97 protein-coding genes and 1 riboswitch (1 of these 98 only partly in view) are annotated in these 93,533 nt (G+C 56.9%); of the genes, 36 read left to right on the top strand and 61 right to left on the bottom strand.

Features of this window, described 5'->3' with window-relative positions; all coding sequences use genetic code 11:
* The first annotated feature begins 18 nt into the window (after positions 1 to 18).
* Entirely contained in the window at positions 19 to 162 is a 144-nt protein-coding gene (locus AC2D8P_RS07655; RefSeq protein WP_484701692.1) for a rhodanese-like domain-containing protein, read from the top strand.
* Positions 163 to 332: 170 nt separating this feature from the next.
* Here AC2D8P_RS07655 and AC2D8P_RS07650 read toward each other — a convergent pair whose 3' ends face one another.
* The 3 genes from AC2D8P_RS07650 to AC2D8P_RS07640 form a co-directional block, all read right to left on the bottom strand.
* Complete coding sequence (locus AC2D8P_RS07650; RefSeq protein ID WP_484701684.1) at positions 333 to 2,165, bottom strand: M3 family oligoendopeptidase; 1,833 nt, start codon at positions 2,163 to 2,165, stop codon at positions 333 to 335.
* 89 nt (positions 2,166 to 2,254) lie between these two features.
* Positions 2,255 to 3,187, bottom strand: coding sequence for an alpha/beta hydrolase (locus tag AC2D8P_RS07645; protein ID WP_484701682.1), 933 nt, complete (start codon positions 3,185 to 3,187; stop codon positions 2,255 to 2,257).
* A 3-nt stretch (positions 3,188 to 3,190) separates the two neighbouring features.
* Positions 3,191 to 3,478: an SCP2 sterol-binding domain-containing protein gene (locus tag AC2D8P_RS07640; RefSeq protein ID WP_484701681.1), complete on the bottom strand. Its 288-nt coding sequence runs from the start codon at positions 3,476 to 3,478 to the stop codon at positions 3,191 to 3,193.
* A 68-nt stretch (positions 3,479 to 3,546) separates the two neighbouring features.
* Here AC2D8P_RS07640 and AC2D8P_RS07635 point away from each other — a divergent pair, with 68 nt between their 5' ends.
* The 6 genes from AC2D8P_RS07635 to AC2D8P_RS07610 all read left to right on the top strand — a co-directional run bounded on the left by AC2D8P_RS07635 (position 3,547) and on the right by AC2D8P_RS07610 (position 8,889).
* Positions 3,547 to 4,104: a tetratricopeptide repeat protein gene (locus tag AC2D8P_RS07635; protein WP_484701679.1), complete on the top strand. Its 558-nt coding sequence runs from the start codon at positions 3,547 to 3,549 to the stop codon at positions 4,102 to 4,104.
* An 18-nt stretch (positions 4,105 to 4,122) separates the two neighbouring features.
* Positions 4,123 to 6,942, top strand: a complete 2,820-nt coding sequence (locus AC2D8P_RS07630) for a helicase-related protein (RefSeq protein ID WP_484701678.1) — start codon at positions 4,123 to 4,125, stop codon at positions 6,940 to 6,942.
* A 19-nt stretch (positions 6,943 to 6,961) separates the two neighbouring features.
* Entirely contained in the window at positions 6,962 to 7,315 is a 354-nt protein-coding gene (locus tag AC2D8P_RS07625) for an RNA-binding S4 domain-containing protein (RefSeq protein ID WP_484701691.1), read from the top strand.
* Positions 7,316 to 7,367: 52 nt separating this feature from the next.
* Positions 7,368 to 7,706 (top strand): ferredoxin FdxA, encoded by a 339-nt coding sequence (fdxA, locus tag AC2D8P_RS07620; protein WP_484701677.1) that lies wholly within the window; start codon positions 7,368 to 7,370, stop codon positions 7,704 to 7,706.
* A 292-nt stretch (positions 7,707 to 7,998) separates the two neighbouring features.
* On the top strand, positions 7,999 to 8,508 hold the full coding sequence (locus tag AC2D8P_RS07615) for a CarD family transcriptional regulator (RefSeq protein WP_484701675.1): 510 nt from the start codon (positions 7,999 to 8,001) through the stop codon (positions 8,506 to 8,508).
* Positions 8,509 to 8,691: 183 nt separating this feature from the next.
* Positions 8,692 to 8,889: a DUF1127 domain-containing protein gene (locus tag AC2D8P_RS07610; protein WP_484701674.1), complete on the top strand. Its 198-nt coding sequence runs from the start codon at positions 8,692 to 8,694 to the stop codon at positions 8,887 to 8,889.
* A gap of 51 nt (positions 8,890 to 8,940) precedes the next feature.
* On the opposite strand, the gene cobS is transcribed toward AC2D8P_RS07610, so the two are convergent.
* Positions 8,941 to 9,690 (bottom strand): adenosylcobinamide-GDP ribazoletransferase, encoded by a 750-nt coding sequence (gene cobS / locus AC2D8P_RS07605; RefSeq protein WP_484701673.1) that lies wholly within the window; start codon positions 9,688 to 9,690, stop codon positions 8,941 to 8,943.
* A gap of 102 nt (positions 9,691 to 9,792) precedes the next feature.
* Here cobS and cobT point away from each other — a divergent pair, with 102 nt between their 5' ends.
* Complete coding sequence (gene cobT, locus AC2D8P_RS07600) at positions 9,793 to 10,803, top strand: nicotinate-nucleotide--dimethylbenzimidazole phosphoribosyltransferase (protein ID WP_484701672.1); 1,011 nt, start codon at positions 9,793 to 9,795, stop codon at positions 10,801 to 10,803.
* Positions 10,804 to 10,922: 119 nt separating this feature from the next.
* On the top strand, positions 10,923 to 11,948 hold the full coding sequence (locus AC2D8P_RS07595) for an adenosine deaminase (protein ID WP_484701671.1): 1,026 nt from the start codon (positions 10,923 to 10,925) through the stop codon (positions 11,946 to 11,948).
* A gap of 4 nt (positions 11,949 to 11,952) precedes the next feature.
* Here AC2D8P_RS07595 and AC2D8P_RS07590 read toward each other — a convergent pair whose 3' ends face one another.
* Positions 11,953 to 12,651, bottom strand: a complete 699-nt coding sequence (locus AC2D8P_RS07590) for a winged helix-turn-helix domain-containing protein (protein WP_484701670.1) — start codon at positions 12,649 to 12,651, stop codon at positions 11,953 to 11,955.
* 110 nt (positions 12,652 to 12,761) lie between these two features.
* Positions 12,762 to 13,193 (bottom strand): hypothetical protein, encoded by a 432-nt coding sequence (locus AC2D8P_RS07585; RefSeq protein ID WP_484701669.1) that lies wholly within the window; start codon positions 13,191 to 13,193, stop codon positions 12,762 to 12,764.
* 32 nt (positions 13,194 to 13,225) lie between these two features.
* Between AC2D8P_RS07585 and AC2D8P_RS07580 the strand changes: the two genes are divergently transcribed.
* The 4 genes from AC2D8P_RS07580 (at position 13,226) to AC2D8P_RS07565 (ending at position 17,946) form a co-directional block, all read left to right on the top strand.
* Positions 13,226 to 13,714: a hypothetical protein gene (locus tag AC2D8P_RS07580; RefSeq protein WP_484701668.1), complete on the top strand. Its 489-nt coding sequence runs from the start codon at positions 13,226 to 13,228 to the stop codon at positions 13,712 to 13,714.
* A 192-nt stretch (positions 13,715 to 13,906) separates the two neighbouring features.
* A complete protein-coding gene (locus AC2D8P_RS07575; RefSeq protein ID WP_484701667.1) occupies positions 13,907 to 14,545 on the top strand; it encodes a ribonuclease HII in 639 nt (212 codons plus the stop codon).
* A gap of 88 nt (positions 14,546 to 14,633) precedes the next feature.
* Positions 14,634 to 15,749, top strand: a complete 1,116-nt coding sequence (locus AC2D8P_RS07570) for a DNA methyltransferase (RefSeq protein ID WP_484701666.1) — start codon at positions 14,634 to 14,636, stop codon at positions 15,747 to 15,749.
* 229 nt (positions 15,750 to 15,978) lie between these two features.
* A complete protein-coding gene (locus AC2D8P_RS07565) occupies positions 15,979 to 17,946 on the top strand; it encodes an acyltransferase family protein (RefSeq protein ID WP_484701665.1) in 1,968 nt (655 codons plus the stop codon).
* Between the two features lie 140 nt (positions 17,947 to 18,086).
* On the opposite strand, the gene AC2D8P_RS07560 is transcribed toward AC2D8P_RS07565, so the two are convergent.
* From AC2D8P_RS07560 to mutY, 4 genes are all read right to left on the bottom strand, one after another.
* Positions 18,087 to 18,338, bottom strand: a complete 252-nt coding sequence (locus tag AC2D8P_RS07560; protein ID WP_484701664.1) for a hypothetical protein — start codon at positions 18,336 to 18,338, stop codon at positions 18,087 to 18,089.
* Between the two features lie 78 nt (positions 18,339 to 18,416).
* Positions 18,417 to 18,842 carry a globin domain-containing protein gene (locus AC2D8P_RS07555; RefSeq protein ID WP_484701663.1) on the bottom strand — a complete coding sequence of 142 codons (426 nt, stop codon included), beginning with the start codon at positions 18,840 to 18,842 and terminating at the stop codon, positions 18,417 to 18,419.
* 69 nt (positions 18,843 to 18,911) lie between these two features.
* Complete coding sequence (locus tag AC2D8P_RS07550; protein WP_484701662.1) at positions 18,912 to 20,039, bottom strand: alkane 1-monooxygenase; 1,128 nt, start codon at positions 20,037 to 20,039, stop codon at positions 18,912 to 18,914.
* A 31-nt stretch (positions 20,040 to 20,070) separates the two neighbouring features.
* Positions 20,071 to 21,144, bottom strand: a complete 1,074-nt coding sequence (gene mutY / locus AC2D8P_RS07545; RefSeq protein WP_484701661.1) for an A/G-specific adenine glycosylase — start codon at positions 21,142 to 21,144, stop codon at positions 20,071 to 20,073.
* A gap of 78 nt (positions 21,145 to 21,222) precedes the next feature.
* Between mutY and AC2D8P_RS07540 the strand changes: the two genes are divergently transcribed.
* Together AC2D8P_RS07540 and AC2D8P_RS07535 are read left to right on the top strand one after the other, a co-directional pair.
* Positions 21,223 to 21,750 (top strand): DUF721 domain-containing protein, encoded by a 528-nt coding sequence (locus AC2D8P_RS07540; RefSeq protein WP_484701660.1) that lies wholly within the window; start codon positions 21,223 to 21,225, stop codon positions 21,748 to 21,750.
* 17 nt (positions 21,751 to 21,767) lie between these two features.
* Positions 21,768 to 22,430, top strand: coding sequence for a DsbA family protein (locus tag AC2D8P_RS07535; protein ID WP_484701659.1), 663 nt, complete (start codon positions 21,768 to 21,770; stop codon positions 22,428 to 22,430).
* 53 nt (positions 22,431 to 22,483) lie between these two features.
* On the opposite strand, the gene lpxK is transcribed toward AC2D8P_RS07535, so the two are convergent.
* The 9 genes from lpxK to AC2D8P_RS07490 form a co-directional block, all read right to left on the bottom strand.
* On the bottom strand, positions 22,484 to 23,500 hold the full coding sequence (gene lpxK / locus AC2D8P_RS07530; protein WP_484701689.1) for a tetraacyldisaccharide 4'-kinase: 1,017 nt from the start codon (positions 23,498 to 23,500) through the stop codon (positions 22,484 to 22,486).
* Complete coding sequence (locus tag AC2D8P_RS07525; RefSeq protein WP_484701658.1) at positions 23,500 to 24,711, bottom strand: 3-deoxy-D-manno-octulosonic acid transferase; 1,212 nt, start codon at positions 24,709 to 24,711, stop codon at positions 23,500 to 23,502. Before AC2D8P_RS07525 ends, lpxK begins: the two co-directional genes overlap by 1 nt.
* A gap of 162 nt (positions 24,712 to 24,873) precedes the next feature.
* Entirely contained in the window at positions 24,874 to 25,647 is a 774-nt protein-coding gene (locus AC2D8P_RS07520) for a 3'(2'),5'-bisphosphate nucleotidase CysQ (RefSeq protein WP_484701657.1), read from the bottom strand.
* Complete coding sequence (locus AC2D8P_RS07515; protein ID WP_484701656.1) at positions 25,634 to 26,980, bottom strand: TldD/PmbA family protein; 1,347 nt, start codon at positions 26,978 to 26,980, stop codon at positions 25,634 to 25,636. Before AC2D8P_RS07515 ends, AC2D8P_RS07520 begins: the two co-directional genes overlap by 14 nt.
* A gap of 128 nt (positions 26,981 to 27,108) precedes the next feature.
* On the bottom strand, positions 27,109 to 28,623 hold the full coding sequence (locus AC2D8P_RS07510; RefSeq protein WP_484701655.1) for a DUF2125 domain-containing protein: 1,515 nt from the start codon (positions 28,621 to 28,623) through the stop codon (positions 27,109 to 27,111).
* Positions 28,624 to 28,750: 127 nt separating this feature from the next.
* A complete protein-coding gene (locus AC2D8P_RS07505) occupies positions 28,751 to 30,268 on the bottom strand; it encodes a DUF2125 domain-containing protein (protein ID WP_484701654.1) in 1,518 nt (505 codons plus the stop codon).
* A 126-nt stretch (positions 30,269 to 30,394) separates the two neighbouring features.
* Entirely contained in the window at positions 30,395 to 30,790 is a 396-nt protein-coding gene (locus AC2D8P_RS07500) for an arsenate-mycothiol transferase ArsC (protein WP_484701653.1), read from the bottom strand.
* Between the two features lie 68 nt (positions 30,791 to 30,858).
* Positions 30,859 to 31,338 carry a UPF0262 family protein gene (locus AC2D8P_RS07495; protein WP_484701652.1) on the bottom strand — a complete coding sequence of 160 codons (480 nt, stop codon included), beginning with the start codon at positions 31,336 to 31,338 and terminating at the stop codon, positions 30,859 to 30,861.
* Between the two features lie 72 nt (positions 31,339 to 31,410).
* The gene (locus tag AC2D8P_RS07490; protein WP_484701651.1) at positions 31,411 to 31,710 is read right to left on the bottom strand and encodes an HNH endonuclease; all 300 of its coding nucleotides are present in this window, start codon (positions 31,708 to 31,710) and stop codon (positions 31,411 to 31,413) included.
* Between the two features lie 126 nt (positions 31,711 to 31,836).
* Here AC2D8P_RS07490 and AC2D8P_RS07485 point away from each other — a divergent pair, with 126 nt between their 5' ends.
* Positions 31,837 to 33,069: a TIGR03862 family flavoprotein gene (locus AC2D8P_RS07485; protein ID WP_484701688.1), complete on the top strand. Its 1,233-nt coding sequence runs from the start codon at positions 31,837 to 31,839 to the stop codon at positions 33,067 to 33,069.
* Here AC2D8P_RS07485 and AC2D8P_RS07480 read toward each other — a convergent pair.
* Positions 33,020 to 33,463: a PACE efflux transporter gene (locus AC2D8P_RS07480; RefSeq protein WP_484701650.1), complete on the bottom strand. Its 444-nt coding sequence runs from the start codon at positions 33,461 to 33,463 to the stop codon at positions 33,020 to 33,022. The two genes, AC2D8P_RS07485 and AC2D8P_RS07480, sit on opposite strands and share 50 nt — an antisense overlap.
* 94 nt (positions 33,464 to 33,557) lie before the next feature.
* Here AC2D8P_RS07480 and AC2D8P_RS07475 point away from each other — a divergent pair, with 94 nt between their 5' ends.
* Positions 33,558 to 34,448: a LysR family transcriptional regulator gene (locus tag AC2D8P_RS07475; protein WP_484701649.1), complete on the top strand. Its 891-nt coding sequence runs from the start codon at positions 33,558 to 33,560 to the stop codon at positions 34,446 to 34,448.
* 3 nt (positions 34,449 to 34,451) lie between these two features.
* On the opposite strand, the gene AC2D8P_RS07470 is transcribed toward AC2D8P_RS07475, so the two are convergent.
* A complete protein-coding gene (locus AC2D8P_RS07470; RefSeq protein WP_484701648.1) occupies positions 34,452 to 35,483 on the bottom strand; it encodes an RluA family pseudouridine synthase in 1,032 nt (343 codons plus the stop codon).
* On the opposite strand from AC2D8P_RS07470, the gene AC2D8P_RS07465 reads away from it, so the two are divergent.
* Both AC2D8P_RS07465 and AC2D8P_RS07460 read left to right on the top strand, forming a co-directional pair.
* The gene (locus tag AC2D8P_RS07465) at positions 35,482 to 35,799 is read left to right on the top strand and encodes a DUF6476 family protein (protein ID WP_484701647.1); all 318 of its coding nucleotides are present in this window, start codon (positions 35,482 to 35,484) and stop codon (positions 35,797 to 35,799) included. The two genes, AC2D8P_RS07470 and AC2D8P_RS07465, sit on opposite strands and share 2 nt — an antisense overlap.
* A gap of 135 nt (positions 35,800 to 35,934) precedes the next feature.
* Positions 35,935 to 36,279 carry a hypothetical protein gene (locus tag AC2D8P_RS07460; protein WP_484701646.1) on the top strand — a complete coding sequence of 115 codons (345 nt, stop codon included), beginning with the start codon at positions 35,935 to 35,937 and terminating at the stop codon, positions 36,277 to 36,279.
* 850 nt (positions 36,280 to 37,129) lie between these two features.
* On the opposite strand, the gene AC2D8P_RS07455 is transcribed toward AC2D8P_RS07460, so the two are convergent.
* The 9 genes from AC2D8P_RS07455 to AC2D8P_RS07415 all read right to left on the bottom strand — a co-directional run bounded on the left by AC2D8P_RS07455 (position 37,130) and on the right by AC2D8P_RS07415 (position 44,400).
* Positions 37,130 to 37,582 carry a GNAT family N-acetyltransferase gene (locus AC2D8P_RS07455; RefSeq protein ID WP_484701645.1) on the bottom strand — a complete coding sequence of 151 codons (453 nt, stop codon included), beginning with the start codon at positions 37,580 to 37,582 and terminating at the stop codon, positions 37,130 to 37,132.
* Positions 37,583 to 37,726: 144 nt separating this feature from the next.
* The gene (locus tag AC2D8P_RS07450; RefSeq protein ID WP_484701644.1) at positions 37,727 to 38,365 is read right to left on the bottom strand and encodes a hypothetical protein; all 639 of its coding nucleotides are present in this window, start codon (positions 38,363 to 38,365) and stop codon (positions 37,727 to 37,729) included.
* A gap of 119 nt (positions 38,366 to 38,484) precedes the next feature.
* Positions 38,485 to 39,507 (bottom strand): Holliday junction branch migration DNA helicase RuvB, encoded by a 1,023-nt coding sequence (ruvB, locus tag AC2D8P_RS07445; protein WP_484701643.1) that lies wholly within the window; start codon positions 39,505 to 39,507, stop codon positions 38,485 to 38,487.
* Positions 39,504 to 40,388: a GIY-YIG nuclease family protein gene (locus AC2D8P_RS07440; protein WP_484701642.1), complete on the bottom strand. Its 885-nt coding sequence runs from the start codon at positions 40,386 to 40,388 to the stop codon at positions 39,504 to 39,506. The genes ruvB and AC2D8P_RS07440 overlap by 4 nt, the downstream gene beginning before the upstream one ends.
* A 4-nt stretch (positions 40,389 to 40,392) precedes the next feature.
* The gene (gene ruvA, locus AC2D8P_RS07435; RefSeq protein WP_484701641.1) at positions 40,393 to 41,070 is read right to left on the bottom strand and encodes a Holliday junction branch migration protein RuvA; all 678 of its coding nucleotides are present in this window, start codon (positions 41,068 to 41,070) and stop codon (positions 40,393 to 40,395) included.
* Entirely contained in the window at positions 41,067 to 41,573 is a 507-nt protein-coding gene (gene ruvC, locus AC2D8P_RS07430) for a crossover junction endodeoxyribonuclease RuvC (RefSeq protein ID WP_484701640.1), read from the bottom strand. The genes ruvA and ruvC overlap by 4 nt, the downstream gene beginning before the upstream one ends.
* 173 nt (positions 41,574 to 41,746) lie before the next feature.
* Positions 41,747 to 42,094: a hypothetical protein gene (locus AC2D8P_RS07425; RefSeq protein WP_484701639.1), complete on the bottom strand. Its 348-nt coding sequence runs from the start codon at positions 42,092 to 42,094 to the stop codon at positions 41,747 to 41,749.
* A 145-nt stretch (positions 42,095 to 42,239) separates the two neighbouring features.
* Entirely contained in the window at positions 42,240 to 43,109 is an 870-nt protein-coding gene (locus tag AC2D8P_RS07420; RefSeq protein ID WP_484701638.1) for a 50S ribosomal protein L11 methyltransferase, read from the bottom strand.
* Between the two features lie 61 nt (positions 43,110 to 43,170).
* The gene (locus tag AC2D8P_RS07415; RefSeq protein WP_484701637.1) at positions 43,171 to 44,400 is read right to left on the bottom strand and encodes an MFS transporter; all 1,230 of its coding nucleotides are present in this window, start codon (positions 44,398 to 44,400) and stop codon (positions 43,171 to 43,173) included.
* 156 nt (positions 44,401 to 44,556) lie between these two features.
* On the opposite strand from AC2D8P_RS07415, the gene AC2D8P_RS07410 reads away from it, so the two are divergent.
* A complete protein-coding gene (locus tag AC2D8P_RS07410; RefSeq protein ID WP_484701636.1) occupies positions 44,557 to 45,369 on the top strand; it encodes a division plane positioning ATPase MipZ in 813 nt (270 codons plus the stop codon).
* A gap of 5 nt (positions 45,370 to 45,374) precedes the next feature.
* On the opposite strand, the gene AC2D8P_RS07405 is transcribed toward AC2D8P_RS07410, so the two are convergent.
* Positions 45,375 to 45,974 carry a CGNR zinc finger domain-containing protein gene (locus AC2D8P_RS07405; RefSeq protein ID WP_484701635.1) on the bottom strand — a complete coding sequence of 200 codons (600 nt, stop codon included), beginning with the start codon at positions 45,972 to 45,974 and terminating at the stop codon, positions 45,375 to 45,377.
* Positions 45,975 to 46,056: 82 nt separating this feature from the next.
* On the opposite strand from AC2D8P_RS07405, the gene AC2D8P_RS07400 reads away from it, so the two are divergent.
* On the top strand, positions 46,057 to 46,869 hold the full coding sequence (locus tag AC2D8P_RS07400) for an alpha/beta fold hydrolase (RefSeq protein WP_484701634.1): 813 nt from the start codon (positions 46,057 to 46,059) through the stop codon (positions 46,867 to 46,869).
* A gap of 46 nt (positions 46,870 to 46,915) precedes the next feature.
* Here the strand turns inward: AC2D8P_RS07400 and AC2D8P_RS07395 are convergent, their stop codons facing one another.
* Positions 46,916 to 47,590, bottom strand: a complete 675-nt coding sequence (locus tag AC2D8P_RS07395; RefSeq protein WP_484701633.1) for a hypothetical protein — start codon at positions 47,588 to 47,590, stop codon at positions 46,916 to 46,918.
* Between the two features lie 85 nt (positions 47,591 to 47,675).
* On the opposite strand from AC2D8P_RS07395, the gene AC2D8P_RS07390 reads away from it, so the two are divergent.
* Positions 47,676 to 49,364 carry a winged helix-turn-helix domain-containing tetratricopeptide repeat protein gene (locus AC2D8P_RS07390; protein ID WP_484701632.1) on the top strand — a complete coding sequence of 563 codons (1,689 nt, stop codon included), beginning with the start codon at positions 47,676 to 47,678 and terminating at the stop codon, positions 49,362 to 49,364.
* Between the two features lie 39 nt (positions 49,365 to 49,403).
* Here AC2D8P_RS07390 and AC2D8P_RS07385 read toward each other — a convergent pair whose 3' ends face one another.
* The 4 genes from AC2D8P_RS07385 to AC2D8P_RS07370 all read right to left on the bottom strand — a co-directional run bounded on the left by AC2D8P_RS07385 (position 49,404) and on the right by AC2D8P_RS07370 (position 53,944).
* A complete protein-coding gene (locus tag AC2D8P_RS07385) occupies positions 49,404 to 51,011 on the bottom strand; it encodes a DVUA0089 family protein (protein ID WP_484701631.1) in 1,608 nt (535 codons plus the stop codon).
* Positions 51,012 to 51,099: 88 nt separating this feature from the next.
* Complete coding sequence (locus AC2D8P_RS07380) at positions 51,100 to 51,777, bottom strand: ABC transporter ATP-binding protein (protein ID WP_484701630.1); 678 nt, start codon at positions 51,775 to 51,777, stop codon at positions 51,100 to 51,102.
* Positions 51,770 to 53,056, bottom strand: a complete 1,287-nt coding sequence (locus AC2D8P_RS07375; RefSeq protein WP_484701629.1) for a lipoprotein-releasing ABC transporter permease subunit — start codon at positions 53,054 to 53,056, stop codon at positions 51,770 to 51,772. The genes AC2D8P_RS07380 and AC2D8P_RS07375 overlap by 8 nt, the downstream gene beginning before the upstream one ends.
* A 159-nt stretch (positions 53,057 to 53,215) precedes the next feature.
* On the bottom strand, positions 53,216 to 53,944 hold the full coding sequence (locus AC2D8P_RS07370; protein ID WP_484701628.1) for an outer membrane protein: 729 nt from the start codon (positions 53,942 to 53,944) through the stop codon (positions 53,216 to 53,218).
* A gap of 189 nt (positions 53,945 to 54,133) precedes the next feature.
* On the opposite strand from AC2D8P_RS07370, the gene AC2D8P_RS07365 reads away from it, so the two are divergent.
* A complete protein-coding gene (locus AC2D8P_RS07365) occupies positions 54,134 to 54,958 on the top strand; it encodes an MBL fold metallo-hydrolase (RefSeq protein ID WP_484701627.1) in 825 nt (274 codons plus the stop codon).
* A 222-nt stretch (positions 54,959 to 55,180) separates the two neighbouring features.
* Here AC2D8P_RS07365 and AC2D8P_RS07360 read toward each other — a convergent pair whose 3' ends face one another.
* From AC2D8P_RS07360 to cbiE, 9 genes are all read right to left on the bottom strand, one after another.
* Positions 55,181 to 55,690 (bottom strand): hypothetical protein, encoded by a 510-nt coding sequence (locus tag AC2D8P_RS07360; protein ID WP_484701626.1) that lies wholly within the window; start codon positions 55,688 to 55,690, stop codon positions 55,181 to 55,183.
* A gap of 13 nt (positions 55,691 to 55,703) precedes the next feature.
* Complete coding sequence (locus AC2D8P_RS07355; RefSeq protein ID WP_484701625.1) at positions 55,704 to 56,159, bottom strand: toxin-activating lysine-acyltransferase; 456 nt, start codon at positions 56,157 to 56,159, stop codon at positions 55,704 to 55,706.
* Positions 56,160 to 56,338: 179 nt separating this feature from the next.
* Positions 56,339 to 57,379, bottom strand: a complete 1,041-nt coding sequence (locus AC2D8P_RS07350) for a LacI family DNA-binding transcriptional regulator (RefSeq protein ID WP_484701624.1) — start codon at positions 57,377 to 57,379, stop codon at positions 56,339 to 56,341.
* 72 nt (positions 57,380 to 57,451) lie between these two features.
* On the bottom strand, positions 57,452 to 58,207 hold the full coding sequence (cobF, locus tag AC2D8P_RS07345) for a precorrin-6A synthase (deacetylating) (protein ID WP_484701623.1): 756 nt from the start codon (positions 58,205 to 58,207) through the stop codon (positions 57,452 to 57,454).
* Positions 58,204 to 58,932, bottom strand: a complete 729-nt coding sequence (gene cobA / locus AC2D8P_RS07340) for a uroporphyrinogen-III C-methyltransferase (RefSeq protein WP_484701622.1) — start codon at positions 58,930 to 58,932, stop codon at positions 58,204 to 58,206. Before cobA ends, cobF begins: the two co-directional genes overlap by 4 nt.
* Positions 58,929 to 60,239 (bottom strand): cobyrinic acid a,c-diamide synthase CobB, encoded by a 1,311-nt coding sequence (locus AC2D8P_RS07335; RefSeq protein ID WP_484701621.1) that lies wholly within the window; start codon positions 60,237 to 60,239, stop codon positions 58,929 to 58,931. Before AC2D8P_RS07335 ends, cobA begins: the two co-directional genes overlap by 4 nt.
* Entirely contained in the window at positions 60,232 to 61,026 is a 795-nt protein-coding gene (gene cobM / locus AC2D8P_RS07330; protein WP_484701620.1) for a precorrin-4 C(11)-methyltransferase, read from the bottom strand. The genes AC2D8P_RS07335 and cobM overlap by 8 nt, the downstream gene beginning before the upstream one ends.
* Positions 61,023 to 61,385 carry a cobalamin biosynthesis protein gene (locus AC2D8P_RS07325; protein WP_484701619.1) on the bottom strand — a complete coding sequence of 121 codons (363 nt, stop codon included), beginning with the start codon at positions 61,383 to 61,385 and terminating at the stop codon, positions 61,023 to 61,025. The genes cobM and AC2D8P_RS07325 overlap by 4 nt, the downstream gene beginning before the upstream one ends.
* A complete protein-coding gene (gene cbiE, locus AC2D8P_RS07320) occupies positions 61,382 to 62,581 on the bottom strand; it encodes a precorrin-6y C5,15-methyltransferase (decarboxylating) subunit CbiE (RefSeq protein WP_484701618.1) in 1,200 nt (399 codons plus the stop codon). The genes AC2D8P_RS07325 and cbiE overlap by 4 nt, the downstream gene beginning before the upstream one ends.
* Here cbiE and AC2D8P_RS07315 point away from each other — a divergent pair.
* Entirely contained in the window at positions 62,580 to 63,314 is a 735-nt protein-coding gene (locus tag AC2D8P_RS07315) for a cobalt-precorrin-6A reductase (RefSeq protein WP_484701617.1), read from the top strand. The two genes, cbiE and AC2D8P_RS07315, sit on opposite strands and share 2 nt — an antisense overlap.
* On the opposite strand, the gene cobJ is transcribed toward AC2D8P_RS07315, so the two are convergent.
* From cobJ to cobW, 6 genes are read right to left on the bottom strand one after another with little or no spacing between them, the layout of a single operon-like run.
* On the bottom strand, positions 63,305 to 64,057 hold the full coding sequence (cobJ, locus tag AC2D8P_RS07310) for a precorrin-3B C(17)-methyltransferase (protein ID WP_484701616.1): 753 nt from the start codon (positions 64,055 to 64,057) through the stop codon (positions 63,305 to 63,307). The two genes, AC2D8P_RS07315 and cobJ, sit on opposite strands and share 10 nt — an antisense overlap.
* The gene (locus AC2D8P_RS07305; protein ID WP_484701615.1) at positions 64,054 to 64,794 is read right to left on the bottom strand and encodes a precorrin-2 C(20)-methyltransferase; all 741 of its coding nucleotides are present in this window, start codon (positions 64,792 to 64,794) and stop codon (positions 64,054 to 64,056) included. The genes cobJ and AC2D8P_RS07305 overlap by 4 nt, the downstream gene beginning before the upstream one ends.
* Positions 64,791 to 65,420, bottom strand: coding sequence for a precorrin-8X methylmutase (locus AC2D8P_RS07300; protein WP_484701614.1), 630 nt, complete (start codon positions 65,418 to 65,420; stop codon positions 64,791 to 64,793). Before AC2D8P_RS07300 ends, AC2D8P_RS07305 begins: the two co-directional genes overlap by 4 nt.
* Positions 65,421 to 66,557, bottom strand: coding sequence for a precorrin-3B synthase (cobG, locus tag AC2D8P_RS07295; protein WP_484701613.1), 1,137 nt, complete (start codon positions 66,555 to 66,557; stop codon positions 65,421 to 65,423).
* Positions 66,554 to 69,850 (bottom strand): cobaltochelatase subunit CobN, encoded by a 3,297-nt coding sequence (gene cobN / locus AC2D8P_RS07290; protein ID WP_484701612.1) that lies wholly within the window; start codon positions 69,848 to 69,850, stop codon positions 66,554 to 66,556. The genes cobG and cobN overlap by 4 nt, the downstream gene beginning before the upstream one ends.
* Positions 69,851 to 69,872: 22 nt before the next feature.
* Positions 69,873 to 70,928 carry a cobalamin biosynthesis protein CobW gene (gene cobW, locus AC2D8P_RS07285; RefSeq protein WP_484701611.1) on the bottom strand — a complete coding sequence of 352 codons (1,056 nt, stop codon included), beginning with the start codon at positions 70,926 to 70,928 and terminating at the stop codon, positions 69,873 to 69,875.
* A 112-nt stretch (positions 70,929 to 71,040) separates the two neighbouring features.
* Positions 71,041 to 71,248, bottom strand: a riboswitch (cobalamin riboswitch).
* A 36-nt stretch (positions 71,249 to 71,284) separates the two neighbouring features.
* Between cobW and cobO the strand changes: the two genes are divergently transcribed.
* A complete protein-coding gene (gene cobO / locus AC2D8P_RS07280) occupies positions 71,285 to 71,893 on the top strand; it encodes a cob(I)yrinic acid a,c-diamide adenosyltransferase (RefSeq protein ID WP_484701610.1) in 609 nt (202 codons plus the stop codon).
* A gap of 43 nt (positions 71,894 to 71,936) precedes the next feature.
* On the opposite strand, the gene AC2D8P_RS07275 is transcribed toward cobO, so the two are convergent.
* Genes AC2D8P_RS07275 through AC2D8P_RS07265 form a run of 3 tightly spaced genes read right to left on the bottom strand, consistent with a single transcriptional unit; the run spans position 71,937 to position 74,574 of the window.
* Positions 71,937 to 72,302 (bottom strand): hypothetical protein, encoded by a 366-nt coding sequence (locus AC2D8P_RS07275; RefSeq protein WP_484701609.1) that lies wholly within the window; start codon positions 72,300 to 72,302, stop codon positions 71,937 to 71,939.
* Positions 72,292 to 73,581: a 3-deoxy-D-manno-octulosonic acid transferase gene (locus AC2D8P_RS07270; protein ID WP_484701608.1), complete on the bottom strand. Its 1,290-nt coding sequence runs from the start codon at positions 73,579 to 73,581 to the stop codon at positions 72,292 to 72,294. The genes AC2D8P_RS07275 and AC2D8P_RS07270 overlap by 11 nt, the downstream gene beginning before the upstream one ends.
* Positions 73,582 to 74,574, bottom strand: coding sequence for a KpsF/GutQ family sugar-phosphate isomerase (locus AC2D8P_RS07265; RefSeq protein ID WP_484701607.1), 993 nt, complete (start codon positions 74,572 to 74,574; stop codon positions 73,582 to 73,584).
* Positions 74,575 to 74,791: 217 nt separating this feature from the next.
* On the opposite strand from AC2D8P_RS07265, the gene AC2D8P_RS07260 reads away from it, so the two are divergent.
* The 9 genes from AC2D8P_RS07260 (at position 74,792) to AC2D8P_RS07220 (ending at position 83,143) form a co-directional block, all read left to right on the top strand.
* On the top strand, positions 74,792 to 75,547 hold the full coding sequence (locus AC2D8P_RS07260; RefSeq protein ID WP_484701606.1) for a class II aldolase and adducin N-terminal domain-containing protein: 756 nt from the start codon (positions 74,792 to 74,794) through the stop codon (positions 75,545 to 75,547).
* Between the two features lie 101 nt (positions 75,548 to 75,648).
* Positions 75,649 to 76,647, top strand: coding sequence for a sterol desaturase family protein (locus AC2D8P_RS07255; RefSeq protein ID WP_484701605.1), 999 nt, complete (start codon positions 75,649 to 75,651; stop codon positions 76,645 to 76,647).
* 5 nt (positions 76,648 to 76,652) lie between these two features.
* Positions 76,653 to 77,669, top strand: coding sequence for a sterol desaturase family protein (locus AC2D8P_RS07250; RefSeq protein ID WP_484701604.1), 1,017 nt, complete (start codon positions 76,653 to 76,655; stop codon positions 77,667 to 77,669).
* A gap of 24 nt (positions 77,670 to 77,693) precedes the next feature.
* Positions 77,694 to 78,722, top strand: a complete 1,029-nt coding sequence (locus AC2D8P_RS07245; RefSeq protein ID WP_484701603.1) for a fatty acid desaturase — start codon at positions 77,694 to 77,696, stop codon at positions 78,720 to 78,722.
* A 30-nt stretch (positions 78,723 to 78,752) separates the two neighbouring features.
* The gene (locus AC2D8P_RS07240) at positions 78,753 to 79,721 is read left to right on the top strand and encodes a sterol desaturase family protein (protein WP_484701602.1); all 969 of its coding nucleotides are present in this window, start codon (positions 78,753 to 78,755) and stop codon (positions 79,719 to 79,721) included.
* Positions 79,722 to 79,756: 35 nt separating this feature from the next.
* Positions 79,757 to 80,605, top strand: a complete 849-nt coding sequence (locus AC2D8P_RS07235) for a 3-methyl-2-oxobutanoate hydroxymethyltransferase (RefSeq protein ID WP_484701601.1) — start codon at positions 79,757 to 79,759, stop codon at positions 80,603 to 80,605.
* 76 nt (positions 80,606 to 80,681) lie between these two features.
* Positions 80,682 to 80,993 (top strand): non-heme iron oxygenase ferredoxin subunit, encoded by a 312-nt coding sequence (locus AC2D8P_RS07230; protein WP_484701600.1) that lies wholly within the window; start codon positions 80,682 to 80,684, stop codon positions 80,991 to 80,993.
* A gap of 184 nt (positions 80,994 to 81,177) precedes the next feature.
* Positions 81,178 to 82,626: a sensor histidine kinase gene (locus tag AC2D8P_RS07225; RefSeq protein WP_484701599.1), complete on the top strand. Its 1,449-nt coding sequence runs from the start codon at positions 81,178 to 81,180 to the stop codon at positions 82,624 to 82,626.
* Positions 82,627 to 82,792: 166 nt separating this feature from the next.
* Entirely contained in the window at positions 82,793 to 83,143 is a 351-nt protein-coding gene (locus AC2D8P_RS07220; protein ID WP_484701598.1) for a hypothetical protein, read from the top strand.
* Positions 83,144 to 83,152: 9 nt separating this feature from the next.
* Here AC2D8P_RS07220 and AC2D8P_RS07215 read toward each other — a convergent pair whose 3' ends face one another.
* The 6 genes from AC2D8P_RS07215 to AC2D8P_RS07190 all read right to left on the bottom strand — a co-directional run bounded on the left by AC2D8P_RS07215 (position 83,153) and on the right by AC2D8P_RS07190 (position 91,214).
* Positions 83,153 to 84,163, bottom strand: coding sequence for an ABC transporter ATP-binding protein (locus tag AC2D8P_RS07215; protein WP_484701597.1), 1,011 nt, complete (start codon positions 84,161 to 84,163; stop codon positions 83,153 to 83,155).
* On the bottom strand, positions 84,160 to 85,158 hold the full coding sequence (locus AC2D8P_RS07210) for an ABC transporter ATP-binding protein (RefSeq protein ID WP_484701596.1): 999 nt from the start codon (positions 85,156 to 85,158) through the stop codon (positions 84,160 to 84,162). The genes AC2D8P_RS07215 and AC2D8P_RS07210 overlap by 4 nt, the downstream gene beginning before the upstream one ends.
* Positions 85,155 to 86,309, bottom strand: a complete 1,155-nt coding sequence (locus tag AC2D8P_RS07205; protein WP_484701595.1) for an ABC transporter permease — start codon at positions 86,307 to 86,309, stop codon at positions 85,155 to 85,157. Before AC2D8P_RS07205 ends, AC2D8P_RS07210 begins: the two co-directional genes overlap by 4 nt.
* Before the next feature lie 5 nt (positions 86,310 to 86,314).
* Positions 86,315 to 87,319, bottom strand: a complete 1,005-nt coding sequence (locus AC2D8P_RS07200; RefSeq protein WP_484701594.1) for an ABC transporter permease — start codon at positions 87,317 to 87,319, stop codon at positions 86,315 to 86,317.
* Positions 87,320 to 87,425: 106 nt separating this feature from the next.
* Positions 87,426 to 89,465 (bottom strand): ABC transporter substrate-binding protein, encoded by a 2,040-nt coding sequence (locus AC2D8P_RS07195; RefSeq protein WP_484701593.1) that lies wholly within the window; start codon positions 89,463 to 89,465, stop codon positions 87,426 to 87,428.
* Between the two features lie 234 nt (positions 89,466 to 89,699).
* Positions 89,700 to 91,214, bottom strand: a complete 1,515-nt coding sequence (locus AC2D8P_RS07190; protein WP_484701592.1) for a sulfatase-like hydrolase/transferase — start codon at positions 91,212 to 91,214, stop codon at positions 89,700 to 89,702.
* 172 nt (positions 91,215 to 91,386) lie between these two features.
* Between AC2D8P_RS07190 and AC2D8P_RS07185 the strand changes: the two genes are divergently transcribed.
* A complete protein-coding gene (locus AC2D8P_RS07185; protein ID WP_484701591.1) occupies positions 91,387 to 92,181 on the top strand; it encodes an inositol monophosphatase family protein in 795 nt (264 codons plus the stop codon).
* 8 nt (positions 92,182 to 92,189) lie between these two features.
* Here the strand turns inward: AC2D8P_RS07185 and AC2D8P_RS07180 are convergent, their stop codons facing one another.
* Positions 92,190 to 93,071: a LysR substrate-binding domain-containing protein gene (locus tag AC2D8P_RS07180; protein WP_484701590.1), complete on the bottom strand. Its 882-nt coding sequence runs from the start codon at positions 93,069 to 93,071 to the stop codon at positions 92,190 to 92,192.
* Positions 93,072 to 93,200: 129 nt separating this feature from the next.
* Here AC2D8P_RS07180 and AC2D8P_RS07175 point away from each other — a divergent pair, with 129 nt between their 5' ends.
* A protein-coding gene (locus AC2D8P_RS07175) for a 2-aminoethylphosphonate--pyruvate transaminase (protein ID WP_484701589.1) crosses the window boundary here: on the top strand, positions 93,201 to 93,533 show its beginning. The gene runs 840 nt beyond the window's last position; only the first 333 of its 1,173 coding nucleotides appear in the window; its start codon is at positions 93,201 to 93,203; its stop codon lies off the right edge, out of view.

Below are 93,533 nucleotides of genomic sequence, written 5' to 3'. Positions count from 1 at the left end.
GTCTTTGCCGATCACACTCTGCATATCATCACCACTTGTCAGGCGGGCCCAATGGCCCATCGCACGGCAGAGGCCTTTGCCAAGCAAGGTTTTGCGAATGTGAACTGGATCAAAGGTGGCACCCAAGCTTGGGTCGACGCCGGGTATGAAACTGTTCGGTGAAGATCCACTTGTGAAGAAACAGCATGTTAAAACCAAAAGCACTGCCAAATTGGCGGTGCTTTTCAGTTACCCACATCTGTTGTGTCACTGCTGATTTTCAACAAGGAGCGCTGCCCCTCGCATGCAGAGCCTGCTCAACCCGAGATATTTCGGGCGAAAGGAAGAGGGAGTCACTCCATCCCTTCCAACTCATCAATCATGGCAGAGATCATGCTCAACCCCTTGTCCCAAAACTTGGGTTCAGAGGCATCAAGGCCGAAAGGCGCGAGCAGTTCTTTGTGGTGTTTAGAGCCGCCTGCCTTCAGCATATCAAAATACTTGGCCTGAAAATCGGGGTCGCCTTCGGCGTAGACCGCATAAAGCGCGTTCACCAGCCCGTCGCCAAACGCATAGGCATAGACGTAGAAGGGGGAGTGGATGAAATGCGGGATGTAGGACCAGAAAACCTCAAACCCTTCGGTAAATTCGAACGCAGGACCGAGGCTTTCAGCCTGAACGCTCATCCACAGGACGTTGATGTCCTCGGGTGTCAGTTCTCCGCTCCGCCGGGCGTCATGCAATTTGCACTCAAAATCATAAAACGCGATCTGGCGCACGACGGTGTTGATCATATCCTCGACCTTACCGGCCAGCATCACTTTGCGTTCGGCCTGTGTTTTTGCACCGTCGAGCAGTTTCTGGAAGGTGAGCATCTCGCCAAAAACCGACGCGGTTTCCGCGAGGGTTAGCGGGGTGGAGGACAAGAGCTCCCCTTGACCCGCGGCCAGCACCTGATGCACACCGTGGCCCAGCTCATGCGCCAGTGTCATCACATCGCGCGGTTTTCCCAGATAGTTCAGCATCACGTAAGGATGCACATCGGTGACGGTGGGGTGGGCAAAGGCGCCGGGCGCTTTGCCGGGTTTGACGGCGGCATCGATCCAGCCCTTGTCAAAAAACGGCTCTGCGATTTTGGCCATTTCGGGATCAAAGCCTGCATAGGCGGTCATCACGGTTTCACGCGCCTCATCCCAGTTCACCCGGCGGTCATCCTCCATCGGCAGGGGGGCGTTGCGATCCCATGTGTTCAGCTTTTCCAACCCCAGCCATTTCGCCTTTAACGCATAATACCGGTGACTGAGTTTCGGATAGGCCGCGACCACGGCATTGCGCAGGGCCTCGACCACCTCTGGTTCCACATGGTTGGCCAAATGGCGCGATGCCTGCGGGCTGGGCAATTTGCGCCAGCGATCCTCGATCTCTTTTTCCTTGGCAAGCGTGTTGTGAATGCGGGCGAAAAGCTTGATATTTTCACCAAAGACCCTGGCCAGTTCACGCGCGGCTGTTTCGCGTTTGGACCGATCCTGTTCGGTCATGAAATTCAGCGTCGCCTCCAGGTTCAGCTCTTCCCCATCAATGGTGAAGGTCAGGCCTGCCATGGTTTCATCAAAAAGCTTGTTCCAGGCGGACGCCCCCACTGACGATTGATCATGCAGGAACTGTTCCAATTCATCCGACAGCTGGTGCGGCTTCATAGCGCGGATGCGATCAAAGATCGGTTTGTAACGGGCAAAGTCCGCATTCTGGGCAAACAGAGCCGACAAGTGATCATCGTCCAGACGGTTGATTTCCAGCGTGAAAAACACCATCCGCCCGGTGAAATCAGTGATCTGTTCTTCGCAGTTCTGCATGAACTGGGCGCGGGTGCCGTCCATCGTATTTTGGTAATAGCGCAGACCAGCAAAGGACATGATCCGGCCCGCCGTGCCGTTGATCGCCTCATACTCCTGAACACATTTCACGAAACCGGCGGCATCCAGATCGGCCAATTTGCCCGCATAGGTTTCTGCAAATGTCGTACAGGCCCCATCCAGCCATTCCATATCGTGTGACAGTTCCGGCGCGTCCTCCCCCGCGTAAAGATCCTCCAAATTCCATTCCGGCAAATCGCCCAGATTATCCGCGCCACCAGCGGCGTTGGCATCAAAGGTGCGGGCGGGGAAAGCGGGGCGGAAAAACTGCATGAAAACCTCTTAGCGTTCGACTTGAGTGGCAGATAGGCACGGGGGTGCAGCGGACGCAAGGCATGGGCTGGAAAATTCGCGTGATCCGGTCAGCTATGCGCCGCGAAAAAGGCGCAGGTTTCGTCATAGATGCGATCGCGCAGCTCGGGGCGTTCAAAAAACACCTCGTGCTCTCCTCGTTCCAAAACCTCCAGCCGCCCACTGGGCCAGCGGGTCATGATGGAATGAATGGCGCTGGGGTCAACTATGCGTTCATTGGTGCCCAGCCATGTCAGGACTGGGGTGCCGGGTAAAGGTATTTGGCGGAACTCACGGCATTCCACCAGTGCCTCGTATAGCCAACCAAGCGAAGCTCCCCCCAGGGCAAATTCCGGATACATGTGCAACTGGCGCTGCATATAGGCGAACATGTCTGGATCGGTGGTCAGTTCGTTGTCATCAAAAGCGGCGGTGGCGACATAGCTTTCACCGGATTTACCGGGGATATAGCGGTGGGAAAAGCCCAGCTTTTTTGACAACCAGCCCGCAACCCAGGCCTGCGGGCGTTTATGCGCGGGCATCAGAATGTCCCACATCGGCGCGCTGAAACAGGCCGCCGTGACCGGAAGGCCCAATGTCAGGGCCCGCAGGCCGATGGCCCCGCCCATCGAATGGGCCATCAGAAACCAAGGCTTAGGCAAATCCAGATCGTTCAACGCCCCCAGCACCGCAACCACATCCAACTGATAATCGGAAAAGCGGGTGACATGCCCAACATTCCGGTCAGCGGTCAGCCGGTCAGCAATGCCCTGCCCGCGCCAGTCGATGGCAATGGACCCATAACCGCGTGCGGCAAATTCGGCGGCCACCCGGCCATATTTTTCCACCATTTCTGTCCGGCCGGGGAACATCAGGACCGTGCCCTTGTCCCCGCCGGGCCAAATCCCCAGCCGAATGCGCACGCCATCACTGGCGGTCAGCCAGAAGGCTTTCCCGCCATCTGGTCCCTCGGCGATGTCGGTGTGATAGGGGGCAGGTGTCATCCGTCAGGCCAGCAAACCGCCCAGTTTCATCGCGGCGCCCATATCGCCATCAACCGAGAGCTTGCCCGACATGAAGGCGGCGGTAGGATTCAGCTCACCTTCCAATATTGCCTGAAACGTATCGGCATCGGCAGACAGGGTCACATCCGTTTCCTCGTCGGAGGCGCGCACGCCGTCGCTGTCGATCACAATCGCGCCTTCGCCTTCGATCGCGAACTTGGCGCTGCCGTCAAATGTGCCCGACAGTTTGTCCTGAAGCGCGGCAATGGCGCTGTCGATAAGTGAGCTCATGAAAATTCCTCCGGGTTAAGCCCGGGCAGGTTCGCATTTTGCAAATCTTGCCCTATGTTGATTGTGATATGAGCGTATTTTTCCAAAGAAACAAACCTGCCGTCGCGGCACTTCTCGTGTTTTTTACCATCTGTGCCCCTGTGGCTGCGGATGAGGCCCCGGCGGAGCTGTTTGAGGCGCTTGTTGCTGCCGATGCCGAGGCGGCGGAAATCATTGCCCAAGACATCCGGGACCATTGGGCACAATCCGGGTCAGACACGATAGATCTGCTGTTGGAACGCGGCCGCCGGGCGCTTGATGCGGGCGACACGCGCGTGGCTATCGAACATTTGACCGCGCTGACCGATCATGCCCCGGATTTTGCCGAGGGCTGGCATACCCGCGCGCAGGCCTACTTCACGGCGGAATTGATTGGCCCGGCATTGGGGGATCTGGAACAGGCCCTGGCCCTGGAACCCAATCATTTTGATGCGATGGTCGGAGTGGGGATCATTCTGGAAATGACCGGCGCAAATCAGGACGCGCTGGACGTCTATTATATGGTCCGGGCTATACATCCGCATCACCCTGAATTAGCACCGGCGATAGAGCGGCTGGAATCCCAGCTACAGGGTCAGGACATCTAAGACAGGTCAGACATCGGAATGCGCGAGGCAACGATCACGGCCGTTCTGGGGCCGACCAATACCGGCAAAACCCACTATGCCATTGAACAGATGCTGGCCCATCGCACCGGGGTGATCGGCCTGCCCTTGCGCCTGTTGGCGCGCGAGGTTTATGACCGGATCAAATCCATGCGCGGCCCGAATGTCGTGGCACTGATCACCGGCGAAGAGCGGATCGTACCGGACCGGGTGCAATATTGGGTCTGCACGGTCGAGGCGATGCCCGAAGGGCTGGGTGTCGATTTTCTGGCGATTGATGAAATCCAGCTTTGCGCTGATCCCGAACGTGGCCATGTCTTTACCGACCGGCTGCTTCGGTCGCGGGGCCTGCATGAGACGCTCTTTCTGGGGGCCGCGACGATGAAACCCGCAATCCGTGATCTGGTGCCCGACGCACAGTTCATGACCCGCGAGCGGTTTTCAGAGCTGACCTATACCGGGTCCAAGAAAATCAGCCGCATGCCCGCACGCAGTGCGATTGTCGGATTTTCCGTCGAAAACCTCTATGCCATTGCCGAATTAATGCGCCGTCAAAAAGGCGGGGCCGCGATTGTGATGGGCGCGCTTTCACCCCGCACCCGAAATGCGCAGGTGGAGCTCTATCAAAACGGCGATGTTGACTATCTGATCGCCACCGACGCGATCGGCATGGGGCTGAACCTGGACATTGACCATGTCGCCTTTTCCGCCACAACGAAATTTGATGGCCGCCGGATGCGACCGCTGGCCCCCAACGAACTGGCACAAATCGCAGGTCGCGCCGGTCGGCATATGAACAACGGCACCTTTGGCGTAACCGGTGAGGCGGGCGAGCTGGACGCGGAAACTGCAGCGGCCATCTGCGACAACCGATTTACCCCCTTGAAGGTGCTGCAATGGCGCAATCCATGGCTGGAATTTGGCACGGTTGAGCGGTTGATCGCGTCGTTGGAACAGCCCACGGATGACCCGCGCCTGATGCGGGCGCGGGAGGCCGATGATCTGTCGGCGCTAAAAGCAATATCGGGACAGACAGAGATTCGCGACCGATTGCAGGGGGCGCCGGATGTGCGGCTTTTGTGGGATGTGTGCCGCATTCCCGACTTCCGCGATATCTCCAAGGCCGAACATGCGGCCATGTTGCAGCAGATATTCGCCTATCTGCACGATCAGGGCCGGGTGCCAACCGATTGGTTCGCCCGACAGATCAAACGGCTCGATAACAGTCGCGGCGATATAGATGCATTGTCCAAAAGATTGGCCTTTATTCGCACTTGGACCTATGTCGCGCAGCGAAAGGGATGGATTGATGACGAAAACCATTGGCGCGGCGCGACTCGCGCGGTAGAAGACCGCCTGTCAGATGCCTTACATCAGGCCCTGACTCAAAGATTTGTTGACCGGCGCAGTTCAGTTTTGATGCGCCGGTTGAAGCAGAAGGAGCGGCTCGTGGCCGAAGTAAGTAAAGAGGGTGAAGTGTCCGTCGAAGGTGAATTCGTCGGGCGGATCGAAGGGTTCCTGTTTAGCCAGGACAGCAAAGCGTCCCCGGAACAGGCAAAGACCCTGCGCGCCGCGGCCTACCAGGCGCTGGCACCAGAATTTCACCTGCGGGCGGATCGGTTCTATAACGCCCCCGATACCGAAATCGATTTCACCGATCAGGGTGGATTGATGTGGGGTGATCAGGCCGTGGGCAAGTTGGTCGCGGGTGACGAGGCCCTGAAACCACGCGTCGTGCCCTTTGTTGATGAAGAGGCCGGTGACGACGTGGCGCAAAAAGTGACCCGCCGCTTGCAGCATTTTATCGATCGCAAGATTGCGGCGCTGTTTGAACCGCTGTTCAACATCCAGCATGATGAGGAACTGTCCGGTCTGGCCCGTGGCTTTGGCTTTCGCATGATCGAGGCTTTGGGCCTGATCCCGCGCGATCAGGTGATGGGAGAGGTCAAAGAACTGGATCAGGACGCCCGTGGAGCCTTGCGCAAACACGGGGTGCGCTTTGGTCAGTTTACGATCTTCATGCCACTTCTTTTGAAACCGGCACCGACCCGTCTGCGCCTGTTGTTGTGGTCGCTGCGCGAAGGGCATGATGAGTTTTCCGAAAGCCCACCGCCCGGTCTGGTCACAATCCCGACCGCCAAGGGGTCCCATCCCGGGTATCATCTGATGTCGGGCTATCGACAGGCTGGCGAACGGGCGATCCGCGTTGATATGCTGGAACGCCTGGCGGATCTTTTGCGGGCAGAGGACAGCCGCGGCGGCTTTGAAGCGAGCCCAGATATGCTGTCAATCACCGGCATGACGCTGGAACAGTTCGCTGATTTGATGCAGGGGCTGGGCTATGCCGCTGAACGCGGTGAGCGCGAGAAGGTGAAACCGGAACCCGTTGCTGAGGCCACGACAAAAGCGACCGGCACCGCCCCGGATGCACCCCAAACCCCGGCCGACACCACAGCACGGGCTGCCCCGGCACAGATTGATGCAGAGGCCGAAGCACCTGCCGAAACTGACGCGCCAGCAGAGACTGCACCTGTTGACGAGGCCACTACAGAACCTGCCAGCAACGAAGAGGCTGGCCCCGAGATCGAAGTCTTTTACAGCTTCACCTGGGCGCGGCGCAGGCCGAACCAACAGGGCGAACGTCGTGGTGGCAAACCACAAGGCCAAAATCAGGGCAGGCCACGCGGCAAACCCAAGGGCAAACGCCCACCCCAACAGCAGGGTGCGCGCAGCTATCAGGCCAAGCCGCAGAAGAAAGACCGGATCGACCCGGACAATCCCTTTGCCGCCGCATTGATGGGGCTGAAGGACAAGAACTAAGTTGTCTGACGGCCCGACCATGCGTGTCGACAAATGGCTGTGGCACGCGCGATTTTTCAAAACCCGCGCGCTGGCCACCGGGCTGGTATCGGCAGGGCATCTGAGGATCAATTCTCAGCATGTGGGAAAACCCGCGCATGCGGTTAGAATCGGAGATGTTCTGACTTTCCCGCAGGCGCGGCGCGTCCGCGTGGTCCGGGTTCAGGCCCTGTCCACCCGGCGTGGCCCAGCGCCCGAGGCGCGAGAGCTTTACGAGGATTTGTCACCACCCACCGATGATACGCCCCCGGCCCCTTCTTTTGACGGAAAGGGTCGCCCGACCAAGAAAGATCGCCGAAAATTGACCCAATCGCGCCGCTCAGAGCTTGAATGAGCCGCCAGTCTGGACTAGCTAGACCCTAAGACCTCAACTCCGGGTACACCACATGACCTATATCGTGAATGATGCATGCATCGCCTGCAAATACACCGACTGCGTGGAAGTCTGCCCCGTAGACTGCTTCTACGAAGGTGAAAACATGCTGGTCATCCACCCGGATGAATGTATCGACTGTGGGGTTTGCGAACCAGAATGCCCCGCAGACGCGATCCGCCCGGATACAGAGCCGGATACAGAAGAGTGGGTTGAGTTTAACCGCAAATACGCGGAGCTTTGGCCCGTCATTGTGACCAAGAAAGATCCCCTCCCCGAAGCCGAAGAGCGCGATGGCGAAGACGGCAAGCTGGAGAAGTATTTTTCTGAGGCACCGGGCGAAGGCGGGTGATTCGCGACTGACCTCACGTCAATCATCTAACTGATCTACATTTTTACCGAATTTCGGCGATTTCGGCGCTCTTGAAATGCAATTTGGCGCATGTGCTGCAGTGCGGCACTTTTTTTGGGCGCAATTTTGTGTTATATTTCTGTTGCAAAGAAACACAGAGACCTGTCACCAGCCCGTGGGCCACTCCCACTGGATGGATTATTTGGCGCAAAATCTGATCGTGTGGGAAATCGATTTTTCCGCCGGGGATTTGTCGCTGCATTGTCAGGTCTAACCAGGAAGATGTGACTCTATGAGTAAATCGAAGAAACCAGAGTTTCACCCGAACGAATTTGTTGTCTATCCCGCTCACGGGGTTGGCAAGATCATTTCGATCGAGGAACAGGAAATTGCCGGGATTGAGCTGGAACTGTTCGTCATCTCGTTTGAGAAAGACAAGATGACCCTGCGCGTTCCCACCCATAAGGCGACAGAGATCGGGATGCGGTCGCTGTCCTCCCCTGATGTGGTGGCCAAGGCGATGACCACGCTGAAAGGCAAGGCCAAGGTCAAACGCGCCATGTGGTCGCGCCGCGCCCAGGAATACGAACAAAAGATCAACTCTGGCGATCTGATTGCCATCGCAGAGGTTGTTCGCGACCTGCACCGCAATGACGAACAGCGCGAACAAAGCTATTCCGAGCGTCAGCTTTATGAGGCCGCACTGGATCGTCTGACCCGCGAAATCGCCGCCGTATCCGGCGGGGATGAGGCCAACGCCCAACGCGAGGTTGGCGAGGTTCTGATGTCTCGCGCCGCCTGATCTTGGTGAAAAAAACCTATTGGAAAGCCGCCCCTGAACCGGGCGGCTTTTTTCATATTCAGCAGCTATGCGGCTATTGCAATTCGGGAATGCGGAATCAGAAGTTGTGTGCAGCACGTCCAGGTCCTATCTGCAGGTCAACCCCGAAACAGGTCGGGTCTCTCGAACAAAAGGACTACTGATATGACTTCCCATGTTGCTGCAATCGCTCATTCCACCCCTCTTGGTGCGCGCTTTGTTTTGCGCGTTGTGAATGTCTTTGAAACTCTGGTTCAGTCCGTTGTACGCTGGAACGAAGAGCGCCAGACCCGCATCATCCTGATGAGCCTGTCTGACGAGATCCTGTCCGATATCGGTGCAGAGCGTCCGTTCCGCTACTGAGAATTTTCACAAGGTGCACCTGTGATCAGGGGTCGCGTTGCGACCCCTTTTTCATGTCCAGATCACACATAGCGATATCAGGATCGCCATTTCTGAAATCTGTTGCGATGCGCCAAGAATGTCGCCGGTTTGCCCACCGATTTTGCGTGCCGCGATCATCGCCCAAATAGTACTGACCACCCCCACCGCGATCAGCAGCCAAACGATCTGAAAACCGATCGTCAACAGACCCAGAAACAAGGCCACCACAAGGGCCAAACCAACAGACTGTGGTGGCGGCGTGCCGACCCCAGCCGATAATCCGCTGCGGCGCGCAGGCGGCAGCCAGACCATCAGCCCCACCATCGGTAGCCGTGACAGGGCCGCAATCCCGATCAGGGCGATCAGACCAAATCCCGCGGATAAAAGTGCACTTAACGCGCCCCACCGGATCAAGAGCGACAGGATCAAGGCCAGCACCCCATAAGTGCCGATGCTACTATCCTTCATGATCTCCAACCGGCGGTCACGTTCCCAGCCGCCCCATAGCCCATCAAAACTATCGGCCAGCCCGTCCTCGTGCATGGCACCGGTGATGACGATCATCGTGCTCAGGATCAGCGCGGCCTGAACGGCGGCAGGCAGCGCTCCGGCACCCCATCCGATCAGCGCTGCGATCAGCCCGACAATGGCCCCGGCAACCGGATAGGCCCAAGCCGATTCCGGCCCGGTTTTGACATGCTGAAATCGCCGCCAGGGAACCGGCAGGCGGCTCAGCAATCCAGTCGCGCAGGTGATATCAGCAAGGGTCTTTTCGATCACGTCGGAATTCTGTCGGTTTTTGGGTCTGAAACCGCGCTCCGCGGCTTTTCTTCTGCCACTCAAGCGTTAAACAGTTCCGGGGATGTGATCAATGAGGCAGTGATGACCGACGCGCTTAATTCGCTAACAGATTTTCGTAACCGGCTGGCCTCAGCGCCCGCACCTGACGCAACCGCGCGCGCCGGGGCAGAAGCGCGCAATAGCCAACTGACCAAGCCACCACATTCGCTGGGCCGGTTGGAAGATCTGGCCATCTGGTATGCGGCTTGGCGCGGCACCGATCGGCCCGTGATCGAACACCCGCAAGTGGTGATCTTTGCCGGCAATCACGGGGTAACGGCGCAGGGGGTTTCGGCCTTCCCTGCCGAGGTGACCGAACAAATGGTCCTGAACTTTCAACATGGCGGGGCTGCCATCAATCAGCTGTCTGGTGCCTTTGGCGCAACGCTGGATGTCCACGCCCTGTCACTGGATCGCCCGACCGCCGATTTCACTCAAGCCCCGGCGATGGACGAGGCAGAATTGCTAGAGGCGCTCAACACCGGCTGGCAGGCTGTGGATACTGGGACTGATTTGCTGGTCGTGGGCGAAATGGGCATTGGCAACACCACATCCGCGGCGGCAATCGCGCTGGCGCTGTTTGGCGGCGACGCCGAAGATTGGGTCGGGCGCGGTACAGGCGTCGACGATGCAGGTCTTGCCAACAAGGCCCGCGTGGTGCGCGAAGGCGTCGCACTGCTCCAGACCGATGATGCGCTGGGTGTTCTACGTTGTCTGGGCGGGCGCGAAATCGCGGCCATGTGCGGGGCCATGGCCCGGGCGCGTGTCGATGGTATCCCGCTTTTGATCGACGGGTTCATTGCGACCTCTGCAGCCGCCGTTTTGAACAGGTTGGGGACAGGGCTTCTGGATCATGCACAAGCCGCACATCTGTCCGCCGAAGGGGCGCACTACCGCATGTTGGCCGCCATCGGCAAGGACCCGATCCTGAACATGGGCATGCGGCTTGGCGAAGGGTCCGGCGCCGCGCTGGCCATCGGTATCCTGAAAGGTGCTGTCGCCTGTCATTCCGGCATGGCGACCTTTGCCGAGGCGGGCGTGTCCGACGGCTGAGACGCCTCAACAAGTGACAATGATCCCCAAAAAGACATCAACCCAGCTTTTTGCGATTACAGATGCATTCACCAATTCGGTGATATAGCCTTTGGAAAAGGCATATCACCGAGGCCCCCATGACCGACCTGACCCAAGCCCTGATCGACCACCTGCCCAAGGCGGAACTGCATTTGCATATCGAGGGCACGTTAGAGCCACAAATGATGTTGGATATGGCCAAACGCAATGGGGTCGCCCTGCCCTATGCCAATGTCGAGGAAGTCAAGAACGCCTATGAATTTGACAACCTTCAGGACTTTCTCGATCTCTACTATCAGGGCATGTCGGTTCTACTGACCGAACGGGATTTCTATGACCTGACCTGGGCCTATTTGGAACGGGTGCATGCCGACCGCCTGACCCATGTGGAGCTGTTCTTTGATCCCCAAGCCCATACCGATCGCGGCGTGGCCTTTGAAACGGTGCTGGGCGGGATCACCTCGGCCTTGCAAGACGCCAAGAAACAGATGGGTATAACATCAAAACTGATCATGTGCTTCCTGCGCCATTTGCCGGAGGATCAGGCGTTCGAGGCACTGGATTGCGCCTGCAAGCACAAGGATCACATCTTTGGCGTTGGGCTGGACAGTTCAGAAATGGGTCATCCGCCCAGCAAGTTTGCCCGCGTGTTTGAGGCCGCCAGGAAAGAGGGCTTTACCCCCGTCGCCCATTCCGGCGAGGAAGGCCCGGCAGACTATGTCAAAGAGGCGCTGGATATCCTGAAAATTGAACGGCTCGATCACGGCAACCACGCGCTGGATGACCCAGCCCTGACCGCGCGGCTGGCCAAACAACAAACCCCCCTGACCATGTGCCCGATTTCCAATTGGCGGCTGAAGGGGATTGCCAACCTGTCCGATGCCCCTGTGAAACGCGCGCTGGATGCCGGGTTGCTGGTCACCATCAATTCCGATGATCCGTCCTATTTCGGTGGCTACCTGAACGACAATTACCGCGCCATGGTCGAACATCTTGGCCTGACCGAGGCCGAGGTGATCCAACTGGCCAAAAACTCCTTTGCCGCGTCTTTCATCAGTGATGCGGAAAAACAGGTGCAGTTAGATAAGATTGACAGCCAGATCGACAGTTTGCGAAAGGCGTAGCGGCCTATTCCATCCGAATGACGGATTTATCAATCGCCAGCATGTAACCGCGGCGGGCGATGTTTTTGACCAAAAGCTCACTGACCATTTGATTGCCCAGCGTGTCACGCAGGCGTTTGATGCGGGTGGCGCCGGCGGCCTCGTCACAATCGGCGGCGTCGCGACCTGATATCATGCCCTCGATCTCTGCCCCGGTCAGCATGTCGTCATCCATCCGCGCCTCTGCCAGCACCGACATGGTTTCCAGCGCCGCGTCGGTCAGTTTAAAGGCCATATTGTTCAGGTAGACGGATTTCTCCTCCCGGCTGATCAGCAGGGAATTGACCTGAATACCGGTGCGTTCGATTTCGGACATGCGGCGGTTGAGCCCCAGGATCGTGACCAGAAACGCCAGGGCCGCGATCATCATGGCGGTTGCAAAGACCAGCAGGACAAAGATGACCATGCGGTAAGAGGTCAGCGTATCGGCAAAGGCTGTCCCGGACTGGGCCAGAATCTCCAACAGCTTAATTTCGGCCTGCTGGGTCAGATCGTTTTCGACAAAGATCCGTTCAACCCGGACATTGAACGCATTGGCATCAGGCAGGCGCGCAAACAGCAGCACAGCCGCCACCAGAAGAATGGCCACAATGGCAGCGATACCGGCAATGATGATACGATTGCCGCTAAACTTGCCGTGTCTGGGTTCTGATATCTTGTCCAAACCTCTGGTCCCCGAATTGTTTGGCTATATTTGACCTTGGTCCCCTATGTCTGGTCAAGCAACCCCTGATCACGCTTTCAGGATCACCCGCACCAGATCGATACCCAATGTCAAAATTTCAGGAAAAACGCGCCCGCCCGTCCCCGGCGCGAATTTAATCCGCCTTCGTCAAAGAACGCGTTGACCTCTAACAGCTGCCAACCCCCGCGCGACAGGCGGCGTTCAATGTTGCGCGCGGCCCTATTGCGGTCGTTGCAGGCATTATCCGGCAGCTCCACCACCCCATAATGGAGTTTCAGCGGGCTGTCTTGCTTGGCCTTATAGTCAGCATAGCACGCGGCAGAGGCCGGTGCGGCGCAACAAATGGCGAGAAATGTTATCACGGTTTTCATCATGGCCCGACAATGGCGGTGCAGGGCCGGATATTCAATAACAATGCGCCGCTCTGACCTGCGATATCCGATAACACCCGGTCGATATTGTTTGTCAGACCGACCCTGACCCATCCTTTCCCCATCACAGATTTTTCGATCGGACCGCACCGCCCGATCCCGGACAAGAAAGGAAACAAGAGATGAGAAAAGGGTTTATCGCAACAATACTTGCCATCGCGCTGGCCGTCACCGGGGCCAGCACCATTCAGGCCCGCGCTGATGCTGATGATGTGGCTGGCGCATTGCTGGGCCTAGCGATCATCGCCGGGATCGCCGCCGCGATTGATGATGACGATGACAAGGGCCGGGTCGAACGCCGCCATCATGATCACTATCGCTATAACGACTACAGTCATCGCAATAACTATCGCGATGGTCGTCATCGCCGCCATGCCAAAGTGTTGCCAGTTCGCTGTCAGCGAACCTTTGAAACCCGTCGCGGGGATCGTCTGGGCTTTGCCCGCCGCTGTTTGAACCGTCACGCCGAACAACTGAACCTGCCGCGTCATTGCCTACGCGAAGCCCGTACAGACCGTGGCTGGCGCCAGTTTTACGGCAAACGCTGCCTGATCCGTGACGGTTATCGCGTCAGCGGAAACGGAAACCGCAGAAGCAGCCATTGGAACTAAGAGATCGAGCAGAAGGTCCAGCAAATGGACCCAAGGTAAGTAATGAGTGATTCAGTCACAGTGTTTACAGAGTAACTTGGTACTCAGATGCGGCCAAACGTCCCCGGCCGCATCTGAACGGCGGGAAGGGCATCCCCAGATCCTTCCCGCCTTTTTCCTTGCATCCGGATGGCGGGCGCGGTTCAAAGCCTCATGCAAGACAATTATCCGAATTTTGAGTTTGAAGAGGCCGCCCGCGCCAAGGGATTTATCCGCATCGCCGGCGTGGACGAGGTCGGTCGCGGCCCGCTGGCGGGCCCGGTGACAGCCGCGGCAGTGGTGCTGGATATCACCTGCCTGCCCGAGGGCCTGAACGATTCCAAAAAACTGACGGCCAAGCGGCGCGAGGTACTGGCCCCGGAAATTGAACGGGTCGCAGATACCTCTATCGCCCATGCCAGCGTCGAAGAGATTGACGAGATCAATATCCTCCATGCCTCGATGCTGGCCATGCGCCGGGCGATCGAGGGGCTATCCATCATCCCGGATTTCGTGCTGATCGACGGCAACCGGATGCCACCCAACCTGATCATGCCTGGACAAGCAGTGGTCAAAGGGGATGCCAAATCACTGTCGATTGCCGCCGCATCAATCGTTGCCAAACAGGCGCGCGACAAAATCATGTGGGATTTGGCGCAACAGTTCCCCGGCTATGGATGGGAAACCAATGCCGGTTACCCCAGCACTGTGCACAAGAAGGCACTCCTAAATTTGGGGGTCACCCCACACCATAGACGTTCGTTTAAACCGGTACACAACATCTTGTATCAAGAGAAAATCGTAAGTGACTGATTCAAAAAAGAATTTGACGGCGAATCAGCTTTGACTCATCTTGGACCCAACAAATCAGCACGGCAAACGTGCGAATGCAGAGGCAGAGATGAAAACGAAAACCGGTACAAAAGGGGCTGTGAAATTGCCCCTGAACGAAATAATTGCGGGCGATTGCATTGAGGTCATGAACAGCCTTCCCGAAGGCTCCGTCGACCTGATTTTCGCCGATCCGCCCTATAACCTTCAGCTGAAGGGGGAATTGCACCGTCCGGATAACAGCCAGGTCGATGCAGTGGATGATCACTGGGATCAGTTCGCCTCTTTCAGCGCCTATGACCGGTTCACCCGCGATTGGCTGAAGGCCGCGAAACGGCTGCTAAAACCCAATGGTGCGATCTGGGTTATTGGGTCCTATCACAATATTTTCCGTGTCGGCACGGCGCTGCAGGATGCCGGATACTGGATCTTGAACGATGTCGTCTGGCGTAAATCCAATCCAATGCCGAACTTTCGCGGCATGCGCCTGACCAATGCCCATGAAACGATGATCTGGGCCTCCAAGGAAGAAAGCGCAAAATACACCTTTAACTACGAGGCGCTGAAAGCCCTGAATGAGGGCGTGCAGATGCGATCTGACTGGGTGCTGCCGATCTGTAATGGTGGTGAACGCCTGAAAGACGACAATGGCGACAAGGCCCATCCAACACAAAAACCCGAAAGCCTGCTGCACCGAGTATTGGTTGGATCGACCAACCCCGGCGACGTGGTGTTGGATCCGTTCTTTGGCACCGGCACCACGGGGGCGGTGGCCAAGAAACTCGGCCGCAACTTCATCGGGATCGAGCGTGAAGAGGCCTATCGCAAGGTGGCCGAGAAGCGCATCAAAAACACCCGTAAATTTGACCGTGAATCGTTGCAGGTCACGACATCCAAACGCGCCGAACCGCGCGTGCCCTTTGGTCAGGTGGTCGAACGCGGCATGCTCCAGCCCGGCGAAGAGCTGTATTCCATGAACAACCGGCACAAGGCCAAGGTCCGTGCCGATGGCACGCTGATCGGCGATGATGTGAAGGGATCGATCCATCAGGTCGGTGCCGCGCTGGAAGGCGCGCCAAGCTGCAATGGCTGGACCTACTGGTGTTTCAAACGCGACGGCAAACGGGTGCCAATTGACATCCTGCGCCAACAAATTCGCGCCGAAATGGCCGAACGACCGAATTGATAAAGTTTACCGAAGTACCGCCAGTGCCCAGGGAAGCCAGGGCACAACCTTGCCCCGCCAGTCTGGCGGGGCTTTTTTTGACAGGCAGCCGAACCATGGGAACTCAGCTAGTCATGCAACGAGCTGAACTAAAACTGGATTACTGCTTACGGCGCGACTAAAGATGGTAATAAAAAAGCCCACACTATCCAGAGCAGAGTCGTTGATCACCAATAACAGATCCAAGTCTATGACTTATCGTCGTGATATCGATGGGTTGAGAGCCATCGCGATCTCAGTAATTATCCTTTTCCATTTCGGCATCAATGAGCTGGCCGGAGGATATATCGGTGTCGATGTATTTTTTGTCATCAGTGGGTTCTTGATTACGAAGATGGTGCTCAGGGATGTCGAAAACGGTACGTTTAGCTATCGTGACTTCTACATGGGTCGCCTGCGTCGGCTTGGTCCAAGCTTATTTGCTGTGCTGGGGCTTACACTGATTGCAGGATATTTTCTTTTATCTGCTCTTCATTACGAAGAACTGGCGACTTCTTCATTAGCTGCCGTGATTTCCGCATCAAACATCTTGTTCTGGCAACAAACTGGGTATTTTGATACCAGTTCCATTTTCAAACCTCTCCTACACACGTGGTCTTTGTCTGTAGAGGAGCAGTTTTATCTGGTTTGGCCCACTACCCTGATCCTGATGTACAGCGTTTCCAGTTTGCGTATTCGTGCATTTATTTTAGTTTCTGTTTCGGCATCTAGTTTGCTTGCGACCGAACTTTTCCTAGATACCGATCCGTCCGGCGCATTCTTCCTGCCCGTCTTCAGAGTATATGAGTTTTCGTTCGGCGCCGCTCTTGCGATGTTTGGCCTGACAGCGCGCCATGGATCAATCGCTCATGTTGCGTCGATTTTTGGTATCGCAACCATAATCATTGCCAGTGTATTTTATAGCGAGGACCTGCGTTTTCCAGGAACCAGCGCCTTGTTGCCATGTTTTGGTGCCGCCCTGATTATATATTCAGGGCCGAATGCGATCGTGAATAGAGCGTTATCGACTCAGCCTATACGTTATATAGGATGGATCAGCTATTCCTTGTACCTCGTGCATTGGCCAATAGTTGTTTACTACGCCTATTTGTTTGATACACCCAATACAGTTTCCGAAGCCTTGTTACTTTTGGTGCTTTCCATAGGTCTCTCAGCATTCCTTTATCACTATGTTGAAACGCCATTTCGAAAAAAGACCAATGGTAGGTTCTGGCAGTCCAACAAAAGGCTTAGTGTCGCATCACTAAGCGGGGTAATTGTTGTCACCGTTGCAAGTTGGGTAATCTATGACAGGGATGGATTGCCAAGCCGCTCCCCTCCCTCAATTCAAAACCTTCTGGTCGCAGTTGCCCAAGGCAAGAAACAGCGAGATGTTGGGATAAGAAATCACATCTGCCACATCACCGAAGAGTCTACCCAACAAACGTTGTTAGACTTTATGAGGTGCCTGCCAAAGGATTTGAACGATACAATTGTAGTTATGGGTGACAGTCATGCCGCGGATGTCTGGATGGGGCTAGTTCAAGCTTACCCCAACCGAGATTTCGTTCAGTTTACCGGAGATGGCTGTAGTTATTCGCGCGCAAATTCACCGAATGGTTATTGTGCAAAACTAGAAGAGATTGCTGTTGAGTGGATATCTGACAACGTTGATGGGATTACAGCCATTGTCTATTCCCAACGCGGGGCATTCATCATGAATGGTGACCCTGAGAAGGGTGTGGAAAGCATACAACCTGATAGAAGTCGTATGGATCTCCTAGGGACAAATTTGGAAAGCCTTGCCGAAATAGGTATTCCGGTATTCTTTTGGGGTCCGCGCGCTGAACTTTACCCTGTTATGCAAGTTGTTGCAGCCAGAAGTTCGGAATTGGGAGCTATCAATGAACACTATCGAAAGGCGGATTTCTCAGCATTCCAGACTCTAGATAAGGACCTGAGACTTTTGTTTGCCAATCATCCCGTTCATTATGTCTCCAGCATTGAACCTCTATGCACTCCATTTTGCCCGGCAATATCATCTGACGGGACTCCGGTTTTTGTGGATTACGGTCATTGGAGTCCAAATGGCGCTGCACTGGTTGTTGAACAAGTGATAAAAAGCTCAGACACCCTCCGTACAATTCTACCAACAATATTGGCTTCGGAGATTGAGTGATCAGTCCGTCTTGTTACATCACTAGCGAAAGAGCCCTAAACCGTTTTTCACGTCAGATCATCAGCACTCGATCTAGCACAGATCAGTGTTTCCCTGACAATTGCGGTCCAAACATTACGCCACTGCCCACAATTCAAGCTTCAGTAACACCGATAGTAATGTTCCGTGGCGCCGCTGGTCAGCACGCGGGTATCAACATATTCCGGACTTTTGCCCATGCTACCGCAATGGCGTGACGCTTGGGTTTGGGTCATGGTCAGCGCCATGACCGGGGCGGTGCCTTTGCCAGTGACATAGGTCACACCGGCACTGTTTTGGCTTACGGCTTCCGGCTTGCCAGAAACACAACCCGCAAGGGCTGCAAGCCCCACGATAATCAAAGCTTTTTTCATTGTCCTGCCATTCCTCTGCGCCCCGCGGCAAAAAGGTTAACGCAATAAATTGGCAAGAATAGGGCAGGAAATATCGATCTAATCCTTTGAAATATCACCACTTTCTATGATCGCGGCTGCGAATTCATCAAAGGCACGGCTCCAGGCTGTCTCTATACGCGCATTGAAATCCTCCCCCATCGCTTCGCGCAATGTGTCGATCAGCGCCGCGCGCATCGGATCAAAATCCCTGGCTTTTACCCCCATCATCGCATGCGCCCTGCCCAGTTCAGCAAAGCGGTCCTCCAGCGCGCCCGGGTCATGCAGATTGTCAACAATCACCCGCAACGTGGACATGAATTTCATCCCCTGCCCGCCAATATCATCAACACGAAAGAGCCTGCGCAGCTCTGGCGCATGATGAAACAGACGTTCATAGAAGAAGATGGATTTCGGCCCCAGATCGCCCTGCAACCTGGCAAAACTGTCCCGGATCAGGCGCAGGTCATGCATAGAAATGGTCATACCACCCTCCGAATTCTGACGCGCGCTCCGGGGGCAGTATAGCATGGACGTGGGAATGCGGGATGCGGCTTAACGTGGCAGCGGGTTCGTACCCGCCTTATAGGCTGACCAATCGGTGATGTTCGGATAAAACTGCTTACGCCAGGCCCGGACACGTGGGTTCATCTGTCGCAAAAACAGGGGCGGGAATAGCGCCATTGCCGTCATCACCGGATAGCCCCAGGGCAGTTGCGGGGCCTCATCCGTAGAATAGGTTTGCAGAACAGGAAACCGCCGGCTGGGTTTATAGTGATGATCCGAATGACGTTGCAGATTGATCAACAGCCAGTTGGAAATCCGGTGATCGGCATTCCAGCTGTGTCGGGGCTTGATATGTTCGTATGTCCCGTCGCCCAGATGTTCCCGCGTCAGCCCGTAATGTTCGACGTAATTGGTCAGCTCCAGATAAGAGATCGCGACAAACCCCTGATAGAGGATCAGCCCGATCCCCACCCAGCCACCGATCCCAAAGGCCGCAGCCAGCATCAGGACCTGCAGGATGCCATAACGCCAAAACGGGTTCGCAGGATGCCAGACAGGGCGGGATTTTCGGGCCAGAAGAGCGGCTTCGGCGTTCCAGGCCGACCGCAGGCATTGGGGCAGCACACGACCAAAGAATCGGTAGAAATTTTCGTTATAGCGGGCCGAAACCGGATCGCGCGGCGTGCCCACATAACGGTGGTGCACCAATAGATGCTCACTGCGAAAATGGCCATAAAATACCGTCGCCATCAGCAGATCACCCAGCCAGCGTTCGCCGCGGTTGCCCTGATGCATCAGCTCATGGGCATAGGTGATGCCGATGCCGCCCGTGGCGATGCCCAGCCCATAAAACAGGATCAGCACCTCCCAAACCGCCAATGCACTGTCATGGGTCACCCACCAGATCAGCCCCAGTTGCAGGATCAGTTGCACCGGAAACCAGATTACCGTGATCAGGCGATGCCATTTAAGCGCCTGATCAGGCGTATCAGGGTCGGGGTTGGCGGATTGTTTTGGCGTCAACCGGTCCAGAAGGCTGACGAGTACCAGCGCATAAACCGGCGGGATCATCAGCGCCCGGCCACCAAACCAGGCGGCAGCCACCAAACACGGCACCATCACCAGCGACAGCCAAAATGGCGCGGCAGCTTGGATCGTGGCACGGGTTTCAGACATGGCAGAGCAGTTCAGTTGCGCGTTTGGGACGTTATAAGCCACCCGATATTGATTGTGTCAGATAACCTTGCGTCAAGTCGAAAGATTTGCGCATCACCGTGGGCAGGTCCGACGGGCGAAACTCCTCTGGGGTCAGAAATGCGCCCCTGTCCGGGGTCATATCCGGGCCGATAACGGCCGCTTTCAGTCGCAGGATCAGATGGAAATGCGTGAACGTGTGGCGCACTTCCCCGGGCACATCAACCCAATCAGCCCGGATCGGGGGCGCCGAGTCCGGGGCGTCGCCCCAGTCTGACCCCGGCCAGCCCAACATGCCCCCCAACAACCCCTTGTCCGGGCGGCGTTCCAGCAGCCAGGCGCCATCGGCACGTCGGGCCAGATAGGCAATACCCAGCCGGGTGGGCTTGGGCGCTTTGGGTGACTTGCGTGGCAGATCGGCTGCTATCCCGGCAGCGCGTGCCGCACATCTGTCCAGCACCGGGCAAATCCCACAGGCGGGTGAGCGGGGCGTGCAAACCGTGGCCCCCAGATCCATCACCGCCTGGGCATAATCGCCCGGTCTGGTTTGCGGGGTCTGGGCCGCGGCGAGCGTTGTCAGCTCTGGCTTCGCGGCGGGCAGCGGGGTCTGAACGGCATGAAGCCGCGCCATAACCCGTTCGACATTACCATCGACCACCACCTCTGGCCGGTCAAAGGCGATCGCGGAAATCGCCGCCGCAGTATAGGGGCCGATGCCCGGTAATTTTAGCAGCTGCGCATGCTCATCAGGGAAGACCCCGCTATGTTCCGCCTCAACAATCCGGGCACATTTCAACAGATTGCGGGCACGCGCGTAATATCCCAGCCCCGCCCATTCGGCCATGACATCGCCATCCTTGGCAGAGGCCAGCGCCCCGATATCGGGCCAGCGCGTGGTAAACCGTTGAAAATAATCCTTAACCGCCGCCACCGTGGTTTGCTGCAACATGATTTCAGACAGCCAAACGCGATAGGGATCGGGCCAGATGCCCGCCGCGCGGGCCGCGGGGCCGACCCGCCAGGGCAGGTCTCGGGCGTTTTCGTCATACCAATCCAGCAACCGGTCGCTTAGCGGATTTTCACGCACAGTTTACACCTTTCGACAGAATATCCATGGCACCCGGGCCCGCGGTTTCGTATGATGCCGCCAAGAATGGGCAGAGTGATGGCACGGCACAAGAGCAAAGATCAACCATCTGCACGGCGTGCCAAGGGATTTGCACGGGCCTCAAAACTGTTGTCCACACAGATCCGCAAGGCTGGCGAAAGCCGCGGCTTTGCCATGACACGTCTTTTGACCCATTGGGAAGAGATCGTCGGCGCCGATCTGGCCCGCGCCAGCCGTCCGGTCAAGGTCGGTTACGGGCGCGATGGGTTCGGCGCCACATTGACCGTGCTAACCACCGGGGCTCATGCCCCGATGCTGGATATGCAGAAAGAGACGCTGAAAGCGCGGGTCAATGCTTGCTATGGCTATGCCGCGATTTCCAAAATCCGCCTGACCCAAACCGCGCCGATCGGCTTCGCCGAAGGGCAGGCAGAGTTTCAATCCGCCCCCAAATCCCCGCAAGCCCCTGAAAACCAGGAACTTCGGGGCAAGGCCAACGACATTGCTGCACCGGTGGGGGACGAAAAACTGCGCCAAGCGCTTGAAGCCTTGGGGGCAAAGGTCTTAAGTCGTCACAAGAATTGAACCAAGAGGATACGAGCATGGACAGACGAATTTTCATGGGTGGCGCAGCAGCCATCGTCGCCGCAGGCGGGGCATATGTTTTCACCCGCAAGGATGCCAACGCCCCGGATCTGATGAGTGTCAGCGCCCAAGAGGCAGCAGAGATTGATACCTCGCATATCCAGGACATGGTGCTCGGGTCAGATGACGCCCCTGTCACGGTTATCGAATATGCCTCCTTCACCTGCCCGCATTGCGCATCCTTCCACAAAGAGGTCTTCCCGCAGCTAAAGGCCGACTACATTGACACGGGCAAAGTGCGGTTTGTCTACCGCGAGGTCTATTTTGATCGCTTTGGCCTGTGGGCCGCGATGGTCGCCCGCTGCGGGGGAGAGGCAAAGTATTTCGGCATCTCTGACATCATTTACGAAGAGCAGCGAGAATGGCTGGACGCAGAGACACCCGCAGAGATCGCCGATAATCTGCGCACCATCGGCAAACGCGCAGGCGTCACCGATGCAGAGCTTGAAGCATGTTTAAGCAACGCCGACGAGGCGCAAGCTCTGGTTGCCCGCTATCAGCTTCAATCCGAGGAACACGGCATCCGCTCGACCCCGTCTTTCGTCATCGATGGCGAAACCTATGCAAACATGAGCTACGACGACATGCGGGCCCTGCTCGACGAACAACTGGGCGGCTGACAGTCTAAACGCCTATTGAGATTTATGCCCTGCCTTCATCGGCGGGGCATTTTCTATTTGGCATCACTGTTTTTGTATTTCTTCAGCACTGCGTCGAGGGCCGCGTCAAAGGCGCCCCAATCAGTCATCTGCAGTCGCACCGGAACCGTCAAAACACTCTGCCGAAAGCGGTTTGGCAATCGCACCGCGTCTTTTTCCGTGGTGACCAGCTGTGCGCCCTTCAGCTTTGCATCTGACGACAGGCGGGACATCAGCGCCTCTGTCAGGGGTTGGTGGTCTGACAATGGTTCAGCATGAACCACCTCTGCCCCCAATTGTCGGAGCGTTTTGAAAAACTTTTCCGGATTTCCAATCCCGGCAAAGGCCAGAACCCTCAACCCCTGCCAATCCATCCCGGTTTGCAGCGGCACTAGCTGTCCGGTCAAATGTGGCAGATCGATCTGTTCAGACCACAGCTGCGCAAAACCAGCCTGCGCCGACGCAGGACCAATGGACAGCAACAGATCAGCACGCGCCAGCCCGGTTTTGACCGGTTCGCGCAACGGGCCCGCAGGCAACACATACCCGTTGCCAAATCCCTGATGCGCATCCACGACGATCAGGGATAAATCCTTTGCTACGCCGGGATTTTGAAACCCATCATCCAGCAAGATCACATCCGCCCCCGCCGCGCGGGTCGCCACAACCCCCCGCGCGCGATCCTTGGCAATCCAGGTCGGCGCAAAAGCCGCCAATAACAGGGGCTCATCGCCCACATCCTGTGCCGTGTGGTCACGTTCGGACACCTCAACCGGCCCCACCAGCCGGCCCCCATATCCACGCGACACGACATGCGGGGTTAGCCCGCGTTCCTGCAGATGCAGGGCAATCGCGATGGTGGTTGGCGTCTTACCCGTTCCGCCTGCGTTGACATTGCCAACGCAAATCACCGGCACCCCGGCGGAAATGCCATTTCGCGACCGCAACCGCCGCGCCGTTCCCATGGCATAGATCGCGGCCAAAGGTGACAAGAGGCGCGGTAAAACACCGGGCTGATCAGGGGGACGGAACCAAAATCGCGGGGGCTGCATCATATCCCCCCCGCCGACGGATCCAGACGATCCAAAACATCCGCAACCAGCGCATCAATCACATCGGCCCCGGCCGACGTGACCTGCCAGGCATTGTTCGCCAGCTCTGCCGCATGATGGGGCGATTGCAGATGTTTGATCATCTGGCCCAGCTCATCACTGTCAGATACGGATTTTGCTGCGCGACCTTCGGACAGGCGCTGAAACAGGCTGTGATGACGTCCGGTATTGGGACCGTACACAACCACACTGCCCAATGCGGCAGGCCAATAGGGATTGTCTATGGCCACCCCTGCAATGCTGCCACCACTATAGGTGATGGTTGCCAAACGATACCAAATGAACACGTCATCGCGCCCGTCGGCAATAAACACCTGAGTTTCCGGATCGGGGTCCTCGTTTCGGGATCGACACCCTGTTTTCAAACCCTGCGCATCGAACCAATCGGCAATTTTGGGGCCTTGTACCAGGTCGGTCGGGCTGACGACCAACAGCAAGCGATGCGCCGAACGCACCGCTTTACGGTGTGCATCCAGGATCAAATCCTGTTCCAGTTCGCTGATATTTGAGCACAACCAGATCGGCCGGGCGCTTGTCAGCGTCGCGTAATCTGAAAGCCGTTCTTCATCGCAAGGCGGAATGGCGACGCCGGGGGTGAGCGGGCCATAGTCACCGATTTTGCGGCGCGCCGTCCCCTGCGCGGTCAGCCAGTCGACAACCTGTGAGCCTCGGGCATAAACCCGGGCGCAGTTTATCAGATTGGCCTTCTGGCTGGCCGCCCCGGAAAGCCAGCCAAACCGACCGGCAGAAGAGGCGTTCACATCCACGAGGATCAGATCAGCCCCCCGGATTGCCTGTTTGGTCAGTGGGCAAATGCTGTCCTCGGCCCCGGCCCAGACAATGATCCGGGGACGAATTTCCGGAATCAGCTCTGGCGTCGTCGTCTCAATTTCGGCGATCCGCACATCAGGGCCAAGCGAAAAATCAGCGATCGCCGCACTTGCATCCGCCATGCTCGTGGTCAGAATTGCCGTCAACTCCGGTACCTCTGTGCGGCACCGGGTGATCAGCTCTGCCATGGCAGAAAATTGCGTTTCCGTGGTCGCGTGACACCACAATTGCACATCACCGCCGATATCCGGCGGGCTTTCCACCTGCGGGGCCTTTTCCGAGCGGTGTCGTAACTTGCGAAAGGGAAGTGGCCAGCGCATCGTCAGAAATCAAAAGCCTGCTTTTGAGGGGCAAAACCGACCCATGCCTGACAGCAAACCGGGTGCAGGATAACGACCTGAGGCATGGAGGGTCTCCCAACGAACATATGGCTGCGGGTACAGTAGTGGATGCGCTTCACGGTGCAAAGCGATTTGGGCCATTCACGGCGATAACCGCTCGACCAACCCGGCATGAACAGATGAACCACCCGCAACAATACCGTTCAAACGGGCATTGGCGTTGTTAAACCGGGTGGGCTGCCCGGCACGATCCGTGGCAACGCCGCCGGCGCGTTCGACAATCAGGCACCCCGCCGCCACGTCCCATTCCCAGGTCGGGCGCAGGGTCAACATCCCGTCAAACCGACCCTGGGCGACCAGACACATCCGATAGGCCAGAGAGGAGCGAAAATGCCGCTCAACCGGTGGCAGGCCACCCGGCCAATGCTGGGGATCAAGATTCGGACGGGCCGCCAGAACCTGTGCGCCGTTAATGTCCACAGGCGTGGCCGCAATCGGCGCATCATTCAGCCGCGCGACCTCATCCCGTGATGCGGTAAACAGCATGTCCCGCAGCGGCAGATACACCGCGGCGGCCGTTACCCTGCCCCCTTCGGCAATGGCCAGAGAATGGGCAAAATCGCGACTGCCATCGATAAAGGCACGCGTGCCGTCAATCGGATCAACGATAAAAACCTGGGTCTTGTCCAAACGCTCATCGCCATCTTCGGTTTCCTCGGACAGCCAGCCATAATCGGGCCGGGCTGACAGCAGCTCTGCCATGAGCATCCGGTCAATTTCCAGATCGGCCTCTGTCACCGGGCCGGCGCCGTCCGGTTTGTCCCAAACATCGTGACTGCGCTGAAAATACCGCCGGGCGATATCGCCGCTGGCCCGTGCCGCGTCGATCAGAAGGCTCAGATCACTCTCCGGCAAGGGTCATCCCTTCGATCAGGATCGATGGCACGACGCGGGCAAGATGGGTGCGCGCATCATTGGCGGGAATGATCCGGCCCAGCATGTCACGCAGGTTCCCGGCAATGGTGCATTCATTGACCGGATATTGAATTTGCCCGTTTTCCACCCAAAAGCCCGATGCCCCGCGCGAATAATCCCCGGTGTTGGGGTTGATGGTCGATCCGATCATCGAGGTCACCAATAGACCCGTTCCCATATCGCGGATCATATCCTCGCGGCTGTGCCCGCCTTGGGTCAGCGCGATATTGGACACTGACGGTGATGGCGGGGCGGATGTTCCCCGCGCCGCGTTGGCGGTGCTTTCAAGCCCCAATTTACGCGCCGTGGACAGATCCAGCACCCAGCCGGTCAAAATCCCATCGGCCACAATATCCCGCCGGGCCGTCGGCAGGCCCTCCCCATCAAAGGGGCGCGATCCAGACACCCGCGCGCGGTGCGGCTCTTCGATCAGGGAAATCCCGGTGGGCAACACCTGATCGCCCATCGCACCCCGCAACCAACTGGCCCCGCGGGCAATGGCGCTACCATTGATGGCGCCCAGCAGGTGATCAATCAGCGACCCGGAAATTCGTTCGTCAAACAGCACCGGATAGGTGCCGGTTTTGGGCTTGCGTGCCCCCAACCGTTCCACTGTGCGTTCAGCCGCAATCCGGCCCACGGTATCCGGGCTGTCCAGATCGGCCTGAAAGACTCGGCTGTCGCCGTAATAATCCCGCTCCATCCCGGTGCCCTCGCCGGTGATGGCCACGCAATGCAGGCTGCGGCTGGTGCGGGCGTAGCCACCCGAAAACCCGTTGCTAGCCGCCAAATGGATACGCTGACGTCCATATCCGGCACCAGCATTTTGCACTTGTGAAATGCCTGAAACGGCCAGCGCTGCCGCCTCTGCCCCCAGCGCGTCGCCTTCCAATGCCGCGGGTGACGGTTCAGCCGCCGGATCAGCCAGTTCCAACGCCGCCACATCCCAATCACGAGCCAACTGCGCCGGATCGGCCAAACCTGCGGTCGGGTCCTCGGGTGCTTCGCGGGCCATGGCAACGGCGCGCAGGGCCATTTCCGCCATTGTCTCATCACGCGTATCTGATGCCGAGACCACCGCCTGCCGCTGCCCGATCAAAACGCGCAGACCGATATCGACACCCTCAGAACGTTCCGCATGTTCCAGCTTGCCGCCCAACACATCGATTGACACGGATTGCCCGTCCACCGCCAGCGCATCCGCCGCATCGGCCCCGGCACGGCGGGCATGATCCAACAGGCGTTCGGTCAGTGTGTCCAGCGATTGCGGCATTCTTGGATCCTTTGATTATATCCATCCCGAGGTAATTCCAGCGCCGCGCAGGCGCAAGCCCCGAGGGGTAAAACAAATGAAAAGGGCCGCCCAAGGGCAGCCCTGATCAGAAATTCGGGATAAGACGCCTATTGCAGACGCTGACCATTGGCCAAAACGTGACCTTCGGAATTGATCTCGATGGTGGTGGTCAGGCTGTCCTCGCCTTCGCCCGGAACCGCAAACAGCCCCATCATCATCCGCGCGCCCATGGCCTGATCCTCGGGCAATAGGCCCATCTGAACCAGTGCGTCCATCAGCCCATTGGCCCCGGTCAACGCCAGATCAAGCGCACCCTCGGGCCGCGGCATGCCGCCAAAGGTCGCCAGATCGCTGTTGTCAAAGGTGAACTCACCACTGCCCGACAGATCAGCGCCTGCCAGGGCAATATGCAGGTTCTTCAGGCGCAGTTTGTTCAATTCACCCGGCATCTCGCCGCTTTGCCCGACCATGGACAGCCCCATGACATCCAGCAGATCAACAAAGGTCTTCGCCTGACCATCCAAATCCAGCGCGATCTGTGCCGGATCACGCGGCAGAACCCGGCCGGGATCAATTAGTGACCACAGGCTTTCATCAACCACGACATCATCCAACGACAGGCCCAGCGCGAAATCCTGCTCCGCATCGGACGCATTCAACGGTGTCTGCAGATTGAAACTCGCAGCCCCAATCGCGGCAGAAACCGGGAAGGGCATTTCCGGCAATCCGGCCATGTTCAGGGCGATGTCCTGCGCTGTGCCGGACAGGTTCAGGCCGCTCTCATCGACCCCATATTCCACATGGCTCACACCTTGGGTGACCTCCTGCAGCATATCGATCCCACCACCCGATGCTTCGGTGCGCGAAGCGGTGCTGCCGGTAGAGGCGACAAGTTTGCCCACCAAGCCATCGCGCAAGGCCGCAGACAGGTTCATAACGCTCATCCCTTTGGGCAGCGACAAATCAACCTTGGTCACCATGTCCGAATAGGTCGCCACGGTAGAGGAAGACCCACCGTTCGGATCCTCGCCATCGACGTTGAAAATCAGGCCGTCGATCACGCTTTCAGCTGTGACTTGCATAATCTCGCCATCAGCAAAGTGACTGCGCCCGCTAATGCCGGTGCCTGTGCCCGTGAAGTTGAAGAACTCTGTAAACGGTTCCGATCCTGCGCCGGGGGTAAAGGTTATCTCGCCCATGGAATAGTCCAGAACAATGTCGCCGGGATCACCGCTGAAAGTGGCCGCCTGATCAACAGAGTTGACGTTCACGGCAAAGCCAACTTCTGGATCGGCACCAAACTGGCCAGACATGGTCAGGCTTGTGGCGTCAGGATAGATCATGTCCACGGTACCATCGCCATTTTCCACCAGGGACAAACCATTGATGCCTGCAGAAAAATTCCCCATACCCGCAGGCAGTTGGAAATACACCGTCATATCGGAAAATTCGACAGTATCACCTGATCTGGATGACTGGCTGGACAGCTCACCGCCCAGACGTTCGACATAGGCCTCATACATCGCCAACACATCATCAGCGGTAATATCTGCATGGGCCGGAACGGCCATGGAAATGGAAGACAGCAACGCTGTTGTCAAAAAGTATTTATGAAATCGCACGATCAAACCTCATGTTAATTGCGGGATTGTTTCCCATATTAGATCAATTGTCGCCTAATTGGCGAATACGGCAAAGATCAGACAGGCCTGTGACCATTGCTTGAAACGATATTGGGGCGGACACCGGTCAGCGCAACCGCTGCCCATTGGCCAAAACCTGCCCATCGGCATTTATTTCGATGGTGGAGGTCAATTCGTCCTCCCCCGGGCCGGCAACGGCAAACAATCCCATCATCATCCGCGCGCCCATGGCCTGATCCTCGGGCAAGAGCCCCATCGCGACCAGTGTATCCAGCAACGCGTTGGCCCCGGTCAGGCGCAGCTTCAACTGCCCCTCGGGGCGCGGGATACCGTCAAAACTGGTGGTGTCGGTATTGTCAAAAGTAAACGCCCCACCGCCTGTCAGCTCTGTGCCCACGGCGGTAATATTCAGGTCATCAAGGCTCAGGCTGTCCACCTCCGCCGGTACGTCACCATTGCTCATCGCCTCGGGATCAAACGGATCACCCAACAGACGGACCGCGCCGCTGGTTTCCAGCACAAAGGTCAAGGGCGCATGGGGCAGGGCCCCTGCCGGATCGCCCAATTGCCAGACGTCTTCGGGCAGCGCCAGATCGACCAGACGGATACCAAACTTGTAATCCTGCGGCTCTGGCGACGCTGCAACTGGCAGCAACAGGTCCAGCCCATATTCTGCGGCACTTAGCACCAGCGACGGCAGCGGCATGGAGCTTGCAGAGATCGCGACATTGATGTCGCGCACATGTTCAGCAAAGGCAAAGCCAGATTCGGTCAGCGACAGGCTGAAATCGGCAGGCCCGGTCGTGGCGGCCACCTCGAACGCTTCGCCGTCAATCTGCCCGGACAGGTCAAACGCAAGGCTGCTCATCATATATTCGCCGGTGCCGCCAAACCCGTCTGCTAAAACACTTGTCATCGTCGTCGGGTCATAGCTTTCCGGAATTGTGGTATCGAGCGTGACAGACAACCCACGGATCTGGGACACCAGATTCAGGACCACATCCTCGTCAGGCTCATCCACCTGGGCGGTGATTTCCACCCCATCAATGCGCCCCTCGCCCCGGATCGTGGTCACATCCGCGCCGCTCAACGTATAGCCGGCCGTATAGCTGGAAAAGTCCACGGCAATCGTCCCGTCAATGGGTTCGCCGTCGACCTCGAACGTCGTGGTTTCCATAGACAGTTCTGACGCCACGATATCATAGCTGGTTTCATCCGCTGTGCCGCCCGCGATGATCGACAGCCCGGTCTGCGCCGAAGTCAGAACAAGGTTCAGGTTTTCACCCGCCTCTCCGCCAGTGATCGACAAGGTATGGGTGTCTGACAGGCCGATCTCGACGCTGCCATTGCTCAGTTCGCGAAACCGGATTTCATCCAGCGCTAGCTCAACCTGTCCGTCACTATCGCCGTCATCATCCTCAATAACAAAAAACGCTCTCAAGCCGGAAACCGTCAGCGTATCGCCAGATTGTTCTTCCGCCGTGGTCACCACCGTGTATCCGGTGGTTTCCAGATAAGACCGCAAATCCCCCCAAATATCCTGTGCTGTCACATCTGCAAACGCAGCTGTTCCGCAGAAAACCGAAGCCGCCGTCAGCACTGCTGCAGGAAAAAAACGAACCATTGAAACCCTCATCAATCAAATATCGCGCGCACTTTCTGCCTGTCGCCGGAAATCGTCAAGCCAAAGCCACACGCAGAATGTGGTATATTGCAAAATCATTGTTCGGTGATCGAAAGAAGCTGCGCCTTACTCTTCTTTGGGTGGGCCAAACCGGCGGATCAGGTTTTCGCTGATCTGATCCCGGGCCTGGCGATAGGCCACCAGCTTCTGCTCTCGGCTCTCCCCTAACCCTGTCGGGTCAAGTATCGGCCAATATTCCACATCCAGCGAATACCATCGCGTCAGTTCCAGCGCCCGGCGCTGGCTGGCGGGTGACAGCGCGATGATCAGGTCAAAGCCCGACAGATCATCCCCCCATTCCTGCATTTCGTGAAACGTGCGGGTCCGGTGGCGCGACAGCTCGATCCCCAACTCCTGGCAGACGGCGATGGAAAACCCGTCGATATCCAGCTCATTCTTCACCCCGGCGGACTGCACATAGCAGTTCTGGCCATAATATTTCTTCATCAGCCCTTCGGCCATGGGGGAACGCACTGCGTTGTAATCGCAGCAGAAAAGGACCGATTGTGGGAATTCTCCTGACACGCCCGTTAACCCCCGAAATGCAGCACACAGATCAGGGTGAACAGGCGGCGCGCCGTATCGATGTCGATCTCGGCCTTGCCCTCCAGACGTTCCTGCAACACGCGGGCGCCCTCGTTATGGATACCGCGCCGGGCCATGTCGATCGCCTCGATCTGGCTGGGCGGCAATTTCTTCACCGCATCGAAATAGCTCTCGCAGATCTGGAAATAATCTTTCACCACCTGCCGGAACGGCCCCAATGACAGATGAAACTCCGCCGCCTTCTGTTCGGCCTTGGTGGTGATGTCAAAAATCAGCCGCCGGTCGCGGATCGCCAGATCCAACCGATAAGGACCCTCAGGGGTATCGCGATCTTCGCGGATAGGCAGAACAAAACTGTTATCTTCGAGCAGATCAAAGATCGCCACCCGGCGTTCCTGTTCAATTTCCGGCGTCGGGGCGGGCAGGCCGCTGTCGTCGATCTCGATATGGCAGATACGGGTCATGGCACCAAATTTGCGGTTAAGGCTTCACCGCGCATAGCGCAGCTTGGACCTGATCTCAACGGTTTATCGGTGTCAGCGCCGTTTGCGGCGTGGACCGGGTGTGCGAGAATGAAAATCCGGCGGGCGTTTGGCGACCCAGCGAATGAAGTTTTCCAATCGTGGATGACCGCGCAACGCCTCGATAGTGGAATAGCCATTGGCCAACTCAGCCTCGGTCAGGCTGGCGTGAATTTCGGCATGACAGATCTGATGCAAAAGCACGACAGGCCCGGCCTTACCGCCCTTCAGCCGTGGGATCAGATGATGCTGGCTCTGCCGGGCATCGGGTGGGATCGGGCGCTCGCACAATGGGCAAATCGGGTGGTCGGGCAAATCTGGGCTCCGGTTGACATGGCCAAGAGCCTTGCAGACCATCGCCGTTCCGGCAAGGGTGGCGGCGGGGTTTGCCTTTGGGCCGAACCCGGATATGTGCTACACCACAACAACCAAGGCCGCCAAATGACCCACCCGCCATACACCACTGATACGGCCATCGATGCTCTGGTCATCGGTGCAGGTCCGGCGGGACTGATGGCGGCAGAAAGGCTCTCCCGCGCCGGGCACCATGTCACAGTGGCAGAGGCGATGCCCTCCCCGGCCCGAAAATTCCTGATGGCGGGGAAATCCGGCCTGAACCTCACCAAGAATGAGCCGGCAGATCGGTTCCTTCAGGCCTTTGGCAATCGGCCCGCACAGTTGGAGACCGCCTTGCGCGCGTTTGGCCCGGTTGAGGTCCAGGATTGGGCCGCAGGTCTGGGACAAACGCTTTTTACCGGTAGTTCCGGTCGGGTCTTTCCAACCGCGATGAAAGCCTCTCCCCTGCTCCGGTCATGGCTGGGGCGGCTCGATCGTCTGGGCGTCACTCTGAACCGGCGCTGGCGCTGGGTTGGGGTCGACCACGGTTTTGTGTTCGACACACCAGACGGGTCGCAGCGGTTAAAGCCAAGGGTCACAATACTAGGACTGGGCGGGGCCAGCTGGGCCCGGCTGGGATCAGTTGGGCTTTGGTCAAATATGCTGGGGCCGATGGGTATCGGCCTTAACCCGTTTCAGCCTGCAAATATGGGATTTTGCGTCGACTGGTCCGCGCATATGGCCCGCCATTTCGGCGCCCCGGTCAAGGGGGTGGTTCTGAAGGCCGGCACCAGCACCCATCGCGGCGAATTCGTGATCTCAAACCGCGGGATAGAGGGTGGCGGCATCTATGCCATGTCACGCGCAATGCGCGAGGGTGCGGCACTGACAATCGATCTGATGCCTGACTGGAGCGTTGAAAAGATTGCAACGCAGCTTGCCAAACCACGTGGAAAACAAAGTTTTGGCAACCACCTGCGCCGCACGCTCAAGCTCGATCCGGTGAAACAGGCGCTCTTGATGGAATTCGGCCAACCCCTGCCCGATTCCAGAGCTTTGGCCACATTGATCAAGGCTTTGCCAATCCACCACACCGGCCCGCGCCCGATGGATGAGGCAATCTCGACAGCAGGCGGCGTCCGGTTTGATGCCCTGGATGATCACCTGATGCTGACAGCGCTGCCCGGCGTCTTTTGCGCGGGCGAGATGCTGGATTGGGAGGCCCCGACAGGCGGCTATCTGCTAACCGCCTGCTTGGCAACCGGGCGGATGGCAGGGCAAGGTGCCATCAGGTGGCTGGCACACCCACCGGAAACGTCCGATCATAGGCCAGTGTGAACACGTAGGTATAGGCCACAATAAAGCTGGAGATCACCAAATCCGTCATCGCCGCTTGAGCCAGGGACAGACCCAGCCACCACATGTAAATCGGCAGCGATGTGATCAACAGAAACGTCTCGAACCCGACGGCATGAAGGATCCGGCCAATCTGACTGCGATCTGACGACACCCGCCCCCGGCGCGCATCCAGTCGATCAAAAATCAGGTTATAGATCAAATTGACCACCATCGCCTTGCCCGACAAAACCAGCCCGACCAAGCCCATTTCGGCCAACCCACGATCAAACAACAGCGCCATCGCCGGAACCGCCATCGCCAGCAGGGTGGCCTCAAACATGACGGTATAGCGCAACCGGTCCATGCCCGATCTCATTTGAACTTCGCTTGCCATGTCATCCTCTGAGATGTTGATTCTTTCGATGTTATTTATCACTAATTATGGTATATAAAAGTTAGTATCCATCTATAATTCAGATAGGTTAATTATGAGCATCGACCACTACCGGGCCTTTGTCACAGCGGCGGATCAGGGGTCTTTTTCTGCCGCGGCCCGGCATCTAGGCAAGGCTCAATCCGCCGTTTCCACCGCCATCGCCACACTGGAAATCGATATGGGGGTCACCCTCTTTGACCGCAGCAGCAAGTTACCGACACTGACGGATGAGGGTCAGGCGCTTTTGCCCCATGCGCGCGGCATCCTTCTGGGCGAACAGGAATTAATGGCCAAGGCCCAGTCGATGGCGGAGGGGGTCGAAGACCGTCTCAGCATCGCGCTGGAACAGGGGATCAGTATGGCACCGCTCAATCACGTCTTGCGTGCCTTTGGTCAAAACTATCCCCATGTGTCGCTGGAATTGCTTGATCCCGGCCCAAATGACACAGCGATCCTGCTGAAAGAGGGGCGCGCCGATCTTGGTCTGATGGTCCAGCAAGAGGACTACCCGTCGGGCTTTCAGTTTCGTGGCGTGGGGCATTCACGCCTGATTCCGGTTTGCCGAAACGATCATCCACTCAGCTTGATGACCCGCGTGACGCACAGGGACCTCAGGGCACATCGGCAGTTGGTGCCGAGCAGCCGATCCCTGTTCAAATTCCAGCACCTTGACGAACACAGAAGCGCAGATGTCTGGTTCGCGGAAAGTCCTTATCTGATCCTTGATCTGCTGTTGGAAGGGTTCGGTTGGGCCGAATTGCCTGCCCCCGTCGTGGCCGACCAGATAGCCTCAGGTATATTGACCGAATTGCGCTATGCCTTTCAACAAAGCGATATTTTGCAAGGCGTCGATGTGGTCTGGACCGAACAGCACGCCCTGGGCACTGCCGGGCAATGGCTGCGCGATCAAATCCTTGCCCTGCCGCAGGATGTCTGGCGCTAGGGCCTAGCCACGCAGCGCCGAGATCAACCCCTGCATATCGTCGGGCAGGTCAGCCTCAAACTCCAGATACTCTTCGCTGACCGGATGAACAAACCCCAACGTCGCCGCATGCAGCGCCTGCCGGGCAAAGCCTTGTACCGCATCCGCCGCACCTGTCGAGATCGCCTTCGCCGCCAGCTTGCGCCGCCCGCCATAGACCGGATCACCGATCAATCCGTGCCCGGCATGGGCCATATGTACCCGGATCTGATGGGTACGTCCGGTTTCCAGCCAGCAATCGATCAGCGCCGCAACACCCGGCTGGCCAAAGCTTTCCACCACCCGGGCCCGGGTCACCGCGTGGCGCCCGCCCGAAAACAGCACCGCCTGTTTTTGTCGGTCATGTTTGTGACGGGCAAGCTGCGTGGTGAGTTTCAGGATATTGCCCGGCTCAAAACTCACGCCTTTGATGCCGCGCAGCCGCGGATCGGCCCCATCGGGCACCCCGTAAACCACTGCCCGGTAATGCCGATTGACGGTGTGTGCCTCAAACTGCGCCGCCAGACCATGATGTGCCCGGTCCGATTTCGCCACGACGAGCAGCCCGGATGTGTCCTTATCAATCCGGTGCACGATGCCGGGGCGCTTTTCGCCGCCCACACCCGACAGGCTGTCCCCGCAATGGGACAGAAGCGCATTGACCAGCGTCCCCGATGGCGTGCCGGGGGCCGGATGCACCACCATGCCGGGGGTCTTGTTGATGACAATCAGATCGTCATCCTCATACCGGATGTCCAGCGCGATTGCCTCTGGCACCATATGGGTGTCTTCCGCCGCAGGCACAGCAATGTCGATCACATCGCCCTCGGCCACCTTCGCCTTGGGATCGGCCATGACCTGCCCGGTCCGCGTCACCGCGCCTGCGGCAATCAGTTTCGCCAAACGTGACCGGCTCAGCGACGCGGCCTCTGGCACATCGCGGGCCAAAGCCTTATCAAGACGGTTGGGCGGGTCCGCTGCAATCGTGACCTGCACAGTATTGAAAGGTTGTTCCATGCAGAACGCTCCTGATGTCGACCCCGCTGCACCGCTGCCCGCCAGCCTGATCCTGCTGCGCCGTTTGGTGACCGTGTTGACGGTGGTGATGATTCTGGGCGTTGTAACCGTGGTCGGCCTGCTTGTCATCCGCCTGCAGGCCCCGGATGTGCCGCTACCCAACCAAATCACCCTGCCCACCGGGGTTCAGGCCATCAGTTACACCGCCGCACCGGGCTGGTACGGGGTGGTCACGACAGAGGGGCAGCTGCTGATCTTTCACGCGGACAGCGGCGAGTTGCGCCAGACGGTGGAGATTGAGGTTGGGGGTGAGTGAGGCTTGCTAAAAAGCAGAGTCTGCATTGCGGGACATTGCTGCCTATGGCGGGAGGCGATATGCAGAGAACTAATACATGCTGACCGATAAGACCTGTCGTCGGAATGGTTAAGATTGTAATAGTGAGATGAGCGTTTGATCACACCTAAACTCAATTTGAAACGCACTTTTGTTTTCGCTACTTTTGCAATTCACCTTGGTTGGCTGGCATATTGCATCGAAGGCGTTGCAAGAGTTGGAGAAATTGGGTTTGTTTGGTATTTTGCAATTTGGTTTCTGCCCATTTGTTCCGCAATAGCGGGGTATTTTTCTCTGGAAGGTCAAATTTCGAACCGCTTGGTGATTGCGTTGATATTTGCTGCATTTTCCGGCATTTTATTCCAACTCACCGGAATTCTTGGCAGTATTATTGGTTGGGAATTCAACGCCAATTCAGAGGAACTACAAATGCTCTGGGATGGGACACTCATACCCAAATAGATGCGCAAGCAACGCAGCTTCCGTTCTCACATACAACACTTCGCGTTGCTGGCGGATTGACGTTTGAACGTGTCCCTCCGGGCTCAAACCAGTCATCTGACAGTTTTGGTCTGAGATTTCCTACCCCAATGTCGGCTGTGCGGGACGCAGCTGCCTTTCGAAGTTGAATTGAGAGCGTTTTCTTCTTCGCCTTGGGCGATGACTTGGTAGGTTTATGCCGTCAATGGCCGAAATATACTAGCGATGATGGTTGGTAGCTTCGATTATTGATCTAACGCCATGTACTGACGCACGCTGCGAAAATTCGAACCGCCATTTTATGCTGAATGAGAGCCCCATGCATTCTGCACGTCGCCTATGAAACCGGCCTCCAAAATCTCGCAGTCCCGCTCTACACGCCCTGTAGCGCTCCGCCGCCCTCTCACCGGTGCTTTCTTCAGCCAATAGCATAACGACCGCTCGAAAGCCGTACTGCTCGCCCTGAATGCACTCATGTAGGCTCTCTTCAGAAGTCTCTTTGTATTTCCTGCATTCGTCTACGATGAAGCTTTGAACATCGGGTGGTACGGCAATATCGGCGTCCGGCCACTTTAGCTCCGCCGCAAAAGCCGAACTCAACGATGCCAAGATTAACGGTATCGTGAGCAAAATGCGCATTGCCCCCCCCAAAAAAAGCGAATGGATAGAAAATATCACAAAGTAAAGATTCATCCAAATTTGCGGTTTGGCCGTTGGGAAACGGGTTACATAAGTCCGCAAAGGGCTCAAACCGGACCTTCTTCACAAATCACGGGATATGGTGAATTTCGTAGGTTAGGCAGGGCACACCATAGTGAATTTGCACGCCGATCTAGGCCATTCCCAATCGTTCCATGACGCGCGCAGAGGCTGTGTTTCCCACATCCGTCACCGCCACCAGATAACGCACACCAACACAATTAAAGCCGTAATCCATCGCCGCCTGACCAGCTTCGGTTGCGTAGCCTTTTCCGCGCGCCTCCGGGATCAGACGCCACCCAATTTCCAGCGGGTTGCCTTCGATACTCTCTAAATGTTGCAAACAGGCCGAACCGACAAAGGCACCGGTTTCGCGTTCAAAAACTGACCACCAGCCAAAACCGAACCGCGCCCAATTACCCTGTTGGCGTTCAATCCCGGCCTCGGTTTCTTCGATGGTTTCCGGCGGGCCGAGATATTTCATAACCTCAGGGTTCGAATTCATCTTGAACAGAGCTTCCAGATGCTCTGGCGCAAACGGCACCAACCGCAATCTTTGTGTTTCAAGAATGGTATTCGACGGCATAACAGACCCGGTTCAATCTATCTTTACGGGTATCAGCGTAGTTGGAACATCTTGATACGGCAATTGGGTTCACGCATATTCGCAGGATCTGAGAATCTTCTGCTTCGGGGACTGCCGTTTATCAATCGCTATGCGCCGAACCCGTCAGTGCACCTTTGGGGCGTCCCGCGATATCCGCGCAAACAGACGCAACGCGTGGCTGCTATCACCCGTTGCTACCGGCATCACCGGGTCATAGCCCGCCCGGATCACTTCGGCGATTTCAGGGTGTAAAACAACTGTGCCGTCAGGCGTTTTGGCCAGGGGTGAGCGCCCGCCCAAACCCTGATCGGACCACAACAGCATGATTTGCGCCACCTGTGCCAGCGCCAGATCCTCCGCCGGAATGTCGGCGATCTGTTTGTCGACCCGCAGAAAAACAAAACCCGCCTTGATCGCGCCTGCCTCATCAAACCGAAAGGCCCGGTATTGGTTGGCGCTGCCATCCTTCAACCGGCTGACCCGCGAATTCAGATCAGGGATCAGGCGATCCAGATCGGGCACGTCCAGCAATTCATCCCAATCGCGGAAAAAGAAAAACATCAGGTTTGACCCCAGCTCGGGATCGGTTTCGGCCATCTGGTGCCCGGCCATGGCGACCACGGCCTCCAGCGCGCCTTTTAAAACCTCCAGCGTCTGGTCCTGAACGCCAAACACGATGGGCGCGATCGGCCGGCCCCAGCGGGCAAAGGCGTAAGAGCCGTCGGCGCGGGTGAACATTTGGGTGATGTCGTCCGGGGTCATGGGGGCCTCTGATTTTAACGCCATCGGATTAACGCGATGATGGGCAAAGGTCCATATCCAGCACCGACGCAATACCGACAGAATACAGCCGTGTTACAGCATGGCTTTTGGACGAGACATCAGTCCTCGAACAAGTCACCGGATTTACGCGGGGCGCTCATCCCCAGATGGTCCCAGGCCTTTTGCGCCAGCATCCGACCGCGTGGCGTACGCTGGATCAGACCCTGTTGCAGCAAGTAAGGCTCGATCACCTCTTCGATCGCATCGCGGCTTTCCGACAGGGCCGCAGCCATGGTTTCCACGCCCACTGGCCCGCCCGCGTAATTTTCTGCAATAACAGTCAGATAGCGTCGGTCCGCCCCGTCTAGGCCCAGATGATCCACCCCCAGCCGGGTCAGGGCATTATCGGCGATTTCCCGGGTTACTTTGCCATTGCCCTCGACCACGGCGAAATCCACCACCCGGCGCAACAGCCGCCCGGCAATCCGGGGCGTGCCCCGGGCGCGTTTGGCAATTTCCCAGGCGCCATCCGGTTCTGCCGGTGCTTTCAGTTTGATCGCATTTCTGGTAACAATTTCATGGAGTTCTGCAATTTCGTAGAATTGCAGGCGGGTCGGAATTCCAAACCGATCACGCAAGGGGGTGGTCAGCAATCCCAGCCGCGTGGTTGCCCCAACCAGAGTGAACGGTTGCAACTCGATCCGCACCGTCCGGGCCGCTGGCCCCTCTCCGATCACCAGATCCAGTTCAAAATCCTCCAGCGCGGGATATAACACCTCCTCCACCGCCGGGTTCAGGCGGTGAATTTCGTCAATGAACAGCACATCGCGGGCTTCCAGATTGGTCAGGATCGCCGCCAGATCACCGGCCTTTGCCAGAACCGGACCAGAGGTCATACGGAAGTTTACCCCCAATTCCCGTGCCATGATTTGCGCCAATGTTGTCTTGCCCAAGCCCGGAGGGCCATGAAAGAGCGTGTGGTCCATCGCCTCCCCCCGCCTCCGCGCGCTCTCTATAAACACACGCAGATTGGCGCGCGCCTCGGCCTGACCGATGAAATCATTCAATGTCTCGGGTCTGAGCGCCCGGTCATTATCGGCGGGCAGCGGATCGGGGCGGATGGTGGGATCTGGCTCGCTCATGTGTTCAACCCATATCTGCGTGTGTCCAACCTATTCATCCAACTGTGTTCCAGAGCTATCACATCCTCCGCAATCATATCTGGAGAGACACGCTCCAGAATAGAAAAACGAAAACTACTTGTATCTCGATTTCTGAGCTTTGCAGTAATACCTTTCTCGCCAGAAACATGAGCCTGCCATCGGCCAAGTAAGTTCAACTCTCCATACGCGGAACCAACGTAGCGGGCTCCGTCTTTCTCATCCACGATCAAGTATACACCCCGCCATTCTCTTAGCTTCGCTTTCCACGAACCCGGCAGTGATCTGATCTCAATCCCATTAACAATGAAATCTCTCCATTCAGGCGCTGCAGAGACAAGCAATGATTGCTCCGATATTTGGCGAATGGGGACTTCTGTAGTTGACGACTTTCGAACATAGGTCCGGCCCGCCGGACGCGAGACGACTACGCGCCCACGCAAGTCTGATAAGAATTCTGTCAAACTCAACTCGAAAAATAATTGCCGTTCTGCACGGGCAATATTCCGTTCTGGTGAACTATCAACAGCCCCGTAGCTCAACGCGAGCTCTGAAAACCGTGAATCTGAATAGATTTGAGTCATTGGCAAATCTTCGAAACTCTCGACTCGATACAAACCAACAAATCCCATATCGCTGTCATTCAACGGCACAAACGACGCCACCAAAGGACGGTTTTTCAGTGTCTTCTCTGCTTGGGAGGAGTGGACGCTTTGATAAGCGTCAAAAAGATCTGGGCGTTCTTGTGCCAGCCAAGGCAACATGCGCTTCAATTGCTTCAGGTTTGTCAGGTGGAAAATTAGACTGACTTCTTCAGGAGAAATGTTTCCCATGCGCAGTAGTGAATTGAAATCAATAGGCACTACCCTAACCCTTCGGTGCCAAGAGTTTTAGGGCCGCCCGGATCAACTGTGCCTCATCTGCCTCTGGCGTATCCCCAGCGGCGGTGGCAACGGCCGATGCGGCCTCTGACGGCGAATAACCCAGATTGCTAAGCGCTGACAGGGCTGCCGATTGGGCAGAGGCTGACGATTGCGGGGCAGGCACCACTGGCGCAGCGTCTGACACCTCGATCACCTCGTCCATCGGTTCAGCTGCCACCACGCCCTGCGCAGCAGAAAGCGTACCCCCAAGCGCCATGATCGCCGGGGCCTTCTCCTTCAGCTCATTGACCACACGCTGTGCGATTTTGGGCCCAACCCCCGGCGCGGCCTTCACTGACGCCCAATCGCCCAACGTGATCGCGCGACCAGTACCTTCGGGCCCCAGGGTGCCCAAAATGGCCATGGCGGCTTTGGCCCCGACGCCCTGAACCGTGACCAGCAGGCGATACCATTCCTTTTCCAACAACGTGGGAAAGCCCATCAGCTGCAACAGATCCTCGCGCACCAAAAGTTCGGTGAACAGCGCTGCTGCCTCCCCCACGCCGGGCAAACTTGCCAGCGTCCGGTCAGAACAATAGATGATATAACCCACACCACGCACATCCAGCATGACATGATCGCTGCCCTTGTATTCGATCCGGCCCGACAGTTTCCCAATCATGTGCCCACCTGCTTGATCGCTGTCTGCATGCGCCCGGCCGTCTGCAGGTGAAATGCGTGACAAATGGCAATCGCCAGGGCATCGGCGGCGTCTGAACCGGCGATTTGTACCCCCGGCAATTGCAGCTTCACCATGTGATCGACTTGCCGCTTATCCGCATGGCCCTGCCCAACCACGGTTTTCTTGACCGTGTTGGGGGCATATTCGCCCACATCCAACCCGGCCTGCGCCGGAACCAGCATGGCAATGCCGCGCGCCTGCCCCAGTTTCAGGGTGGCCGTTCCATCCTTGTTCACAAAGGTCTGTTCAACGGCAGCAGCATCGGGCTGATGGTGAATGACAACGGCGCTTAGTTGTTGGTGTAGTGATAACAAGCGATCCGCAAGCGCGCTGCCCTCTGACCGGCATTGCCCGTTGGCCACATGGGTCAATCGGTTGCCCTGCATTTCGATCACGCCCCAACCAAGGCATCTGAGCCCGGGATCAATTCCCAAAACGCGCATCTACTCGCCCATTATCATTGTTTTTCCCGGATTAGCACGAAACGAGAACATTTGCCAATCGCAAAGCACCCGCCCGCGCGCCAGACCGGCCAATATGCCACAACAATGAAAGAGGCCACGGAAACCGCGACCTCTGTTAGAACGAACCTTTGATCACAAGATCTACGTAACCATCATTTCACGAACGAGGCGAAAAATTCCGAAATCCAAATCGTTGCCGGATCAGCCTGCATGACAAAAGCGCCCATCTGTTCGACAAATGTCCCTGCTCGCAGGTTTTCGACGCGAACATCATAGGCCTCTTGGCCCAATGACATGAAAATCGCGCCCTTGAACACCATGACCAGCGCCAGGGTAAACATCAGTCCACGCCATGGGAACCGGTGTACTTGGCGGCGCGGTTTCACCACGATCAAGCCATCCTTGTTAACGGTGGTCACGTGGCCCCGCGCAATCTGCGCGTGATGTTTGTTAATCCGGGACAAACGGTCTGCGAAGTTGTGCATATTTGCGTCTGCCATAACACTCTCCAAATCAAATCTGCCGACTCGGCCTTATCTTGGACATATTGATGCCAGATTGCGGCGGAATTCAGGCATAATCTGGTCAGAAGCGTGGAATACGCTCTGCTTCAAAGACATTAAGGATAATGTGGGTCGGTTGTTCTCAGTTCTTGCACAAAAGCAAGGTCGTCCAGTCACCGATCACGTCTGATTCCACGCAGTCAAAGCCGTTCTTCGCATAGGTCTGGCGGATCTCTTCGGCCTGTTCATTCAGAATACCCGACAGGATTGCGTAACCCCCAGTGCCGGTAAACGTGGCCATATCCGGGGCCAGACCCAAAAGCGGGCCTTTCAGAATATTGGCAAAGACCAGATCAAAAGGGGCGGCATCCTGCAGGCGCGGATGGGCAAAGCCTGCCGCCTCTAGACAGGTGATCCGACCCGACAGGTCGTTAAAGGCCAGGTTCGCCTCCGCCACATCAACCGCGACCTGATCGATGTCGCTGGCCAGAACCTGCCCCGGCCAGATCTTTGCCGCCGCCATCGCCAGAACGGCCGTTCCGCAACCGATATCGACCACGTTCTTGCCAACAAAGCCCGAATTGGCCAGCCGGTCCAAGGCCCGCAGGCAGCCCTGCGTCGTGCCGTGATGCCCGGTGCCGAACGCCATGGCCGCATCAACCAGCAAGGCCACAGCATCTGCTGGCACTTTATCGGCATCATGGCTGCCATAGACGAAAAACCGCCCAGCCTCCACCGGGTGCAGCTCCCGACGCACATGGGCCACCCAATCGGTTTCGGGCAGTTCGGACACGACAAAGGATTTTGCCCCATGTGCCGCCGCCAGCAAGGCCAGCGCCGTTTCATCCGGTGCTTCGACGAAATAGCCGCCAACTTCCCACAGACCAGATCCATCTTCGACCTCGAACACACCAACACCCGTGGGTTCAGGGGTCAAAAGCTCCATCGCTTCGCCCAGGGCTTCGGCGGTTTCACGTCCGGGCAGGGTGGTCAGGGCAGTATATGTGGGCATTGGGGCCTCCGGTCAGTTCGCCCACCGCCTACGGCCAGAGCCGCCCATGGTCAAGCCCGGCTTATTCCGCCGGGGCCGGCAGACCGCGGGCGAAAATGGTTTCATACCCCGGTTCCGGGTTGCGCGGGATCAGGCAGGCCAACCCCAGCGACCCGCAGGCGATCGCCGCCGCCAGCAAAAACACCGCCGCCGGGGACACCACCCACAACAGCCCCAAAAGCACAGGCAGAAACACAGCGGCAATATGGTTGATGGTAAAGGCCACGGCAGCCGTGGGCGCAATATCCGCTGGATCAGCGATTTTCTGAAAATAGGTCTTCAACGCCAGAGCAAGGGCAAAAAACAAGTGATCCAACACGTATAGCCCCGCCGCCAGCAGCACACCCCAGCCAAAGAAATAAATGCCCCCATAGGCCAGAAACACGCAAACCAGCCCGACATATTCAAAGATCAGCGCCCGGCGTTCGCCCCAATATCCAATCGCTTTTCCCATCAGGGGTGCAAAGATCATATTGGCAATCAGATTGATCAGGTAAAGCGCGGTCAGCTCATGCACGTCAAAGCCAAACCGTTCCACCATCATGAACCCGGCAAACACGATAAAAATCTGCCGCCGTGCACCGGCAAAGAACTGCAGCACATAGTAAAGCCAATAGCGTTTGCGCAGGATGATCTGGCGGTGCTGTTTGATCGGCGTTTCAAATTGCGGATAGGCCAGAAAACAAAAGGCCGCGATCAGCGTACACACCCCGCCAGACAGCAGGTAGACGAAATTATAGCTCAGGTCGAACCGTTCCCAACTCAGCACGATCAGCACATAAGTCACCAGTGACGCCGCCGATCCCATCGCCGATATCCAGCCCAGAACCTGCGGCGCGCGCGCCTTGTTGATCCATTGCAGCTGCAGCGATTGGTTCACGGTTTCAAAATAATGAAACCCGATAGAGCTGAGCATGGTGATGGTCAGGATCCCCCCCAGAGATGGGAACCACGCCGTCACTGCCGTCGCCACGCCCAACAGGATTAGCGACACCAACCCCAAAACCTGTTCGCGCATAAACAGCAGGATCGCAATCACGCCCACCGCCAGAAAACCGGGGATTTCACGCACGGTGTGCAACAGGCCAATGTCAGCCCCGTCAAAACCCGCGACCTCAATCACAAAGTTGTTCAAAAGCGCCAGCCAGGTAGAAAACGCAATTGGCAAGGCCGCCGCCATCAGAAACAGCAGCGTGACCGGGCGGCGCCAAAACGGTAACTGGGCCGCATTTTGGATCGAGAATGTGTTCATACCGTCCTCTTACGCCTGAACCCGTCATGGGGGAAGTGCATCCCCGCACAATCTAGTGGCATTTTTGAACGCTTTCGCTTTTCATCCCCAAGCCCCCAACATATAGTGCGCCCACCTGAGAACAGGGCAATTTCTCGGCTGCGGAAAGGGACAGACGTGGCGCATATCATCGTTGTCGGAAACGAAAAGGGCGGGTCCGGCAAATCGACGACCTCTATGCATGTTGCAACGGCTGTGGCCCGTATGGGCCATCGGATCGGCGTGCTTGATCTGGATCTCAGGCAAAAAAGCCTGGGCCGTTATATCGAAAACCGCCATGCCTATGCCGCCCATCACAATCTTGATCTGGCGGTCCCGCTGTATCAGGACCTGCCAGAGATTGATCAGACACAGCTTTTGCCGGGCGAAAACATCTTTGATCATCGACTGTCGGCCGCCGTTTCCGCGCTGGAGCCAGTCTGTGATTTCATCCTTATCGACTGTCCCGGATCCCACACCCGGCTGAGCCAGGTCGCCCATTCGTTGGCCGATACGCTGATCACACCCTTAAACGACAGCTTTATTGATTTTGATCTTCTGGCCCGCATCGATGCCGAAACTGATACGATTTTGGGCCCGTCCGTCTATTCAGAAATGGTCTGGCATGCCCGCCAATTGCGCGCTCAGGCTGGCCTGCCGCCGATTGACTGGATCGTGGTGCGCAATCGGTTGGCAGCGCAACAGATGCATAACAAGAAAAAGATGGGCGAAGCGTTGGCAAACCTGTCAAAACGCATCGGCTTTCGCGTGGCCCCGGGCTTTGGCGAACGGGTGATCTTCCGTGAACTGTTCCCGCGCGGTCTAACGCTGCTCGATCTGCGCGATGTCGGTGTTGTCGGCCAGATGAACATCTCCAACGTCGCCGCGCGACAGGAAATTCGCGATCTGGTGAAATCCCTGAACCTACCCGGTGTGGCGGTTAATTTCTGATACGGTTATCGCGCTCGGAACTTTGTAACCTTTGCCCGGTTCCCGCATGATTGCATGCGGCACCATTTACGCCCGACACCGCGACCCTGATTTACAAACAAACCCGTGCAGCCGCCACATTCGATCACTTTCAGGGGTTTCTTGGCCAGCAGGTTATCTGCCGCGAGCCCCAACCGGGCACGAATAAGTGTTGCGCCTGGGCTTGTGGTCGGTATGCGCCAACACAGCGCGTCGTGGTCAACAGTCAGCACCGCCTGCGCATAGGCCCAGGATATTTGATCGCCAAGGGCAGACAGATGTTCAGGCTTGGGGGTGGTGTTCGCCGCAACAGCGCTCAGAACCCGCCACGCAGCTTCACGAAAGTCATGTAGTTTTCTGAGTTCTGCGCGGGTTGTTTCGCGCGGGTAAGCGCCACCCAGATCCCGCGCCTCGGATTGGCTGATCACATTTGCGGCCACTGCCCAACGGATCAGGACGTCCCAGTTTTCAATTGCTTCCAGTGATCGGGCCTTATCAATGTCATCAACCGTGTTGATAAAATCCAGAAACACATGCCCCCCGAAGAAGCCAAATCTTTCCCAGTAATGCTCATGCTCGGTAACCATTTAAGTCACATATATCGGTTGCAAATGCAGAGCAAGCCATGTAACCATTTATTTTATTATTAACGGTTACCGGAGATAAAAAATGCTACTGCCTTTAGACAAAGTCCTCACACATAATGGCCAGTCAGTCGCTTGGGGAAGCATCGGTGAAGGTGACCCCGTGGTCATGGTTCACGGCTTCCCCTGGTCTGCACAAGCATGGCGGCGAATTGCGCCCTGGTTGGCGGCAAACAACAAAAAGGTCTACTATTTCGACATGATCGGATTTGGCCAATCCGAGATGAAAGATGGCCAGGATGTCTCGCCCGCTGTTCAAAATGATCTGCTGGCGGCACTGATCCAGCATTGGGGCCTGGATCGGCCAGAAGTAGTAGCGCATGATTTCGGCGGGCTGGCCGTCTTGCGCGGGCATTACATCAATCAGCTCAGATATCGAAAGCTGACACTGATGAACGCGGTCGCCGTGCTGCCCTCAGGCTCCCCCGGCTTTCTTCACCTTCGCAAACACGCAGATGCCTTGGCTGGATTGCCCCCTTATGCCCATCACGCGTTGTTGCGCGCATATATCAATGAAACCACCGTCCAGGATATGCCAATGGAGGTCAGCGATATGTATATGCGGCCGTGGCTGAGCGACGCAGGACAGGCCGCGTTTTACCGACAAATCGCCCAGTCAGGGGACAGGTATATTGCAGAGATTCAGTCGCTTTACGGCCCAATGGACGGCGCGGTTCACTTGGTTTGGGCCGAAGAGGACACATTTATCCCCCCAAGTCAGGGAAAAGAACTGGCAGGACTGCTGGCTGCCGACAGCTTTACGCCGGTCCCCGGTGCCTCACATCTCATACAGGAGGACGCGCCAGAAGCCATCGTCGCAGCGCTTTTGTCAAACTAGGTTTGGACTGGATGCCGGGTTTCTTTGGCACACGGATGGCCTGACCTTACCAGGTGCCAATTTCGATGTTTCGGAAGGAAACCGACACATCATCGCCCTCGGCAAGCTTTACCGCGCCTTCTAGGCCAAGCGCCAGATGGACAACATCGCCTTCCTTGATGTTTGGCCGACCTTCGACAGTATGGATCTCTTCGCCATCACACAGGATATGGACCTCTCCCGGGGTCTTGTCTTTCAGGCTGGCCCGTTTGGTGGAATCCCACATCACCCGCACCTCCACTTGGTGCCATTCGCCAAAGGATTCAGGGCCAAAACAGGTGCGCCGGCTGACCTCATAGCCATAATCATTTCCAAGGTAGAACTTGATCACCTCCTTATCATCACCGGTCAGAAACCGCGTGGCATAAAGATGCGTGTCGGTGGCGTTGAAGATGATGTTGTCGGCAACCAGTATCTCCCAGCGATAGGCGATCCTGTCGCCGTGACCTCGGGGGTCAGAGGATCGATATTCAACCCGTTGACGGGTTTCGCTGCAGGCCGTTTCGAACCCGGGCGCGCAGCCCTGGGTGCTCAGCCGCGTCGTGATCAACCCGTCTGTAATTTCCAACGCAGTTTCGTTGGGCGCGATGATGTCAAACCCCTCCGCTTTGACAGAGGCCGATGTCATCGCCGCACCCGCTAGCACCGCAAAAACCGTCGCCTTGCATATTGTAGATTTCATCGTTCAGTCTCCTTCCCGCCGGATGTTCTGATTTGCCTAAATGCGGTGAAACCCGCTACGCTATGAGGGCATGGAGGCATCTGAAATGTCCGGAGATAACTCAGAAAAATTTCCGAAATCTGCCACTTGGCTTTGCTTAGGTGATTTTCTGTTTTCCCCGCAAAGCCACGACTTGAAAGACAAAGACGGCCAGATTGTCCGTCTACGTCGCCAAAGCGCCGATGTTCTGGCCTGCCTCGCAAGCCAATCCGGCCAGATCGTTACAAAAGAGCACCTTATCGAACAGGTATGGCCAGACACCTTTGTCACCGAAGACAGTTTGGGACAGTGTATTGGCGACATACGCCGTGCGCTGGGGGATCAGGACCACCAGATTGTTCAGACCTTCCCGAAGAAGGGGTATATGCTTGTCGCCACAGATGGCGCCCCCCGGTCTGATATCGCCACACCCTCGCCCGACGGATATTCCCAACGCCAATGGGGGCGGCGCGGGTTGATTGCAATTGGGTTTGCAATCGTTCTGGCCGCCCTGTGGATGGTCACAAATCCGGGACAACAGGGCCAACCCGACACTCAACTTCTATTGCCTGACGAGCCATCCATCATCGTGCTGCCCTTCGACAACCTGTCAGAACTGGACAATCTGGATTACCTGGCCGCAGGTTTCAGCACCTCGATCCGCACCAACCTTGCCAAGTTTCCAGAAGTGTTTGTTATCGCCGGATCCACATCTCTGACTTTTAAAAACAGCCCTGGAACAGCGCGCGGCATCGGGCGTGAAATGGGGGTGCGGTATGTCCTGGATGGCAGCTTGCGAAAAATAGGTGAAACATTTGTCATCACCACCGAATTGATCGAGGCGGAAACTGAACAATCTGTTTGGGCACAACAATATGATTTCTCCACCGATGACACGCTTTCTGTTCAGGTCGAATTGACCCAGGAAATTGTCAGCACCCTGAATGTTGTGATCAAAGAGAAAGAACTCACCGTCGCGCGGCTGCGATCAACAGATGATCCAAAAGCGTATGATCTCTTTATCCGCGCAGATGCCGCCACACAAAAGGTCTCCGCCTCTGGACGTGCAGAGGCAGTTGACTTGTTAAAGCAGGCGATTGCGATTGATCCCGACTATCTGGCCGCGCATTTTGAACTCAGCGGTCGCTATCTGTCCCTGTGGCGCTTTGACGGTGCGGATGATCCACAACAGGCACTCGCGCTATCGCGCCATCATGCCAAGCGTGCGCTGGATATCAGCCCCTCTGACTACCGGGGGCATTTCAGGCTCGGAATGCTGTCTCTCTTTGCCGATCACGACCATGGCCGCGCCCACGCCTCCTTTCTGCGGGCCTTGAAAAGCAACCCGAACGACGCCGACATTCTATACAACATGGGTTTTCTAAGATCCCTGATGGGGGAACCTGCCGAAGCTTTGGAATGGAATGACAAGGCAAAACGGATCAACCCCCGCTACCCCGCCTGGTACAACTTCAATGCCGCCCTGTCACACATGTTCCTACGAGACTATGATCAGGCTGAAATCCTGGCAAAAATCGGGATTGCCGCCTATCCCACATCCCTCGCCCCCCGGCGCATTCTGATCGCAACCCTGGCAGAAACGAACCGGATGGAAGAGGCGCAACGCGAAGTGGCGGACTATCTGAACATCAGTCCCGATTTCCGCCTGTCAACATTTCGCAATACACCGTTTCAACACCCGCGAGATCAAGACAGATATTTCAACGCCCTGATCACCGCAGGCTTACCCGAGTGACGCGGCATCAAAGGCAATTTCTGCCCCGATTAGGCCCCCTTACTGCCGGGCCGGTCGAATATAGCGTTGCAGCGACAATAGCGACGCCCCCAGACCACCGCTGTCCTGACGCACCACGCCGATGGCGTAGCGGCCCGACCCGACCGTACGCACCAGCCGTGTAGACAGGGCCTCGGTCACAGCAGCGTTTTCCGCGATCTTCATGCCGGTGCCCTCGTAGTCAAACAGCACCAGCTTGGTGATGCCGCCCAGATCGGTTGTATCGATCACCACCAGGCTTTCCTCATCCACCTCAAACAGGAACCATTTGGTACCACCCCCCGACACGTCGTCATGGCGCAGATTGCGATGTAGCAGCCCCAGATCGGTGAACATGTCACCTGTGTTCGGCGGCAGAATATCACCAGAGGCATAGGCCTCTTGCAGCAAGGCGGCCTCTGTCACCTCCACCAGATTGAAACTGATCTGGCCAGATCCCTCATTTGAAAAGGGGCTGACGGCAATGCAATACTCCCCGGCGGGCAGGGCATTGCGGGTGATACGGCTGTTGGTGCCCAAACCGTCGGCATCATCGCTGCTTTCAATCTCGTTTCCATCTGCATCATAAAGGCCAAGAACCGTGTCCAGAGCGTCACTCGTGGCGGTCAGCCGCAGGTCCAGCGCTTCGCTCAGATCAACGCGGTAAAACTGCGGGCCGTTATTGACGGTCGCAGATAACATTTGCGGCGCAAAGCCACTGGACAGGGGATCACCCAGATCGACAATCGACGCACCCTCGCCACAGGGATCAAGGATCATCCCGCCGTCCCCTGATGCGGCATCATGAGCCTCTGACCATTCCGATACCGACAGGGTGAACGCCCCTTCGGTCCCGTCATAGCTGGTCACCTCTGCACAGTAGTCACCCGCAGCCAACGGTGATGAATATCCAAGATAGCTGTCCGTTCCGCCGCCGCCATCATCATCGCCACCAATCTGGGCGCCAAATTCATCTTCCAGCGTCAGGTAGGTGTCAAACACCGTGCTGCGGGCAAAAACCGAAATCGCCATAGGTTCAGCCAGCGTAAACCGCACAAAGTTGCGGCCCGGCACCTGACCGGATGCCTGTTGGGCGACAGAGCCCGGCTCTATCGGGTCCGCCAGCGCCGTTCCACCCAAGGCCCGCGCGCATTGTCCGGCAGAGGCGGTCTGCCCGGCGCTGATCAGAAACGGGATCGGGGCATCATACCCGGCAGGCAAACCGCCGGTGCCTTCCGGCACTTCGCGCACAGTCGAGATTTGCGCGCAATAATTTCCAGCCGTCAAAAATGTGCCCAGACGGGCATTTAGGTTCCCGGCCCCGTCATCGTCGCTGCGCATTGCAGCGCCCGTTTCGTCAAACAAGATGATCAACGGGTCAACATCGTTGGAAAAGGTTTCCAGCGTGATGGCAGTATCGGCGGCAATGGTCAGATCCACATAAGCCGGTTCCCCACGCTGGATGGAAACCGTCCCATTGATCGCCTCTGCGTCAGGACCGGAAATCTGATATTGCCCCTGGACCAAACCATCGGATTGACCGCAAAGACCGGCGGCCATGGCCGACACTGGGGCCATCAGAACGGCAAATGTTGAAAACGCAATTCGGGTGGAAATGTTATTGAACATGGCGAACCTGTACTGTCTGAAACTCTTGTGACGGGAACAGACCCTGATCGCGTCTGCTTGTCAAACTGTTGCGCAGTTTGTCGCTGGTCTAAACCAATTTCCCATCTTCCAGACGCACCTTGCGGTCCATCCGGTCGGCCAGCACCGTGTCATGGGTGGCAATCAGGGCCGACAGGCCGGTTTCGCGGGTCAGCGCCATCAACGCCTCAAACACCCGATCCGATGTGGCCTGATCCAGATTGCCGGTGGGCTCATCCGCCAAGAGCAATTTCGGCCCATTGGCCAAGGCCCGGCAAAAGGCAACGCGCTGTTGTTCACCGCCAGACAGGGCAGCTGGGCGGTGATCGGCGCGGTGTGCAATGCCGACACGGTCCAGTAAATCGCGCGCCCGCGCTTCTGCCTCGGCCTGCGGCACGGCATTGGCCAGTTGCGGCAGCACGATATTTTCCAACGCCGTGAACTCCGGCAACAGGTGGTGAAACTGATAGACAAAACCCACATCACGGCGGCGGGCCTCTGTCCGGCGACGATCTGATTTACCGGTCATTTCCTGACCCGCAATTACCACCTGCCCGGCATCCGCCGTGTCCAACAATCCGGCGATATGCAGCAGCGTCGATTTCCCCGCACCGGATGGCGCCACCAGCGCCACGACCTCGCCCGGGGCAATATCAATCGCGGCCCCGCGCAACACAGACACCTCATTGGGTTTGCCACGGTTAAAGGCTTTCTCAATCCCCGACAGGGTTAGCACCGCGTTACTCATAACGCAGCGCCTCCACCGGGTTCATCCGCGCCGCACGACGGGCCGGAAAGATGGTAACGATAAAGGACAGCCCCAAAGACAGGGAAACGGCCGATAACACATCGCCCGGTTCCAGTTTCGCAGGCAGCTTATATATCCCGCGAATGGATGGGTCCCACACCCCGCCACCGGCGATGTAGTTCACCAGCCCAAAGATCTGATCAATATAGATTGCAAAGAGGCACCCCAAGATCACGCCCATGATCGTGCCGATGATCCCGGTAAACGCGCCGCAAATGAAAAACACCCGCAGTACTGACCCTTCGGTCAGGCCCATGGTGCGCAGGATACCAATATCGCCACCCTTGTTTTTCACCAGCATGATCAGGCCCGACACGATGTTCATCGTGGCGATCAAGACCAGCACCGACAGGATCACGAACATCACATTATCCTCGATATCCAGCGCCCGCAAAAACGCGCCGGACCGATCCCGCCAAGACCACAACTGCGCCCGTTCACCCGCGGCGCTCAGCAGCGGCAGGGTATAGTCATCCACCGCCTCCGGGTCTTTGACCATCACCTCCAGCTCATCCGCCACGCCTTCGCGGTTGAAATAGCTCTGCGCCTCGGCAAATGGCATGTAAACGCGCGTGCGGTCGATGTCGTAACGCCCGGCGGTAAAGATATAGGCGACCTCATAAGTATTCACCCGGGGGGAAGAGCCAAAGGCCGTCTTCACCGCATTAGGCAGGATCAGGGTGATCCGGTCGCCGATATTCAGGCCCAACTCAAAGGCCACGCCAGATCCGATCGCGACGCCCTCGTTAAACCGGGCAATATCGCCGCGATACGCTTCGGGTTGGAAAATCCGCGGAATACCCATCAGGTTTTCCAACGTGATCCCATAGACCTCGACCCCGGTATTGTTGTCGCGGTGATTGGCCATCACCTGACCTTTGACCAAGGGGGCCACGCGGGTCACACCGGGCACCGCACGCACGGCCTCTGCCCGCGCGTCGTAATCCTCGATCACCCGCGAAATCCGGCCCGCGTCATCGACAACAGCGGCGTTATAAACCGTCACATGGGCATTGGCACCCAGGATCGTATCGACAAATTCCGCCCGAAACCCGGACCGCACCGCCAGCGTGATTATCAACGCCGCCACCGCCAGAGTGATCCCGATCAGCGAAATCCAGGTCATCACACTGACGCCGCCCTCAGACCGCCGCGCACGCAAATAGCGCCAAGCGATCATCCATTCATAACGGGCAAAAGGGGCGGGATTGGTGGCCAAGGGGCTGCTCCGATTTCGTTCCGGCGGACCATGCTGGGCGCGGGCCAAAAGGTCAAGCGCCTGAGCCGGTGAACTGCACCACCCCACTTAATCAGAATACAAAAAAACCCGCCAACAGCGACAACCATTGGCGGGTCTTAAATTCACGCTCTGCTGCGATTAGAAGTGATAGTTAATCCCCAAACGCAGCACATTGTATTCGTTGTTGATGATGGCACATCCCGGAGCACCGCAAGCCTGATCATCTGCGTCATAAAGGAATGTACCGGAATCTAAAACATGCAAGAGCTCAATCTTACCACTCAGGTTCGAATTAAACATCTTTTCCACACCCAGACCCAAAACACCACTGGTTTCAGTAGAGCTGCCCGAACCCAAAAGTGGATCGCCGATAGATGCGTCAAACTGGGTAAAGGCAACACCGGCTGTCACATAGGGCAGCCAGTCACCATTAGCCATACCCAGACGCCCACGAATGGTGCCAAATCCATCAATGTCTGTGTCGCAAGATCCGCCACAACCAAAAGAAGGAATGTCAGGCGATGATCCGCTCATGCTTGAGAAAGAGTAATCAGCCTCTATACCCCAAACCAAGCCATTGGAGTTTTGTTTGTTGTAACCAACGGTGATACCAAAAACAGCCCCATCAGGACCAGTGGACGGGAGAATCGCAGCAGAATTGGTACAGTTGTCACCGAACCCAGAATCACAATGGTCAGAACCGCCCTCACCAAAGCCCAGTGTGCCGCCAGCGTAATATCCGCTCCAATCATGTGCACTTTGCGCCTGCGATGCCATGGGCGACAACGCAACCATAGATACAGCAACAGTTGTATGTATAAGTTTCATAATTAATCCCTCACCAAAATTCAGAATCAACCTTACCATGGGTAAACTTTAATTAAAATCGCAGTTGTAGCAAAATCAACCCTGTCACGATTTTGTCTCATTTTCGTCACAATTGATCGCAAGCAAAGCCGGCCAACTTCCGCCCCTCACCCAAACGTGACAGCCCCCGCATTGCCCAAAAGCCTGCAGCGGCGCATCATATCCATATACAAAACGGGAGGATGCAACATGAAACTGCCACTGATATGCACCGCGATTATTGGCCTGCTTGCCACCACTGCCATCGCACAAGACACCCGCGCCTTTACCAATGTCGCGGGCGATGTGTATCGGATGCAAAACAATTTCCATTATTCGCTTGTTATCGCCACGGATGAGGGCACCGTTGTAATCGACCCGATCAATGCGGGGGCCGCCAGCTGGTTAGAGAACAACCTGTCCCAAGTGACCGATCAACCCATCACCCACCTGATCTATTCGCATTCGCATGGCGATCACGCCTCTGGCGGTTTGGAATTTGACGGCGCCACGGTGATCGCACAGGCCAACGCCCCTGCCGACATTGACGGCGTGGTTCCGGACATCCGGTTTGACAGTGAAATGTCACTGATGATCGGCGGCAAGACCATAGAACTGACCTATCTTGGGCCCGGCCATGGTGATGATCTGGTGGTGGCCATCGTGCGCCCCGAAAACGTGGCCTTTATCGTCGATGTCGCCGCCCCCAAACGGATGCCCTATCAGACCATGCCCAGTTCCAGCGTCGATGCGTGGATTGAACAGATCAAAGTCGCCGAAACGCTCGATTTCGACATCTTTGCGCCCGCCCATGGTCGCGTCGGCACCCCGGATGAACTGACCGAGGCTCGCCTGTATATGGAAGACCTGCGCGCCCAGGTTCTGGCTGGTCTGAACGCCGGTAAATCGGTGGAGGATCTGAAGGCAGAGATCACCATGTCAGACTATGCCAACTGGCAGCAATATGAGGCCTGGCGCCCCCTGAATGTCGAAGGCATGGCGAACTACCTGACCTCCGCCGGGATCGCCCAGTAGGGTGGGGTTTCACCCCACCAACCATTTATGCCCATCACCATCCCGTAAGGTGGGCTGTTAGCCCACCATTCCATGACCATCATCTCAATCCTCAGTGGTGGGCAAGATTGCCCACCCTACGGCTCGCTTCGGTCAAAAAAGTGCGCAGGTCGGATGCAAGGGTCATGATGGCTCCGGCAGGAAAAATTTAATCTATGGGAAAGGCGAAAAAGGCTTTGGAGATCAGATTTGATCTACCACTCGGCAGGAGCGGAAATTGAACCATTCGTCCAGCTTGGCGCCTTTCAAACGCTGCACCACGCGGTCCTTAAAGAAGATTATATTTCTAAAGTTCTCTTCGATCCAAATGTCTGGGCCAAAATGACATGCAGATGTCAGCGCCAGATCATCGTCGTTCAAGCCTGTTTTTTGCTTGCGAAACATATGATGCATTGGATGGCTTGGATCTTTCATTTCTCGATTTATATTCACACTTTCATCAGGCACGAACGTGTTTTTGCGAACACCGATATTCCAATACTGATGGAGTAAATTTAGCTGTGTTTCACCATCCTTGGCATAAAATTCAGTCGGGATGAACTTACCATCCTCTAGGTCAAACTCCTGTAAAATCTTTATAATTTCCGGGAAATAGACAAAATCAGGGCCTGAAATTGCGGTAATTGGGGGCAGCTTTCGCGGGCGGCGATCATCCTGCATGATGGTTTTTTTTGAAAACTCATCAACACTCATAATAAACCCAAACTTATTTCGCGAAATTAGCACCCCCCCTATCAGGGTCCTTCATAGAGATTTCCCCTTTGAAGAAAAACGTATTTCCTAGTTTCGAGTAGTAATCCGCCGCCCAAATCTTCTCGCTCATTTCACCTCTCCCTGCGTTGTGGCCCCCATCTGTTGTAACATGTCCGGTTCCACCAATCGGCCAATCACCGGGTGCAGGCGCAGATCGCCAGTTTTCACAACCTGTTTGAAAGTCATGGGTCATTTTGGCCGTGGTGTCCCGATCCGGCGCGATAACGTCGATCAGCCAGTTGATCTCTCCGCTTGTCCAATCCTCAGCCCCCAGCCGCACCGGCCAGACGCCCGCCTTGATCTGATCGCGCAATTTGGCATCGACCTCTTCGGACACCGACGCCCAGATCGCCACGCCGGAATGGTCGACGGGGGCTGTCGTGAATGCAGAGGGTATCGCACAAACCATGGCACAACCTATACGCGGGTGCCGCATGGCTTCAATCGCAAATCTGATGTGTTGGAACTCCGCGGCACTTCCGGCGGAGGCATCAACCGTTAACAACGCGGGTTCGGTAATTTCCCACCGTCGCAATGCTCCCGTAATACCGACGTAATACCGACATGAAATTTCGGGGCTCTGGGCGGTTAGTTTTTCCGCTTCAACGTCTGGCCAAATTGGATGGTCGGGGTCAATTCGAACTGCATTTTGATGCCCTCGTCATCGCCACTGGCCCGCGCCGCAATGATCTGCGCGGCCTTGCGCCCTGTCTCCAATCGTCCGGCATCCATGGTCGCGAGTTGCATTGGCAAACCAGCCAATAATTCCACCCCGTTAAATCCGGCCAGACCGATTTGGCCCGGCACATCGATCCCGTTTTCAAGGCAATACAACAGTCCGCCCGCCGCAATCATGTCATTGGAATAATAGAGAAAATCCAGATCAGGGGAGCGTTCCAAAATCGTCTGCGTCAGGTCGCGCCCAGTTTTCAGGCCAGAGCCGCCGGAATAAAATTCCTGATCGACGATTTCCAATCCTTCCTTGGCCAGCGCTTCGGTGAAGCCCTCAAACCGTTTGCGCGCCCTGTGATCCAGCGGCATCTTGGTGCCCAGAAATCCGATCTGCTCATAGCCTTGCTTGGCAATCGCCTTGGCCATCATCCGGCCCGCCCGGCGGTGGGAAATCCCGACCATGGCATCCACAGGCCGACCATCGACATCCATGATCTCGACAATCGGAATCCCCGCGCTCTTCATCATCGCCCGCGCCGCATCCGTATGCTCCAACCCGGCAATAATCACCCCGGATGGCCGCCATGACAGCATCTCATACAGAACCGCCTCTTCCTTTTCGGGCTTGTAGTTGGTCAGGCCGACAACCGGTTGTAGCCCCGTGCCGTCCAGCACCTCGGAAATGCCGGTCATCACCTCGGGAAAGACCATGTTGGACATCGACGGAATGATCACCGCCACCAGATTGACGCGCTGGCTGGCCAATGCACCCGCGATCTTATTGGGCACATAACCCAACGCCTTGGCAGCCTTCAGCACTTTTTCGCGGGTCCGGTCCGATACATCGCCCCGATTGCGCAACACACGAGAGACCGTCATCTCGCTAACACCAGAGGCCTCGGACACATCGCGCAAGGTCAGGCTGCGCCTGCGTATATCGTTGTTTTTCAAGTCCATCCTGGCCACCTGCTGCGAAATCTCTGGCTTATGTTAGCGGCAAACAATTCACCCGCCAAGAGCGCTGTGCAATTACGCGCCGCGCCTTAGAACATAAATATCCATGATCCAGCCGTGATCCGCGCGTGCGGCCTTTCGGCGGGCGATGATCTTGTCGCCGATTTTAGCCAGAGGACCCGACAGCGTGATTTCCTCTGCCATACCGACATAGGCGCCCCACCAGATATGAACGCCCTCTGGTTCAATGTGCTGAAACGAACACTCCCCATCCAGCATGATCACCAACGTATCGACGCCATCCGGCCAGCCCTCTTCCCGCAGACGTCGCCCCGTGGTCACCGTAAAGGGTGCGCCGATTTCATTCAGGGTCATCGCATGGCTGGCTGTCAGCGCATGAACAGACGTGATCCCCGGAATGACCGAGATATCCATCGGCATCAGTCGCCCGACGCGGTCTGCAATGCGCAACGTGCTGTCATAGAGCGACGGATCGCCCCAAACCAGAAAGGCGACCTTACCCCCACATCCTAGTCGAGACTTGATCTGCACATGCCAGATCCGGGCAATGGCGTCGTGCCAGTCATCGACGCGCTGGCGATAATCTTGGGTCGCCTCATCGCGCACCGGCAGGTCAAATTCAGCGATCTTTGTCTTGGGATTGGTCAGGACCTCATCACAGATCTGACGACGCAACCCGGCCAGATCGGCCTTTTTCGGCCCCTTTTTCGGGATCAGGATCAGATCGGCTGCATTGATCGCCTTGATCGCCTGCAAGGTCAGGTGATCCGGGTTGCCGGTGCCAATGCCAACCAGTGTCAGCCGGATCATTCCGCCGGCCCCTCTGCCAGCGGCCCCAACAACACCAGGGCCGGACCATCACCCGCCTCTGCCGCGATTAGATCAGCCATTGTTCCGATTGTTCCACGGGTCAGTTTCTGTTCAGGATGGGAGACGTTTTCAGCCAGAAGTGCGGGCATCTCAGCCGGCATGCCTGCAGCGATCAGTTGTTCGGCCAGTTGTCCGAATGTGCGCTTGCCCATGAATATCACCGTTGTGGCATGAGGGTCGGCAATGGCGGAAATATTTAAATCGTCTGGCAGCTCGCCACTGATCCCGTGGCCCGTGACAAACTGCACACGGCGAGCAGATATCCGGCGTGTCAGAGGAATACCTGCGGCCGCAGCAGCCGCAAAGGCCGATGTCACACCTGGGATGACCTCATATCCAATTCCTTCGGCCTTCAACGCCTCGATCTCTTCTTCCAGTCGACCGAACATGCCGGAATCGCCGGATTTCAGACGCACGACTCTTTGGCCGCTTTGCGCATAATCCACCAACAGGCGGCTGACATGATCCTGCTTGGGCGAGGCGCGCCCGGCACGTTTGCCAACACCCACCAGATCAGCCTCTGGCGCGGCAAAATCCAATATCGGCCCGGCGGACAGATCATCAAACAGGATCGCCTCGGCATTTTTGATCCGATCAACGGCCTTCAGCGTCAACAGCTCTGGATCACCGGGGCCAGAGCCCACGAAACTGACAAATCCGCTCATGCGCTTGCCTCTGCAATCATGTGAAAAAACGTCCCCGTCACATTGCCCTTGACCGATCCGGTTTCAGGCACCGGGTTGCCATCAGCATCACCCACCTGGGCCAAAGGCGCATCGGGTTCTTCGATGATGGTGGAATAGTGGAACTCATGCCCGCGCAGTTTTGCACCAGCGCCAAAACCCAGCGCCGGGGCATTCAGCGTCGCCTGACGATAGCCGAGGTGGAATTTGCGCTTTTCATAGGACGTCACCAACCCCAACAACCCCGCCATCTGATGGCGCACCCCTTCCTTGTCAATCAACACTTCGCCCAACGCCATATACCCCCCGCATTCGCCATGCACAGGTTTGGTTTCAGAATGTTTGCGCAGCCCCGCCAGATAGGTCGACGCTGAAGCCAGCTTGCCCGCATGCAGCTCCGGGTATCCGCCTGGCAGCCAGACCAGATCGGCATCGGTTGCGGGGGCCTCGTCCGCCAGGGGTGAAAACGGCAAAATCTCTGCCCCGGCATTTTGCCAACCGGTCAGCAAATGTGGATAGGTGAAGCTGAACGCCGCATCGCGGGCAAGCGCGATACGTTGCGCCGGTGGTTTTGGCAGGTTACCGACAAAGGCCGGGCCAGACTTGGCTGCGGCCTTGATCGCCTCCAGATCCACATTTTCGCGCAGAAACGCCGCGTAGCCGGTAATTGCCGCCTCAAGATCAGGATGCTCCACAGCCTGAATCAGGCCCAAATGACGTTCTGGCAGGGTCAGATCGCCCCGGCGCGGCAGAACGCCCAGCACTTTCACCCCGGCGCGCTCCATTCCCAGCCGGGTCAACCGTTCGTGGCGTGCACTGGCACAACGGTTCAGGATCACACCTGCAAAAGGCAGATCGGGATGATAGGATTTGAACCCTAGAGCCGTGGCTGCGGCGGATTGCGCCTGTCCGCCCACATCGATGACCAGAACAACAGGCCAGCCCATTTTTAGCGCGGTTTCCGCCGATGATCCAAAGCCGCTTTCACCCTTGGTCGCGACACCATCAAACAGACCCATCGATCCTTCGGAGACGATGATATCCGCCCCTGCCGCCTGCTGCGCGATCCCACCGATCAGATCACCCTGCATGGCCCATGTGTCGATGTTGAAACTGGGTCGCTTGGCAGCCGCCCGGTGGAACGCCGGGTCGATGTAATCCGGGCCCGATTTAAAGGGCTGTACCGCCAACCCGTCCTCGGCCAGCGCCCTCAACAGGCCCAGCATTACGGTGGTTTTACCTGTGCCCGAGGAGGGCGCAGAGATCAAAATTCCGGGGGCATTAGTCATCACCGTGGCTCCAGCTTGACCATGGGCTATTAGCACTTTGCGGGCGATAACGGCGGTCGTAATCAGTTGAATAAAGGCAGCTTTCGTCAAACCCTTCGCCGGCAAGTGCCGGGCCAACCAGGATCAGCGCGGTACGTGAAATGCTGTCATCCAGCGCATCCTTCAACGTTTCCAATGTCGCGCGAATGATCTGCTGGTCTGGCCAGCTGGCGCGGTACACCACGGCCACCGGGCAATCCGCGCCGTAAGACGGGGATAAATCCGCAATCACCTGATCCAGATTACCAATCGACAGGTGAATGGCCAGTGTGGCGCCCGTGGCCGCAAAATTTGTCAGAGTTTCCCCTTCTGGCATGGTGGAGGCCCGCCCCGGCGTCCGGGTCAGCACCACCGATTGCGCCAACCCCGGCAGGGTCAATTCGGTCTGCAGCGCGGCGGCGGCGGCAGCAAAACTGGGCACGCCGGGGGTCACGGACACGGCAATGCCTTCGGCCCTCAATCGCCGGATCTGTTCGCCCATGGCGGACCAGACAGACAGGTCCCCGGAATGAAGCCGCGCCACATCCTGACCTGCTGCATCGGCCTTTTTGATCTCTGCGACGATCGTGTCCAGATCCATCGCTGCGGTGTTCAGGATCAGTGCATCTTTCGGGCAATGGCCCAAAATCTCGTCCGGCACCAAAGACCCTGCATAAAGGCACACCGGGCAAGCAGCGATGATGTCCCGCCCGCGCAGCGTCAACAGGTCAGCCGCCCCGGGCCCGGCCCCGATGAAATGAACGGTCATTCGTGATCTCCTATGGCAATGGCGCAAGTCGCCATGCGGTCATCTGATATGGAACGCGGGGCCTGCAAGCGTCCGCCTGCTGCTGCAAGGGCGCTGGCCTCAGCCACGCTGCCGGTCGACCGCTCTGCCTGAGAGCACGCTGAATGCGAAATCGTTTCGACCGTCACAAGCTGCTCTTTCTCAACCCCGACAACCGGTAGCGCGGCCTGCGCGCAAAACCTTTTAAAGGGTGCAAAGCCCAGCTTGTCTTTCGGCGCAGCAAGATGTGTCACCTTCTGCCCCTGTGCAGCTTTTGCAAAGGCATTGCGCAGGCTATCTGCCGTGGCCCTTGACGAAAATCCGAATCCCGCTGCGATCATAGCGTCACACTCCACTGCACCACCGGATAGGCGGATTTCCAGCCGCGTTTTGATCCCAATGGTTTGGATTCTGCCAGTTCGATGCGTAGCAAATCACCGCCCTTATCCGCTTGCCATTTAGCAAACAACGCCTCGCCCTCTAACGTCACCGCATTTGCGACCAGCCGGGTGCCAGAGGGCAAAAGCGACCAGAGCGTTTCAAGCAGCGCAGTCGAAACACCGCCACCTATGAACACAACATCCGGCTTTGGCAAGTCGGCCAGCCCTTCGGGGGCTTTGGCTTCTACGACCCGCAACCGATCCACGCCCAGCCGGGCAGCATTGTCGCGAATGCGCGCCGCCCGTTCGGGATGGGTCTCCACCGCAATGGCCTGCGTCGTTGGATGTGCCAGCAACCATTCGATACTGATCGACCCTGACCCGCCACCGATATCCCACAGCAATTCGCCGGGGCGTGGGGCCAGTGCAGACAGCGTCAGCGCCCGCACCGGGCGTTTGGTGATCTGGCCGTCATGATCAAACAGATCGTCCGGCAAGCCATTGGCTTGGGGTAAAACGTTGCCCGTGCCCGCCACTCTTATCCCCACGGCCACCGGATGCGCGACATCGGTAAGATCGTATTGGCCAGCAACAACAGAACGCACTCGCTCGCGCGGCCCGCCCAAGGCCTCCATCACAAAGAGTTCGCTTTCGCCGAAACCCTGGTCCGACAGCCAAGTCGACAGTTCCCCCACCGCGTCACCATCTCGCAACAGCACAAGGCACTGTGCCCCAGGTGCCAGATGCGGGCGCAGACGCGACAACGGTGCCGCGTGCAGGCCCGTGCAGAATGTTTCTTGCAATGCCCAACCCAATCGTGACGCCGCCAGGTTGAATGTGGACTGCCCCGGATGCGCCACCCATTCACCGGGGTCCAAATGTTTGGTCACGCTGGTTCCGGCGCCAAACCAGAACGGATCACCAGAGGCCAACATCACAACCTTCCGCCCGCGATAATCCAGCAACATCGGTATCCCATCGACAAAAGGCACCGGCCATTCGATCACCTCGGCCTTCTGATCAGGCAGCAAAGATAAGTGCCGCGCCGCGCCCATGACGATTTCGGCCTCAGCCAGTGCCTTCGCGCTTGCAGGGGACAGGCCATCCGGTCCATCTTCGCCCAATCCGATTATGGTCAACCACGGGGTCTTAAACATGGCGCAGAACCTCCTGATCCTCGGCGGCACGACAGAGGCCAGCCAGCTCGCCCGCGCGATGGCGGATCGGGGTATTGATGCCACGCTTTCCTATGCCGGACGCGTCGCCAACCCGCGCGCGCAACCACTTCCGACGCGGGTTGGTGGATTTGGCGGAGTCGAAGGATTGGCCACCTATCTGCGGGACCACAACATCACCCATCTGATTGACGCGACCCATCCCTTTGCCGCGCAGATGAGCCGCAATGCCGTAGCCGCTGCGGCCCAGGCTGGCATCCCGTTGGCCGCGTTGACTCGCCCACCGTGGCAGGCCGGTGATGGTGACCAATGGACCCATGTGCCGGACATTCCGGCGGCAGCGCAGGCTTTGGCGGGTGCGCCGCGCCGTGTCATGCTGGCCCTTGGTCGATTGCATCTGGCCGAGTTTTCCGCCCAGCCCCAACATCACTATTTGCTGCGGCTGGTCGATGAACCTGATGATCTGCCATTGCCCAACTGCACCGTCATCGTGGCGCGGGGGCCATTTGATGTTGAGGGTGATACCGCATTGCTGCGTGATCACCAGATCGATGTCGTGGTCAGCAAAAACGCCGGTGGCGCGGGGGCGGAGGCAAAGATCCACGCTGCACGCGCCCTGAACATTCCTATGATCATGATCGACCGCCCGGCCCTGCCGGCGCGCACCGAAATCGCCACGGTGACGGGAATATTTGGCTGGCTGGATCACGCCTGAACCGACCGCGGGGTATAGATAATCGGCGCGCCGTCGCGTTCGATCATTCGGGTCAGGCTGGAGCCCACCAAAACCACCGTACGCATATCGGCCATATCCGGCGTGGTTTCCTGCAACGGCACCACCCGGATGGTTTCATCAGGGCGCGACACATTGCGGGCAAATATTACCAGACGGTTATCGACACAGGCCTCTTTCAAAACTTCCAAGGTCCGCACGAACCCCTCGGGTCGGGATTTGGAACGTGGATTATAGAACGCCATGGCAAAATCGGCCTCTGCCGCCAATCGCAAGCGTTTCTCAATAAGTGACCAAGGCTTTAGGTTGTCGCTCAGGTTAATCGCGCAAAAATCATGCCCCAAGGGCGCCCCTGCCCGGGCAGAGGCCGCCAGCATCGCGGTGATCCCCGGCAACACCCGAATATCCAGATCACGCCATTCCTTGGGGCCTGCCTCCAACGCCTCAAATACCGCAGACGCCATGGCAAAAACGCCGGGATCACCGGAAGAGACTACAACAACCCGCCGCCCCTCAGCGGCCATTTGCAATGCATGGTTGGCGCGGTCGACCTCGACCCTGTTGTCCGACGGATGCAATGTCAGCCCCTCGCGCGGCGCGACCCGCGCCACGTAGGGGATGTAGCCCACGATATCGGTGGCCTCCGCCAGCGCCGCATTGACCTCTGGCGTCACCAAATCGTCATTGCCCGGGCCAAGCCCTGCGATCTGCACCCAGCCGGTCATGGTCTGCGCCCCTGCCCATGGACGATGATGATGGAGAAATACGGCGTGACCTTGTCACCTGCTTCGGCCAGACGGCTGACGCATTGTTTCTTCATCGTCGCAAACTCGACGATCCAGGCATCATCGAACCGGCCAGCCGATTTCAGGGCGGCCTTCACCTTGTCAATATTGCGCCCGATCTTCATTACCACCAGCGCGTTGGTGTCAGCCATCCGGCGGGCCAGCTCTGCCTCTGGCAAGGTAGCCATCAGCACGGTCAGAACGTCATCACCCCAGGTGATCGGCATCCCCGTCGCGGTCCAGGCCCCCGACATGCCGGTGATCGCAGGCACGACCTGCACTTCAACCTTACCAACAAGCCGCGAATGGATATGCATGAACGATCCATAAAAAAACGGGTCGCCCTCGCAGGGCACCACAACGTCCTCGCCTGCATCCAGAAGGGCACGGATATGGGCAACGCAATCTTCATAAAATGCGGCCATCACCTGATTATAGCGCGGATCCTCCAACGGGATTTCCGTGGTCACCGGATATTCCATCGGAAACTCCACCACATCGTCGCGCAGCATCCCCTCGACAATCCCACGCGCCCGGCCTGAACGGCCCTCTTTGCGGAAATAGGCGATGTGTTTGGCCCCGCGCAGCAAGCGATCAGAGCGCACGCTCATCAAATCGCGATCCCCGGGGCCAAGCCCAACGCCGTAAAGCGTGCCGGTTTTGGTCACATCCCTCACTCCGCACGGCTTGCGATGGCGTTGATCGCGGCGACGGTAATTGCACTGCCACCCAGACGCCCCTCGACGATACAGCAGGGCACCGGCTGTGCCTCCCACAGCGCATCTTTGGATTCCACCGCACCAACAAAGCCAACCGGGCAGCCGATGATTGCCGCGGGGCGCGGGCAATCGGGGTCTTCCAGCATGTTCAACAGATGAAACAGCGCCGTCGGAGCGTTCCCGATTGCCACAACAGCCCCGCCCAGCCGATCACGCCAATGTTCCAGCGCGGCGGCGGACCGCGTGTTGCCCATCTTGGCGGCCAGATCATAGATACCATCGGCGTGCAGCGTGCAAATCACCTCGTTATCCGCAGGCAGACGCGGGCGGGTCACGCCCTCGGACACCATGCGCGCATCGCAAAAGATCGGCGCGCCGTTTTCCAAAGCCGTCCGTGCAGCTGGCACAAACCCGGGTGAGAATTTCACAAACGGCGCCAGATCGACCATGCCCGCCGCATGGATCATCCGCACGGCGACCTGTTCCTCGTCCTTGTCAAAGCGATCCAACGCTGCCTCTGCCCGGATCGTGGCAAAGGATTGCTTGTAAATCGCCGCACCGTTGGTTTCATACTCGTAAGGCATTCAAGAGGCTCCAAACCGTTCTAATATGGCCTGTTCTGACAGGCCGGTTTCCTGCGGCGCATCCCATGAATGGCCGTTCAAAACAAGATCAAAGGCACCGTCGCGCCCGACCAAAGTCACATCTGAGGATCGCGCCCGCGCGCATCCCTTGGCGCATCCCGACACATGCAATCGCCCATCAACATGCGGCGCGAGTTTTCGGGCCAGTTCGCGAGTTACCACGCTTGCCGATTTGCACCGCAGTGCACCAGGACAGGCATCCGCGCTTAGGACCGGATCATTCGCATCCGTCACAAAATCCGGGGCATCGACAGTATGCGCGCCTTCCAACAGGAACACCCGCCACGGCGTGACGCGCATCGCCAGCGCATGGCTGTCGCGGATCAGATCAGCCAATGAATCGGCATCAATCTGGCCAAAGGCAACGCCAAGCGCCCAGAACCGATCTGTCCGTCCGGGTTGAACTTGTTTGCCCGCTTTTGAGGGCTCCTCTGACCCCGTGGCCCATTCCGGTAAGGCAGTGTCAGCCACCAAAGCCGCCATCCGACGCTGGTCCGGGGTGCGGGCCTCTTCAAACCAATGCGCAAGCCGAATAGCCGCATCCACCGCGTCATCAACTGACACAGACAAACCCTGCACCGACCCATCGGCGCGCAGGATCAATCCACCGCTGTCTGTTCGTTCAATCCGAATATCGGCCGAACAGCCGCCAAAGACCGGCGCGGCTCCGGCATCCACCGCAAATCCGAATTTCGCAGGCAAGTCCGGCAATTCGTCCAGCCGTTCATACAGCCCCATCGCCAACTGGCAGGTTTCATCCCCCTCCACCCAATCCGGTGCAATCAGGATGTTCCGCCGCGCTTCCAACGCCGGATCGTCAGGCAACAGGCCCAGACCGTTCAGCCTTTCCAGCAGGTCTTCGTGATCCGCCTCTAGCACACCCCTGATCTGCAGGTTCGCCCGGCTGGTCAGATCCATGATGCCGTTGCCAAACTGTTGTGACAGGCGGCATAGACCCAATACCTGCTCCGTGGTCAGACGCGCCAGACGGGGCCGCACCCGCACCACCAGCCCATCACCCGACATCATCGGGCGATAGGCGCCGGGGCACCAGCCTTTGGGTTCTGGCCTGCTCATGCGCGTGCCTCCAATGAGGCCAGTATCGAATTGCGCCGGGTCTGCCACAGCCCAGCCTCCAGCAGTGCCGCGAATTTGTCCTGCATGGCGCGCAAGGCTTCTGGGTTGTGTTCTTCCAAGAACGCCCAGACATCCTCATCCCCCAGCGTCGCCGCGTGGTAAAGGTCAAACAAATGCGGCTCCACCACGCCTGCCAGATTGGCGAAAGACGCCAGGTGATCCAGCGTCGCAGAAATTTCTGCCCCGCCGCGGAAGCCATGGCGCATCATGCCCGAAATCCAGTCGGGATTGGCGGCGCGTGCGCGCACCACTCGGGCAACTTCCTCTTGCAACGTGCGTGCACGCGGAGCGTCGGGATTGGTGATATCCAGATGATAGAGGTTGGCCTGCCCGCCTACACGGCTTTGCGCGGCGGCAAAGCCCGCTTCATGCGCGGCATAATCGGCGGCCAGCAACACGTCTGTTTCGGGCAGGTCCTGCAGATGCACGAAACTGTCCGCACCCTTCACCCGCGCCTCAATCCCGGCGCGATCTGATTGTGCCTTGCCATCATCCAGCACCCACTGGCTGGCCGACAACCACGCCTCACCCGCCTGCGCGCGGCCCTCGTCTGAGTAATCCTCTGCTGCATGCCCCATGCCCAACCCATAGGATCCCGGCGCCGGGCCGTAGACTCTGCCGCCCACATCCTGACCGGCATAAGGGTTCCAATCCGGTGCTTCGTCGCGTTCGGCCAGTGCTTTCACCGCCTGACCAAAGAGACCCGAAAGTGTTGGGAACACATCCCGGAACAGGCCAGAAACACGCAAAGTTACATCTATCCGGGGCCGTTCCAACAGGGTGATCGGTAGGATTTCAACACCAGACACGCGGTCGGATTGTGCGTCCCAAACCGGTTTTGCCCCCAACAGATGCAACGCCATGGCAAATTCCTCGCCCGCCGTGCGCATCGTGGCCGATCCCCACAGATCAACAATCAGACCCATGGGATAATCGCCCTCTTCCTGCAAATGCCGCCGCACCAGTTCCTCTGCCAGCTTCACACCTTGGGCATAGGCTGCGCGTGACGGGACAGATCGCGGGTCCGTGGTGAACAGGTTGCGCCCGGTGGGCAGCACATCTGTGCGCCCGCGATAGGGTGATCCTGACGGCCCCGCTGCAATGCGTTTACCGGCCAGCGCATCCAATAGCGCGGCACGTTCCGCCGTGGCCGAGGCGGACGTTTCAAACCCAGCCTCACCCGCTGGTGTACGGCCAAAGATATGCAGCCCATCGCCGAACTGGCTTTCCTTGATGTCGCAGACAAAGCGATCAATCCGTGTAATCGCCTCTGCCGTTGTGGTCGCGCGGTCCACACCCAGATCGGCCTCCACCCCCAGCGCCTGAGCCTCTGCCCGGATATCTGCCTGCAAGCGGTCTCGGCGTTTGGGGTCAAGCCCGTCGGCATTGGAAAACTCGTCCAGCAAGGCCTCCAACCGGATCATCTGATCCGATACACTGCCCTGTTTCATCGGTGGTGGGATATGGCCCAAGGTCACGGCCCCGACACGGCGTTTGGCCTGCGCCGCCTCGCCCGGATCGTTGACGATGAACGGATAAATCACCGGGGTCGCGCCGATCAGTGCCTCTGGCCAGCAACTGCCCGACAGGGCCACCGATTTTCCGGGCAACCATTCCAGCGTGCCATGCGCCCCGATATGAACCAAGGCATCAATGGCCTCGCCCTCTCTGAGCCACAGATAAAACGCCACATAGGAATGGCGCGGGGTGCGGCTGAGATCGTGATAGTCATCCTCCCGAGCCTGAGGGATGCCGCGTTCCGGCTGCAGCGCGACCAACACATTGCCCCGCCGGGTCGCGATGAAATGCAGTGCGCCATCACGGTAGCTAGGGTCATCCTCTGGCACGCCCCAAACCGCTGTCAGATCATCCTGCAACGCATCCGGCAGTTTCGACAATGCGGTCAGATAGGCCCCGATGGGCCAGGCAATGGTTTCAGTTGAAAGGGCCTGGTCCAACGCCACGCCCGTTTCGACCACAAAGCCCTCGCCCTGCAAATCGCCCAATATCGCCTCTGCCGAGGCCAACGCATCCAGCCCCACGGCATGGGCCATCTGATGGGCCTTGCCGGGATAGGTCGACAGGATCATCGCCAGTCGCTTTTCCGGTGCTGGTTTCTGCGCCAAATTCACCCAGGCCGCCAGCCGGTCGGCCATGGCCGCAATCCGTTCCGGTTCCGCCTTATGCGCAAACCGGGAATATTCCAGCGCTGCGTCACGTTTGCCCGGTTCCTTGAACGAGGCCACGCCGCCAAAAATCCGCCCATCCACCTCTGGCAGAACCACATGCATGGCGAGGTCCGCAGGGGATAGCCCGCGCTCCGCCTCATCCCAGGCCTTGCGACGCGACGTTGACAGTGCCAACTGAAAAACCGGCACATTTCCTGCATCCAGCGGCGACTTACCATCCACGCCCTTCCCGGAAAAGGCGGTAGCGTTGACAATGGCCGCTGGCTTCAATTCACAAATTCGATCAGCAATCCAACGCGCCGCATCCGGTACTTTCAACGAAGGCGCGAATAGTCCAATCACATCAAAACCGCGATCCTCCAGCGCCTTGAACGTCTCTTCAATCGGGTCCAGATCAGCGGCGGTCAGATAGGCCCGATAAAAGCTGACAACCACACGCGGTCGGGTCGAGCGTTCGGCAAAGACATCCGGGTTGACTACGCCATCCGCCGGTGTCCACGCCCCGACTTGCGGCACCTGTTTTGATCCCTTGACGGGCCCGGCGTAAAGCCCCGCCGCCAAAGCCATTTGCGCCAGCGCCGCCTGTGCAGCCACTGCCCCGCCGGTATCACACAGATGTGCCAGACGTTTCAGCGTTGACACCGGCAAGGTCGACACATCATCCAACCGCGGATCAGGCCGCCCATCCGCAGGCAAAACCGCCAGCGCGATCCCCTTGGCTTGCGCCAAGGCCCGCACCTGTTGCAAGCCGTAGGACCAATAAGGCACGCCGCCGATCAGCCGGATCAGGATGCCCTTCGCCCCTTCCAGCGTCTGTTCAACATAGGTATCGACAGACAAGGGATGTTTCAGCGCATTCAGGTTTGCAAGCCGTAGGGTGGGCAATTTTCCTTCCGCCCCACCACCGCGATGCCAGCCCGCCGCGAAAGCGCCAAGGTCACTGTCGGAAAAGGACAGCACCACCAGATCCGCCGGGCTCTGGCCCAGATCGGTCGGGGTTTCCGTTTCCTCTAACCCATGGCTTTCGCGAAAGACGACATGCATGGCGCACTACCTTTGTGGTGGCTTACTCGGCGGGTTCCGATACGCCGATCAAAATGTCGCGGATCGCAGCGGTATTGATGTCGTCATGCTCAGCAATCACCACCAGACGGCCCTGACGCGCCTCATCCGGCTTCCACAACCTGTCATACTGATGGCGCACCCGTGCGCCCACGGCCTGCACCAATAGGCGCATCGGTTTACCAGACACGGCAGCATACCCTTTGACACGCAGAATGTTCAGCTCATTGGCCAGACGCTCGATCCGCGCTGCCAACTCCACTGGATCGGTTTGTTCGGGCAGATCAATCACTATACTTTCAAAATCGTCATGATCGTGATCATGGGGCGTGTCGTGATGGGATGGGCGGGCATCCAAATCTTCCTCAGCTGCGGAGCCCAGCCCCAGGATTACACGTGGGTCAATGGCACCCTCAGCAATCTCAATGATCGGCAGCTTGCGCGGGGCTTCAGCCTCGATCACGGCGCGGGCCTTGGCAATACCGTCAGCGCCTGCCAGATCAGTCTTGGTAAGCAGAACGATATCGGCACAGGAAATCTGATCCTCGAACACCTCAGACAGTGGGGTTTCATGATCCAGCGACTCGTCTGCAGCCCGCTGCGCCTCTACCGCGTCCACATTGGGCGCAAAGCGACCGGCGGCCACAGCCTCTGCATCAGCCAGTGCAATCACCCCGTCGACGGTGATGCGCGACCGGATATCCGGCCAGTCAAAGGCCTTCAGCAATGGTTTCGGTAATGCCAGACCAGAGGTCTCGATCAGGATGTGATCCGGGCGCGGCTCCAGCGCCATCAGGCTCTCAATCGTTGGGATGAAGTCATCGGCAACCGTGCAGCAGATGCAACCATTGGCCAGTTCCAGAATGTTTTCCGCCGGGCAGCTCTCATCAGCGCAGCCCTTCAGGATTTCGCCATCAACACCCACATCGCCAAATTCGTTGACCACCACGGCCAACCGCTTGCCTTCGGGATTTTCCAGCAGATGCCGGATCACAGTGGTTTTTCCGGCCCCCAAAAACCCAGTAATTACCGTCACGGGCAGTTTCGACAGATCAGACATATGCGGCCTCCGCGCCATTGATTTGGTCCCGAATCGTCGGGGTCTTGAACGGGGAGTATCGCGGCGGCTGCATCTAGCAGTCTGACCCGATCCCGGCACACCCCGTCCGGTTGCGTCATTTCCGTTGCTGGCAGGTTTCCCGGCTTGCGGATTCAGGGCCTTCTGGCCCAACGGTCCCCCCGCCTTCCCAGCATTTCGCCAGTGGCATCTGAGGGGCCTTCCCGGTCACGGTCGCGGGGGCGGCTGCGCTTTGGGCGATTTCCCTGTCGCATTCCCTTTTCTCCTGCCCTAAGACAGGAACCAACCCAGTCGCTTTGGTCTATCCGGGGGCGACTTGTCAAGCCTTGGAGAGTGATATGACCACAGATGCTGAACGCCACGCCGCCAAGATGGCCAAGATCAAGGCCGCCCGCGACCGTATGATGGAAACCAAAACCGAAGAAAAAGGCCTGATCATCGTCAATACCGGCAAGGGCAAGGGCAAATCATCCGCCGGTTTTGGCATGATTCTGCGCTCAATCGCGCATCAGATGCCCTGCGCTGTGGTGCAATTCATCAAGGGCGCGATGACCACCGGCGAACGCACCCTGATCGAGGAAAACTTTTCAGACATCTGCCAGTTCTACACAATGGGTGAGGGATTTACCTGGGAAACCCAGGACAAGGCCCGCGACATCGCCGCCGCCCAGGCCGCCTGGGCCAAAGCCAAAGACCTGATACTGGATCCCAATGTCCAGATGGTCCTGCTGGACGAGATTAACATCGCCCTGCGCTATGACTATATCGACATTGATGAGGTGGTCGATTTTCTGCTCCACGAAAAACCCCACATGACCCATGTCATCCTGACCGGCCGCAACGCCAAAGACGAACTCTTGGAAGCCGCCGACATGGCCACCGACATGACCCTGCTAAAACACCCGTTCCGCGATGGGGTAAAGGCGCAGAAGGGTGTGGAGTTTTAGCGACTCAGAATTTGCTGCGACCAATTGTAGTCAGCCGTTTCTATCATCGAAAGAAATAGAACCAATTACCTTGGTAGTTTCGATCAACCACCTCTTGGGAGGCTGCATTGAATGTGGCACAATCAGCTTCGGCCTTTGGCAATCCAGACGCAGCCATCAAATTTCTGTCAAAACTTTTGAGCAAATCTCTAAGCAACTCAGCGTCGATTTCATTTTGTACGGCGATCGTAAAGTGAAAGTTTGATGGGATTTCGCTAAACGATGCCAGCCAATGGACTTCAAGAACGTCAAATCCGCTATCTTCCGCCCACTGCCGAATTATACTTTGAGCTCGACCCACCTGTTTAAAGCGCATCGATCTCACAAGCTTCCTCCGTAGCCGTTGAAACACGCTGCCTTCAATTGCCATTGAGATGTCCCTCAATCACCGCCCAGGTCTCATCCAATATGCGACCCTTTTGCGCGACGATTTCTGTGGCACGCCCAGCCACTTGTTGATGCGCCTCAGCCGGTTGTAACACAGCCTCCGCCAACTCCTCAGCTGACTTGACCACCACCGCCGCGCCGGCCTCGTCCAATTCCGCATAAGTCTCGGAAAAATCCACCACCGATGGGCCATGCACCACCGCCGATCCCAGCGCCACGGCCTCAAACGGGTTTTTGCCGCGCAGGGGGGTGCCTTGGACCGTCAGAGAATGGGCAACAAAGGAAACCTGTGCCAATCGGTACCACAAACCCATCTCGCCAAGCGTATCCGCTATGTAGATCTGCGTCGTCGCATCGGGCCCTTCACCTGAACCGCGCCGCGCAACATGTTTGAACCGGGCCTTCGCTGCAACCTCGATCCCGTCTGCATCCACCAGATTGCGCGGGGCGAGGATTAGCAAAGCATTGGGATAGGCGGCCAGCACGTGCGTTTGGGCTGCCAGCACCTGATCTGTTTCACGCTGCTCTGTCGCCGCCGCAAGCCAGACCCGGCGATCCCCGATTGCAGCTTGCAAGTCCACCAATTCCTGCTCACCCACAGGCAGGGGGCGCGCAACACCTTTCAATGCACCGATCACCTGCATCCGATCCTCCGGCACACCGAAGAACCGGAAATGATCTCGGGTACCTTCGTCCTGCAACAGGCAATGGTCAAAGGCCTTCAACACATCCGCATACAGGCCCCGGCTGCGTTTGCGTTTTCCAAAGTTCTTATCCGACATTCGGCTGTTGATCAGCAGAACCGGCAACCCCCGCGCCTTGGCCTGAGTGATCATCACTGGCCAGAAATCAAGTTCGGCAAATACCGCAATCGAAGGCTGCCAATGATCCAGAAAACCACACACCGCGCGGAACGTATCCACCGGCGAAAATTGATGAATGCAACGATCAGGCAGGCCAACCCTTGCCAATGCCTCGGCAGAGGTTTTGGTGCCACTGGACAGAAGGATGTGAACATCAGTGCGTTCCGACAAAATCCGGTCAAACAGGGGCAGCAGTGCCAGACTTTCCCCAACGCTCAGCGCATGAAACCACAAAACCTCGCCATCAGGTCTGGAAACCGACGCCTGACCGAACCGTTCTGGCAGGCGATCCGCAATCTCCTTGCCGCGGCGAGCACGTCTTTGCAACGCCCAACGCCATATGGGCGTCGAGATTCGTGCAAAGGCCAGATAGGACGTCAGGGCAAGAGATCGGACCAATCAGGCCACCCCAAGGTTCAACAGCCGCAGCATGGTCATCAGACCGATAGGTTTGCCATCCTGAACCACAAAGGCCGCTGAAATGCGTTTGGTTTGCATGACGTTCAGGGCCCGTGCGGCCAAACGGTCGGGTTCCAGACAGGTCGGATCAGAGGTCATGATGTCACGTGCAAATGTTTCGTTCATCGCCACATGCATGGAATTTTCCAACTGACTGACTAGATAGCGCCGGATATCGCCATCGGTGATCACGCCGGCCAAGTCGCCATTGCCATCCAAGACCCCTACTATGCCGAAATTGCGCTCTGACTGTTTGGCGACCACATCAATCACTGGGGCATCCAATCCGACCAGCGGCAAAACATCTGCCGGATGCATGATCTCGGCCACCGACGTCAAAGATGCACCCAGTTTGCCCCCCGGATGAAACTGGTGAAAGGACGTTTCGCTAAACCCCTTGAGCTGCAGCAAAGTCACCGCAATCGCATCGCCCAACGCCAGCTGCATCAGGGTCGAGGTCGTCGGTGCCAGATTGTGTGGGCAGGCCTCGCGCACTTTGGGTAGGGCGAGGCAGACATCCGCATGTTTCGCCAGTGTGCTGTCAGCATTGCCACAAATCAGAACCATCGGTACCCGGAACCGGCGCGTATAGGCAGCCAGATTGCGCAATTCTTGCGTTTCGCCGGACCACGACAGCATTAATACGACATCATCTGACTGAACCATCCCCAGATCACCATGGCTGGCCTCTGCCGGGTGCACAAAATAGGCAGGCGTTCCGGTCGACGAAAACGTCGCCGCAAGCTTTGATCCAATATGGCCGCTTTTGCCCAGCCCGGTCACGATCAAACGTCCCTTCATGGTCAAAATCAGATCAATGGCCTTGGCAATGCCGTCCTGCAAACCCGGGGCATCCAGACCGGATTGGACCACATCCAACCCATCGCGAAAGGTTTCGAATGCGTTTTTAACAAGGCGTTGTGCGTCGGACATGAAGGCGGCCTTCGTAATCGGTTATATCCGTTGATTACGCGATTTACCGACAGGCGGCAATGATCTCAGGTGCGTGTGATGTTGCGGCGGCTCTCCTCACACAGGAACAGCTCATAATCCATACATTAGAAATCCTAATTCATCGCCCTCAAAACTATCGTTTGTCAAACGACCCTCTCGCGTTCACCATTGGTCAATTGCATTGCAGAGGTCAGATATGCACGACGGAACACCGCATCAAAACATCACACATTGGCAAGAACGCGTCGACATGGCGGCAGCTTTTCGCTGGACGGCGCGGCTGAACATGCACGAGGCTGTTGCCAACCATTTCAGCCTGTCGGTCAACGACGATGGCACCCAGTTTCTGATGAACCCTAATCAGGTGCATTTCAGTCGGGTTAAGGCCTCTGATCTCTTGCTCCTGGATGCCAATGACCCGGATACGCTCAGCCAACCCAACGCCCCCGATCCGACCGCTTGGGGATTGCATGGCTCTGTCCACCGCCGTTGCCCGCATCACCGCTGCCTGATGCATGTCCATTCGATCCATGCCACCGTTCTGGCCTGTCTGGCGGACAGCAATATTCCACCCATCGATCAGAACACGGCAACATTCTACAACCGCTATGTCATTGACGATCATTTTGGTGGGCTCGCGTTTGAGGAAGAGGGCGAACGTTGTGCCGCCGCCCTGCAAGACCCGAAAAAGAAGGTTATGATCATGGGCAATCACGGTGTTCTGGTCATGGGTGACAGCCCCGCCGATACCTTCAACCGGCTCTATTACTTCGAACGCGCGGCAGAAACTTATATTCGCGCGCTCCAAACCGGGCAGCCCCTGCGTGTCTTGTCTGACGAGGTCGCCGAAAAAACCGCGCAAGAACTCGACGATTATCCGGATCAGGCCAACCGCCATCTTGAAGAGCTGAAATCCATCCTGGATGGCGAAGGCTCTGACTACGCGAGCTGACAATGTGCGGCACGCGGAGAAGGCCCAGCCGGAAATATCCCTATGAACCCCCTCCGGGGCAGGTCTGAACCCACGCTTTCAGACCCATAAGGAGACAGGATATGACCTCAGAAACACTCCGCCCCGATCCAGAGGCCGACCGCTGGAATTACCGGCCCGAAGGCCCGGTCAATCTGAACCCGTTATTTGCCTGGCCGCCCAGCCCCGCTGCGGTCTGGTCCTGGTATCGCGGGGCTTGGTTGGAGCTCACTTCTCTAACACTAACATTCGCGCTCGCCGTTATTGCCTATGTCTGGTTCCTGCCACCGCTGGCGGCCATGGCCACCTTCGCCCCGGGCTGGATGATCACTGTGTGGCTGTTGAATCTTATCCCGCAAACACTGGTCGCGGGGACGCTACATTGGTGGCTTTACATGCGTAAATCACAAGGGATGCACAAGAAATTCGATAAACGCGACCTGACCCGCAACAACGGCATCTTCACCTTCAACAATCAGGTGCTGGACAATATCTGGTGGACGTTGGGCAGCGCGATCACGGTTGCGACTGTCTTTCAATGGTGCATCTACTGGGCGATGGCCAATGGCTGGGCCCCAGTGATTACCTTTGCCGACGCGCCCGTGTGGTTCATCCTATGGCTCTTCATCGTACCAATGTGGAGCAGCCTGCACTTTTACTGGACCCACCGGCTGGCGCATCACCCAAAGCTCTACAAGCATGTCCATGCGGTTCACCATCGCAATATCAATATCGGGCCATGGTCGGGTATCTCAAATCATTGGTATGAAAATATGCTCTATTTCTCGACCTATTTCATCCATTTGATCTTGGCCTCTCACCCATTGCACCTGCTGTTTCACGCCTATTTCCAACAGGTCAGCCCGGTCCTGTCTCATTCCGGGTTTGAAAAAGTGATGGCGAAGGAACGTGATGCCATGCGCGCCGGGGATTTCTTTCACCAGCTCCATCACCGCTATTTCGAATGTAACTACGGCACGTCAGAAGTCCCCTTTGACCGCTGGTTCGGCACCTATCATGACGGTTCTGCCAAGGCGACAGAACGCACCCGGGCCTTCAAGAAACAGATGTACACCCGGTGACGCAAATGCCAGATCAGGCCGCCAAAAGCGCGCATCCCGACCCCAGCCCCAAAAGCCGCGAATGGCATTGGCATCCAGAACTGCCCATTGGCTACGCCCCCTATTGGCATTGGCCCCCGAAACCCGGCGTACTGGTGAAATGGCTGTGGCAGAACTTCCTGCAAGGTTCTGACCGCATGATTTATCTGGTAACGGCTCTGGCCGTGGCCTTCTGGATCCAACCGATCAGCGCTGATCAGGCAAGTTTCGCGCCCGGTTGGATGGCCTGGGTTCTGATCCGCAACTGGATCTTGCTCTTGATCGTTGCCGGGGGTTTGCATTTCTGGTTCTACGGAATCGACGCGCAGGGCAATCTGCTGAAATATGACCCACGACCCATGTCAGCGCGTAAAAACGCCTTGTTCAAATTCGGCTACCAAACCTGGGACAATGTGTTCTATGCCCTCGTCTCTGGCGCGCCGATCGCCACGGGATACGAGATCTTGCTGCGCTGGCTTTACGCGGTCGGAAAAATCGAATTTCTGCAGTTTGCTGAGAACCCGATCTGGTTCATTCTACTCTTCCCTCTCGTCACAATCTGGCAGAGCCTGCATTTCTATTTCATCCACCGCGCCCTGCATTGGCCACCGCTTTACCGGCGCGTCCATTCCATCCACCACCGCAACGTCAATCCAGGGCCGTGGTCCGGCATGTCGATGCATCCCATTGAACATGTTTTCTATTTCAGCTCTCTCCTGATCTTCTGTCTGATCCCCAGCCACCCGGCCCACATGATCTTTCTGCTTTACTGGCAGCTGTTGGGCGCACCGTCCTCTCATTCCGGGTACGAGGCCGTCTGGATAAAGGACAAATCGCGGCTGGTGATTGGGTCGTTCTTCCATCAGCTCCATCACCGCTATTACGAATGCAATTACGGCGGGTATGAAATGCCTTGGGACAAATGGTTCGGCACCCATCACGACGGGTCTGAGGAAGCCACCCGCCACACCCGCGACCGCAAACGCAACATGCACGCCAAATAGGTGCCCCTCAATCGGAGCTCGAACATGCCTGATTATGTCCCGACCAATGCGGCCTCTTCTGGTGTCAGGTTGGATAAGAAAACCCTGAAATCGATTGCTGCGCGATCTGACCGGCCCGGCCTGATCTATATCGCCCAGTGGATTGTGTCGCTGACCCTGACCGGCGCGTTGATCTACGCTACAATGGGCACGCTCTGGATGTGGCCCGCAATGGTTCTGCATGGCATTTTTTTGACCGTTCCCGCCTATTCCTTCAGCCACGAAACCGCCCACGGCACCGCCTTTCGCCGCCGCTGGCTGAATGAAACCGTGCTATGGGTCACCTCGCTGATCTATATGGAGGAACCACTCCACCGCCGTTACACCCACACCAATCACCACACCTTCACCTGGCATGTGGGCAAGGACAGCCAGATGCCCTTTGACACACCAATGGGCTTTGGTGGCTGGCTGACGGAAATCACCGGCTTTGGACTTTTGCGCTTTCACTTGCATGTCTTCGTACAGCTGGCCTGCAGACGCTACACCGACACGATGCGCATGGTTTGCCCAGAGGGCGAGTTTGCCAAAATGACTCGCAATGCCCGGATCATGCTGGTGATCTACGCACTGATTGCCATCGCGCCGGCCCTGGGCATCTGGTGGCCGGTTTGGCTTATCGTCCTGCCACGTATTCTGGGCGCACCGGTGATGCTGCTGTTTACGCTGATCCAGCATGTGGAGCTGCAGGAAAACTCGCCGTCTATCCTGAACAGCACCCGGTCATTTCGGGGCAGTCCTCTGGCCAATTTCCTTTACATGAATATGAACAATCATGTGGAACATCACCTTTATCCGCAGGTTCCCTTTTACGCGCTTCCTGATCTGGCCAAGGCGGTGAAAGATCAGGTGCCCCAACCTGATCCCGGATTTTTCCGCACCAATTGGGAGGTCTTCATCGTCGTCCTGCGCCGGTCCCTCGGCCTGTCGACCAAGGCGCCGAATATCCGGCAAGCTGACCACATGATCTCTGACGGTGGGCCGGTCGAACGGATCGCCCAGCGCACAATGTAACACGACCTCGCCCAGCACCAAGGAAACAAAATGGCACGTAGTCTTTGGCATCACACACCCAGCCTGCCCCTTAAAACCGCACCCTATTGGAATTGGCCGATGCGGCCCTTGGATATCCTGATTTATCTGCTCAAAAGCTGGAAACCGTTGGGAACGCGTTTCACGTTCCTGATCGTGGCCTTCGCGATTTATCAATGGTTTTCGCCAGATCTGGCAGAGGCCAAAACGCTTTCCCTCGGGTGGAGTTTTGAAATCCTCCTTCGAAACATCATACTGGTCACAATCGTTGCAGGGGGACTGCACTTGGTCCTGTGGGCCAAACAGCTACAAGGCGACGAATATAAATACTTCCTGCGCCCCATGGGCAAAAACATCCACGCGTTTTTCTTCAAGGATCAGGTTCTGGACAATATCTTGTGGTCCATGGTGGCTGTTGTCTTCATGACATTCTGGGAATGCCTGATGTGGTATGCCTATGCCAATGGCTTTGCCCCCATGATCTCCTTCACGGACGCACCGATTTGGTTTGTGCTGCTGATCATCCTGATCCCGATTGAGGCTGGCCTGCATTTCTATGCCCTGCACCGACTGCTCCATGTCGGTAAAATCTACACTTGGGTGCATTCCTGGCATCACAAGAACATCCAAACCGGCCCCTGGTCCGGCCTTGCCATGCATCCGGCCGAAAGCTTTTTCCTGCGCGCGGATGTGCTGTTGTTCCTGATCATTCCCGCAAGCCCCGTTCATATCCTTTTCCTGATCATGCACAGCACATTGGGCGCGCCGACATCCCACACCGGGTTTGAGCGTATCAAAATCGGAGGCACCAAAGGCATCGAGGTCGGAGATTTCTTTCACCAACTGCATCACCGCTTTTTCGACTGCAACTACGGCACTGACGAAACGCCGTGGGATGAATGGTTCGGCACCTTTCACGACGGCAGCGACGCCGGGAACGAACTTATCAAACAGCGGCGAAACAAGATCTGGGCGAAATGACAACATCACTCTCATCGAAATCCAAGGAGCCTGACATGAAACGCATCTATGACTTCAGCCGCAAGCCCGCCATGCGCAATTACACGGTGGCCGACCTGAAGGCGCTGAAAGGGTCTGGCAAGAAACTATCCATGGCCAATCCGGCGGACCGTGATCAGATCACCGCCTGTGTCGAGGCTGGCATTGATCTTTTTGTCGTCGGCACCGATCAGTTGGAGGACGTGCGCGATCTTGCCCCCGCCCATTTCACCGGTGCGGGCTCCAGCTGGTCACAATTCGGATCAGACGACGAGATTGTCGCCCACGCGTTCGAGGCCATGCGCCGTGGCGCCGATATGTATTACACACTGCGTTCTTTTGATGTGATGGAACGCATGGCCAGTGAAGGCATCCCAGTGCAAAGCCATATCGGCCTGATCCCGACCTTCAGCCATCATTACGGCAGCCTGCGCGCCTTTGGCCGCAAAGCGGACGAGGCGATTGAAGTCTGGAATACGCTTAAACGGATGGAGGACGTCGGCGTTTTCGCGGTAGAAGTCGAATGCCTTGCCGAAGAAGTTTTGGCGGCGGTAAACGACAAAACCAGCGTCGTAACCTTTTCGCTTGGCTCGGGCATGGCCGGGGATGCGATCTTTTCCTTCGTCGCCGATATCTGTGGTGAGGCAAGCGAAGAGGACAAGCCCCCCAAACATGCCTATGCCTTTGGTGATGTTGGCCGGCTGCACAAGCAAATCCACGATGAACGCGTCGCCGCACTTGGCCAATTCCATTCCGAGGTCGCGGCCCAAAACTTCCCCTACCCGCAAACCAATATCGGAATGCATCCGGGTGAAGAGGAAAAGTTTCTCGAAGCGCTCGATCGCTGGAACCCAACACATCAATGAACCGCGTGGCAATCCTGCCATCCGTTAATTCCGGCATCAATAACCTGCCAATCATCTGACATCAGAGGGTCAATTCATGAGCACCTGGATTCACGCCTGCGCAACCGATGATGTGGACGAAGAGGACCTGATCCGCTGGGATTACAACGGACAGACCTACGCAATTTACAACACCGAAAAAGGCTTTTTTGCCACTGATGGCCATTGCACCCACGAAAACCAGCTTTTGGAGGATGGGCTTGTCATCGACTGCGTAATCGAATGCCCGCTTCACGGTGGCCGGTTTGACATCTGCACAGGCAGGGCCCTATCGGCCCCTTGCACGGTCGACCTGAACACCTATCCCGTCAAAATCGAGGATGGCCAGGTCTTCATCGCCCTGTCCTGACACTCACCCAGCAAGGCGTGCGGGCTGTGCAACACTTGATGCCGTGCACTTTGTTGCCGCTTTTTGGCAATATTACTGCCCATTAGTTGTATTCTTACTGACTTAGTTCCGCCTTGGAATAGCGAATCTTATTTTTCAGATCGCGCGAGGGCGGGGCAAAAAGCAACGTCAGAAACCGGGCCAGATGAACCAAAACGCGCGTCAATTACAGGAATTTGCTGATGCCAGCCTGAGCCTTATTATTCAGCGCCAGGTGACGTTTATCGGCGGCACTGTACTTGTTGCGTTCTACATCAATCTAAAGATCGCCTTGATCTGCTATGGCCTCTGCCTGATGACAGAATTGTTTGACTATCTGGTCATCAGAAAAGTGCATAACTGGGATGGCAAGGGCGAACGCGAGGCGCGCCTTTTTCAAAACCTCCTGACCCTTAGCGCGGTCTTGGGCTCCCTCACCGTTTGTATGTACATCGTTATGGCGGCCTTGGCCGAAGGGCCTTCTATGCATTTGGGGCCGTTGTTTTTCCTGTTTGCCGCAGGATTATACGCTGCAATGAACAATTGCCAATTGCCGCAGGTGCTGTTGATCCGCATGTCGATTTACACGGCAGTTACAATTTTCATCCCGGTCTATGATCTGTGGCTGGTCCAGCCTCCGCTGGATTCATACCTGTGGAAACAGCTCGGCGTTGTCGTCTTTGTCCAGTATTTCGTGATCGAATGTTCAGTCAAATTTGCCGCCAGTTACAAAACTGGCCTGAAACAGCTGGAAGATCTGCGTATCGAACGTGACCGCGTCACCGAAGCTTACAAAGTTCAATCCGATTTCGTATCGATTGTCAGCCACGAACTCAGAACACCTTTGACATCCATCAAGGGCGCACTTGATCTGGTCAATTGTGGCAATGCCGACAGCCTGCCCGAAGATATTCGCAAGGTGACTCTGGTCGGTCAGAAAAGCTGTAATAGACTAACGATATTAATTGATGACCTGCTTGATTTCCAGAAACTGAAATCCGGCAAAATGGTGCTTAGGTTTGCGGAACATGACCTTCGTCATCTCGTTCAGGAAGCGATGGAGGCCAATCAGCCCTTTGCCAATCAGCGCGAAATTTCAATTCATGTATCGGATGCAGATCAGCCCCTTCCGGTGCTGGCTGATTTTGATCGCCTGATGCAGGTGATGAACAACGTTCTGTCGAATGCGATCAAATTCTCCTATCAGGGCGGCGTTGTTGAAATCATGGTGCTTCCGGTCAATGATAAGGTTCAGATCCTTGTTCGGGATTATGGCGTTGGCATTCCTGAAGACTCGCACGGCATTGTCTTTGGGCCGTTCTCACAAATCGATGCCTCAGACAAACGCGCCTATAGCGGCACGGGCCTGGGCATGAGCATCACCCGACACATTCTGGAAAGTCACGGCGGCAGTATCGATTACACCAGCACGGTCGGGTCCGGCACGACTTTCGTGATCGAGATGGATTTGTTACGTGACATTGCGGCACCCGCGACCGCGGACAAATACCTGAAACTGATCGACATGCACGCAGGTAAACCCAGATCCGCAACCGCCGCAGACAGTTGCGACACACCCGAAGTCACGGTTCCTGCCAAGGTCAAACACGCCTAAAAATCGACCCCAAATCGTGTAGTTTTGCAGGCGTCAATTGATCGGCAATGACTTGCAATCAATCGATTCTCGAAAAATTTACTGGATTTTGACGCTTGGCCTTCACATGTTATGGTAGATGTATGAGTCGCCCTGACATCGTTTGACGAGAGATTTGGTTGGCCAAATGAAACGTTTGTTGATTGCTATAACCACAACCGCCGTAATCGGCCCGGGAAGTGTGCTGGCTGATCCGACATTTCTGTTGGGTGGTGGGATATCGTTCGGCGGCGGCAATTCCCCCCAATTCACCGTCTCCGGGAAGGTCCTGTCCGACAACCAACAAGATGAACCTGTCGCTGGCTTGGGGCTGAATTACTATCTTGGTACCGGCGATTTTGGCGCTGATTTGGGCCTGGGTTACCTGTTTGACGATTCCGCCGTAATGTTGGGCTATGACTTTCTTGGCAAGGCACCGCTGATCACCTTCGGCTGGGCCGATACAGAGGACGACAGCGACCCAGCCCCGGCAGATTAACGCCCGGCTCTATTCCGCGGGCACCATTTCCATCAGTTCCTTCCAGCGGTGGCACGATACCTCGTGCTCGTCGCCGCCATCAGACTCCAGCTTTGGCTCTTTGGACTTGCAGATCTCAATCGCATGCGGGCACCGCGTGTGGAACTTGCAGCCAGACGGTTGATTGGTCGGTGACGGAATTTCCCCTTCCAGCTTTTGCGCCTTGCCCCGATCATCCGGGTCCAGCGACGGGATCGCGGAAAACAGGGCCTTGGTATAGGGATGGCGTGGGGTCGCGAAAAGTTCCCGCGTCGGGGCGGTTTCGACGATCCGGCCCAGATACATCACCGCCACATGGTCACAGGTATGGGCCACAACCGACAGATCATGGCTGATGAACATGAAGGTCAGGCCCATTTCGCGTTGAATGTCTTTCAACAGGTTCAAAACATCGGCCTGAATGGACACATCCAGTGCCGCCACACTTTCATCGGCCACCACAAATTTCGGCCCCGAAACCAGCGCCCGCGCGATCGAAATTCGCTGACGTTGACCGCCCGAAAACGCATGTGGAAAACGACGCAAATGTTCCAGGTTCAACCGGCATTTCGCAGCAATTTCACGCACGCGTTCATCGGTTTCCTGACGGTTCTGCGTCAGTCCCATAACCTCCAGCGGTTCGGCAATGATATCGCGCACCGTCATCCGCGGGCTAAGCGCCGCATAGGGATCCTGAAAGATCAGCTGCGCGCGTTTGCGAAAATCCTTCAGCTCCGGCCCTTCCAAAGAGGTCAGATCCAGCTCGACCTCCCCATCACTATAGGTCGCTGAGCCACCCGAAATCGGCGCAGCTCGTAAAAGCGCCCGACCCAGCGTCGTCTTGCCAGACCCGCTTTCCCCGACCACGCCAAAAAACGATCCCTTCTCGATGTCGATCGAAATACCATCGACCGCCTTCAGGATCTTTTTGTTGAAAATCTTGCCCCCAACCTGGAAGCCAACCTGCAAGTCACGTGCGGAGATCAGAATATCCTTGCTCATGAGGCCGCTCCTTCGTTGTAAATGTGGCAGGAGACACTGTGGGTCGGATCAACATTGATCGCATGTGGCCTGTCGGCCATGCATTGATCCCCGACGATCTTGGTACATCGCGTGTTAAACACACATCCCACCGGGCGTTCCAAAGGTGATGGAATATCGCCCGGCACCGGGGTCAAAGGGGATTCCAGATCATCAAGCTTGGGCAGCGCATCCAAAAGACCTTGGGTATAGGGATGCTTGGGGTTGCGAATGACCTCTCGCACCGGGCCTTCCTCGATCAACCGACCCAAATACATGACCGAAACCTTGTCAGCGGTCTGCGCGACCACGCCCAGATCATGGGTGATAAAGATGATGCCCATGTGAAATTCATCCACCAGATCCTTCATCAGATCGATCACCTGCGCTTGAATGGTCACATCCAGCGCAGTGGTCGGTTCATCCGCGATCAATAGCTTGGGCTTGGTGGACAGGGCCATGGCAATCATCGCCCGTTGCCGCATTCCACCTGACAGCTCAAACGCATATTGGTTGAACCGGCTGGATGCGTCGGAAATTCCCACCCGGTCCAGCATTTCGATGGATATTTCCTTGGCCTTCGCTTTGGACAAATCCGCGTGCAACTGCAGCTGTTCGACCATCTGTTTGCCGATGGTGATCGCCGGGGCGAAACTGGCCATCGGTTCCTGAAAGATCATCGAAATTGCCCCACCACGCACAACCTGCATATCGGCCGGCCGGGTCAGCGACAGAACGTCAACCGGCCCGTCCTCTGTGTGCAGCGTGATCTTGCTCTCTGGTGTGTAAACCGCATTGCGTGCATTCAGATGCATCAGCGATTTCGCGGTCACCGATTTGCCGGACCCGGATTCACCCACCAGTCCCATTACCTCCCCCTTGTCCAGGGAGAAGCTGACATTGTCGACGGCTGTAATCAAACCCTCATCGGTTTTGAACTGCAGCGTCAGGTTTTCAACTTCGATCAGGGCGCTCATTTGTTGGCCTCCGAATAGGGGTCAGCCGCATCGCGCAAACCATCACCGACAAACACAAAGGCCATCACCAACGCGATGAAGAATATCACCGGGATGAAATACCATTGGTAATTGATCAAAACATCCGCGCTGGTCACGTTCTGCAACATCACGCCCAGGGAATTCACCGGATCCTTCAACCCCAACCCGATAAAGGACAGAGCGGTTTCAGACAGCACCATATACGGGAAGGAAATCACCAAATCGACGATGATATAGCTGGTGAAGCTTGGCAACAGATGCCGGCGGATTACATGGGATCCTGACGCACCACATAGCTGTGCGGCCAAAACATACTCCTGATTGCGTTCGGTCAACAAATGCGTTCGAACCCGCCTGGCCAATGTCGGCCAGCCGATCAATCCCAATATCATCGAGATATAGAAAAACCGCGCCTCCGCTGATATTTCCGGCGGCATAAAGGCCGCGATGGCCATAAACAGCGGGATACTGGGCACGGTTCGCACCGCGTCTGTGACCATCTGGATGACACTGTCGATCCAGCCCCCGTAATAGCCCGATACCCCCCCAATCACGAGCGCCAGGACAAAGGCGATAAACACCCCAATTGATCCCACCTGCAACGACGTCCAGATCGCATGGAGTGTCCGAGAGAAGATATCCTTGCCGCTGGCATCGGTGCCAAACAGGTGGATAAAGCCTTCATCCATCCCAAACAGATGAATACTGCCGGGGATGAAGCCCAGGATTTTATAATCCGATCCTTTGACAAAGAACTGCAAATAACGGCGCTTGTCATCATTCACGGTCTCGACCCAGCGGAAATTGGTCTTGATCGACCGTTCACGTTCGATGACGTGCAGGAAGGGGCGCAGTGAACAGCCGTTTTTATCGCAGAACTGCGGAATGTTCGGGGCACCGTTGGTGTAGTCCTTGTTCTTGCCAGCAATCGTCGGATCATAGGGCGACAGGAACGGGGCAAATATCCCGGACAGAACCAGCGATAGCAAAACCACGGCCGCAATCATCGCGGCGCGTTGTTTCTTGAACCGTGCCCAGATCAACTGACCTTGCGAGGCGGTGAAATAGGCCTCTTTGGCCTTTTGATCCTTTGCGGACGTTGTCGGGGCGGATGTTGTTTTTGTTGTCATCTCTGTCACCTGATAATGCTCTTGCGAACCCGCGGATCAAGCACCGCAAGCAACACGTCGGTTAAGAAGTTGAGGGTCACGATCGATGCGGTCAGCAAGAAGATGATCGCCCCCGCCAATTGCTGGTCATTCGAGGCCGCCAGCGCATCAATCAGCAGCTTACCGGATTCGGTCAGCACCAGGATCAATGCAACAATCGGCAACTCGTTGAAAATCCGGTTCAGGTCAAAGCCCAGTGAATTTACAATCGGGCCCAGCGCGTGTTTGGCCGGATACCGCCACAAGAGCCTGCGCCCATAAACCCCGCGTGCGGCAGCGGCGGTAACGTAAAGCTTGCCAATTTCATCCGACATCAGCGCCCGCACGGTTTGCAGGGCAAAGGCCGTGGCCGACCAACCCAGAATGAAAATCGGAAGCCAGGCATGCTTCAGCAAGTCCAAAAACTTTGCAAAACTCCATGGGGCGTCCCTGAATTCGTTTGAAAACAGCCCTGTTAACGTTTCCCCAAATAATAAGGTGCCGATCAGCATGATGATCAGCGCCAGCAGGAAGTTCGGGATCGCCAGACCCAGATAGCTGAAGATGCGCAGCCCGTTGTTCAGTGCGGCATTGCTGGACGCGGCAGAGATAATGCCAACCGGGATTGCGATCGCATAGGCCATGGTCAACGAGGCCAAACAAATACCCAGAGAAATCCAGAACTTTGATCCCAAAAGCTGGGCAATGTTCAGACGCAGGATACAGCTGTCACCGAACTCCCCCTGAAACGCGCCAAAAATCCAAGTGGTCCATCGTTGCAGGAACGGTTTATCCAAACCCAATCGAATGCGTTCGCTTTCGATATCTTCGACAGAAATACCGGAACCCTGCGTATTCTTGAACGCCAGATACCGTTCGGCACAGTCGCCTGGCACCAGCTCCATCAGGGAAAAAACCACCAGCGATACAATGACCAGCGTAATCATCGCCATCACCGCACGGGTCGCTACAAATCGGGCAAATTGAAACATGATCCCCAGTCCGTTTTTGCATCAGCACCTATGAGTGTCAGGTGCACATGGCATTATTGGGCTGCGGGCGTATGACACGCCCGCAGCCAATGTTTCACTTTCGGAATTATTCCGTCAGCCACCACTGCGTGGCGCGGTACGGATAGGTCCGATAGTATTCGTAGGAATGCGTTTTGAAGTCTGCGAAGTTCTGCAACTTGTTGTTTTGATAGATCGGCGCAGGCGCGTTCACAGTCCCGATGAACAACAGGTTCTCGGTCATGTTTTGCACCATACGGGCACCAATCTCAGCAAACTCTGCACTGGCCGCATCAGAAGATTGCAGCGCGTTGATGTCTGCAATCAGCTGCTTCACATATTCTGGCGGCTCAACGCCTGCGGCACCATCAGTATCAACCCATTCAGCCCACAACATACCGGTGCGGTTGCCAAAGTAGTTTTCAAACGGCGGGACCCACAATTCGTTGTTGCCCAGAACAATCGCCAATGGTTGGCCTTTGCGCCACATGGACACGTCCAGCTTGTTTGACGACTGCGCAGAACGATACTCATCCGGGGTCACTTCTTTGACTACCGATTGAATGCCGACTTCGGACCAATACTGGCTGACCAGTTCAACGGTCTGACCAGCGATGCCTTGCGTGGAATAGTTCAGGTTCAGGACCAGCTTGTCGCCATTGGGCAACTCGCGGAAGCCATCGCCATCGGTGTCGGCCATGCCAATTTCATCCAGCTTGGCATTTGCAGCCGCCGGATCGTACCCGGCCATATAGTCCTGCCAAGACGCATCCGCAAAATCCGGAAGCGGTGAGAAGCCGACATATTGCCGCGGTGTCCCCTGACCAAAGAAGCCAACCTCGTTCAGCTCATCCCGGTTGATGGCCACAGACATGGCTTCGCGGAAGCGCAAATCACCAAAGACGGCGCGCTTGGCTTCGTCTTCATGGGTGACGTTAAAGCCAAAGGCCCCCATTGTAATCTCGGGGCGCAGATGGATTTGATATCCGCCAGCTTCCTGATTTTCCAACAACAATGGCGCCGATGCCAATTGCAGCGATTGAGCTTTGTAATCAACTTCAGAGTTTACGAGCTTCAGGATGCGAACCTCGTTGTCGTTGATGTAAACCTCATCTTGCTCGCTGATATAGGGCAGCTGCTGACCGGTCGTATCCACTTGGTGGAAGTACGGGTTGGCAACCAGATGGCGGCCTTCGGTCGTATCGGTCACATAAATGTGGGATTCCAGGGTTGGAACCACATCGGCCGGCAGGCCGGCAACCTTATCCGGGGCAGACAACAGTGGCGACGGCGTATCAGTCCAGTCGGAATTACCGAAATAGATCTTGATCGCATCATAACCGTTTTCAAAGCCCATGGATTGCGCATGTGCATCCGCATCCGCATTGATGCCCGGATGGAACTGACCCAGGAAATGCTTAGGCTGGAAGCCTTGCGCGAATGAGGTCGCAAAGTGTGCCAGCAGCCCAGGCTTGGGCGATGGCAGATTAAAGACGACGGTTGTCTCATCCGGGGTATCCACGGTCATGCGTTCACCACCCACAAGAACATAGTCCTTGGGGTTTTCGATGACATTGGAATCCAGAGCCAGATCGTCATACCAGAATTTCACATCAGCAGAGGTAAACGGCGCGCCGTCAGACCACTTGTGACCCGCCCGCAGGTGGAAGGTCAGCTGGGTGAAATCATCATTCCACTCCCAGGATTTTGCGATGTTTGGCACGATGGTCTGCAGGTCATCGGAATAACGCACCAGATTCACATGGCGCACAGACAAGAAGTCTGATGTCCCGGCTTCTGTGGCGTTCGACAGCACGTCCAGCGTGTGGCCATACTGACCCACAGAATCGTAAGGCACCATGACCAGCGGCTCTGATGGCAGACGATCCGCCAATGCTGGCAGATCACCATTGCCACGGATGCGGGCATTCAGCGCACCGATATCCGGGTTTTCCGAAAATTCCATGGTGCAGCCAGCAGCGGCCTGAAATTCTGACAGTTCATATTGTTGCGGGTAATCACCTGCTGCCACGCCTTGCATGTCAGCGACGGTAACTCCTGGGCAGTTCGCATATGCGGCAGCGGGTAGCGCCACCAATGCAACGCCCGAAAGCAGCATTCTTTTCATATCATCTCCTGTTGGTTGGTTAGTTTCCACCGGGTCTGCGCCCGTGTTGTCGAAGCAGACAAAGCCGCCCTTGTTCTCTGGGTGGTCTCAATCTCTCCACGTTAGTGTGACCTTGGCTTTCTCCTCCCCCTTCTTCCATTCAAAGACTGGCAACTCAGGGCCCCCATGTCTATGTCCAAACTGTGTAACACCGGCGTGAAACTGGCCTGAACGCCGGCAACTCTTCAGCACACATCAAGCTGTGCCAACTCTTAATCCCGATTCCAAGATCATCATCCTGGAAAACTGGCCTTCGGGATGCCGCATCCGATGGCACAACATCCGCCGCGTTAAATCAAGCAAAATCGGCACATTGCGCGGATCGTCGGATACGTCTCGCTGCTCTCCCTCTGCAGTTCTGTCAAACAGAACCGGGGGCATTTCGCCTGCAAACTGAACCAAGCTATGTGTGTCGGTGCGCAGGATCGCAAGGTTCGCCTCGTCAACATGCATGCCTAACTGCTGCTGCCAGAAATCGGGTTTGACCGGGTTTCCAAAATCAAGCTCTGAATAGGTATGACGGCGCCAATCCGACGGTGTCTCAACTGCCAGCAAGGGCACCAGACTACGCCCATCCATCGAATGCGGAACTTCCAGCCCCAGCAAATCCAGAATGGTCGGCGTGACATCAATCGACTCGGTCGGCAAGTCCACAATGCCGCCAAATCCCGCCCTATGTTCAGGGTCTCGGATGATCAGCGCGGTGTGATAGGCCGCATCGTAAAACGTCATCTTTCCCCAGGCCCGGTAATCGCCCAACATTTCACCGTGATCGACCGTAATCACGATCAGCGTTTCATCATATTGTCCGCTTTGTTTCAGCCAATCGATTATCCTGCCAATGTGATGATCCACCTCGCTCGCCAATCCCATGTAAACAGCCCGGACCTTGGCGACGTTTTCCTGTGTTGGCTCCAGGTCCGGGAATCCCTCTACCTTTGACGATATCGGATCACGATCCAAACAGGGGCTGATAAACGGATGCCAGGCCCGTTCTTCGTTTTCTGAATTGGCCTGAACCGGGGCTGGCATCGTTGCCGGGTCATACATCCGGTTATAGGGCTCTGGCGCGACAAAGGGCGGATGCGGGCGGATAAAGGTCAAATGCGCGAACCAGCCCGGTGGGCGAATGGCAATGTCCTTTAGAAACGCGTTGGTCAGAAACGCTGTGTCGCTGTCCTCTGCCGAATAGATCGCTGGGTCATTAATCTGCGAACCGCGTGGCTGATAGAGGTCTGGATAGGGCGACAGATCGTAACCTTTCGCCTTCAGATCCGCCTGCCAGGGGCAATAATCATCCTCCTGCCTCAGCTTCACCACCTCATGAAAACCCGGCATCACCTCTTCGTAGGTGTGAAAGGCGGGGTCCTCGGGTGGGTACATCCGCGGGTCCTGCGTGGTGTCGGTATATCCATAGAGCAGCGGCAGATACCCGGCTTTGCGAACCTCTTTTGCGATATTGGGCTTGTCGTGGGGAAGGGGCGTGCCATTGCGCACCGCCCGGTGGTTCATTGAATATTGCCCGGTCAATAGGGACACCCGAGACGGGCCACATGGGCTGCACACGGAATAATGATTGCGAAAACTCATCGCATCATCCATCAGCGCGCGCAGATTGGGCAGGTCGACATGGTCGGCCATTGCCCCGAACAGGCAATCCGCCCGCATCTGATCTATCACCAGAAACAGAACATTCTTCTTTGTGGTCATTCACCCGTCCGGAATCATCTTTCGGTTCTGAGAGAATACATGTTTTGGGGCGCGATCAAGAAAAATATGGAATTATGTGTGAATTTGTGTGCAAATGTCGATGAATACTACAACACCCTCAATTTGACACACCCGAAACGTGTCGCTCTAAAGCTCCGGCAGGTTCATTGAAATGGCTCATACAAACACCATCGAGCAGGTTGTCCTGAAGGATATCGCCCTCTCCATCGCGCAATCAGCCGCTGCCGAAGCGATGCAGTTTTTCAAAAATCCGTTGGGCATTGAATTCAAGGCAGATGAAAGCCCGGTCACCATCGCGGATCGCGCTGTAGAGGCAACCGTACGCACGAAAATCGCCCGGCATTTTCCAGATCACGGCATTTTTGGAGAGGAGCACGGCATCACCCACGGGGTCGGGGACGACATGTGGATCGTTGACCCCATTGACGGCACGCGCAGCTTTATAACCGGTCATCCCCTTTTTGGGTTCCTGTTGGCCAAGCTGACCGCCGACCGGCCGGATCTGGCCATCATCGGCATGCCGGCCCTGTCAGAAATATACGTCGCCCAGCGCGGACAAGGCGTCATGATGAATGATCAACGCCTGACAGGATCGGGCGTGACATCCCCCACGAATTGCTCGATCTATATCAACGAGGGCGAAAAACTCTGGCGCCAAAACCCGGACCTGTTCGCACGCCTCATGGCGTGTGGGCGCACACGTCGGTTTTCCTATGATTGCTATCCCTACGCATTGCTGGCCGCCGGTCACATCGATGTTGTAATCGATGCCGATCTGCAACCCTATGACTACCTGCCCGTATCACTGATCGTGGAAGAGACCGGTGGCAAAATGACCGACTGGTACGGTGCCCCGCTGGGGATGGCGCACAACGTCAATTCGATCGCGGCAGCGACGCCTGAACTTCACGCAAAAATGTTGGATATATTGCAGACGGATATCTGACCTGCCACTCAGGCCGGCTGATCATTGCCGACGAATTCCTTTGCCACATCCATGAACGCCCGGATCACCCGCACTTCGCGACGCGAGGACAAGCAGACCAGACTTTCGCTCATCCGCAGATCAACATCGTCGAGCGGGATTTTCACCAGCCGCGTATCGTTGCCAAATTCGGCCTCGGATACAAATCCGATCCCGGTGCCCGCCGCCACCACTTCGCGCATGGCCTCGCGCCCCTCCACCTCTAACGCCGGTTTCAGGGTTACCTTTTGACGAGCGGCCTCCTCTTCCAGTTTTTGGCGGGTCTTTGACCCGAGCTCGCGAAACACCAGTTGTTCCTCACACAAGTCCTGCAAGGACAAAGACTGGGCTTTGCCGGGCAAATATCCATTGACGCTAAAGGCAAAGATCCGGGTCCATCCCAGATCGATGGTTTCAAATTCTGACCCTTGCGGCATGCTGCCGACAACACCGATTTCCGCGTCGAAGTTTCGCAATTCATCTAAGATCTCGGTCGTGTTCCCGGTGCGCAATGACACAAAGACATTGGGGTAACGATGCCGAAACCTCCCCAAAAGCTCAGTCACGTGATGCGCGGAATCGGCAATGATGCGTAGCTGTCCCTCAACCGCTGCACTGGATTCCGACAAGAACTCCTCAACCTGCTGTTCCACTTCGAAAAAGCGCTTGGTCAGAACAAACAGGCTTTCGCCGGCCTCGGTCAGACTGACCCCCTTTTTATCGCGATTGAACAACAGAACGTCATGTTCCTGCTCCAACCTGCGCACCTGTTCTGACAGGGCGGGCTGGGTTTGATAAAGCGCCTCAGCCGCACGCGAAAACCCACCATGAACGGCAACGTAGTGAAATGCTCTCAACTGGCTGTAACGCATTCAGCACCCCTCTGACTCCAGCATAGATAATTCCTATATCACGATATCAAATAACAATTTTACATATACTATACCACCGCTAAGTAATGGGGGTAGAACTAACTTCGACAACGACTCGCGGAGCCCTACATGAAAATCGAAGCCCCACGTCTAGGTGAACCCTATTTGCTGACACCCGGACCGCTCACCACCTCTTATGCTGTGAAAGAAGCGATGCTCAGGGACTGGGGCAGTTGGGACGATGATTTCCGCGCCATGACCCGCGAAATGCGCACGCGCCTGTTGGACCTGCTGGGCGAAGGCAAAGAAGAGTTTGACTGTGTGCCAATGCAGGGTTCCGGAAGTTTCGCTGTGGAATCAATGCTGTCCACCTTTGTGCCACGGGATGGCAAAGTTCTGGTTCTGGCCAACGGGGCCTATGGCCTGCGCTCTGCACAAACCCTGCAATACATTGGCCGCGAT

It is taken from the genome of Roseovarius sp. YIN77, assembly GCF_057219155.1.
This window is presented reverse-complemented; position numbering and strand designations above follow the sequence as displayed.

Excerpts from the sequence above, each read along its gene's own strand:
- AC2D8P_RS07300 (WP_484701614.1), bottom strand. The coding sequence starts at position 65,420 with ATGCCTTACGAGTATGAAACCAACGGTGCGGCGATTTACAAGCAATCC.
- AC2D8P_RS07485 (WP_484701688.1), top strand. The coding sequence starts at position 31,837 with ATGACCCACCCGCCATACACCACTGATACGGCCATCGATGCTCTGGTC.
- AC2D8P_RS07350 (WP_484701624.1), bottom strand. The coding sequence starts at position 57,379 with ATGGACTTGAAAAACAACGATATACGCAGGCGCAGCCTGACCTTGCGC.
- AC2D8P_RS07475 (WP_484701649.1), top strand. The coding sequence starts at position 33,558 with ATGAGCATCGACCACTACCGGGCCTTTGTCACAGCGGCGGATCAGGGG.
- AC2D8P_RS07470 (WP_484701648.1), bottom strand. The coding sequence starts at position 35,483 with ATGGAACAACCTTTCAATACTGTGCAGGTCACGATTGCAGCGGACCCG.
- AC2D8P_RS07630 (WP_484701678.1), top strand. The coding sequence starts at position 4,123 with ATGCGCGAGGCAACGATCACGGCCGTTCTGGGGCCGACCAATACCGGC.
- AC2D8P_RS07220 (WP_484701598.1), top strand. The coding sequence starts at position 82,793 with ATGAAACGTTTGTTGATTGCTATAACCACAACCGCCGTAATCGGCCCG.
- AC2D8P_RS07560 (WP_484701664.1), bottom strand. The coding sequence starts at position 18,338 with ATGAAAAAAGCTTTGATTATCGTGGGGCTTGCAGCCCTTGCGGGTTGT.
- AC2D8P_RS07230 (WP_484701600.1), top strand. The coding sequence starts at position 80,682 with ATGAGCACCTGGATTCACGCCTGCGCAACCGATGATGTGGACGAAGAG.
- AC2D8P_RS07180 (WP_484701590.1), bottom strand. The coding sequence starts at position 93,071 with ATGCGTTACAGCCAGTTGAGAGCATTTCACTACGTTGCCGTTCATGGT.
- AC2D8P_RS07235 (WP_484701601.1), top strand. The coding sequence starts at position 79,757 with ATGAAACGCATCTATGACTTCAGCCGCAAGCCCGCCATGCGCAATTAC.
- cobT (WP_484701672.1), top strand. The coding sequence starts at position 9,793 with ATGACCGACGCGCTTAATTCGCTAACAGATTTTCGTAACCGGCTGGCC.
- AC2D8P_RS07195 (WP_484701593.1), bottom strand. The coding sequence starts at position 89,465 with ATGAAAAGAATGCTGCTTTCGGGCGTTGCATTGGTGGCGCTACCCGCT.
- AC2D8P_RS07240 (WP_484701602.1), top strand. The coding sequence starts at position 78,753 with ATGGCACGTAGTCTTTGGCATCACACACCCAGCCTGCCCCTTAAAACC.
- AC2D8P_RS07395 (WP_484701633.1), bottom strand. The coding sequence starts at position 47,590 with ATGAAATCTACAATATGCAAGGCGACGGTTTTTGCGGTGCTAGCGGGT.
- AC2D8P_RS07265 (WP_484701607.1), bottom strand. The coding sequence starts at position 74,574 with ATGTCCGACGCACAACGCCTTGTTAAAAACGCATTCGAAACCTTTCGC.
- AC2D8P_RS07405 (WP_484701635.1), bottom strand. The coding sequence starts at position 45,974 with ATGGTTACCGAGCATGAGCATTACTGGGAAAGATTTGGCTTCTTCGGG.
- AC2D8P_RS07245 (WP_484701603.1), top strand. The coding sequence starts at position 77,694 with ATGCCTGATTATGTCCCGACCAATGCGGCCTCTTCTGGTGTCAGGTTG.
- cobO (WP_484701610.1), top strand. The coding sequence starts at position 71,285 with ATGACCACAGATGCTGAACGCCACGCCGCCAAGATGGCCAAGATCAAG.
- AC2D8P_RS07225 (WP_484701599.1), top strand. The coding sequence starts at position 81,178 with ATGAACCAAAACGCGCGTCAATTACAGGAATTTGCTGATGCCAGCCTG.
- AC2D8P_RS07215 (WP_484701597.1), bottom strand. The coding sequence starts at position 84,163 with ATGAGCAAGGATATTCTGATCTCCGCACGTGACTTGCAGGTTGGCTTC.
- AC2D8P_RS07535 (WP_484701659.1), top strand. The coding sequence starts at position 21,768 with ATGGACAGACGAATTTTCATGGGTGGCGCAGCAGCCATCGTCGCCGCA.
- AC2D8P_RS07645 (WP_484701682.1), bottom strand. The coding sequence starts at position 3,187 with ATGACACCTGCCCCCTATCACACCGACATCGCCGAGGGACCAGATGGC.
- AC2D8P_RS07570 (WP_484701666.1), top strand. The coding sequence starts at position 14,634 with ATGAAAACGAAAACCGGTACAAAAGGGGCTGTGAAATTGCCCCTGAAC.
- cbiE (WP_484701618.1), bottom strand. The coding sequence starts at position 62,581 with ATGTTTAAGACCCCGTGGTTGACCATAATCGGATTGGGCGAAGATGGA.
- AC2D8P_RS07515 (WP_484701656.1), bottom strand. The coding sequence starts at position 26,980 with ATGCCGCAATCGCTGGACACACTGACCGAACGCCTGTTGGATCATGCC.
- AC2D8P_RS07260 (WP_484701606.1), top strand. The coding sequence starts at position 74,792 with ATGCACGACGGAACACCGCATCAAAACATCACACATTGGCAAGAACGC.
- cobF (WP_484701623.1), bottom strand. The coding sequence starts at position 58,207 with ATGATCCGGCTGACACTGGTTGGCATTGGCACCGGCAACCCGGATCAC.
- AC2D8P_RS07555 (WP_484701663.1), bottom strand. The coding sequence starts at position 18,842 with ATGACCATTTCTATGCATGACCTGCGCCTGATCCGGGACAGTTTTGCC.
- cobM (WP_484701620.1), bottom strand. The coding sequence starts at position 61,026 with ATGACCGTTCATTTCATCGGGGCCGGGCCCGGGGCGGCTGACCTGTTG.
- cobJ (WP_484701616.1), bottom strand. The coding sequence starts at position 64,057 with ATGACCGGCTGGGTGCAGATCGCAGGGCTTGGCCCGGGCAATGACGAT.
- AC2D8P_RS07250 (WP_484701604.1), top strand. The coding sequence starts at position 76,653 with ATGCCAGATCAGGCCGCCAAAAGCGCGCATCCCGACCCCAGCCCCAAA.
- AC2D8P_RS07595 (WP_484701671.1), top strand. The coding sequence starts at position 10,923 with ATGACCGACCTGACCCAAGCCCTGATCGACCACCTGCCCAAGGCGGAA.
- AC2D8P_RS07495 (WP_484701652.1), bottom strand. The coding sequence starts at position 31,338 with ATGACCCGTATCTGCCATATCGAGATCGACGACAGCGGCCTGCCCGCC.
- cobW (WP_484701611.1), bottom strand. The coding sequence starts at position 70,928 with ATGTCTGATCTGTCGAAACTGCCCGTGACGGTAATTACTGGGTTTTTG.
- AC2D8P_RS07185 (WP_484701591.1), top strand. The coding sequence starts at position 91,387 with ATGGCTCATACAAACACCATCGAGCAGGTTGTCCTGAAGGATATCGCC.
- AC2D8P_RS07420 (WP_484701638.1), bottom strand. The coding sequence starts at position 43,109 with ATGCCCACATATACTGCCCTGACCACCCTGCCCGGACGTGAAACCGCC.
- AC2D8P_RS07455 (WP_484701645.1), bottom strand. The coding sequence starts at position 37,582 with ATGCCGTCGAATACCATTCTTGAAACACAAAGATTGCGGTTGGTGCCG.
- AC2D8P_RS07500 (WP_484701653.1), bottom strand. The coding sequence starts at position 30,790 with ATGGCCGAAGGGCTGATGAAGAAATATTATGGCCAGAACTGCTATGTG.
- AC2D8P_RS07200 (WP_484701594.1), bottom strand. The coding sequence starts at position 87,319 with ATGTTTCAATTTGCCCGATTTGTAGCGACCCGTGCGGTGATGGCGATG.
- fdxA (WP_484701677.1), top strand. The coding sequence starts at position 7,368 with ATGACCTATATCGTGAATGATGCATGCATCGCCTGCAAATACACCGAC.
- ruvA (WP_484701641.1), bottom strand. The coding sequence starts at position 41,070 with ATGATTGGGAAACTGTCGGGCCGGATCGAATACAAGGGCAGCGATCAT.
- AC2D8P_RS07390 (WP_484701632.1), top strand. The coding sequence starts at position 47,676 with ATGTCCGGAGATAACTCAGAAAAATTTCCGAAATCTGCCACTTGGCTT.
- AC2D8P_RS07205 (WP_484701595.1), bottom strand. The coding sequence starts at position 86,309 with ATGACAACAAAAACAACATCCGCCCCGACAACGTCCGCAAAGGATCAA.
- AC2D8P_RS07640 (WP_484701681.1), bottom strand. The coding sequence starts at position 3,478 with ATGAGCTCACTTATCGACAGCGCCATTGCCGCGCTTCAGGACAAACTG.
- AC2D8P_RS07385 (WP_484701631.1), bottom strand. The coding sequence starts at position 51,011 with ATGTTCAATAACATTTCCACCCGAATTGCGTTTTCAACATTTGCCGTT.
- AC2D8P_RS07415 (WP_484701637.1), bottom strand. The coding sequence starts at position 44,400 with ATGAACACATTCTCGATCCAAAATGCGGCCCAGTTACCGTTTTGGCGC.
- AC2D8P_RS07325 (WP_484701619.1), bottom strand. The coding sequence starts at position 61,385 with ATGATCGCAGCGGGATTCGGATTTTCGTCAAGGGCCACGGCAGATAGC.
- AC2D8P_RS07380 (WP_484701630.1), bottom strand. The coding sequence starts at position 51,777 with ATGAGTAACGCGGTGCTAACCCTGTCGGGGATTGAGAAAGCCTTTAAC.
- AC2D8P_RS07565 (WP_484701665.1), top strand. The coding sequence starts at position 15,979 with ATGACTTATCGTCGTGATATCGATGGGTTGAGAGCCATCGCGATCTCA.
- AC2D8P_RS07365 (WP_484701627.1), top strand. The coding sequence starts at position 54,134 with ATGAAACTGCCACTGATATGCACCGCGATTATTGGCCTGCTTGCCACC.
- AC2D8P_RS07625 (WP_484701691.1), top strand. The coding sequence starts at position 6,962 with ATGCGTGTCGACAAATGGCTGTGGCACGCGCGATTTTTCAAAACCCGC.
- AC2D8P_RS07580 (WP_484701668.1), top strand. The coding sequence starts at position 13,226 with ATGAGAAAAGGGTTTATCGCAACAATACTTGCCATCGCGCTGGCCGTC.
- AC2D8P_RS07610 (WP_484701674.1), top strand. The coding sequence starts at position 8,692 with ATGACTTCCCATGTTGCTGCAATCGCTCATTCCACCCCTCTTGGTGCG.
- AC2D8P_RS07450 (WP_484701644.1), bottom strand. The coding sequence starts at position 38,365 with ATGACCCCGGACGACATCACCCAAATGTTCACCCGCGCCGACGGCTCT.
- ruvB (WP_484701643.1), bottom strand. The coding sequence starts at position 39,507 with ATGAGCGAGCCAGATCCCACCATCCGCCCCGATCCGCTGCCCGCCGAT.
- AC2D8P_RS07400 (WP_484701634.1), top strand. The coding sequence starts at position 46,057 with ATGCTACTGCCTTTAGACAAAGTCCTCACACATAATGGCCAGTCAGTC.
- ruvC (WP_484701640.1), bottom strand. The coding sequence starts at position 41,573 with ATGCGCGTTTTGGGAATTGATCCCGGGCTCAGATGCCTTGGTTGGGGC.
- AC2D8P_RS07360 (WP_484701626.1), bottom strand. The coding sequence starts at position 55,690 with ATGAGTGTTGATGAGTTTTCAAAAAAAACCATCATGCAGGATGATCGC.
- AC2D8P_RS07540 (WP_484701660.1), top strand. The coding sequence starts at position 21,223 with ATGGCACGGCACAAGAGCAAAGATCAACCATCTGCACGGCGTGCCAAG.
- AC2D8P_RS07615 (WP_484701675.1), top strand. The coding sequence starts at position 7,999 with ATGAGTAAATCGAAGAAACCAGAGTTTCACCCGAACGAATTTGTTGTC.
- AC2D8P_RS07315 (WP_484701617.1), top strand. The coding sequence starts at position 62,580 with ATGGCGCAGAACCTCCTGATCCTCGGCGGCACGACAGAGGCCAGCCAG.
- AC2D8P_RS07190 (WP_484701592.1), bottom strand. The coding sequence starts at position 91,214 with ATGACCACAAAGAAGAATGTTCTGTTTCTGGTGATAGATCAGATGCGG.
- AC2D8P_RS07465 (WP_484701647.1), top strand. The coding sequence starts at position 35,482 with ATGCAGAACGCTCCTGATGTCGACCCCGCTGCACCGCTGCCCGCCAGC.
- AC2D8P_RS07425 (WP_484701639.1), bottom strand. The coding sequence starts at position 42,094 with ATGGCAGACGCAAATATGCACAACTTCGCAGACCGTTTGTCCCGGATT.
- AC2D8P_RS07335 (WP_484701621.1), bottom strand. The coding sequence starts at position 60,239 with ATGACTAATGCCCCCGGAATTTTGATCTCTGCGCCCTCCTCGGGCACA.
- AC2D8P_RS07550 (WP_484701662.1), bottom strand. The coding sequence starts at position 20,039 with ATGTCTGAAACCCGTGCCACGATCCAAGCTGCCGCGCCATTTTGGCTG.
- lpxK (WP_484701689.1), bottom strand. The coding sequence starts at position 23,500 with ATGCAGCCCCCGCGATTTTGGTTCCGTCCCCCTGATCAGCCCGGTGTT.
- AC2D8P_RS07275 (WP_484701609.1), bottom strand. The coding sequence starts at position 72,302 with ATGGCAATTGAAGGCAGCGTGTTTCAACGGCTACGGAGGAAGCTTGTG.
- AC2D8P_RS07210 (WP_484701596.1), bottom strand. The coding sequence starts at position 85,158 with ATGAGCGCCCTGATCGAAGTTGAAAACCTGACGCTGCAGTTCAAAACC.
- AC2D8P_RS07635 (WP_484701679.1), top strand. The coding sequence starts at position 3,547 with ATGAGCGTATTTTTCCAAAGAAACAAACCTGCCGTCGCGGCACTTCTC.
- AC2D8P_RS07650 (WP_484701684.1), bottom strand. The coding sequence starts at position 2,165 with ATGCAGTTTTTCCGCCCCGCTTTCCCCGCCCGCACCTTTGATGCCAAC.
- AC2D8P_RS07575 (WP_484701667.1), top strand. The coding sequence starts at position 13,907 with ATGCAAGACAATTATCCGAATTTTGAGTTTGAAGAGGCCGCCCGCGCC.
- AC2D8P_RS07370 (WP_484701628.1), bottom strand. The coding sequence starts at position 53,944 with ATGGTAAGGTTGATTCTGAATTTTGGTGAGGGATTAATTATGAAACTT.
- cobG (WP_484701613.1), bottom strand. The coding sequence starts at position 66,557 with ATGAGCAGGCCAGAACCCAAAGGCTGGTGCCCCGGCGCCTATCGCCCG.
- cobA (WP_484701622.1), bottom strand. The coding sequence starts at position 58,932 with ATGAGCGGATTTGTCAGTTTCGTGGGCTCTGGCCCCGGTGATCCAGAG.
- AC2D8P_RS07355 (WP_484701625.1), bottom strand. The coding sequence starts at position 56,159 with ATGGTTTGTGCGATACCCTCTGCATTCACGACAGCCCCCGTCGACCAT.
- AC2D8P_RS07525 (WP_484701658.1), bottom strand. The coding sequence starts at position 24,711 with ATGCGCTGGCCACTTCCCTTTCGCAAGTTACGACACCGCTCGGAAAAG.
- AC2D8P_RS07480 (WP_484701650.1), bottom strand. The coding sequence starts at position 33,463 with ATGGCAAGCGAAGTTCAAATGAGATCGGGCATGGACCGGTTGCGCTAT.
- AC2D8P_RS07505 (WP_484701654.1), bottom strand. The coding sequence starts at position 30,268 with ATGGTTCGTTTTTTTCCTGCAGCAGTGCTGACGGCGGCTTCGGTTTTC.
- cobN (WP_484701612.1), bottom strand. The coding sequence starts at position 69,850 with ATGCATGTCGTCTTTCGCGAAAGCCATGGGTTAGAGGAAACGGAAACC.
- AC2D8P_RS07255 (WP_484701605.1), top strand. The coding sequence starts at position 75,649 with ATGACCTCAGAAACACTCCGCCCCGATCCAGAGGCCGACCGCTGGAAT.